The 111,594-nt window shown below is 68.1% G+C and carries 112 protein-coding genes, 2 tRNA genes and 2 pseudogenes (1 of these 116 only partly in view); 72 read left to right on the forward strand and 44 right to left on the reverse strand.

Going from position 1 to position 111,594, the window contains the following annotated elements; translation table 11 throughout:
• From KBC94_RS23050 to KBC94_RS23135, 18 genes are all read left to right on the forward strand, one after another.
• Positions 1–197: elongation factor Tu (locus tag KBC94_RS23050; RefSeq protein WP_294375779.1), on the forward strand; the 197-nt coding region annotated here is incomplete at its 5' end.
• A 63-nt stretch (positions 198–260) separates the two neighbouring features.
• Positions 261–336, forward strand: a tRNA-Trp gene (locus KBC94_RS23055).
• Positions 337–495: 159 nt separating this feature from the next.
• Positions 496–879, forward strand: coding sequence for a preprotein translocase subunit SecE (gene secE, locus KBC94_RS23060; RefSeq protein ID WP_017762040.1), 384 nt, complete (start codon positions 496–498; stop codon positions 877–879).
• The gene (nusG, locus tag KBC94_RS23065) at positions 879–1,463 is read left to right on the forward strand and encodes a transcription termination/antitermination protein NusG (protein ID WP_234197934.1); all 585 of its coding nucleotides are present in this window, start codon (positions 879–881) and stop codon (positions 1,461–1,463) included. The genes secE and nusG overlap by 1 nt, the downstream gene beginning before the upstream one ends.
• Positions 1,464–1,609: 146 nt before the next feature.
• Positions 1,610–2,041, forward strand: coding sequence for a 50S ribosomal protein L11 (gene rplK / locus KBC94_RS23070; RefSeq protein ID WP_017762042.1), 432 nt, complete (start codon positions 1,610–1,612; stop codon positions 2,039–2,041).
• A 1-nt stretch (position 2,042) separates the two neighbouring features.
• Positions 2,043–2,741, forward strand: coding sequence for a 50S ribosomal protein L1 (gene rplA / locus KBC94_RS23075; RefSeq protein WP_017762043.1), 699 nt, complete (start codon positions 2,043–2,045; stop codon positions 2,739–2,741).
• Between the two features lie 258 nt (positions 2,742–2,999).
• Entirely contained in the window at positions 3,000–3,527 is a 528-nt protein-coding gene (rplJ, locus tag KBC94_RS23080; protein WP_043118149.1) for a 50S ribosomal protein L10, read from the forward strand.
• Positions 3,528–3,574: 47 nt separating this feature from the next.
• Positions 3,575–3,949 (forward strand): 50S ribosomal protein L7/L12, encoded by a 375-nt coding sequence (rplL, locus tag KBC94_RS23085; protein WP_017762045.1) that lies wholly within the window; start codon positions 3,575–3,577, stop codon positions 3,947–3,949.
• Positions 3,950–4,201: 252 nt separating this feature from the next.
• Complete coding sequence (gene rpoB / locus KBC94_RS23090; RefSeq protein ID WP_234197933.1) at positions 4,202–8,326, forward strand: DNA-directed RNA polymerase subunit beta; 4,125 nt, start codon at positions 4,202–4,204, stop codon at positions 8,324–8,326.
• 19 nt (positions 8,327–8,345) lie between these two features.
• Positions 8,346–12,581, forward strand: coding sequence for a DNA-directed RNA polymerase subunit beta' (rpoC, locus tag KBC94_RS23095; RefSeq protein ID WP_294375795.1), 4,236 nt, complete (start codon positions 8,346–8,348; stop codon positions 12,579–12,581).
• 140 nt (positions 12,582–12,721) lie between these two features.
• Positions 12,722–13,276 carry a lema family protein gene (locus KBC94_RS23100; RefSeq protein ID WP_294375798.1) on the forward strand — a complete coding sequence of 185 codons (555 nt, stop codon included), beginning with the start codon at positions 12,722–12,724 and terminating at the stop codon, positions 13,274–13,276.
• 97 nt (positions 13,277–13,373) lie between these two features.
• The gene (rsmB, locus tag KBC94_RS23105) at positions 13,374–14,732 is read left to right on the forward strand and encodes a 16S rRNA (cytosine(967)-C(5))-methyltransferase RsmB (protein WP_294375801.1); all 1,359 of its coding nucleotides are present in this window, start codon (positions 13,374–13,376) and stop codon (positions 14,730–14,732) included.
• Positions 14,713–15,333 (forward strand): DUF4390 domain-containing protein, encoded by a 621-nt coding sequence (locus tag KBC94_RS23110; RefSeq protein WP_294375803.1) that lies wholly within the window; start codon positions 14,713–14,715, stop codon positions 15,331–15,333. Before rsmB ends, KBC94_RS23110 begins: the two co-directional genes overlap by 20 nt.
• Positions 15,330–17,642: an ATP-binding protein gene (locus KBC94_RS23115; RefSeq protein ID WP_294375806.1), complete on the forward strand. Its 2,313-nt coding sequence runs from the start codon at positions 15,330–15,332 to the stop codon at positions 17,640–17,642. Before KBC94_RS23110 ends, KBC94_RS23115 begins: the two co-directional genes overlap by 4 nt.
• A 40-nt stretch (positions 17,643–17,682) precedes the next feature.
• Positions 17,683–18,381: a response regulator gene (locus KBC94_RS23120; RefSeq protein WP_234197927.1), complete on the forward strand. Its 699-nt coding sequence runs from the start codon at positions 17,683–17,685 to the stop codon at positions 18,379–18,381.
• A 41-nt stretch (positions 18,382–18,422) separates the two neighbouring features.
• Positions 18,423–18,498, forward strand: a tRNA-Phe gene (locus tag KBC94_RS23125).
• A gap of 198 nt (positions 18,499–18,696) precedes the next feature.
• Entirely contained in the window at positions 18,697–19,197 is a 501-nt protein-coding gene (locus KBC94_RS23130; protein WP_294375812.1) for a type II toxin-antitoxin system antitoxin SocA domain-containing protein, read from the forward strand.
• A 2-nt stretch (positions 19,198–19,199) separates the two neighbouring features.
• Entirely contained in the window at positions 19,200–19,556 is a 357-nt protein-coding gene (locus tag KBC94_RS23135; protein ID WP_294375814.1) for a hypothetical protein, read from the forward strand.
• Between the two features lie 23 nt (positions 19,557–19,579).
• Here KBC94_RS23135 and KBC94_RS23140 read toward each other — a convergent pair whose 3' ends face one another.
• Both KBC94_RS23140 and KBC94_RS23145 read right to left on the reverse strand, forming a co-directional pair.
• Positions 19,580–20,572, reverse strand: a complete 993-nt coding sequence (locus tag KBC94_RS23140) for a tyrosine-type recombinase/integrase (protein ID WP_294375816.1) — start codon at positions 20,570–20,572, stop codon at positions 19,580–19,582.
• A 49-nt stretch (positions 20,573–20,621) separates the two neighbouring features.
• A complete protein-coding gene (locus tag KBC94_RS23145) occupies positions 20,622–20,852 on the reverse strand; it encodes a hypothetical protein (RefSeq protein ID WP_294375824.1) in 231 nt (76 codons plus the stop codon).
• A 52-nt stretch (positions 20,853–20,904) separates the two neighbouring features.
• On the opposite strand from KBC94_RS23145, the gene KBC94_RS23150 reads away from it, so the two are divergent.
• Positions 20,905–21,210 carry a hypothetical protein gene (locus tag KBC94_RS23150; RefSeq protein WP_294375826.1) on the forward strand — a complete coding sequence of 102 codons (306 nt, stop codon included), beginning with the start codon at positions 20,905–20,907 and terminating at the stop codon, positions 21,208–21,210.
• A gap of 53 nt (positions 21,211–21,263) precedes the next feature.
• Here KBC94_RS23150 and KBC94_RS23155 read toward each other — a convergent pair whose 3' ends face one another.
• The 9 genes from KBC94_RS23155 to KBC94_RS23195 form a co-directional block, all read right to left on the reverse strand.
• A complete protein-coding gene (locus KBC94_RS23155) occupies positions 21,264–21,698 on the reverse strand; it encodes a hypothetical protein (RefSeq protein WP_294375829.1) in 435 nt (144 codons plus the stop codon).
• On the reverse strand, positions 21,695–22,111 hold the full coding sequence (locus KBC94_RS23160; RefSeq protein ID WP_294375832.1) for a hypothetical protein: 417 nt from the start codon (positions 22,109–22,111) through the stop codon (positions 21,695–21,697). The genes KBC94_RS23155 and KBC94_RS23160 overlap by 4 nt, the downstream gene beginning before the upstream one ends.
• Positions 22,104–24,131: a hypothetical protein gene (locus KBC94_RS23165; RefSeq protein ID WP_294375835.1), complete on the reverse strand. Its 2,028-nt coding sequence runs from the start codon at positions 24,129–24,131 to the stop codon at positions 22,104–22,106. Before KBC94_RS23165 ends, KBC94_RS23160 begins: the two co-directional genes overlap by 8 nt.
• Positions 24,128–24,442, reverse strand: a complete 315-nt coding sequence (locus tag KBC94_RS23170; RefSeq protein WP_294375838.1) for a hypothetical protein — start codon at positions 24,440–24,442, stop codon at positions 24,128–24,130. Before KBC94_RS23170 ends, KBC94_RS23165 begins: the two co-directional genes overlap by 4 nt.
• Positions 24,439–25,053 carry a hypothetical protein gene (locus KBC94_RS23175; protein WP_294375843.1) on the reverse strand — a complete coding sequence of 205 codons (615 nt, stop codon included), beginning with the start codon at positions 25,051–25,053 and terminating at the stop codon, positions 24,439–24,441. Before KBC94_RS23175 ends, KBC94_RS23170 begins: the two co-directional genes overlap by 4 nt.
• 101 nt (positions 25,054–25,154) lie before the next feature.
• A complete protein-coding gene (locus KBC94_RS23180) occupies positions 25,155–26,009 on the reverse strand; it encodes a hypothetical protein (RefSeq protein ID WP_294375845.1) in 855 nt (284 codons plus the stop codon).
• Positions 26,010–26,011: 2 nt separating this feature from the next.
• Positions 26,012–26,191 (reverse strand): hypothetical protein, encoded by a 180-nt coding sequence (locus KBC94_RS23185; RefSeq protein ID WP_294375848.1) that lies wholly within the window; start codon positions 26,189–26,191, stop codon positions 26,012–26,014.
• Complete coding sequence (locus KBC94_RS23190) at positions 26,192–26,539, reverse strand: hypothetical protein (RefSeq protein ID WP_294375851.1); 348 nt, start codon at positions 26,537–26,539, stop codon at positions 26,192–26,194.
• 60 nt (positions 26,540–26,599) lie between these two features.
• A complete protein-coding gene (locus KBC94_RS23195) occupies positions 26,600–27,268 on the reverse strand; it encodes a helix-turn-helix transcriptional regulator (RefSeq protein ID WP_294375854.1) in 669 nt (222 codons plus the stop codon).
• Positions 27,269–27,369: 101 nt separating this feature from the next.
• On the opposite strand from KBC94_RS23195, the gene KBC94_RS23200 reads away from it, so the two are divergent.
• A complete protein-coding gene (locus KBC94_RS23200; protein WP_294375856.1) occupies positions 27,370–27,600 on the forward strand; it encodes a helix-turn-helix domain-containing protein in 231 nt (76 codons plus the stop codon).
• Here the strand turns inward: KBC94_RS23200 and KBC94_RS23205 are convergent.
• Complete coding sequence (locus KBC94_RS23205; protein WP_294375860.1) at positions 27,593–27,814, reverse strand: hypothetical protein; 222 nt, start codon at positions 27,812–27,814, stop codon at positions 27,593–27,595. The genes KBC94_RS23200 and KBC94_RS23205 overlap by 8 nt on opposite strands.
• A 10-nt stretch (positions 27,815–27,824) precedes the next feature.
• Here KBC94_RS23205 and KBC94_RS23210 point away from each other — a divergent pair, with 10 nt between their 5' ends.
• From KBC94_RS23210 to KBC94_RS23265, 12 genes are all read left to right on the forward strand, one after another.
• Positions 27,825–28,082, forward strand: coding sequence for a hypothetical protein (locus tag KBC94_RS23210; protein WP_294375862.1), 258 nt, complete (start codon positions 27,825–27,827; stop codon positions 28,080–28,082).
• 271 nt (positions 28,083–28,353) lie between these two features.
• Complete coding sequence (locus KBC94_RS23215) at positions 28,354–28,665, forward strand: hypothetical protein (RefSeq protein WP_294375864.1); 312 nt, start codon at positions 28,354–28,356, stop codon at positions 28,663–28,665.
• On the forward strand, positions 28,665–28,916 hold the full coding sequence (locus KBC94_RS23220; RefSeq protein WP_294375866.1) for a hypothetical protein: 252 nt from the start codon (positions 28,665–28,667) through the stop codon (positions 28,914–28,916). Before KBC94_RS23215 ends, KBC94_RS23220 begins: the two co-directional genes overlap by 1 nt.
• Positions 28,907–29,125 carry a hypothetical protein gene (locus KBC94_RS23225; protein WP_294375868.1) on the forward strand — a complete coding sequence of 73 codons (219 nt, stop codon included), beginning with the start codon at positions 28,907–28,909 and terminating at the stop codon, positions 29,123–29,125. Before KBC94_RS23220 ends, KBC94_RS23225 begins: the two co-directional genes overlap by 10 nt.
• Positions 29,122–30,006, forward strand: a complete 885-nt coding sequence (locus tag KBC94_RS23230) for a helix-turn-helix domain-containing protein (RefSeq protein ID WP_294375872.1) — start codon at positions 29,122–29,124, stop codon at positions 30,004–30,006. Before KBC94_RS23225 ends, KBC94_RS23230 begins: the two co-directional genes overlap by 4 nt.
• Positions 30,003–31,349: a DnaB-like helicase C-terminal domain-containing protein gene (locus KBC94_RS23235; protein WP_294375874.1), complete on the forward strand. Its 1,347-nt coding sequence runs from the start codon at positions 30,003–30,005 to the stop codon at positions 31,347–31,349. Before KBC94_RS23230 ends, KBC94_RS23235 begins: the two co-directional genes overlap by 4 nt.
• A gap of 233 nt (positions 31,350–31,582) precedes the next feature.
• Positions 31,583–33,409, forward strand: coding sequence for a hypothetical protein (locus KBC94_RS23240; protein WP_294375876.1), 1,827 nt, complete (start codon positions 31,583–31,585; stop codon positions 33,407–33,409).
• Between the two features lie 10 nt (positions 33,410–33,419).
• Positions 33,420–34,532 (forward strand): phage baseplate assembly protein, encoded by a 1,113-nt coding sequence (locus tag KBC94_RS23245; RefSeq protein WP_294375878.1) that lies wholly within the window; start codon positions 33,420–33,422, stop codon positions 34,530–34,532.
• A 65-nt stretch (positions 34,533–34,597) separates the two neighbouring features.
• Positions 34,598–35,458 carry a hypothetical protein gene (locus tag KBC94_RS23250; protein ID WP_294375880.1) on the forward strand — a complete coding sequence of 287 codons (861 nt, stop codon included), beginning with the start codon at positions 34,598–34,600 and terminating at the stop codon, positions 35,456–35,458.
• A gap of 160 nt (positions 35,459–35,618) precedes the next feature.
• Entirely contained in the window at positions 35,619–35,900 is a 282-nt protein-coding gene (locus KBC94_RS23255) for a phage tail assembly protein (RefSeq protein ID WP_294375884.1), read from the forward strand.
• 232 nt (positions 35,901–36,132) lie between these two features.
• Entirely contained in the window at positions 36,133–36,468 is a 336-nt protein-coding gene (locus tag KBC94_RS23260; RefSeq protein ID WP_294375887.1) for a hypothetical protein, read from the forward strand.
• 230 nt (positions 36,469–36,698) lie between these two features.
• Complete coding sequence (locus KBC94_RS23265; protein WP_294375889.1) at positions 36,699–37,406, forward strand: hypothetical protein; 708 nt, start codon at positions 36,699–36,701, stop codon at positions 37,404–37,406.
• Between the two features lie 527 nt (positions 37,407–37,933).
• Here KBC94_RS23265 and KBC94_RS23270 read toward each other — a convergent pair.
• Complete coding sequence (locus KBC94_RS23270; RefSeq protein ID WP_294375893.1) at positions 37,934–38,068, reverse strand: hypothetical protein; 135 nt, start codon at positions 38,066–38,068, stop codon at positions 37,934–37,936.
• A gap of 102 nt (positions 38,069–38,170) precedes the next feature.
• Here KBC94_RS23270 and KBC94_RS23275 point away from each other — a divergent pair, with 102 nt between their 5' ends.
• The 6 genes from KBC94_RS23275 to KBC94_RS23300 all read left to right on the forward strand — a co-directional run bounded on the left by KBC94_RS23275 (position 38,171) and on the right by KBC94_RS23300 (position 46,098).
• Positions 38,171–38,647, forward strand: a complete 477-nt coding sequence (locus tag KBC94_RS23275; protein WP_294375896.1) for a hypothetical protein — start codon at positions 38,171–38,173, stop codon at positions 38,645–38,647.
• Between the two features lie 92 nt (positions 38,648–38,739).
• Positions 38,740–39,888 carry a helix-turn-helix transcriptional regulator gene (locus KBC94_RS23280; RefSeq protein ID WP_294375899.1) on the forward strand — a complete coding sequence of 383 codons (1,149 nt, stop codon included), beginning with the start codon at positions 38,740–38,742 and terminating at the stop codon, positions 39,886–39,888.
• Positions 39,888–40,478, forward strand: a complete 591-nt coding sequence (locus tag KBC94_RS23285; protein ID WP_294375902.1) for a DUF4411 family protein — start codon at positions 39,888–39,890, stop codon at positions 40,476–40,478. The genes KBC94_RS23280 and KBC94_RS23285 overlap by 1 nt, the downstream gene beginning before the upstream one ends.
• Positions 40,479–41,380: 902 nt before the next feature.
• The gene (locus tag KBC94_RS23290) at positions 41,381–43,627 is read left to right on the forward strand and encodes an ATP-binding protein (protein ID WP_294375905.1); all 2,247 of its coding nucleotides are present in this window, start codon (positions 41,381–41,383) and stop codon (positions 43,625–43,627) included.
• The gene (locus KBC94_RS23295) at positions 43,620–44,078 is read left to right on the forward strand and encodes a response regulator (RefSeq protein ID WP_017758603.1); all 459 of its coding nucleotides are present in this window, start codon (positions 43,620–43,622) and stop codon (positions 44,076–44,078) included. The genes KBC94_RS23290 and KBC94_RS23295 overlap by 8 nt, the downstream gene beginning before the upstream one ends.
• A complete protein-coding gene (locus KBC94_RS23300; protein WP_294375915.1) occupies positions 44,071–46,098 on the forward strand; it encodes a response regulator in 2,028 nt (675 codons plus the stop codon). The genes KBC94_RS23295 and KBC94_RS23300 overlap by 8 nt, the downstream gene beginning before the upstream one ends.
• Positions 46,099–46,192: 94 nt before the next feature.
• Here KBC94_RS23300 and KBC94_RS23305 read toward each other — a convergent pair whose 3' ends face one another.
• Genes KBC94_RS23305 through KBC94_RS23320 form a run of 4 tightly spaced genes read right to left on the reverse strand, consistent with a single transcriptional unit; the run spans position 46,193 to position 50,839 of the window.
• Entirely contained in the window at positions 46,193–47,137 is a 945-nt protein-coding gene (locus tag KBC94_RS23305; RefSeq protein ID WP_294375918.1) for a patatin-like phospholipase family protein, read from the reverse strand.
• On the reverse strand, positions 47,137–48,384 hold the full coding sequence (locus tag KBC94_RS23310; RefSeq protein WP_294375920.1) for a phospholipase A: 1,248 nt from the start codon (positions 48,382–48,384) through the stop codon (positions 47,137–47,139). Before KBC94_RS23310 ends, KBC94_RS23305 begins: the two co-directional genes overlap by 1 nt.
• Positions 48,321–48,746 carry a hypothetical protein gene (locus KBC94_RS23315; RefSeq protein ID WP_294375924.1) on the reverse strand — a complete coding sequence of 142 codons (426 nt, stop codon included), beginning with the start codon at positions 48,744–48,746 and terminating at the stop codon, positions 48,321–48,323. Before KBC94_RS23315 ends, KBC94_RS23310 begins: the two co-directional genes overlap by 64 nt.
• Positions 48,747–48,766: 20 nt before the next feature.
• The gene (locus KBC94_RS23320) at positions 48,767–50,839 is read right to left on the reverse strand and encodes an ATP-dependent helicase (RefSeq protein ID WP_294375928.1); all 2,073 of its coding nucleotides are present in this window, start codon (positions 50,837–50,839) and stop codon (positions 48,767–48,769) included.
• Positions 50,840–50,940: 101 nt separating this feature from the next.
• Between KBC94_RS23320 and KBC94_RS23325 the strand changes: the two genes are divergently transcribed.
• Positions 50,941–51,915, forward strand: a complete 975-nt coding sequence (locus KBC94_RS23325; RefSeq protein WP_294375929.1) for an AEC family transporter — start codon at positions 50,941–50,943, stop codon at positions 51,913–51,915.
• A 115-nt stretch (positions 51,916–52,030) separates the two neighbouring features.
• On the forward strand, positions 52,031–52,258 hold the full coding sequence (locus KBC94_RS23330) for a hypothetical protein (RefSeq protein WP_294375931.1): 228 nt from the start codon (positions 52,031–52,033) through the stop codon (positions 52,256–52,258).
• 73 nt (positions 52,259–52,331) lie between these two features.
• Here the strand turns inward: KBC94_RS23330 and priA are convergent, their stop codons facing one another.
• The 4 genes from priA to KBC94_RS23350 all read right to left on the reverse strand — a co-directional run bounded on the left by priA (position 52,332) and on the right by KBC94_RS23350 (position 57,719).
• Positions 52,332–54,455, reverse strand: a complete 2,124-nt coding sequence (priA, locus tag KBC94_RS23335; protein WP_294375932.1) for a primosomal protein N' — start codon at positions 54,453–54,455, stop codon at positions 52,332–52,334.
• 359 nt (positions 54,456–54,814) lie between these two features.
• Entirely contained in the window at positions 54,815–55,921 is a 1,107-nt protein-coding gene (hemE, locus tag KBC94_RS23340; RefSeq protein WP_294375934.1) for a uroporphyrinogen decarboxylase, read from the reverse strand.
• A gap of 79 nt (positions 55,922–56,000) precedes the next feature.
• Positions 56,001–56,711 (reverse strand): thioredoxin family protein, encoded by a 711-nt coding sequence (locus KBC94_RS23345; RefSeq protein ID WP_017758377.1) that lies wholly within the window; start codon positions 56,709–56,711, stop codon positions 56,001–56,003.
• 201 nt (positions 56,712–56,912) lie between these two features.
• Entirely contained in the window at positions 56,913–57,719 is an 807-nt protein-coding gene (locus KBC94_RS23350) for a hypothetical protein (protein WP_294375937.1), read from the reverse strand.
• A gap of 84 nt (positions 57,720–57,803) precedes the next feature.
• On the opposite strand from KBC94_RS23350, the gene KBC94_RS23355 reads away from it, so the two are divergent.
• The 5 genes from KBC94_RS23355 to KBC94_RS23375 all read left to right on the forward strand — a co-directional run bounded on the left by KBC94_RS23355 (position 57,804) and on the right by KBC94_RS23375 (position 63,700).
• A complete protein-coding gene (locus KBC94_RS23355) occupies positions 57,804–58,817 on the forward strand; it encodes a sugar-binding transcriptional regulator (RefSeq protein ID WP_294375940.1) in 1,014 nt (337 codons plus the stop codon).
• Positions 58,818–59,030: 213 nt separating this feature from the next.
• Positions 59,031–60,362 carry an NAD(P)H-dependent oxidoreductase gene (locus tag KBC94_RS23360; protein WP_017758324.1) on the forward strand — a complete coding sequence of 444 codons (1,332 nt, stop codon included), beginning with the start codon at positions 59,031–59,033 and terminating at the stop codon, positions 60,360–60,362.
• Positions 60,359–61,408, forward strand: coding sequence for a thiamine pyrophosphate-dependent dehydrogenase E1 component subunit alpha (locus KBC94_RS23365; RefSeq protein ID WP_294375943.1), 1,050 nt, complete (start codon positions 60,359–60,361; stop codon positions 61,406–61,408). The genes KBC94_RS23360 and KBC94_RS23365 overlap by 4 nt, the downstream gene beginning before the upstream one ends.
• Entirely contained in the window at positions 61,398–62,396 is a 999-nt protein-coding gene (locus KBC94_RS23370; RefSeq protein ID WP_294375946.1) for an alpha-ketoacid dehydrogenase subunit beta, read from the forward strand. Before KBC94_RS23365 ends, KBC94_RS23370 begins: the two co-directional genes overlap by 11 nt.
• A gap of 2 nt (positions 62,397–62,398) precedes the next feature.
• Positions 62,399–63,700 carry an acetoin dehydrogenase dihydrolipoyllysine-residue acetyltransferase subunit gene (locus KBC94_RS23375; protein ID WP_294375949.1) on the forward strand — a complete coding sequence of 434 codons (1,302 nt, stop codon included), beginning with the start codon at positions 62,399–62,401 and terminating at the stop codon, positions 63,698–63,700.
• A gap of 325 nt (positions 63,701–64,025) precedes the next feature.
• Here KBC94_RS23375 and KBC94_RS23380 read toward each other — a convergent pair whose 3' ends face one another.
• Complete coding sequence (locus KBC94_RS23380) at positions 64,026–64,598, reverse strand: hypothetical protein (protein WP_294375952.1); 573 nt, start codon at positions 64,596–64,598, stop codon at positions 64,026–64,028.
• 170 nt (positions 64,599–64,768) lie between these two features.
• Here KBC94_RS23380 and KBC94_RS23385 point away from each other — a divergent pair, with 170 nt between their 5' ends.
• The 6 genes from KBC94_RS23385 to KBC94_RS23410 all read left to right on the forward strand — a co-directional run bounded on the left by KBC94_RS23385 (position 64,769) and on the right by KBC94_RS23410 (position 70,158).
• Complete coding sequence (locus KBC94_RS23385) at positions 64,769–65,233, forward strand: transcriptional regulator GutM (protein ID WP_294375955.1); 465 nt, start codon at positions 64,769–64,771, stop codon at positions 65,231–65,233.
• A gap of 87 nt (positions 65,234–65,320) precedes the next feature.
• The gene (locus KBC94_RS23390; RefSeq protein ID WP_234197908.1) at positions 65,321–65,875 is read left to right on the forward strand and encodes a PTS glucitol/sorbitol transporter subunit IIC; all 555 of its coding nucleotides are present in this window, start codon (positions 65,321–65,323) and stop codon (positions 65,873–65,875) included.
• A 70-nt stretch (positions 65,876–65,945) separates the two neighbouring features.
• Positions 65,946–66,968 (forward strand): PTS glucitol/sorbitol transporter subunit IIB, encoded by a 1,023-nt coding sequence (locus KBC94_RS23395; protein ID WP_294375961.1) that lies wholly within the window; start codon positions 65,946–65,948, stop codon positions 66,966–66,968.
• A 26-nt stretch (positions 66,969–66,994) separates the two neighbouring features.
• Positions 66,995–67,372: a PTS glucitol/sorbitol transporter subunit IIA gene (locus KBC94_RS23400; protein WP_017761672.1), complete on the forward strand. Its 378-nt coding sequence runs from the start codon at positions 66,995–66,997 to the stop codon at positions 67,370–67,372.
• A gap of 135 nt (positions 67,373–67,507) precedes the next feature.
• The gene (gene ptsP / locus KBC94_RS23405; protein WP_294375966.1) at positions 67,508–69,478 is read left to right on the forward strand and encodes a phosphoenolpyruvate--protein phosphotransferase; all 1,971 of its coding nucleotides are present in this window, start codon (positions 67,508–67,510) and stop codon (positions 69,476–69,478) included.
• Positions 69,475–70,158 (forward strand): HAD family phosphatase, encoded by a 684-nt coding sequence (locus tag KBC94_RS23410; protein ID WP_294375969.1) that lies wholly within the window; start codon positions 69,475–69,477, stop codon positions 70,156–70,158. The genes ptsP and KBC94_RS23410 overlap by 4 nt, the downstream gene beginning before the upstream one ends.
• A 152-nt stretch (positions 70,159–70,310) precedes the next feature.
• Here the strand turns inward: KBC94_RS23410 and KBC94_RS23415 are convergent, their stop codons facing one another.
• Together KBC94_RS23415 and KBC94_RS23420 are read right to left on the reverse strand one after the other, a co-directional pair.
• Positions 70,311–72,596 carry a thioredoxin family protein gene (locus KBC94_RS23415; protein WP_294375975.1) on the reverse strand — a complete coding sequence of 762 codons (2,286 nt, stop codon included), beginning with the start codon at positions 72,594–72,596 and terminating at the stop codon, positions 70,311–70,313.
• A gap of 122 nt (positions 72,597–72,718) precedes the next feature.
• Positions 72,719–73,537 (reverse strand): alanyl-tRNA editing protein, encoded by an 819-nt coding sequence (locus KBC94_RS23420; protein ID WP_294375978.1) that lies wholly within the window; start codon positions 73,535–73,537, stop codon positions 72,719–72,721.
• Positions 73,538–73,659: 122 nt separating this feature from the next.
• On the opposite strand from KBC94_RS23420, the gene KBC94_RS23425 reads away from it, so the two are divergent.
• Positions 73,660–74,835 (forward strand): sorbosone dehydrogenase family protein, encoded by a 1,176-nt coding sequence (locus KBC94_RS23425; RefSeq protein ID WP_294375981.1) that lies wholly within the window; start codon positions 73,660–73,662, stop codon positions 74,833–74,835.
• Positions 74,836–74,884: 49 nt separating this feature from the next.
• On the opposite strand, the gene KBC94_RS23430 is transcribed toward KBC94_RS23425, so the two are convergent.
• The 18 genes from KBC94_RS23430 to KBC94_RS23515 all read right to left on the reverse strand — a co-directional run bounded on the left by KBC94_RS23430 (position 74,885) and on the right by KBC94_RS23515 (position 92,591).
• Positions 74,885–77,860, reverse strand: coding sequence for a hypothetical protein (locus KBC94_RS23430; protein WP_294375984.1), 2,976 nt, complete (start codon positions 77,858–77,860; stop codon positions 74,885–74,887).
• Positions 77,857–78,411 carry a hypothetical protein gene (locus KBC94_RS23435; protein ID WP_294375986.1) on the reverse strand — a complete coding sequence of 185 codons (555 nt, stop codon included), beginning with the start codon at positions 78,409–78,411 and terminating at the stop codon, positions 77,857–77,859. The genes KBC94_RS23430 and KBC94_RS23435 overlap by 4 nt, the downstream gene beginning before the upstream one ends.
• Before the next feature lie 96 nt (positions 78,412–78,507).
• Positions 78,508–79,395 (reverse strand): hypothetical protein, encoded by an 888-nt coding sequence (locus KBC94_RS23440; protein ID WP_294375988.1) that lies wholly within the window; start codon positions 79,393–79,395, stop codon positions 78,508–78,510.
• Between the two features lie 8 nt (positions 79,396–79,403).
• Entirely contained in the window at positions 79,404–79,991 is a 588-nt protein-coding gene (locus KBC94_RS23445; RefSeq protein ID WP_294375991.1) for a putative phage tail protein, read from the reverse strand.
• The gene (locus tag KBC94_RS23450; protein WP_294375994.1) at positions 79,988–81,121 is read right to left on the reverse strand and encodes a baseplate J/gp47 family protein; all 1,134 of its coding nucleotides are present in this window, start codon (positions 81,119–81,121) and stop codon (positions 79,988–79,990) included. Before KBC94_RS23450 ends, KBC94_RS23445 begins: the two co-directional genes overlap by 4 nt.
• On the reverse strand, positions 81,121–81,702 hold the full coding sequence (locus tag KBC94_RS23455; protein WP_294375996.1) for a phage GP46 family protein: 582 nt from the start codon (positions 81,700–81,702) through the stop codon (positions 81,121–81,123). The genes KBC94_RS23450 and KBC94_RS23455 overlap by 1 nt, the downstream gene beginning before the upstream one ends.
• Positions 81,703–81,766: 64 nt before the next feature.
• On the reverse strand, positions 81,767–82,402 hold the full coding sequence (locus KBC94_RS23460; RefSeq protein ID WP_294375999.1) for a phage baseplate assembly protein: 636 nt from the start codon (positions 82,400–82,402) through the stop codon (positions 81,767–81,769).
• A complete protein-coding gene (locus KBC94_RS23465) occupies positions 82,402–83,523 on the reverse strand; it encodes a phage baseplate assembly protein (protein ID WP_294376001.1) in 1,122 nt (373 codons plus the stop codon). Before KBC94_RS23465 ends, KBC94_RS23460 begins: the two co-directional genes overlap by 1 nt.
• Complete coding sequence (locus KBC94_RS23470; RefSeq protein ID WP_294376004.1) at positions 83,523–84,836, reverse strand: DNA circularization N-terminal domain-containing protein; 1,314 nt, start codon at positions 84,834–84,836, stop codon at positions 83,523–83,525. Before KBC94_RS23470 ends, KBC94_RS23465 begins: the two co-directional genes overlap by 1 nt.
• Positions 84,833–87,178 (reverse strand): phage tail tape measure protein, encoded by a 2,346-nt coding sequence (locus KBC94_RS23475; protein ID WP_294376005.1) that lies wholly within the window; start codon positions 87,176–87,178, stop codon positions 84,833–84,835. The genes KBC94_RS23470 and KBC94_RS23475 overlap by 4 nt, the downstream gene beginning before the upstream one ends.
• A 22-nt stretch (positions 87,179–87,200) precedes the next feature.
• Positions 87,201–87,788, reverse strand: a complete 588-nt coding sequence (locus KBC94_RS23480; RefSeq protein WP_294376007.1) for a hypothetical protein — start codon at positions 87,786–87,788, stop codon at positions 87,201–87,203.
• Positions 87,789–87,967: 179 nt separating this feature from the next.
• Positions 87,968–88,342 (reverse strand): hypothetical protein, encoded by a 375-nt coding sequence (locus KBC94_RS23485; protein WP_294376010.1) that lies wholly within the window; start codon positions 88,340–88,342, stop codon positions 87,968–87,970.
• Between the two features lie 35 nt (positions 88,343–88,377).
• Positions 88,378–89,820: a phage tail sheath subtilisin-like domain-containing protein gene (locus KBC94_RS23490; RefSeq protein ID WP_294376012.1), complete on the reverse strand. Its 1,443-nt coding sequence runs from the start codon at positions 89,818–89,820 to the stop codon at positions 88,378–88,380.
• A gap of 92 nt (positions 89,821–89,912) precedes the next feature.
• Positions 89,913–90,173: a hypothetical protein gene (locus KBC94_RS23495; RefSeq protein WP_294376014.1), complete on the reverse strand. Its 261-nt coding sequence runs from the start codon at positions 90,171–90,173 to the stop codon at positions 89,913–89,915.
• Positions 90,173–90,790 (reverse strand): hypothetical protein, encoded by a 618-nt coding sequence (locus KBC94_RS23500; protein ID WP_294376016.1) that lies wholly within the window; start codon positions 90,788–90,790, stop codon positions 90,173–90,175. Before KBC94_RS23500 ends, KBC94_RS23495 begins: the two co-directional genes overlap by 1 nt.
• Positions 90,787–91,230: a phage virion morphogenesis protein gene (locus tag KBC94_RS23505; protein ID WP_294376021.1), complete on the reverse strand. Its 444-nt coding sequence runs from the start codon at positions 91,228–91,230 to the stop codon at positions 90,787–90,789. The genes KBC94_RS23500 and KBC94_RS23505 overlap by 4 nt, the downstream gene beginning before the upstream one ends.
• A 42-nt stretch (positions 91,231–91,272) precedes the next feature.
• The gene (locus tag KBC94_RS23510; protein ID WP_294376022.1) at positions 91,273–92,322 is read right to left on the reverse strand and encodes a hypothetical protein; all 1,050 of its coding nucleotides are present in this window, start codon (positions 92,320–92,322) and stop codon (positions 91,273–91,275) included.
• A gap of 11 nt (positions 92,323–92,333) precedes the next feature.
• Complete coding sequence (locus KBC94_RS23515) at positions 92,334–92,591, reverse strand: helix-turn-helix domain-containing protein (protein ID WP_294376024.1); 258 nt, start codon at positions 92,589–92,591, stop codon at positions 92,334–92,336.
• A gap of 108 nt (positions 92,592–92,699) precedes the next feature.
• Between KBC94_RS23515 and KBC94_RS23520 the strand changes: the two genes are divergently transcribed.
• The 12 genes and pseudogenes from KBC94_RS23520 to KBC94_RS23575 form a co-directional block, all read left to right on the forward strand.
• Positions 92,700–93,170 (forward strand): helix-turn-helix transcriptional regulator, encoded by a 471-nt coding sequence (locus KBC94_RS23520; protein ID WP_294376027.1) that lies wholly within the window; start codon positions 92,700–92,702, stop codon positions 93,168–93,170.
• On the forward strand, positions 93,121–93,729 hold the full coding sequence (locus KBC94_RS23525; protein ID WP_294376030.1) for a hypothetical protein: 609 nt from the start codon (positions 93,121–93,123) through the stop codon (positions 93,727–93,729). Before KBC94_RS23520 ends, KBC94_RS23525 begins: the two co-directional genes overlap by 50 nt.
• Before the next feature lie 101 nt (positions 93,730–93,830).
• Positions 93,831–94,295: a hypothetical protein gene (locus KBC94_RS23530; protein ID WP_294376032.1), complete on the forward strand. Its 465-nt coding sequence runs from the start codon at positions 93,831–93,833 to the stop codon at positions 94,293–94,295.
• A 320-nt stretch (positions 94,296–94,615) separates the two neighbouring features.
• A complete protein-coding gene (locus tag KBC94_RS23535) occupies positions 94,616–94,975 on the forward strand; it encodes a putative holin (protein WP_294376033.1) in 360 nt (119 codons plus the stop codon).
• 142 nt (positions 94,976–95,117) lie between these two features.
• Positions 95,118–95,366 (forward strand): annotated as a pseudogene (locus tag KBC94_RS23540) (transglycosylase SLT domain-containing protein); the annotation flags it as partial.
• Between the two features lie 104 nt (positions 95,367–95,470).
• Positions 95,471–97,063 carry a phage terminase large subunit gene (terL, locus tag KBC94_RS23545; protein WP_294376035.1) on the forward strand — a complete coding sequence of 531 codons (1,593 nt, stop codon included), beginning with the start codon at positions 95,471–95,473 and terminating at the stop codon, positions 97,061–97,063.
• The gene (locus KBC94_RS23550) at positions 97,060–98,610 is read left to right on the forward strand and encodes a DUF935 family protein (protein ID WP_294376037.1); all 1,551 of its coding nucleotides are present in this window, start codon (positions 97,060–97,062) and stop codon (positions 98,608–98,610) included. The genes terL and KBC94_RS23550 overlap by 4 nt, the downstream gene beginning before the upstream one ends.
• A gap of 286 nt (positions 98,611–98,896) precedes the next feature.
• Entirely contained in the window at positions 98,897–99,706 is an 810-nt protein-coding gene (locus tag KBC94_RS23555) for a site-specific DNA-methyltransferase (protein WP_294376039.1), read from the forward strand.
• Between the two features lie 37 nt (positions 99,707–99,743).
• Complete coding sequence (locus KBC94_RS23560) at positions 99,744–100,067, forward strand: hypothetical protein (RefSeq protein ID WP_294376042.1); 324 nt, start codon at positions 99,744–99,746, stop codon at positions 100,065–100,067.
• 12 nt (positions 100,068–100,079) lie between these two features.
• On the forward strand, positions 100,080–100,259 hold the full coding sequence (locus tag KBC94_RS23565; protein ID WP_294376044.1) for a hypothetical protein: 180 nt from the start codon (positions 100,080–100,082) through the stop codon (positions 100,257–100,259).
• A gap of 320 nt (positions 100,260–100,579) precedes the next feature.
• Positions 100,580–101,818 (forward strand): phage minor head protein, encoded by a 1,239-nt coding sequence (locus KBC94_RS23570; protein WP_294376046.1) that lies wholly within the window; start codon positions 100,580–100,582, stop codon positions 101,816–101,818.
• A 223-nt stretch (positions 101,819–102,041) separates the two neighbouring features.
• Positions 102,042–102,200 (forward strand): annotated as a pseudogene (locus KBC94_RS23575) (sorbosone dehydrogenase family protein); the annotation flags it as partial.
• A 28-nt stretch (positions 102,201–102,228) separates the two neighbouring features.
• Here the strand turns inward: KBC94_RS23575 and KBC94_RS23580 are convergent.
• Complete coding sequence (locus tag KBC94_RS23580) at positions 102,229–103,074, reverse strand: IclR family transcriptional regulator (RefSeq protein WP_294376048.1); 846 nt, start codon at positions 103,072–103,074, stop codon at positions 102,229–102,231.
• A 135-nt stretch (positions 103,075–103,209) separates the two neighbouring features.
• Here KBC94_RS23580 and KBC94_RS23585 point away from each other — a divergent pair, with 135 nt between their 5' ends.
• From KBC94_RS23585 to KBC94_RS23620, 8 genes are all read left to right on the forward strand, one after another.
• The gene (locus tag KBC94_RS23585; protein WP_294376050.1) at positions 103,210–104,499 is read left to right on the forward strand and encodes an aconitase family protein; all 1,290 of its coding nucleotides are present in this window, start codon (positions 103,210–103,212) and stop codon (positions 104,497–104,499) included.
• Positions 104,496–105,065 carry a 3-isopropylmalate dehydratase gene (locus KBC94_RS23590; RefSeq protein ID WP_294376052.1) on the forward strand — a complete coding sequence of 190 codons (570 nt, stop codon included), beginning with the start codon at positions 104,496–104,498 and terminating at the stop codon, positions 105,063–105,065. The genes KBC94_RS23585 and KBC94_RS23590 overlap by 4 nt, the downstream gene beginning before the upstream one ends.
• 11 nt (positions 105,066–105,076) lie before the next feature.
• Positions 105,077–105,940, forward strand: coding sequence for a branched-chain amino acid ABC transporter permease (locus tag KBC94_RS23595; RefSeq protein WP_017762000.1), 864 nt, complete (start codon positions 105,077–105,079; stop codon positions 105,938–105,940).
• Between the two features lie 16 nt (positions 105,941–105,956).
• Complete coding sequence (locus tag KBC94_RS23600) at positions 105,957–106,925, forward strand: branched-chain amino acid ABC transporter permease (protein ID WP_294376055.1); 969 nt, start codon at positions 105,957–105,959, stop codon at positions 106,923–106,925.
• On the forward strand, positions 106,922–107,779 hold the full coding sequence (locus tag KBC94_RS23605; RefSeq protein WP_294376058.1) for an ABC transporter ATP-binding protein: 858 nt from the start codon (positions 106,922–106,924) through the stop codon (positions 107,777–107,779). Before KBC94_RS23600 ends, KBC94_RS23605 begins: the two co-directional genes overlap by 4 nt.
• Entirely contained in the window at positions 107,763–108,506 is a 744-nt protein-coding gene (locus KBC94_RS23610) for an ABC transporter ATP-binding protein (protein WP_294376062.1), read from the forward strand. The genes KBC94_RS23605 and KBC94_RS23610 overlap by 17 nt, the downstream gene beginning before the upstream one ends.
• A 58-nt stretch (positions 108,507–108,564) precedes the next feature.
• Positions 108,565–109,773: an ABC transporter substrate-binding protein gene (locus tag KBC94_RS23615; protein ID WP_294376064.1), complete on the forward strand. Its 1,209-nt coding sequence runs from the start codon at positions 108,565–108,567 to the stop codon at positions 109,771–109,773.
• Between the two features lie 159 nt (positions 109,774–109,932).
• On the forward strand, positions 109,933–110,808 hold the full coding sequence (locus KBC94_RS23620; protein WP_294376067.1) for an isocitrate lyase/PEP mutase family protein: 876 nt from the start codon (positions 109,933–109,935) through the stop codon (positions 110,806–110,808).
• Between the two features lie 58 nt (positions 110,809–110,866).
• On the opposite strand, the gene KBC94_RS23625 is transcribed toward KBC94_RS23620, so the two are convergent.
• Positions 110,867–111,594, reverse strand: the 3' portion of a protein-coding gene (locus tag KBC94_RS23625) for a zinc-binding alcohol dehydrogenase family protein (protein ID WP_294376069.1). It continues 283 nt past the right edge of the window; the window shows 728 of its 1,011 coding nt (coding positions 284–1,011); its start codon lies beyond the right edge, outside the window; it ends in the stop codon at positions 110,867–110,869.

Consider the following 111,594-nt stretch of genomic DNA (forward strand, 5'->3'; position numbering starts at 1 on the left):
AGTTCTACTTCCGCACGACGGACGTGACCGGCGCGATCGAGCTGCCGAAGGACAAGGAAATGGTGATGCCTGGCGACAACGTGTCGATCACGGTGAAGCTGATCGCCCCGATCGCCATGGAAGAAGGCCTGCGCTTCGCCATCCGCGAAGGCGGCCGTACCGTCGGCGCCGGCGTCGTGGCCAAGATCATCGAGTAATTATTCGGTGTTCCGGGACGCTCACCGTCGTGGTGGCGTCTCGAAGCCTGTTGATCAGGTCTTAGGGGTATAGCTCAATTGGCAGAGCGTCGGTCTCCAAAACCGAAGGTTGTAGGTTCGATTCCTACTGCCCCTGCCACCTCCTAGTGGGTGGCGATGGGTCCGGAACCTCACAGCACGGATCCAGCCGACTCCGATTCGGCGAAAACGAACAGATTCAAGCCCGCCGCGCTCCGGCGGGCTTCGGCGTCTTCCGAACAGGCGTCTATACAGGCCGCAAGGCCAGGAATTTGCCGAGATGGCCACAACTCAAATCGAAACGGTCCAGACGGGCGCCGACAAGGCCAAGCTGGCGGCAGCCGTGGTGCTGCTGCTGGGTTCGCTGGTGGCGTTCTACATGCTGGCCCGGCAGGGGGCATGGGTTCAATGGGGCGTGCTGCTGGTGGGCATGGCTGCGGCCGTGGCCGTCTTCGCCGTCTCCGAGAGCGGAAAGCGTCTTTACGGCTTTGGTCGTGACGCCTGGCGCGAAGTGCGCAAGGTTGTGTGGCCGACGCGCAAGGAAGCCATCCAGATGACCGCCTACGTCTTCGCCTTTGCGGTGATCATGGCGCTGTTCCTGTGGGTGACGGACAAGACCCTGGAGTGGTTCTTCTACGACCTGCTGCTGGGCTGGAAAAAGTAATGAACGACACCGTCGACAACGACACCACCGCCCCGGCGCAGCCGGCCAATCCGGACCTGCGTTGGTATGTCGTCCATGCCTATTCGGGGATGGAGAAGGCCGTCGAGCGCAATATCACCGAGCGCATCAACCGCGCGGGCATGCAAGGCAAGTTCGGCCGCATCTTGGTGCCCAGCGAAGAGGTGGTGGACGTCAAGAACGGCCAGAAGCGCACCATGGAGCGCCGGCTTTTCCCTGGCTATGTGCTGGTCGAGATGGTGATGGATGACGACACCTGGCACCTGGTCAAGCACACAAGCAAGGTGACGGGCTTCGTGGGCGGTGCCAAGAACCGGCCTGCGCCGATCTCGCAGCGTGAGGTGGACGAGATTGTCAACCAGATGCAGCAGGGCACCGAGAAGCCTCGCCACAAGGTGGAGTTCATGGTGGGCGAGCTGGTGCGTGTCAAGGAAGGCCCGTTCACTGACTTCAACGGCACTGTCGAGGAAGTCAACTACGAAAAGAACAAGCTGCGCGTGTCCGTGATGATCTTCGGCCGCGCAACGCCGGTGGAACTCGGCTTCGCCGAGGTCGAGAAGACCTGAGACAGAGACAAGAACGCGGCTGGCAGCGCCAGTCGCGGCTTCGGGTGGTCCGCGCCTTTCGACTCGGCGGTCCGCCTTTTTCCTGAGTCGCAACCCCGGGGAGCCGCGGAAACATCCGTGGCGCTATCACCCGCAAGGAGTCAAGCATGGCGAAGAAAATCGTCGGCTTCATCAAGCTGCAAGTGCCGGCAGGCAAGGCCAACCCCTCGCCGCCGATCGGTCCCGCGCTGGGTCAGCGTGGCCTGAACATCATGGAGTTCTGCAAGGCGTTCAACGCCCAGACCCAGGGCGTCGAGCCCGGTCTGCCGCTGCCGGTGGTGATCACCGCCTTCGCGGACAAGAGCTTCACCTTCATCATCAAGACGCCTCCGGCGACCACGCTGATCAAGAAGGCGATCAAGCTGGACAAGGGCTCGGCCAAGCCGCATACCGACAAGGTCGGCAAGATCACCCGCGCTCAGCTCGAGGAGATCGCCAAGGCCAAGATGAAGGATCTGACCGCCGCCGATCTGGACGCCGCAGTGCGCACCATCGCCGGCTCGGCCCGCTCGATGGGCGTGAACGTGGAGGGCGTGTGAGATGGCCAAGCTGACCAAGAAGGCAAAGGCCCTGCAGGGCAAGGTCGAGACCACCAAGCTGTACCCGCTGGCCGACGCGCTGGCGCTGGTGAAGGAACATGCCACCGCCAAGTTCGATGAGTCCATCGACGTGGCCGTGCAGCTGGGCATCGACGCCAAGAAGTCGGACCAGGTGGTGCGTGGTGCCGTCGTGATGCCCAACGGCACCGGCAAGACCAAGCGCGTGGCCGTGTTCGCCCAGGGCGCCAAGGCCGAGGAAGCCAAGGCCGCTGGTGCCGACATCGTCGGCATGGACGACCTAGCTGCGCAAGTCAAGGCGGGCGACATGCCCTTCGACGTGGTGATCGCTGCCCCTGACGCGATGCGCGTGGTCGGTACGCTGGGTCAGATCCTGGGCCCGCGCGGCCTGATGCCGAACCCCAAGGTCGGCACCGTGACCCCCGACGTCGCCACGGCCGTGAAGAACGCCAAGGCCGGCCAGGTGCAGTTCCGTGTCGACAAGGCCGGCATCATCCACGGCACCATCGGCCGCCGCTCCTTCGACAGCGACAAGCTCCAGGGCAACCTGGTGGCGCTGATCGACGCGCTGAACAAGGCCAAGCCGGCCACCAGCAAGGGCGTGTACCTGCGCAAGGTCGCCGTGTCGTCCACCATGGGTGTGGGCGTGCGCGTGGACACGCAGTCCATCGCCCAGGCCTGAGCCTGAACGTGATTTGCCGGGCTGTCCTCGGACGGCCCGGCGGATGTGGTGGGCCGGGGCCTTCTTCCTATGGAAAGGGGCTCCGGGTCATCCAAGACCGCTGGCGGCGGCCGGGGTGCGAACCCCGGCGCCTTAATCGACCGAAAGTCGGCCAGCGCAGATGGCGATCCCACTGCAAGGAATTCCGGTTCCGAAACAGTTGGTCGCTGCATGAAGGCGTCGTCCGGGCAACCGGGCGACATTGAAAAGGAGTAGACCTTGAGTCTGAATCGCAGTGAGAAAGAAGCGGTCATTGCTGAAGTGACCGGCCTCGCCGCTAAAGCTCAAACGCTCGTCCTGGCGGAATATCGTGGCATCACGGTGGCCGACATGACCCGTCTGCGCAACGCAGCCCGCGACAAGGGTGTGAGCCTGAGTGTTCTGAAGAACACGCTGGCTCGCCGTGCCGTGGCTGGCAGCGCATTCGAAGTCGTCGGCGACCAGATGACCGGTCCGCTGATCTATGGCTTCTCCGAAGACGCCGTCGCTGCCGCCAAGGTGGTGGCCGACTTCGCGAAGACCAACGACAAGTTGGTGATTCGCGGTGGCGCTTTCGGTGGCAAGGCCCTGGATGTGGAAGGCGTGAAGCAACTGGCCAACATTCCTACCAAGGAAGTGCTGCTGGCCCAGCTGTGCGGCTTGCTGATGTCGCCGATCTCCCGCACCGCCGTGGTGCTGGGTGCCCTGGCGGCCAAGCGTGGCGAAGGCGCTGCAGAAGAACCTGCAGCCGAGGCCGCCGCGGCCTGATCCATTGATCGCGCGGCAATCAACCCAATCTGTTTTAGGAAATCAACATGGCATTCGATAAAGACGCATTCCTGACCGCTCTGGACAGCATGACGGTCCTCGAGCTCAACGACCTGGTCAAGGCCATCGAAGAGAAGTTCGGCGTGAGCGCCGCTGCAATGGCCGCTCCGGCCGCCGGTGGCGCCGCTGCCGCTCCGGCCGCCGAAGAGAAGACCGAGTTCAACGTCGTGCTGACCGAAGCCGGCGCGAACAAGGTGTCGGTCATCAAGGCCGTGCGCGAAATCACCGGCCTGGGCCTGAAGGAAGCCAAGGACCTGGTGGAAGCCGCTCCCAAGGCCGTGAAGGAAGGCCTGGCCAAGGCCGACGCCGAAGCCGCCAAGAAGAAGCTGGAAGAAGCCGGCGCCAAGGTGGAACTGAAGTAATTCAGGCCCCTCTGGAGGCTGGAAGTGCCCTCGCGGGCCTTCCAGCCTTTGCCGCTTTCAGAGCGCACCCGAAAGCCGCATCGATGCGGTGGCTTTCGAGTGTCTTCTGACCCCGACTGCAGAAGGACTCTTGGTTCGGGCGATGTGCAATGCATCGCCGTCCGCCATCGGCTGGTAGTGGCCAGCCGCCAAGCAGGAACGCCCGCGCGTTGCTGACCCTAGTCGCTGATGATCTCAAGCCCCGGAGCTCTCATGGCCCAAGCATCGACCTACAGTTATACCGAACGCAAGCGAATCCGCAAAAGCTTCGGCAACCGCGACAGCGTCGTCCAGATTCCCTACCTTCTGCAGATGCAGAAGGACGCCTACACCGCCTTCCTGCAAGCCGCCTCGGCGCCCCAGAAACGCAGCGACGAAGGCCTGCAAGCCGCATTCAACGCCGCCTTCCCGATCGTCTCCCACAACGGTTTCGTGGAGATGAAGTTCCTGGAGTACAACCTGGCCAAGCCCGCCTTCGACGTGCGCGAGTGCCAGACCCGGGGCCTGACCTTCGCCTCGGCCGTGCGCGCCAAGGTGCAGCTGATCATCTACGACCGCGAGTCCTCGACCTCGCAGTCCAAGGTGGTCAAGGAAGTGAAGGAACAAGAGGTCTACATGGGCGAAGTGCCCCTGATGACCGACAAGGGCTCCTTCATCATCAACGGCACCGAACGCGTGATCGTGTCGCAGCTGCACCGCTCCCCCGGTGTGTTCTTCGAGCATGACAAGGGCAAGACACACAGCTCGGGCAAGCTGCTGTTCTCTGCCCGCGTGATCCCCTACCGCGGCTCCTGGCTGGATTTCGAGTTCGACCCGAAGGACATCCTGTACTTCCGCGTCGACCGCCGCCGCAAGATGCCGGTCACGATCCTGCTGAAGGCCATCGGCCTGAACCCGGAATCGATCCTGGCGAACTTCTTCGTCAACGACAACTTCCGCCTGATGGACAGCGGCGGCCAGATGGAGTTCGTCTCCGAGCGGTTGCGCGGCGAAGTCGCACGCTTCGACATCACCGACAAGGCCGGCAAGGTGATCGTGGCCAAGGACAAGCGCGTCACGGCCCGCCACACCCGTGAGCTGGAGCAGTCGGGCACCACGCACATCAGCGTGCCGGAAGACTTCCTGGTCGGCCGCGTGCTGGCCCGCAACATCATCGACCCCGACACGGGCGAGGTGCTGGCCAAGGCCAACGACGAGCTGACCGAGACCGTGCTCAAGAAGCTGCGCACCGCCGGTGTGCAGGAGATCCAGTGCATCTACACGAATGAGCTGGACCAGGGCGCCTACATCAGCCAGACCCTGCGCATCGACGAGACGGCCGACGAGTTCGCCGCCCGTGTCGCCATCTACCGCATGATGCGCCCCGGCGAGCCGCCGACCGAAGACGCCGTGCAGGCCCTGTTCCAGCGCCTGTTCTACAACCCGGACACCTACGACCTGTCGCGTGTGGGCCGGATGAAGTTCAACGCCAAGATCGGCCGCGAAGAGTCCACGGGCCCGATGGTCCTGACCAACGAGGACATCCTCGCCGTGGTCAAGATCCTGGTCGACCTGCGCAACGGCCGCGGCGAAGTCGACGACATCGACCACCTGGGCAACCGCCGCGTGCGCTGCGTCGGCGAGCTGGCCGAGAACCAGTACCGCACCGGCCTCGCTCGCATCGAGAAGGCCGTCAAGGAACGTCTGGGCCAGGCCGAGCAAGAGCCGCTCATGCCGCACGACCTGATCAACAGCAAGCCGATCTCGGCCGCCCTGAAGGAATTCTTCGGCGCCTCGCAGCTGTCGCAGTTCATGGACCAGACCAACCCGCTGTCCGAGATCACGCACAAGCGTCGCGTCTCGGCCCTGGGCCCGGGCGGTCTGACGCGCGAACGCGCCGGCTTCGAAGTGCGCGACGTGCACGTCACGCACTACGGCCGCGTGTGCCCGATCGAGACGCCGGAAGGCCCGAACATCGGTCTGATCAACTCGCTGGCCCTGTACGCCCGCCTGAACGAGTACGGCTTCATCGAGACGCCGTATCGCCGCGTGGTGGATGGCAAGGTCACGATGGACATCGACTACCTGTCGGCCATCGAGGAAGGCAAGTACGTCATCGCCCAGGCCAACGCCGCGCTGGACGAGGAAGGCCGCCTGACCGGCGACCTGGTGTCGGCCCGCGAGAAGGGCGAATCGATCCTGGTCGGCGCCGACCGCATCCAGTACATGGACGTGTCGCCCGCGCAGATCGTGTCGGTGGCTGCATCGCTCGTGCCCTTCCTGGAGCACGATGACGCGAACCGCGCACTGATGGGCGCCAACATGCAGCGTCAGGCCGTGCCCGTGCTGCGTCCCGAGAAGCCCTTCGTGGGCACCGGCATCGAGCGGGTCTCGGCCGTGGACTCGGGCACCGTGGTGACGGCCACGCGCGGTGGCATCGTCGATTACGTGGACGCGACCCGCATCGTGGTGCGCGTCAACGACGACGAAGCGCAGGCCGGCGAGGTGGGTGTGGACATCTACAACCTCATCAAGTACCAGCGTTCCAACCAGAACACCAACATCCACCAGCGTCCGATCGTCAAGCGCGGCGACAAGCTGGCCAAGGGCGACGTGGTGGCCGACGGTGCCTCCACCGACCTGGGTGAGCTGGCCCTGGGCCAGAACATGCTGATCGGCTTCATGCCGTGGAACGGCTACAACTTCGAAGACTCGATCCTGATCTCCGAACGCGTGGTGGCCGACGACCGCTACACCTCGATCCACATCGAGGAACTGGTGGTCATGGCCCGCGACACCAAGCTGGGCGCCGAGGAAATCACCCGCGACATCCCGAACCTGGCCGAGCAGCAGCTCAACCGCCTGGACGAGTCCGGCATCATCTACGTGGGTGCCGAAGTCACCCCCGGCGACGTGCTGGTGGGCAAGGTCACGCCCAAGGGCGAGACCACGCTGACGCCGGAAGAGAAGCTCCTGCGTGCCATCTTCGGCGAGAAGGCCTCCGACGTGAAGGACACCTCGCTGCGCGTGGACCAGGGCTCCTCGGGCACCGTCATCGACGTGCAGGTCTTCACCCGTGAAGGCATCCAGCGCGACAAGCGTGCCCAGCAGATCATCGACGACGAGCTCAAGCGCTTCCGCCTGGACCTGAACGACCAGCTGCGCATCGTCGAGGCCGACGCCTTCGACCGTATCGAGAAGCTGCTGACCGGCCGCGTCGCCAATGGCGGCCCGAACAAGCTGGCCAAGGGCACCAAGCTGGACAAGGCCTACCTGTCCTCGGTCGAGAAGTTCCACTGGTTCGACATCCGTCCCGCCGAGGACGAGGTCGCCATGCAGCTGGAGTCGATCAAGAACTCGCTGGAGCAGACCCGCCACAGCTTCGACCTGGCCTTCGAAGAGAAGCGCAAGAAGCTCACGCAGGGCGACGAGCTGCCCGCGGGCGTGCTCAAGATGGTCAAGGTGTACCTGGCCGTCAAGCGCCGCCTGCAGCCCGGTGACAAGATGGCCGGCCGCCACGGCAACAAGGGCGTGGTGTCCAAGATCGTTCCGGTCGAGGACATGCCCCACATGGCCGACGGCACGCCGTGCGACATCTGCCTGAACCCGCTGGGCGTGCCCTCGCGGATGAACGTGGGCCAGGTGCTGGAAGTGCACCTGGGCTGGGCCGGCAAGGGCATCGGCCAGCGTATCGGCGACCTGCTGCAGACGCAGGCCAAGGTGGCGGAGCTGCGCCAGTTCCTGGAGCAGTTCTACAACAGCACCGGCCGCAAGGAGAACCTGGACGCCCTGAGCGACACCGACATCGTGGAGATGGCGCACAACCTGCAAAACGGTGTGTCCTTCGCCACCCCGGTGTTCGACGGCGCGACCGAAGAGGACATCCGCGCGATGCTGAAGCTGGCCTTCCCGGACGACATCGCCAAGCTCAAGGGCCTGACCGACAGCCGTACCCAGGCCTACCTCTACGACGGCCGCACCGGCGATCGCTTCGACCGTCCCGTGACCGTCGGCTACATGCACTTCCTGAAGCTGCACCACTTGGTCGACGACAAGATGCACGCCCGCTCCACGGGCCCGTACTCGCTCGTCACGCAGCAGCCGCTGGGCGGCAAGGCCCAGTTCGGCGGCCAGCGCTTCGGTGAGATGGAAGTGTGGGCGCTGGAAGCCTATGGCGCCTCCTACGTGCTGCAGGAAATGCTCACCGTGAAGTCCGACGACGTCCAGGGCCGTACCAAGGTCTACGAGAACATCGTCAAGGGCGAACACGCCATCGAGGCCGGCATGCCGGAATCGTTCAACGTGCTGGTCAAGGAAATCCGCTCGCTGGGTCTCGACATCGAGCTCGAGCGCTCGTAATTGAAAGGGAAAGAGTCACATGAAATCGCTACTCGACCTGTTCAAGCAGTTCACGCCGGATGAGCATTTCGATGCCATCAAGATCGGCATGGCTTCGCCCGAGAAGATCCGTTCGTGGTCCTTCGGCGAGGTGAAGAAGCCCGAGACCATCAATTACCGCACCTTCAAGCCCGAGCGCGACGGCCTGTTCTGCGCCAAGATCTTCGGGCCCATCAAGGACTACGAGTGCCTGTGCGGCAAGTACAAGCGCCTGAAGCACCGCGGCGTCATCTGCGAGAAGTGCGGCGTCGAAGTCACGCAGACCAAGGTGCGCCGCGAGCGCATGGGCCACATCGACCTGGCCGCGCCCTGCGCCCACATCTGGTTCCTGAAGTCGCTGCCGTCGCGTCTGGGCCTGGTGCTCGACATGACGCTGCGCGACATCGAGCGCGTGCTGTACTTCGAAGCCTATGTGATCGTCGACCCCGGCATGACCCCGCTGAAGAAGTTCGGCATCATGACCGAGGACGACTACGAGGCCAAGCGCACCGAATACGGTGACGAGTTCATCGCCAAGATGGGCGCCGAAGGCATCAAGGACCTGCTGCAATCGATCGAGCTCGACACCGAGATCGAACGCCTGCGCGGCGACCTGACCGGCTCCGAAGTCAAGGTCAAGAAGAACTCCAAGCGCCTGAAGGTGCTCGAGGCCTTCCGCAAGTCGGGCATCAAGCCCGAGTGGATGGTGCTGGACGTGCTGCCCGTGCTGCCGCCGGACCTGCGTCCGCTGGTGCCGCTGGACGGTGGCCGCTTCGCGACCTCCGACCTGAACGACCTGTACCGCCGCGTCATCAACCGCAACTCGCGTCTGCGCCGCCTGCTGGAGCTGAAGGCTCCGGAAATCATCGCGCGCAACGAGAAGCGGATGCTGCAGGAAGCCGTGGATTCGCTGCTGGACAACGGCCGCCGTGGCAAGGCCATGACGGGCGCCAACAAGCGCGCGCTCAAGTCGCTGGCCGACATGATCAAGGGCAAGAGCGGCCGCTTCCGCCAGAACCTGCTGGGCAAGCGCGTCGACTACTCGGGCCGTTCGGTCATCGTGGTGGGCCCGACGCTCAAGCTGCACCAGTGCGGCCTGCCCAAGCTGATGGCGCTCGAACTGTTCAAGCCCTTCATCTTCTCGCGTCTCGAAGCCATGGGCATCGCGACGACGATCAAGGCGGCCAAGAAGGAAGTCGAAGCCGGCACGCCGGTGGTGTGGGACATCCTGGAAGAGGTGATCAAGGAGCACCCCGTCCTGCTGAACCGCGCCCCCACGCTGCACCGCCTGGGCATCCAGGCCTTCGAGCCGATCCTGATCGAAGGCAAGGCCATCCAGCTGCACCCGCTGGTCTGCGCCGCCTTCAACGCCGACTTCGACGGCGACCAGATGGCCGTCCACGTGCCGCTGTCGGTCGAGGCGCAGGTGGAAGCCCGCACGCTGATGCTCGCCTCCAACAACGTGCTGTTCCCGGCCTCGGGCGAGCCCTCCATCGTGCCTTCGCAGGACGTGGTGCTGGGCCTGTACTACACCACCCGCGATCGCATCAACGGCAAGGGCGAGGGCCTGATCTTCTCCGACATCGGTGAAGTGCAGCGCGCGCTGGACGCCGGCCAGGTCGAGCTCACCGCCAAGGTGGCGGTACGCATCACCGAGTGGAACAAGGACAAGGACACCGGCGAGTTCGAACCCTCGACCTCCCTGGTGGACACGACCGTCGGCCGCGCGCTGCTGTCGGAGATCCTGCCCAAGGGCCTGCCCTTCAGCAACATCAACAAGGCGCTGAAGAAGAAGGAGATCTCCAAGCTGATCAACGCCTCCTTCCGCCGCTGCGGCCTGAAGGAGACGGTTGTCTTCGCCGACAAGCTGCTGCAGAACGGCTTCCGCCTCGCGACCAAGGCCGGCATCTCGATCGCCATCGACGACATGCTGGTGCCGCCGGAGAAGGAAAAGATCATCGACGACGCCTCGCGCGAGGTGAAGGAGATCGAGCAGCAGTACGTCTCGGGTCTGGTCACGGCCGGCGAGCGCTACAACAAGGTCGTGGACATCTGGGGCCGCGCGGGTGACGCCGTGTCCAAGGTGATGATGGCCCAGCTGTCCAAGCAGAAGGTCACCGACCGCCATGGCAAGGAAGTGGACCAGGAGTCCTTCAACTCCATCTACATGATGGCCGACTCGGGCGCGCGGGGTTCCGCCGCCCAGATCCGCCAGGTGGCCGGCATGCGGGGCCTGATGGCCAAGCCGGACGGCTCGATCATCGAGACGCCCATCACGGCCAACTTCCGCGAAGGCCTGAACGTGCTGGAGTACTTCATCTCCACGCACGGTGCCCGTAAGGGTCTGGCCGACACGGCCCTGAAGACGGCCAACTCGGGTTACCTGACCCGCCGTCTGGTGGACGTGACGCAGGATCTGGTCGTGACCGATCCGGATTGCGGCACCAGCGACGGCACCGCGATGCGCGCCATCGTGGAAGGCGGCGAAGTGATCGAGTCGCTGCGCGACCGAATCCTCGGCCGCACCACGGCCGACGACGTGCTGCATCCCGAAAACCGCAGCGTGCTGGTCAAGGCCGGCGAGATGCTGGACGAGGACGTCATCGAGGTGCTCGAAGCCGCCGGCGTGGACGAGGTGAAGGTGCGCACCGCGCTGACCTGCGCCACCCGCTACGGTCTGTGCGCCAAGTGCTACGGCCGCGACCTGGGCCGCGGTGGCCTGGTGAACATCGGCGAAGCGGTGGGCGTGATCGCCGCCCAGTCGATCGGCGAACCCGGCACGCAGCTGACGATGCGGACCTTCCACATCGGTGGTGCCGCCTCGCGCGCCGCCATCGCCTCGAGCGTGGAAGCCAAGTCGAACGGCATCATCGGCTTCAACGCCACGATGCGCTACGTGACCAACTCCAAGGGCGAGCTGGTGGTGATTGCCCGTTCGGGCGAGATCATCATCCAGGACGAGCACGGCCGCGAGCGCGAGCGTCACAAGGTGCCGTATGGCGCGACGCTGACGATCAAGGCCGACCAGCAGATCAAGGCTGGCACGATCCTGGCCAACTGGGATCCGCTGACCCGACCCATCATCACGGAATTCGCCGGCCAGACGAAGTTCGAGAACGTGGAAGAGGGCGTCACTGTGGCCAAGCAGGTCGACGAAGTGACCGGCCTGTCCACGCTGGTGGTGATCGATCCGAAGCGCCGCGGCGCCGCCAAGGTGGTGCGTCCGCTGGTCAAGCTGCTCGACGCGCAGGGCCAGGAAGTCAAGATCCCGGGCACCGACCACTCGGTGGCCATCGGCTTCCAGGTGGGCGCGCTGATCCAGGTGCGCGACGGTCAGGACGTGGGCCCCGGCGAAGTGCTGGCCCGCATCCCGGTCGAAGGCCAGAAGACCCGTGACATCACGGGCGGTCTGCCCCGCGTGGCCGAGCTGTTCGAAGCCCGCTCGCCCAAGGACAAGGGCCTGCTGGCCGAGATGACCGGCACCATTTCCTTCGGCAAGGAGACCAAGGGCAAGATCCGCCTGCAGATCACCGACCCCGAAGGCAAGGTCTGGGAAGAACTCGTGCCCAAGGAGAAGAACATCCTGGTGCACGAAGGCCAGGTGGTGAACAAGGGCGAAGTCGTGGTCGACGGCCCGGCCGATCCGCAGGACATCCTGCGCCTGCTGGGTTCCGAAGAACTGGCCCGCTACATCGTGGACGAGGTCCAGGACGTGTACCGCCTGCAGGGTGTGAAGATCAACGACAAGCACATCGAGGTGATCGTTCGCCAGATGCTGCGCCGCGTCGTGGTCGAGAACGCCGGCGAGTCCGGCTACATCCAGGGCGAGCAGGTCGAGCGTTCGGAGATCCTCAACACCAACGAGCGTCTCCAGCGCGAAGGCAAGATCCCGGCGGTCTACAGCAACCTGCTGCTGGGCATCACCAAGGCCTCGCTGTCCACCGACTCGTTCATCTCCGCGGCCTCCTTCCAGGAGACGACGCGCGTGCTGACCGAAGCGGCCATCATGGGCAAGCGCGACGAGCTGCGTGGCCTGAAGGAAAACGTCATCGTCGGCCGCCTGATTCCCGCAGGCACCGGCCTGGCGTACCACCAGGCCCGCAAGGCCAAGGAAGCCATGGACGAGGCCGAGCGCCGCGCCATCGCCGATGCGGAAGCCGCCGAACTGGCCGCCTCCACCTCGGACGAATCGGCCGACGCCACGGCCGACGCGGGCGAAGCCCCGGCTGGCGAATAAGCCGTGACGCGCATGGCCCCGCAGGGCCATGCGCCTGCCGCGCAAGACGACCGCATCGCTTCCATGATCGCGTCCCGACGCCCTCCCGCCCTCATCGGCGCGAGGGCGTTTCTTCATTCACCGACCGCCGGGGGTTCGCCATGAACGGCTGGGCCAGTTCGCTGACCAGCTGGGGCGTGATCGCCATCGGCGTGTTCTGGTATGTCGGTGCCCACAACCGGCTCGTGCGCCTGCGTTCGACGGCCGTTCAGGCCTATGCGCAGCTCGATGCCGCGCTGATGGCGCAGGTGCAGCATGTGCAGGCACTCCTCGCCCAGGCGCCGGCGTCTGCCGACGAAGTCCAGCGGGGCCTGGATGCCACGCTGCGTGGCGCCTGCGGACAGCTGGCGACCTCGCTGGGTACGGCCCGGCTTCGGCCGTTGCATGCCCCCACCATGGCCGCGCTGGCGACTGCCGTGCGGGCCTGGGCGGCGGCCTGGCACCAGCATGCCCAGGCCGCGGGCCAGGCCCTGCCGGCCCTGCTGGCCGGCGATTTGCTTGCCGGCACGGCATGGCCGCTGCCGCCCACCCATGTCGAAGTGGCGCAGGCCCAGTTCAATGCCGCGGTGACGCAGTACAACGCGGCGGTTCGCCAGTTCCCGGCCATCCTGGTGGCCTGGCTGGCCCGCTTCAAGGTGGCGGCACCGCTGGTCTGACTCGTCTCGGGTGCAGGGCGCCGCCGTCTTCCGCCGGAGCGCTGCCTGGGCAGCGCACGGGCACCCATTACCATCGCCGTCTTCCTGTCCCACACCGATGTCCGTCGGAGATCCCATTTCCCCTTCCGCCCCTCTTGGGCCTCCGCTGTGGCGCCAGCTCCAGCTGGTGGCCGGCGTGCTCGCGGCCGTCCGTGGCGGCACGTCCGGCACGGCGGCGCTCGACGAGGTCGAGCCTGGCCTGCGCCCCGGTGTGCAGGCGATCGCCTTCCAGACCATGCGCTGGCTGGGCCGTGGCGAGGCGCTGCGGCGCCACTTGGCCAAGCGCACCCCGCCGCCGGCCGCGGACGCCCTGCTGTGCACGGCGCTGGCCCTGGCGTGGGACCCCGAGCGTGCACCTTACGAGCCGTTCACGCTGGTCGACCAGACCGTCGAAGCCGCCAAGCGCCAGCCCCACACCCGCGCGCAGGCCAGCTTCATCAATGCCTGCCTGCGCCGCTTCCTGCGCGAGCGCGACGAACTGGTCGCCGCCACCGAGCGGGAGCCCGTGGCCCAGTGGAACCATCCCCGTTGGTGGATCGAGCGGCTGCGCCGCGACCATCCCCAGGCCTGGCAGCGCGTGCTCATGGCCGACAACGGCCCGGCGCCCCTGACGCTGCGCATCAATGCACGCAGAACCTCGGTCGCCCGCTACCTGCCCGCACTGGCGGCCCTGCAACTGCCGGCCCGCAAGGTCGCGGAGCAGGGGCTGGAGCTGCGCGAGGCGCGCCCCGTCCAGCAACTGCCCGGCTTCGAGGTCGGCGAGTTCTCGGTGCAGGACGCGGCGGCCCAACTGGCCGCGCCGCTGCTGCTCGAAGGCCTCAAACCGGCCGGTCCGGCGCTGCAGGTGCTCGATGCCTGCGCCGCGCCGGGCGGCAAGACGGCGCATCTGCTCGAACGTGCCGCCGCCGTGCCGGTTCAGGTCACGGCGCTGGAGATCGATCCCCAACGCGCCCGGCGCATCGACGAGAACCTGGCCCGCCTGGGCCTGCAGGCCGATGTCCGGGTGGCCGATGCGGCCCGCCCCGAAAGCTGGTGGGACGGACAACCCTACGACGGCATCCTGCTCGATGCCCCCTGCACGGCCTCGGGCATCGTGCGCCGCCATCCCGATGTGCGCTGGCTGCGGCGCGAGAGCGACGTGGAGCAACTTGCACTGCAGCAGGCGATGTTGCTGGCCGCGCTGTGGCCGCTGGTCCGAGTCGGCGGCCGGCTGCTGTATTGCACCTGTTCGGTGTTCCGTGAGGAAGGCTCGCGCCAGATCGACGCGTTTCTTGCACACAACACCAACGCCCGCCTGCTGCCGTCCCCCGGCCATTTGCTGCCCCAAGGTGGTGCCGGCCCCCGTGGCCTCCCGGACAATGCATTGGGTGAGCACGACGGATTCTTCTACGCCCTGCTTGAAAAGCACGCCTCCTGAGCCGGGGCGGCGGCAGCTCCTGGCGGGCGTGCTCGGGGCGGGCATGCTGGCCGTCGTGCCTGCCTTCGCCCAGCAGACGCGCGCCGAGCTCACGCAATTGCGCCTCGAGGCGACCGACGACGGCATCTACCTGAGCGCCGCGGTGCGCTTCGAGTTGCCGGCGGCGGTGTCCGATGTGCTGGACAAGGGCATCGCCCTGCATTTCGTGGCCGAGGCCGAGCTCTTCCGCGAACGCTGGTACTGGACCGATCAGCGCATCGGGCAGGCCGCCCGCTACATGCGGCTCGCCTACCAGCCGCTCATGCGCCGCTGGCGCCTCAATGTGTCGCCCACGCCCATCACGCCGCTCGCGTCGAGCGTCGTGCTCGGGCAGCATTTCGACACCCTGGACGAAGCCCTGGACGCGGTGCGCCGCATCGGCCGCCTGCGTCTGGCAGATGCCGGCGAGATCGGCGAGGGGGGCTCGCACCCGGTGGTGTTCCGCTTCCGGCTCGACACCTCCCAGTTGCCCCGGCCCTTCCAGATCGGGCTGGTGGGCCAGTCCGAGTGGAACGTGTCGGTGGAGCGCAGCACGCGACTGCCGCTGGAGCCGGCGCGATGACCCAGACGCAGCCCGGCGGCCTGGGCAACCCGCCCCGCCGGCGCTCGCGCGCGCGGCGATGGGGCGTGGGGGTGGCGGCGGCCGCCATCACGGCGCTGGGCCTGGTGCTGATGTTCCTGCTGGCCCAGTCCACCAACAACCGCGCCCTCTACGAGCAGAACTATGCGCGGCTCTTTGCCGTCAACGTGGTCGTGGCCTCGCTGCTCATGCTGGTGTTGGTGTGGGTGGGCTTCCGCCTGACGCGCCGGCTCCGTCAGGGCAAGTTCGGCAGCCGCCTGCTGATCAAGCTCGCGGCGATCTTCGCGCTCGTCGGGGTGGTGCCCGGCATCCTGGTGTATGCCGTCTCCTACCAGTTCGTCGCCCGCTCCATCGAGAGCTGGTTCGACGTGAAGGTCGAGGGCGCACTCGATGCGGGCCTCAACCTCGGCCGGGCCACGCTCGATTCCCTGTCGGACGACTTGGCGGCCAAGGCCCGTACCGCGGGCAACCAGCTGGCCAACACGCCCGAGACGGCATTGCCCGTGGCGCTGGACCGGCTGCGCGAGCAGTTGGGCGCCAACAGCGTGCAGGTGTGGTCCTCCACCGGTCAACTGGTGGCCAGCGCGGGGTCGCTGCGCTTCGAGCTGAGTCCCGAGCGGCCCAGCCCGCAGCAGCTGCGGCAGGTGCGCGCCGACCGCGCCACGGCGCGCATCGAAGGGCTCGACGAGACCGCCGAGGCGGCTGCGACGGCATCGGCGGCGTCCTCGCGGGCGGTGGTCAAGGCCATGGCGCTCGTGCCGCGACCCGGCTTCGAGCTGAACGAGCCGCGCTTCCTGCAGATCGTTCAGCCACTGCCGCCAGCCATCGTCGCCAACGCCCTGGCGGTGCAGGAGGCCAACCGCGAGTACCAGGAGCGCGCCCTGGCCCGCGACGGCCTGCGTCGCATGTACATCGGCACGCTCACGCTGTGCCTGTTCCTGGCCGTCTTCGGGGCCGTGCTGCTCGCGGTGCTCTTCGGCAACCAGCTGGCCCGGCCGTTGCTGGTGCTGGCCGAGGGCGTGCGCCAGGTGGCTGCCGGCGACCTGCGGCCGACGCAGGTCTCGCGGGCACGCGACGAACTGGGCGGCCTCACCCGCTCCTTCGCCGAGATGACGCAGCAGTTGGCAGAGGCCCGCGCGGCCGTCGAGCAGAGCATGAAGCAGCTCGATGCGGCCCGCGCCAATCTGCAGACCATCCTCGACAACCTCACGTCGGGCGTCATCGTGCTGGACGTGGCCGGCACGGTGCTGTCGACCAACCCAGGCGCCACCCGCGTGCTGCGGGCGCCGCTCGCAGCCTACGAAGGGCGCCCGCTGGCGGAGGTGCCGGGTCTGGCCGAATTCGGGCTGGCCGTGCAGCGCCAGTTCGATGAACTCGAAGCCGATGCGCGCCAGCATGGCCTCGACCACTGGCAGCATGCCTACGAGCTGCACGCCATGGGCACGGGCGTGGAGCGCAATGCCGTCAACATCGTCGCCCGCGGCGCACAACTGCCGGGAGCGGCCCGCCTGCTGGTGTTCGACGACATCTCCGAGATCGTCTCGGCGCAGCGAAGCCAGGCCTGGGGTGAGGTGGCACGTCGGCTGGCGCACGAGATCAAGAACCCGCTCACGCCCATCCAGCTGTCGGCCGAGCGGCTCGAACTCAAGCTCACCGGCAAGGTGGCGCCCCCTGAAGCGGCGGTGCTGCACAAGTCCGTGAGGACCATCGTCGAGCAGGTCGACGCGATGAAGCGGCTGGTGAACGAATTCCGCGACTACGCGCGGCTACCCGCCGCCGAACTCAAGCCGCTGGACCTCAATGCCCTGGTGACCGACGTGCTGCACCTGTACGCCGCCGAACATGCCGGCGTGCCGGTGCAGACGGAGCTGGATCCCCGCTGTCCGCCCATCCGCGGTGATGCGCAGCAGCTGCGCCAGGTGATCCACAACCTGCTCCAGAACGCGCAGGACGCCACCGAGGCCGCGCATCGCACGTCGCCGGTACTGCTGCGCACGCGGCTTGCCGACTCGGGCCAGCGGGTGCGCCTCGTGGTGCAGGACGGTGGCCACGGCTTCGCGGAGAACATCCTCCAGCGTGCCTTCGAGCCCTACGTGACGACCAAGAGCAAGGGCACGGGCCTGGGCCTGGCCGTGGTCAAGAAGATTGCCGACGAACATGGTGCACGCGTCGACCTGTCCAATCGCATGGTCGATGGCACAGTGGCCGGTGCACAAGTGTCGCTATCATTTGCCATCGCTGTCGCACCCTCGGGCGGCAACACGGCCTCCGCGGCCTCATCGCCTGCCTGAGCGCCGCAGGCCGCAGCAAGCAAGAGAACCCTTCGCATTCATGGCAAACATCCTGGTGGTCGACGACGAACTGGGCATTCGCGACCTGCTGTCCGAGATCCTCAACGACGAAGGGCATAACGTCGAACTGGCCGAAAACGCCTCCGCCGCCCGCGCAGCGCGGCAGCGCGAGCGTCCCGACCTGGTGCTGCTCGACATCTGGATGCCTGACACCGACGGTGTCACGCTGCTCAAGGAATGGTCGGCGGCAGGCCTGCTGAACATGCCAGTGATCATGATGAGCGGCCACGCCACCATCGACACCGCCGTCGAGGCCACGCGCATCGGCGCGGCCGCCTTCCTCGAAAAGCCCATCACGCTGCAGAAGCTGCTCAAGGAGGTCGAGAAGGGCCTCATGCGCGACGAGGGGCGCCGCGCCGTCGCCTCGCCAGTGCAGCAGCCGGTGAGCGCCGTGCCAGCCAGCAGCCCCGTGGCGGCCGCCGTCCCTCCCATCCTGGCGGTGCTGCATCCGGCGGCACCCGATCCGGGGCCGCAAGCCCGGCAGACCTTCGACCTGGACCGCCCGCTGCGGGAAGTGCGCGATGCCTTCGAGAAGGCCTACTTCGAGTTCCACCTTGCCATGGAAAGCGGCTCGATGACCCGCGTTGCCGAGAAGACCGGGCTGGAGCGGACCCATCTCTACAGAAAACTCAAACAATTGGGTGTGGACTTGTCCAAAGGGAAGAAACCTGCGCTATAATCTGAGGCTCGCCTGATGTTCAATGCACAGGTAAGCCTCTAGGCCCGGTAGCTCAGTTGGTAGAGCAGCGGATTGAAAATCCGCGTGTCGGTGGTTCGATTCCGCCCCAGGCCACCATATAAATCAACGGGTTAGCTGCTTCGGTAGCTAACCCGTTGTGCTTTCTGTTCCCATCGTGGGAATACCGATACGCTGCCCCCGTCCTGGGCGCGTCTCCTCTGGCGAGCTACATGAAACTACGGTAGCTTGCAAGACTCAACCATGGCCTAATATTGTTTGTGCACTGCATCATTGACTGCGGTGCGAGGAGGCCCCATGCCAGTCAGTTCCAAGGCTATCGCCAACTTCTTCCTGCGTCGCGCTAAGGCCGCCGGAGAGTCGGTCACGCCCATGAAGCTGCAGAAGTTGGTGTATTACGCCAACGGCTGGTACATGGGCTATACGAACGAGCCGTTGATCGACGAGCCGATTGAGGCATGGCAGTTCGGCCCGGTCATTCCCTCGCTGTATCACGCGTTCAAACAGTTTGGTGCTCGTGCGATCACCGTCGAGGCTCAAGACTTCAATCCGGCTACCCAGTCGTTCGAGGTAGTGGCGCCCCCTAGCGATCCGGCTTTGCTTCAGTTCCTGGAGAACATCTGGCGCAGCTATGGCCAGTACACGGGGATTCGCCTATCAGAGATGACCCACGCGCCCGGCGGGCCCTGGGAAGAGACATGGCGCGAGGCAGCAGGAATGCGTGGCGTTGATATCCCGCAGGGACGCATCGCGGATCACTTCCGTGAGGCGGTGAGAAACACAGCTCAGCAGGACTAACTGTGGCTGATGTGCCGGGCGGGATTGAGAACGCCGTAATCCGCCCGGAGGCCGAAGCTGGACGTGCGCAAGCTCAGGCGTCTGCGTCGGCAGAGCAAGAGGCTCGTTTTTACGACGAAGCCGGCCGCCAGTACGCTCTTCAGCAAAACCGCCAAGCTATGGGCTGGCTTGGCAAGTTCTGGGGGTCTGGCGGCGCAAGCACCAACATCGCGGGGCTTGTCGCGTTTGTGGCGTTGGCCATCTACGTAGCCTCAATGGTCTTTTCGCCACCAGACGCCTCCAACATCAGATCTGGCATGTTGGCCTTGGCGACAGCTGCTCTTGGCTACATCTTTGGATCGTCAAAGAAGGGCGACTAGGTTTCGCCAGTGTGGGACCACGGTCATCTCAGTCCCCGCCTTACCGCCACCTTGGAGCGGTCATACACGCGAGCGGTCGTTCTCTGATCCGCATGAAGGTCGGGCAGGTCTCCATACTGTGCCTTGTGCTGCGTCGTGTAGTACGCCCGCAGGTCGTGAAAGGTGAACCGCCTCGGGATCACCTTCTCCTCCAGTGCCAACCGCATGGCCCGCTGCCAGGTTGAGGCGAACCCATCGTCGGTGTACGGGTTGTTGTCCCGGGTGACGAAGACATAGGGGCTCTCCGCAGGCCTTGGCAGCGCCCGCAGACGGCGCACCAGGTCTTCCACTGCCGGCGTGATCACCACGTTCTCCACCCGCACCGTGCCGCCGTGCTGCTTGGCCCGCATCAGCGTGATCACGGCAGCCTCGGAGTCGATCTGGTCCAGCGTCAGTCGCAGGAACTCCACGCGGCGTGAGCCGGCCACCGAAGCGAACTCGGCCATGAGCGCGATCACGCGGCGCTGGCCGCCCTGGGCCTCCAGCCAAGCGATGAACTTGGCCAAGGACTCGGGATCGGGTGCCTCGGTGCGTGGCCGCTCCAGGTTTCGCTTCACCTGCTTGCAGGGGTTCGAGTCGATGTCGCCCCGCTCGACCGCGACGGTCATCAGGTTGGACAGCAGCGCGATCTCCCGGTTGGCGCGGACCGGTGCGTCCGCCCGCTCCTTCCGCAGGTAGCGCGCGACGTCCGCCGGCCGGATGAGCCGCGCCGACACCTTGCCCATCGTCTCGAGCAGCTTCTCGCTGTACACCGCGTAGTCCTGCTTCGTGCGCTCGCCCAGGCGCTTCCACTGCGGTGTCTGCTGGTAGGTGCGCCAAAGCTCTTCCACCGTGCCCGCATCCGAGCTGGCGCCATTCAGGTCCAGCACCTTCTGGATGGCTGCCCGCTTGTCTGTGCCCAGGGCGATGGGCTTGCCGCCCACCGGGTGGTATCGGTAGCTGACGGTCTTGCCGTCCTTCCACGGACGCGCCTCCATCCGGGGCAGCAGCCCGAAGGCCGATGCCCTATCTCTCTTCCGTCCCATGTCACTTCGTCCAGTTGAAGCCGGCCGCGCCGGCGGTGTCGTCGCCGTTCAACCGGCCTTCGAGCATCTTGCGGCCCACCAGGGGCAGGCCGTCGGGGCGCTGGGGGAGGGTGTCCACCCGCAGCAGCATGCACAGGTGGCGTAGCTGGGCGCTGCGCCGCACGAGTGGGAAGCAGAGCTCATCGATCTCGGCTTCCGTGAGAAAAGGCGGGGCGAGGACCTCAGCGGCCATGTTCAGGCCTCCGGCTCTTGTGCATCATGGCGGCTCCTTTGGAGCGGTGCGTATGGACTTCCCTGGATTTGTGAACTGCACGGATGTGGAGCACGGGCCCCGGTTCGTGATGTCCGGCGAGCGGGACGGCGTCACCGTGCAAGTGGTGACGGGCTACGACATCACCACCGACGCCTGGCCGTATCACGTCACCGTCTTCAGGCCGGACGGCGCTCAGCGAGTGACAGAAACACCGGCGCGCTTCAGTGCGCGGAGCAAAGGGTCTGCTTTCGAACAGGGCTTCGCCCTTGCCCTGCAGGCGCTCACGCCGCGGACTGGATTCCAACGCGAGGTGAAAACCGACCTGTCGCCCCGGTGAGTCGCCCGCCTCAGCTGTATCGGGCCGCATCCATCCAGCAGCGTGAGCGGCGCTCATTCGGCCGTTCCCCTCGTCGATTGGCCTCTGGTGGTCAGTGCCAGTGCCTTGGCCACGTCGACCAGGGCCGCGTCCGTGTCCGGGCGCGCGGCAAGTGAGTCGATGACGCGAAGCAGCAGGGTGCGAATCTCGCCCAGCCGCTGCCGCGCCGAGTCGGCGCCCGGTGCAGTGCAGGCCGCTGGCGCCGGAGCGCCACAGTCGGCTGGCGCAACTGCGGGCATGGTGCCCAGCCGGTAGACCTCGGCGGCCGCGTCCCACTGCAGGGCCTCATGGTCCAGCGCGATGACCAGCTCGGCATGCACGTCGACCGGCCGGTTGCCCTCGCCGAACTTCAGGGCGATGTCGTGCGCGGTGAGGTACTCGCCCGGGTTCTGGGCGAAGAACTGCAGCACGCGGCCGGCCAGGGTGTTGGGCGCGGGCGTGTAGATCATGCTGGCGCTCCCGCCAAACCTTGCTGGCGCAGCGCTGGCGCCCCTGGGATCCGGCCGTAGACCTGGGGGAAGGGCCACGCGCTGGCGCGGGCCGCTGCTTCGTCGGCGATCGCATCAGCGCGGCATTGCCCGAGCCGCATGCGGACTTCCAGCAGACCATTCCCAGAGCGCACCGCCACCACGACCTTATCGCCGACGCATCTCCGCGCCTTGTAGGCTCGGCTGGGCTTCTCGGCGAGCCCGCTTGCGTCGAAGACGCACAGGCCGCGGCTGTTGCCGGCTGCCCCTGGCAACATGGTCGCAGTCAGAACGCCGGCGATGATGAGCGCTTCTGCTGTGCCGACGTAGAGCACGTCCTGACCTCGGATGGTGCGAGAGACGTCGGTAGCCAGAGCCATCGATTGATCAGGCATGCACGGCCTCCGGCGCAATGGCGTGGCGGGGGCCCACCGATTGGTCAGCGGCGCCGTCATCGATGAGGCCCTTGGCCAGCCCAAGAAGCGTGTGAGCGCCGTACAGCGATTCGTCGTCGAGGTGGTGGCCATTCATCAACTCGAGCACGGCCCGGGCTGCGCATACCAGCAAGGATGCTTCCTCCAGGTCGTCGTCGGTCGGGCGCCCATGGGGCCGCTGGTCCAGAAGCACGCTCGCTCGGCGGCAAAGAGCCACGGGCGCATGCAGGGCGTCGGGGACCGACGAGCCCGGATGGAACTGGCCAAACTCCATCAGCACGCGCGAAATGATGTCTGCGCCTTCCGCGAGCCTTTGTTGAGCTTCGCCCCAACGCCCTTCTGAGGCGGGCGCGGCCGAACTGCTGCGGCTGCTGCTTCCGAGAGTCCCTCCGGCGTGCTTGCTGCTGAGCCCCATGCTCGCCAGGGCGGTATCACGCAGCTGGCGGTGGCTCAGGCTCACCAAGTCTGCCGCACACGAGACAGCATCGTCGCCGAGGCTCTCGGCGATCGGCTGGAGTGAGGCATCGGCCTCCTTGAGCAGGGCTTCGAGCCGTTCGCAGTCGGCCGCCGTGCCCTCGTCCGATCTGGCCTGGCACGCAGCAGTGTGCGCGGAGCGGACGACGTCGGCGCCGCTGCGGAGGTCGTTGTCGTCGAGTCGCTCGGCGGCTTCCTCAAGGGTGCCCAGTGCGTGCTGCGTGTTCCGTTCGCACTCGTGCAAAACCCCCTCAAGGGTCTGCCAAATCTCGCCGCGCTCGTCGGCAGGTTGCGCCTTGGCTGGCGCCGTGGCGCGGAACGCGGGGGCGTCATTGCGCGCCGGCTGCTCGGCCTTCGGGGGCGTGCCGACGGCCTGCTCCAGCCCGGAGATGGCCAGGCCCAGCAGGGTGAGGCCGCCGGTGCGTGCCGCAGTGCCGGCAGGCGAGTCCCCCTCTTCACCGTCCGAGCCGTCGGCAATCAGCCGGCCCAGTTCGGTGTGGGCCCAGGTGAGGATCTGCAGGGCCGCGCGGCACTGGTCCATGCGGGGGAAGCTGTCTGGGTCAGGATCCAGTTCCCCGGAAAGGATGTTGCAGGCCTTCCGGGCCTTCTCCATCACGGGCCGGATGGGCTCGCTCTTGAAGGCGAAGAACGCCGCGTCGAACACGCCGATCGCTTCGCCGGTGCGGGACCAGGCCTCTTCAACGAGGGCCTTCGTGGCCTCGTCCGTGCGGGGCGCCTGGCCGACTGGTTCGGCCACACCGGCAGCGATCGTGTCGCCCTCGATCAGAGCGCGGGCTGATGCCGCGACGTGCACCATCAGTGCCGCACCGCACCACAGGCTTTCATCGACATCGATGCCGGACGCCGCGTCTTGCAGCAGGGCATTTGCGCTCAGCATCAAGGTGGCGAAATTCGTGACGTCGGTGCTGCTGGCGCCGTGCATCGTGGCCAAGTCGCTGGCGCCGATGGCCCGATCGACGGCATGCGCGCTGGCTTGCAGGAGCGGGGTAGCGGTGCGCTGCATGGCGTCGTTGATCACCGACCGGATGGAGAGCAGATGATCGCGGCAGTCCGCCGGGCTGTAGGCCTCGCGCAGTGCAGCGCTGATCGGTGCTCGCGGTCCCCGCGCGCCTGCGCCGTCCTGGGGCACCGAGGGCATGCCGGGCAGCTCGCTGGCGCCGCGGATCGGCACGGGCGACAGGGCATGGTTCGCCGCCCAGACCGTCAGGTCGTCCACCTCCTCTGCAAAGGCGCTGACGGCACGAGCGCAGTGCAGAGCCAAGGTCAGGAACGCGGCGATCTCCGGGGCCTTCGCGTCCTCGGAATCGGCGCGTTCACCGGCCGCGTCAGCGCTGTCGAGTGCATCGAGCAGCGCCTGTGTCCGATCGGACGCAAGCCGGGGGCTGGCGTCGTGGATGGCCGCGCGTGCGACCTGGATGCGGCCGTGCATGTCGAACACGGTCGACCCATCACGAAGGGGTGACATCGTCTTGCGCGCGGCGTTCATGCTGCACCCGCCTTTCCGAGGTCCGCGAAGTGGCGGCCGTACTCCCACGTCTCCAGGTCACCGATGCAACTGCCGCCGCAGGCGTCATCGGCCAGGGCGCCGATCGTCGTGGCGATGAGGTTGGCGGCCGCCATCATCGCGACCTCGTCGTCCTCTTCGGCCGTGCCGATCTCCAGGCGCGTGAGCAGCTTGCTCAGCACATCGGCCTTGCCAGCAATGTTCTGGAGCACTGCGCGGAGCTGTTCCGCATTGAACTGCGGCCGCGAAAGCGCTGGGGCGCCGGCCGACTGGGAGGGAATGCGTCGGCTCATGCGGCACCTGCCTTTCCTTCTTCGGCGAAGAGGGGGCCGTAGTGCCAGCGATTGGCGTCGCCGAGCACCCTCGCGCCTGCGGCGACATCCGCCATCGCACCGATGCTTGCGGAAAGCGCTTCCGCAGCATCAGCGGCGACGCTCGAAGCCCAGTCGTCGCCGGGCCGCTGGGCCAACAACGTGAGGTTGTGCAGGACCACCATTCGGCTGGCGATGGTCTCCAGCACGGTGCGCGTCTGCGCTTCGCTGAGCGCGGCGCGAGCCGGAAACAGCGGCGTCACGTTGCTGGGCTCGTTCGGGGCGTCGCTGGCGCCGTTGGCCTTGCAGACATCCTTGGCCAGCGTGCTGATGGTGGCGATGCTGATGCCGGCGGACGTCAGCATCGCAGCCTGGTCCGGCTTTGAGATAGCGCCCGATTCCAGCTGCGCAATCAGCCGGCTCAGGGCGTCGGCCTTGCCGGCGATGCTTTGGAGCACCGCACGCAACTGCTCGGCGCCGAAGGAAGCGCGGCTCGGCGCAGAGCCGCCGGCACGTTGGGGCATGGATGCGGTGTTTGCCTTGGTGGCGGCGGAGACGGCGCGCGTGCGCCCTCCTGAGACATGTACGCTCATGATTCAAAGTCCTCGAGTTGGTGGATATCGAGGGGCAGCGAAGCGTCGGGATGACGTCGTGCCCCTTGGTGTCAGCGTGCGTGGTTGCTGGCGCTGAGGGGCTACGGCGGCTGGCCGCGAGACTGGGGTGGACTGGCGCTTGGGCGGGTGGTCGCCGGCTGCGAGTTGGCCGCCCAGGGCGCGCCGATCAGGTTTTGCAGGATGGCGTCCGAGTCGTAGTGATCCATCCGGTCGGTAACCTGCAGGTGGTCCAGCACGGCCAGGGCCTCCGCTCTGCTGCGTGGCGTGATGCTGGCCAGCAGGCCGAAGGCATATTCGTCGTGCGCATCCGCCTCGGGCCCAGGGTCCCCGGAGGAGGGAAAGGCATTTCGGAGCACGTACAGCCCGTGCCAGTAGGCCCGGACGTGGAGGCAGTCGGCCACCGTTGCCGGTGCCAGCCGCGGGGAGGCGGCGAAGCGCTCGCAGGCCTTGGCTAGGTCGTACCGATAGTGCCGCGCTTTGGTCGCTCGCATGCCGCGCAGCGCGGCCATGCATTCCTCCTCGGCGGGTGTGCTGTCCATCAGCGCGGCCTCGCTGCCGAAGCGCGAGAGGGCATCGTGCTGGCGCTGGGCCCTGTCCAGTGCGCGCCGGCCGATGGCCTGGATGTCACCAAACCCGAACGTCGAGAGAGCAATGCGCAGCGCGTCCTGGGGGTGGTTCGCCATCATGAAGCGCCGATACCGCTCCTCGATCACGCTAATCGGCGTGGGGATGAGCCGGGCCGCCTCGAGCGCCTTGTCGATCAGAGCCTGGCTGCCGGTGGCTGCGACCTCCTGCAGCCAGAGCACGGCATCGACCTCGTTGTCGCCCGTCACGACGCGCTGCGGCGGCATGAACGGCACCACGATGGCGGTGCTGGCGCTCTCGCTGATCGGCGGCAGCGAGAAGAGGGCGCGAAGGGCTTCGTTGTCGCGCATGGTCACTGCCCCCCGATGGCAGCACGCCCACTGCTGGCGCGGCGCTCAAGGGCGCGGCGGCGATGGCTCGCGGCGTGATTGCGGGCCAGCAGCTGCGCGGCCCAGATGGCGGACTGGAGCAGGGAGCCGCCGGCGGTGCGGCGCATGCGTGCCAGGCGGGCGAAGCAGAGGAGGGCGTCCATTCAGGCCTCCACCACGACGAGGTCACCCGAAAGGGTCAGGCCGATTTGGCGGCCCGAGCCGCTGTCCTCGTCGGTGATCGCCTCCTCCAGGCGCATGCATTGCTCACGCCAGAAGTCGGCCTGCTGATCCGCATAGGAGCGGCGGCGCTCGGCGTCTTCCAGGCGCTCGGCCAGCTCGGCGGCGTGCTGGCGCAGGTGGTCCAGCTCCCAGCGCTCCAGCCGCCTCTTGAGCTTGACAAGCGCTGGTGTCAGCTCTCGCCCAGGGCTTCGCTCACGGCAAGTGCGATGACCATGCCGGCGCCGGGCAGGTGGCGTATCAGAAACTTCTTCTTGGATTCGAGCGTGCATCGAACTCTCCACATGCCAATGGACGGCATGTAGAGAGTCTAGATTTACTGAATTTTCAAGTCAAGCATTACTAGACTTCTGTTCCTCCGAGGGGCGCCATAGCGCCTTGGAGACCGTTGCCAGAACTATGTCCAGTTGCTGAATCGACGCGCTCCAGACGTTGAAAGTTTGCTGGGGGCCCCCGGCGTGGCCGTTGGCAAAAGTCCAACTCTCCTCTTGCAGATTGACGAACTCCGCGAACCTGACTTGTCCATCAGTGGTCGAAACGACGCAAAAGTCGCCAAAGCTGGGAGGCAGTTCTCCGAGTTGTCGAAGGACAAGAAAGTCGTCTCGCTTGACGATGGGGGCAAGTGTGCCGGTGTCCATCCTCACCGCATAGGCGTTGGGTAGGTGTATCCCTCGAAGTGCGCCTGCTGTGGTCGGGCTCTCGGGCTTAAAAAAGTACTTGTCGAGTATGACCACCGCAGACCCGGTCACTGAGACGTCTCCATCCCGACAGTGCGAGGCACCCGTCCAGATGACTTCCCCCTGCGCGTCGAGTTGGACTTCGTGCGGCAGTGGGAAGCCGGTCACTGCGGCGATCGACAGAATCTGAGCGTAGCTGGGCTGGTGAGTCCCCGACTCCCACATTCCGACGTTCGACTTTGACCGCCCCATGAACTCGCCCAGTTCGGCAAGCGTCCAGCCCCGGCGCTTACGGGCAGCCTTAACCCAGTCCTTCAACTCCATGGCTCGATGGTAAAGCGCTGCTGAACAGGCTGGGCCAGAAAAGCTTGACCACTGACTCCAGTAAAACTAGACTTGTCTTGTCTATATTTTCTGGAATTGGCATGGATCACCCGGTCGACAGGGCCGCCAAGTGCGTGGGCTCTCAAAGTGCTCTGGCCGTCGCGCTCGGAGTCAACAAGACAGCGGTCAGTCAGTGGAAGGAAAAAGGGCGGCGAGTGCCTGCAGAGCACTGTCCGCGTATCGAGCGTCTGACCGCAGGAGCCGTTCGATGTGAAGAACTGCGCCCAGACGTTGCCTGGGACGTGCTGCGAATGCAGTCGGGCGCTACTTGAACGAACCATCTTCATTGATGCCTGACGACCAGTCGCTCTCATGGCTGGCCGTCACTTCGAAGGTCGCCTTGCTGAGGACACAGTTTTCGGCGTCGATCAGGGTGAGCCCAGAGATCTTCGCGGTGGTCTCCCTTCCGAGTAGCCCGGTCAACGCCTCAGAGATAACGCGCTCTATGGCTTCCATGGAATGTTTTTTAAAGAGGTCTGATGCCATGAGTAGGTCCTTGAAGTTGCTTGTCGCGATGAACCTTGTCTTCACTGGAGCGGAGATGCGTGAGGACGTCGTCGCTGCCTACATGATGGCACTTGGCAGACCTAACGACGCTGCGCTGACAGCAGTGATCGTCGAATGGCTGCGCACCGGCACGCGCATGCCTCTGCCGAGCGAACTGCTCTCCCTGCTGAACTCTTACCGGCCCCCGACGACGCCCGAGCTCGAGGCTTGCGGCGGCGTGCTGCAACGGAGAGATGCGCATGGTTGACGCACCATGCACCGCAGACCCATCGTGCGCCATGAATCACGGCTGGTCGGTCCGCCGAGCGCCCAACCGTAGCGGCAGCACGTCCATTCGTGCAGCGGTAAAGGCCAAGGTGACGCACTCGCCGTGCCGCCGGATCAGAACGTGCGTCAACACACGATCCAGCCTGGCCGTGCCGGCTGGCGCTGCTGTGCTGGGCAGCAGGTGGGTCCGGATGCTCGAGTGCACGACGTCGGCGCCGCGCCGCGGCCTGTGGAAGTGAGAGGGGTAGGGCATGTCTGCATCGTCCCCAACCCCGGCCGAAAGGGCCAGAAAGGGCTGCGTGCTCGTCGCCCGTGCTCTTGCGGAGCCTGGAAGGGCCGCGGCGGTGGCCACGCTGATGGGCCTGTCCGAATCCACCGTGTCCCGCATCCGCAACGAGCGGGTAGACGAGGTGCTCCTGTTTCTCGCTCACCTGGGCCTGAAGGTGGTGCCCAGCGATTTCCAGTGCGTCGACCAGAAGACGTTCGGCGCCTTCCAGGTGCTGTGGGAGCGGGCGATGAGCCAGACCTCTGCAGCACGCCTGATCTTCGAGGACGCCGACTGATGATGTCCAGCCCCCACCCCCTTTCAACGGTGCGCCCTGCTGGCGCTATGCCCGGCGCGGTCGACAAGCAGTTCGCGACGCTGCAGGCCCGCTGCGCCCTGGCTGGCGCTGTGCTGGAGCGATGGCGCGACGAGGCCGGCCGCCCGACCTACACCCTGACACGCGGCGCCGTCTGCCTCAGCTTGGACAGTGCCGAGGCGGTGGAGACCTGGCTCGCCACCAGCACCGAGGACGCAGCGACATGGTCGTGAACTCTCCGCGCGCCGGTGCCCCGGCGGACCTTGCAGCCGAGGCGCTGGCGCTTGTGGCCCGGATCCGTGCTGGCGCTGCGTTGCCCAACGAACTGCATGTGCGCCTGCAGGCCCTTCGCGCGGCCGGCGACGGGCCGGGCCTTCAGGTCTTCACGCAGCAGATCCAGTGCGCCCTGGCCGCGCAGCCGCAGGAGCGCGCCGCCCGATGAGCATTGCCGTCATGTCCCGGGTCTGGGAGAAGTCTTCGCACGGTGGCGCTTCGCTGCTGATGATGCTGGCCATCGCCGACTTCGCCGACGACCAGGGCCGCGCGTACCCCAGCGTTGCGACGCTGGCGCAGAAGTGCCGCGTCCAGCCGCGGACGGCGAACTACACGATCGCGGAGCTGAAGGCGAGCGGCGAGCTGGAGGTGAAGGTGGGCGCCGGCCCGCGCGGCACGAACCTGTATCGCATCCGCCTGGATCGCCTCAACAGGGCCGACGCGCGCACCGAACCCCTGCAATCTATTTCACCCCTGCAAGAAGCATCAGGGGTGCAAGAACCTTCACCCCTGAAATCTTCTGCACCCCTGAAAGAAAGTTCAGGGGTGCAACCCACTGCACCCCTGCAACCGGCTGCACCCCTGCAATCCAGTGCACCGACCCCTGCAATGGGTTGCACGCCCCCCCTGCAACCCATTGCACCCGAACCGTCATTGAACCATCAAGAACCGTCAGTAGAGGCTAACGCCTCTGTCGGCGGTGCCGACGAACTGCGGTGCCCGACGAAAAAGATCGTCGACCTGTACCACGAGGTTTTGCCCGAGCTGCCGCGGGTTCGGCTGCAGACGGACGGCAGGACCAGGGCCCTGGCCAGGACTTGGCGCTGGGTCATGGCCAGCTTCCGCCCTGACGGCACGCGACGCGCCACGACGGCGGAGGAGGGCTTGGCGTGGTTCCGGGAGTACTTCGAGCGCGCCTCGCAGAACGACTTCCTGATGGGCCGCACGGCGAAGACGGGTGCGCATGCCGGGTGGCAGTGCGACCTCGATTTCCTGCTGTCTGACCGCGGGAAAAAGCACGTCATCGAGCGGACGGAGGCGGTGCAATGAGCGCGGCCCCGATCACGGCCGAGGCGATCCTCAGCGCGGAGGCGGGCATCCTGGCCGGCGTGCTGATCGACAACGGCACGGTCGACCTGCTGGGCGATCTGCGGCCCGAGCACTTCGCCGCGCCGCTGCACCGCATGGTGTTCGCCGAGAGCCTGGCGCAGATCCTGGCGGGCAAGCCTGCCGACGTCGTGTCGGTGGCGGTGGCGCTGGGCGAGCGCACGACCGCCGCCGAGGTGCACGCGCTGACGACGCACCTGCCGAGCCCGGCGAGCCTGCGCAGGTACGCCGAACTGCTCAGAGACCGTCACCAGGAGCTGGCGCTGCGCCGTGTGGCCGGCGAGATCGCCGACCTGGCCGACGACCGCGACAGCCCCATCGCGCAGCGCATCGAGTCCGCGCAGTCCAAGCTGGCCACCCTCGAGACGGCTGCGGTGGGCGGTGCGGCCTGGCTGGATGTCGGCGAAGGCATGGTGCAGCACTCGCAGGTGCTGGAGGACCGGCTCGAAGGGCGCATCGTGGCCTTTCCGACCGGTTTGGGCGCGGTAGACGAGCAACTCGACGGCGGCCTCCGCCCTGGGCAGCTGGTGATCCTGGCCGCGCGGCCCTCCATGGGCAAGTCGGCGCTGGGGCTGACGATCTGCTCCAACATGGCCGCGGAGCGTCCGGTCGGCTTCGTATCGCTGGAGATGTCGCACACCGACGTGCTGGACCGCCTCACCGCCTCGCTCTCGCGGGTGCCCATGTCTTCGGTCCTCCGGCCGGCGGCCGGCGACGGTCTGGACTGGGAGCGTGTGACCGAGGGCATCGAATCGGCCCGCAGGTTGCGCCTCCACCTGCTCGACCAGCCGGGGGCCACGCTGCGCCAGGTGAGCATGCTGGCGCGCTCGCTCAAGCGCCGGCATGGGCTGGCGCTGCTGGTCGTCGACTACCTCGGCCTGATGGCTGGCTCTGACCCGCGCGCGCAGCGCGTCCACCAGATCGAGGAGATCACCCGCGGCCTGAAGACCCTGGCGAAGGATCTCGGCATCGCCGTGCTGGCGCTGGCCCAGTTGAACCGGGACGCGGAGAAGCGTGCGGACCCCACGCCTGTGCTGTCCGACCTGCGCGACTCCGGCGCGATCGAGCAGGACGCGGACGTCGTGATGTTCCTGCATCGGCCCATTGCCTCGAATCCCGGCCTCGGCCAGGACTGGGAGCACTACGCCAAGGTGCGCGTCGCAAAGGTTCGCCAGGGCCGCACCGGTGACGTGCACCTGCGATTCGATGGCGCGCACCAGCGCTTCGAGGCATGGCTGGCGCCGGTGCCGCACCGCGCTGCGAAGGGCAGGGGAGCGGACCTGTAGGCCCTGCCCATCGCGTTCCACACCACCACCCAACCCCCCAGAGAGAACCTCGCGTGAACGGCTTCACTTTCACCATCACCGCCGTGGACGGCGCAACGGCCACCGTCCGCAAGATCAATGACTCGATGAGCAAGCTCACGCGGCCCTTCGACGAGCTGGGCAAGTCGTTCAAGGCCTTCGGCAAGGAGGCCGGCTTCCAGCGGATCGGCCAGTCCCTGAAGGACCTGGGCGGCGTGGCCCGCACCGCTGGCGCCGACATTGCGAAGATCGCGGCCCCGATCGCTGGCCTCGCAGGCGTGGGCACGATCGCCGGCATCAGCGCGCTGGCCAACGGGTGGGCGCGCATGGGCTCGGAGATCGCCCGATCTGCCCAGGGCATCGGGATCTCGACCAATCAGCTGCAGTCGCTTCGCGGCGCGGCCGAGGCGGCCGGGCTCTCGTCCGAATCGCTGACTGCCGGGCTCGCATCGCTGGGCAGCACGATGCAGGATGCGCTGATGGGCCGGAACACCGACGCGGCCATCCTGCTGAGCCGCCTGGGCGTGTCCATCCACAAGACGGCCGATGGTGCCGTCGACAGCGCGCGCGCCTTCACCGACATGGCTGGCGCGATCAGCAAGCTCCCGAACCCGCAGACGCAGGCGATGGTGGCCCGCCAGTTCGGCCTTGAGGCATTGCTGCCGCTGCTCCGCCAAGGCCCAGCGGCGATCGAGGCCTACGTGCGCAAGGCGAAGGAGCTGGGCGCTGTCATGACGCCGGAGCAGATCGCCCGGGCCGAGCGGTTCGCGCTCGCGTTGAACGACATGGACTTGGCCGGGCGCGGCCTGCGCAACTCGATCGCGGACCGGCTGCTGCCCGTCTTCGAGCCGCTCATCATCAAGCTGACCGACCTGATTTCGAAGAACCGTGAGGTGATCGCCGAGAAGGTCGGGCAGTGGGCGTCGAAGCTGGCCAAGTGGATCGACAGCATCGACTTCAAGGCGCTCACGAAGGGCATCGAGGACACCGTCAAGGGCATCGGCGATTTCGTTGATTCGATCGGCGGATGGAAGGTTGCCGCCATCGGTGTGGCGGCCATCATGGCCGGGCCGACGCTGCTTGCGATCGGGTCCGTGGCGCTGGGCATCGGCCGGCTGGCGACGTACACCGTGCCGCTGCTCGTCACGGCCTTCGACAAGCTGGCAACGGCCGGCGGGCTGACGGGGCTCGTGTCCAAGCTGGGGCTGGTGGTCTCTCTCTCCTGGGCTGCACTGCAGGTCGCGCGCATGCTGGGCCTGCCGGACACAGACATGAAGAAGGGCGCGCAGGACGTCCAGAACGGCGACTGGTGGGCCGCCTCGGCGAACCTGCCCGCGATGGACTTCTTGAAGGCGCTCGGCCAGAAGGCCATGGGCTCCAGCAACGCCGACATCGCCAAGGGCCTGGCCGCTGGCGCGAACGGCGAGTACAAGTCCATCCTGGACTTGGTTGGCCAGGCCGAGGGCACGGACAAGGGCCGCGGCTACAACGAGACGCTGGGCTATGGCCGCTACACCGGCGGCCCGGTCGACCTGATCGGCATGACGCTCAAGGAGATCGACGACCTCCAGACGAAGATGCTGTCGAACCCCGCCAACACTCTGAACTCGTCGGCGGTGGGCCGCTACCAGATCACCCGCACCACGCTGCGCGACATGCGCGAAAAGATGGGCCTGACGGGCGACGAGAAGTTCGACGCCGCCATGCAGGACAAGTTGGCCTCGTACCTGATCGCCACGCGGGCGACGGGCGACATGCGGCAGATGCAGGATGGCCTGGCCGGAATCTGGGCCTCGTTCCCGAAGGCGGACACGGGCGCCTCCGCGTACGGGCAGCGCACCGGCACCAGCCTCTCGTCGGTGCAGGCTGCCATCCAGGCATCGCAGCAAGCCCAGGCGGCGCAGGCGACGGGCGGGCCGTCGAAGGTCGAGCACGAGATCCAGATCAGCCTGACCGGCCTGCCGCCGGGCGTTCAGGCGTCAGCGCGGCGGGCCAACGGGCAGCCCGTTCAGGTGAACGTGGCCATGACGCCGGGCTGGTGAGGGCAGGGCGATGGAAGACGAACTGTTCCTCACCGTCAATGGTCAGGCCATCTCCGGATGGACGCACATCCGCGTGAGCCGCGGCATCGAGCGCTGCCCGTCGGACTTCGACATCGGCTTCACGGAGCAATTCCCCGGCGAGGCCGCCGCAGTGATCGCAAAGCCCGGCGACCCGTGCGTGGTGAAGCTTGCCAGCGACGTGGTGCTGACCGGCTACGTCGACCGGCTCAACATCAACCTGGACAACGGCGCGCACACGCTGGCCATGGTCGGCCGCAGCAAGTGCGCCGATGTCGTGGACTGCTCGGCAGAGTGGCCCGGCTTCCAGATCGTGAACTGCAACGCGCTCGCCATCGCGACGAAGCTGGCCGGCCGCTACGGCATCAAGGTGACGGCAACCGGGCAGAAGGGGCCCGTGCTGGATCAGATCAACCTGCTGCACGGCGAACGGGTCTGGGACGTGATCGAGCGCGCTTGCCGGTGGAGCGCGCTGCTCGTGTACGACCAGCCCGACGGCAATCTGCTGCTGACCAATGCGGGCACGGTCCGGGCGGCCAGCGGCGTGCGGCAGGGCGACAACGTGCAGTCCTCGGCTGTCACGTTCGCGCACGACCAGCGCTTCAGCAATTACCGGTGCTTCCAGCAATCGGTCGAAGTCATGAACGACGTCGGCAACGGCGGCAACCTGGTCGGCACGGCCGAGGATCCGGAAATCATGCGGCCCCGCCTCCTGGAGTTCATCACAGAGGCGCCGCACCTCGGCCGTGACTTCAACCAGAGGCGCGCCACATGGGAGATGAACCGCCGCATGGCGCGCTCCACGGTGCTGCAGGTCACGGTGGACAGCTGGCGCGATTCCGACGGCCGGCTGTGGGAGCCCAACACGCTTGTGCCGGTGGAGATGCCGGGCAGCAAGCTGGGCGACATCGGCGCACCCGTCGAGATGATCGTGGCGGCCGTGAGCTACCAGCGCGACCCGACGGCTGGCACGACCGCTCACCTCACGCTGATGCCGCCGAAGGCCTTCGACCCTATGCCGGTCCTGCAATTCAACAAGTTCGGCGATGTTGCGCCGGCGCCGGGTTCGCCCCCGTTCTTGTGGGGCATCGAAAGCCAGCGGTGAGCGCTGGCGCTGCCCATCCCTTTCCCCCACCCCAAGTTCCATCACCCAACCCTGAGGATCTTCACATGGACTACGCCTTTCCCCCTGAACTGAACACCGTCATCGCCGCGGCACAGGCCGCGCGCAACGACTGCGCCAAGGTGGCGGCCAAGATCAACGAGGCTGCCGCACAACTCCCCGCGTTGGAGGCCGACCTGCAGCGCTTGGCCGGCGAGATCGGCGCGGAGGAGGGCAAGCTGGCGCTGGCCGATGCCCCCGCCGAAATCAAGCGGCACGAGAAGGTCATCAAGGACCTGCTGGCCGAGTCCGAGACGAAGGAGCGTGAGGTCAAGCGGCTGCGCGCCCGCATCCAAGCCCTGGAGGAGCAGGCGCCGGCGCTCGACGAAGCGCTGCGCGCTGCGGTCAGCGACCTGCGCATCGAATTCAGTGGCTGGCAGAACGGCCTTGCCGCCCGCATCGGCACGGAGTTGGAGGCGCTCGTCGCACCGATCCGCACGTTGGTCGCCGTGGCCAAGGCAGCTGCTCCTGGCACGGGTGCGACCAGCCTCTCCGACTTCGTGGCGGCCGCTTACATCCCCGACCCTGATGGCTTCGTGCGCATCCCGACTGCCACCGGGTGGGAGAGTCGGGGCCGCAATCTGCTCGAGGGATTGCCAACCAGCCAGCCGGCCGAGGCCGAGGCAGTTGCAGCCCAGTGCCTGCCGGTGCTGCAGGCACTGCGAGCCGGTGAGTCGCACACGGCCTATGTGCCGCTGGCGCGGCGCCCTGTGCCGTACGTGCGCAAAGGCTACGAGATCCGCAGCTGGACGAGCAAGAGCGACAGCGACAGCGACGCCCCCGGCACCGCCGCGTCGCCGGCCGCCCGCGTCGAGCCGCAGGAGTTGAACGTCGCGCCCGCCATGACTGCCGCGGCCCTGGGCACCTGAGATCCCGTCCCAGCCGGCGGTGGACGCTGCAACACCGGCAGTCGGACGCTGACCCCCTCAAGCGGTAGGCCGACCGCGACGCCCCCCGCGTAATGGGGGCGCCCCTCCGGCGGCCCGCTCAATGCGGATCCGCTTTCACATCTCCTCTGAAGGAAAAACCATGGAACTCGAAACCACCATCACCCTGCGCAAGCCCGTGACCTTGGGCGATCAGACCTTCGACAAGCTGGAACTGCGAGAGCCGACCGCCGGCGAACTGGAGAAGGCGGCTGCGGCCGGCTCGAACATGTCCGTCGCGATCAACCTGATCTCCATCGTGGCCAAGGTGCCGCGTCGCGTCGTCGAGGGCCTGTGCCAGCGCGACATGCGGGAGGCGGGCAGTTTTTTGGAGCAGTTCAACTCGGTCGACCTGACCACTGGCGCGACACCGTCGCTGAGCTGACCCGCTTCTACGGCTGGGGCCCGCGGGATGCCTGGTCGCTCACCTGGCGTGAACTCGCCTGGTGGGAGGCGCAGGCGATCCGGATGCTGGAGCGGGACCGCGCCGCGGCAGGCGGTCAATGACCTGGGGAGCTTGGCCGGACCCCCGTGCCTGCCAGCCTCGGCCGGCCAGCATGCGGGCTCCGGGCCATCACGTTGACCGCATGCACCCACCCTCACAAGACGAACACCCCATGAAGATCCTTTCCATCGATCCCGACCACACCACGGAACCGTCGCAGCTGATCCTGAACGTCGAGCCTGCTCTCGAACATGACGTGTTGGCGCGTGCCGGCGCGCTCGCGCATCGCGAAGGCTTTCAGGTGCGGCTGCTGCGCTTCCACACCGGGCAGCTGTGCCTGGAGCATCCCCAGAGCCTGCCTATCGACAAGGAATCCATCGCGAAGGCCGAGGCCTTGCTTTCGGCGGCCGAGATCGAGGCAGCGTCCGAGCAGGCCCGGCAGCGCGAGTTACGCCAGGCGTGGCTGGCAGGCCTTTCGGCGACCGTCGGGCTGCCTCTGGCGGCGTGATGCTGAGCGCCGGCGTGAGCGATGGTGATCCAGTTGGCCAACCTGGTCGCGCGCGCCTCGGGCAGTCGCCTTCGGACCAGGCCCCCGTGCGGGGGCTGCGCCCGCGTGTGGGTCACGGGTCCCTCCTGGCGTCGAACTCACGCGGGAGTCTGCGCGCCCCGACCTCCGGCCAGCTATGAGGTTTGAAATTTGGGTAACAAGGTAACAGGTAACAGCGCAGCCACGGAGCTATGACGATCGTTTCCCAGGCCGAATACGCTCGCCTTCGAGGGGTCTCGCGAAAGACGGTTTCCCAATGGAAATCGCAGTCGTGGCTGGTCCTTCGCGATGGCGGCGTCGACGTCGAGGCGACCGACAAAGTGCTGGCGCGATACCGGCGCGGCGGCGTGGCAGGTAACACCGCCAAGACAGGTAACAGCCGCGTGGGTAACAGCGGCCCAGGCAGCACGGCCGGCGCGTCGTCGGCCAGCGGCGGGACGCGGCCAAACCGCGCACGGCAGCCCACCAGCGTGGTGTCCGAGGCTGATGGATGGAAGACGGCGAAGGCCGGCGGGGCGCTGCCCTCGGAGCTGGGCGTCTCGGACGATGACCCGCCGGCAGTGGCTGCCGCCAAGGTGGTAGCCGCCCTGGGCGCCGACATGTCCTTCGACGAGGCGCGCAGGGTGAAGGAAAACTATCTGGCGTTGCTCCAGAAGCTCGAGTACGAGCAGAAGGAGGGCGCGGCGATCGACCTGGCGGTTGCCGAGCGCGTGTTTTTCGAAGCGGCCCGCAGTACTCGCGATGCGTGGCTTGGCTTCCCCTCCAAGTTCGCCCCCTACGTGGCCGCCGACCTGGGCCTCGACAGCGACAAGGTGGTCGGCGTGCTGGAGAGGTATGTGTACCAGCAGATTGCCGCTTTGGGCCTGGGTAAGCAGGCGCCGGATTTCTCCGCGGTGTAGGCCGGCTGCCTGAGCAGAAGGGGAACAGAGTCCGGCGCACTTGCGCGCCGGACAGAGCGCTACTCAATCACGCCAGTTGAATCAACTTCCAGGTGACGGCCTTTCCATTGTGGGGCGGCATCGTATCTCCCTTGGCGATGGGCGCCGTCGTGGATGGTGAGTCCAGCGACTGCCAAACACCACTCTCAGGACATTTCTCGCCCGTTCTTGCCGTCGTTCCAACTGCAGCCATGAGATCTCCTCTCGTTGTGCGCAGCCGACCGTGGCTGCGAGAGCGATGCTAGGAATCTCTTGTTGACACGAATTCACCCATATTGACTAGCTGCGGGTAGGTGCTTTTACCTACATGAACGTAGCGCGGGCCAATTTGGCTCTGCTGAATTGGGCCGCAACGCCCACGCTGCGCGGTTGCTGCCCCTTTCACGGCCGGACCTCTACGCTCGGCTCCATTCCTGCATCGCAACGAGTGGACGCTCATGTCACGCCGCACCCCGCTACTCCGACCACGCCATTTCCATCCCGGAGGGTCACTGGGGCTCGGGCCTGACGGATTGCGGTTCGCCGCGCATGTCCACCGGCAGGATCGCGAGTTCGAGTGCGTAGTCTCCGGACTGGCCGAGCGCGAGATTGAGGCGCTCCTTGCGAGTAGCAGCGAGCGACATCCAGGATGGGTCATCCTCAACCCACGCCGGCCTTCGCTCCGCCGGCTGATGGAGCGCGTCCAACTTGATCGAGGAGCCCTCCTCCGGGATGGCGTGTCGCCCATGGCCGGTCTTCCTGGGCGCATCGCCAGAGCCTGGGAGTTCCACGCCCGGCCTGGCGAAAGCTATTCCAGTGAGGGGCAAAGCTTGTTGATGGTGGCGGTTGTCGACCGGCAACCTGTGGGCTTCTTCAGCGGGTCTGTCGAGCTTTTCGTGAGCGATGAGGAGCACTTCGTCGACCTGATCGTCGCGGCAGACATGGTCTACGTTGCTCCGAGGTTTCGGCGCCAGGGATATGGCATGGATCTGTCCGTGGCCACCGGGTGGCTTCTGGGCGAGCTTCTGGAGGCCATCTACGCAGCGGCCCCCGCAGGAAGCAAGCTTGACGTGACGCTGCGAGCGGACATCTACACGACAGGTGGCGAGCACTTCGCGAACAAACTCGCCGAGTGCCTGGAGTACGGGATGGACATGCTCAGGGAGTACGGCAGGCGGCGGAGGATCCAGGTCGGATCATTCAGCTTCGATGGAGACTGGTAGCCGCAGAAACGTGATGTTGCCCCCGGAAAACAAAACATAGGAGGCTTCGGACGGTGCCAAGCGGTCACTTGATAAAACTTGATTCGCACCACATGACGACCTATAATTCACCGGCTATGCACAAAGTTATCCACAGCGAACGGCTCAGGCAGGCACTGCAGGCTCGTGGGTGGACACAGAAGACTCTGGCCACGGAGCTGGGGGTGACCGCACAAGCGGTCACGAACTGGATCAAGGGCGATGATTTCCCTCGACCAGACAAGTTGCTTAAGCTTGCGACCACCTTGAAGCTGGGCTTCGCTGACTTGGTCGACAGTCGTAAAGCGAATCGTCCGATCATTGCGTTTCGGAAGAAGGGTGCAGCGAAAACCACAGACGAACACGTCTTGAAGGCTACAGCAATGGGCTCGCTGTTGAAGCCATTGGTGCCATTCCTTCCGGTTTTCAAATCTTTACGCGTTCAAGCGCCCTCGCCCTCGATCGAATACAACGCCCTCCAGGCGACTGCGTCCGAAGTCCGTGATCGGATTGGTTTAGGGGCCGAGGCGGCGTTGCCTTATGAGCATCTAATCGAGCAGTTTAGAAATAATGCGGCGGTGATCGTTCCGGTGCTATGGGGTGAGAAAAAGAACCATAAGAATGCGCTCCATATTTTGCTGCCGGAAGAGCAGATTACATTCATATTTTTGAATCTCGATACTCGTATTGAGGATTTCAAATTTTGGATGGCGCATGAACTCGCTCATGTCTACACGCCTGATTTGGCTGGCACAGATGAAGGGGAAGATTTTGCTGACGCGCTTGCTGGAGCTCTTCTGTTTCCTAGGGCGATAGCATCCGCTGCTTATGCTAAGGCGATAAAGCACGAGTCAGCTCACGGACAGATAAGTGAGCTTCAGGCGTACGCAGAGGAGCATGAGATTTCGCTGTTTACTGTATTTCAACAGGTGAACGGCTATGCGAAAGCAAGCGGGCTAGACTTGTTGAGCTGTCGTGAGCTTGAGATCCACAAGATTCGCAATAGCCAGAGGGGCAAGTTGGTCAGCGAGATGCTATTTGAGCCTATTCCTGCTGAGCCGGTGGCGTACATAGCGGCGTCACAAAATGTGTTTCGCAGTGAATTTTTCCCCGCTTTGCAACGCATGATCAAGAGTGGTGGGCCGGGCGCGGGCTATGTGCAGCAAGTAATGGATATATCTCATAGGGATGCGGTAGAGCTCTACGTAGAATTGAGCAAATAATGTTTGTTCTGCTTGACACGAATGCCTATCTTCGGCTTGCCAAGCGTGTCCGGCCTGCGGTTGGAATTAAATTCGGTCAAAAACAATACGTTCTCACAATCCACAAAATTGTCGAGGATGAAGTCCATAGGAGCCCTCGCCTGCGAGAGAGATTCCCATGGTTTGATGGCGAAGAATTCGCCGAAGAACGTTTCGCCAAGCAGATTAGACTGAGTGCAGAAGATAAAGAAGCGGTCGACGCCGCGCACAGCATCCTTCACAATTGGGTTCTAGAGGATCCGGGTGCCTATATAACAGGCGGCCGATCACCCCCAAGTTGGACAGATTGTTGGCTTCTGGCGTTGGCGCAAGTGAAATCGGCAATTGTCGTGACCGACGATCTTGCCATCCATCAGCTTGCTGCGGAGTTTGGCCTTTCCGTCTGGCACGGATTTGAGCTGCTTAGCAAGCTGGTCTCAGCGAGGGTAATTGATAATCTCCTAATTAAGGAGATATACGAAGCCCTGGAAGTTAACGGCGATCTGCCGAAAGCTTGGATAGATGTTAAGCACACCGTATTTCCAAGGGTGTTTGGGGCTCCGCCTGGCTAGCCCCCTCGTTCGCGCTGTCTATCGATCCGACGGAACTCGCGATGGGGACGCCCGTCGCGCAGCGCGCTAACTGGAGGGGTGTTCTGGCTGCTTCAGTTCCCTCCAACCTTCTGAAGCCCGCATGGATGCTAGGTTGTCGGTTGGATTGAAAATCCGCGTGTCGGTGGTTCGATTCCGCCCCAGGCCACCAAATCCAAAGCCCCTGATCCCACGGTCAGGGGCTTTTTTCATGCCCTCGTGCGGCCCGATCAGGAGGCTGAAGCCGTGGCGCACCGAGCGTGCTGGCCGCCGGTGCCGCCGGCGACCTTGGCGCATTCGGCCGTGCGGCGAGCGTGACACGGGCGCCTCGAGCGAGGCGGTGGCCCGAAATGCGCAATCCCGCACACGGGCCACCTGCGATTGGGGTGTGCCCCAAGCCGTGGTCCCGAGGCCCTGGCATACGGTGCCGCTGCTCCAGTACGGAAGGCGCCGCGGAACCCGAGGCGTCCCCGGGGGGGGCGACGCTCGACGTGCGCTTCGGCGTGGACGAACCGGCAGGGCGCAATCTTTCCTCCCTCGCCTTCTTCGGACGGCATCGCCCTGTTTTTCGGGTCTCCTTCGGGAGGCCTTTTTGGGGCTGTTCCGGTATCGCATCGGCGCCTGCTGTTGTCCCCAAGGGCTGCCCGGGCCGCTGCCCGCGCCCTGCCTCTGCGCGATGAATGGCTGGCCTTCCGGCGGCTGTCATCGATGGGCGCTCGACCCGCTTGGAATCGTCCGTCGGGTGTGGTGTTCCAGGAATCGCTGTCGCGTGTCGGCCTATGCCTACAAGGCCGCCCCGCAAAAGCTGAGAAGCTCCACCACCTTTTGTCCGCCCCCGATTCCCCGGTCTGCCACCTTCGCTGTGAGCGCGCCCATCCATCCGCATGACTTCGCCCCCTGCCTCTCCCGCGCTCACGCCAAACCCGGGTCCGGAGTCCGCCGACCTGGCGCGCTGCGAGGACGAGCCGATCCGCATTCCCGGCGCCATCCAGCCGCATGGCCGGCTGCTGGTGATCGACATCGCCACCGGCCGGCAGTCCGCATGGAGTGCCAATTGGCCGGAGCATGAGCGCCATGCGGCCGTGGCCGAGCTGCTGGCCCGCGGGCTGCAGGCGCTCCCGGAGCAGGCCTTCCCCGTGCCGCTGGGCAGCTTCGCGGTGGGCGAGGGCGGCCACATGCACGCCTCGGCCCATGCCCGCGATGGCCGGCTCATCGTGGAGTTCGAGCCGCCGCAGGAAGAGCCCGCCCACGGAAGCACCTCCATCTACACGGTGGCACGCGCCTTCATGCCGCGGCTGCAGGCCGTGGACGACATCGAGGAACTGGCTGTGCTGGCCGTCGCCGAGATGAAGCAGCTCAGCGGCTTCGGCCGCTGCCTGCTCTACCGCTTCGACGAGAACAACGACGGCCGCGTGCTGGCCGAGGTGGCCGACGACGGCTACGAGCGCTACACGGGCCACCATTTCCCGGCCTCCGACATCCCGGCGCAGGCGCGCGAGCTGTACACGCTCAACCACTTCCGCATCATCCCCGACGCCAACTACACGCCGGTGCCGCTGATCGGGCCGGGCGACGAGCGGCCGGTGGACCTGTCGCAGTCGGGCCTGCGCAGCGTCTCGCCGGTGCACCTCGAGTACATGCGCAACATGGGCACGCTGGCGTCGATGTCGGTGTCGCTGGTGGTGCAGGGGCGCCTGTGGGGCCTGATCTCCTGCCACAACCATCAGCCGCGCCACCTGGCGCCCACCACGCGCCTGGCCTGCGAACACCTCGGACGGCTGGTGTCGCTGCAGATCCAGGCCAAGGAAAGCAATGCCTCGGCGGCCCAGCGGCTGGAACTGCGCAAGCTGATCCTGGAGATCGTCTCCCACCTGTCCGACAGCGATGCCAGCCTGCAGCGCCTGCTGGCCGAGCCGGCGCCGCTGCTGCGGCTGGCGCGCGCGGCCGGTGCGGCCGTGGTGCTTGACGACGAGGTCTGGACCACCGGCGAGACGCCGCCCAAGTCAGAGGTCCTGGCCCTGGCCAGCTGGATCGCCGGCCTGGAAGAGCCGGTCTATGCCAACGATGCCCTGAGCCCGCACACGGTGCCGTCCTGGGCGGCGGGACAGGAGGTCGCCGGCTGCCTGGCGGTGTCGATCTCGCAGGTGCACCGCCACCTGGTGCTGTGGTTCCGGCCCGAGCATGTGCGCACCATCACCTGGGCGGGCGATCCGCGCAAGGAAGTGCGGCCGGAGGACGGCCGCATCCATCCGCGGCGCAGCTTCTCCAGCTGGGCGCAGAAGATCCGCGGCCGCAGCCTGCCCTGGACGGCGGAGGAGCGCGCCGCGGCCGACGAACTGCGCCAGGCGCTCATCGGCATCGTGCTTCGGCGCGCCGAGGAGATGGCCGCGGTGGCCACGGAGCTCAGCCGTGTCAACCGCGAGCTGGAGGCCTTCTCGTACACCGTCTCGCACGACCTGCGCGCGCCCATGCGCCACATCGCGGGCTTCGTGGACCTGGTGGTCGACATGGAAGGGCGGCAGTTGTCCGAGCGCGCGCTGCGCTACCTCTCCAACGTCAAGGACGCAGCGGCCTTCGCGGGCGAGCTGGTCGACGCGCTGCTCGACTTCTCGCGCATGGGCCGCACGGCGCTCAAGCTGCGGCCGGTCAAGATGGCGGACCTGATCGAGGGGCTGATCCACGAGCTCTCGCGCGGCGATGCCGCCCGCGGCGTGCAGTGGAAGGTGGACGCCCCCTTGCCCGTGCTGGAGGCCGACCCGCTGCTGCTGCAGGTGGCCACCCGCAACCTGCTGGCCAATGCGCTCAAGTACACCCGCGGTGCCAGCCCGGCGGTGATCCAGGTGCGTGCCATCCGCGAGGCGGACGGCAGCGGCATCGAGGTCGAGGACAATGGCGTCGGCTTCGAAATGAAGTACGTGGGCAAGCTCTTCGGCGTGTTCCAGCGCTTGCATTCCGCGGAAGAATTCGAGGGCACCGGCATCGGCCTGGCCAACGTCAAGCGCATCGTCGAACGTCATGGCGGCCGGGTCTGGGCGCAGGGCGAGCCCGGACGCGGCGCCCGCTTCGGCTTCGTGCTCCCCCCCCATCACCCCGGTCTCGCACAGGACGCGCTCGGAGAACTGCATGCTTAAGCCCATCTTGCTGGTCGAGGACGACAAGCGGGACCTCGAACTCACCCTCATGGCGCTCGAACGCAGCCAGCTGGCCAACGAGGTCATCACCGTGCGCGACGGCGCCCAGGCGCTGGCCTACCTCAACCAGGAAGGCGAGTTCGCCGACCGCGGCACGGGCAATCCGGCGGTCATCCTGCTGGACCTCAAGCTGCCCAAGGTGGACGGCCTGGAGGTGCTGGAGCAGGTGCGCGCCAATCCCAGCCTGCGTAGCGTGCCGGTGGTGATGCTCACCTCCTCGCAGCAGGAGTCCGACGTGCTGCGCAGCTACGAGCTGGGCGTCAATGCCTACGTGGTCAAGCCGGTGGACTTCAAGCAGTTCGTCTCGGCCATCGCCGACCTGGGCGTGTTCTGGGCGGTGCTCAACGAGCCGCCGCCCGGCTCGGTCAAGACCTCGCGCCGCTATGAGTGAACGGGCGGCCGCCGGCGTGGACTCGGCATCCCGGGCGACGCCGGCCGGCAATGGAGCCGCACGCCTTCGTGTGCTGATGCTGGAGGACTCGGTCTTCGACACCGAGTTGCTGATGCAGGCACTGCTGCGCGCGTATCCGCATGCGAAGGTCACCACGGTGCGTGACGAATCCGGCTATGCCGAGGCGCTGCGGCAGGAGCGCTTCGAGCTCATCCTGTCGGACTTCGAGCTGCCCGGCTATTCCGGCCAGCAGGCGCTGGAGCTGGCGCGCAGCCTCACGCCGCAGGTGCCCTTCGTCTTCGTCTCGGGCGTCATCGGCGAGGACAACGCGGTCGAACTGCTGCGCCAGGGCGCCACCGACTATGTGAGCAAGGGCCGCCTCTCGCGCCTGCCGATGGTGGTGGACCGCGCGCTGCGCGAGGTGGCGGTGCGCGACGGGCGGGTGCGCGCCGAGCGCGCCCTGCAGGACAACGACCTGCTCTTCGGCCGCCTGGTCGATTCGCTGGCGGACTATGCGGTGGTGCTGCTGGATGCCCAGGCGCGCGTGCTGCGCTGGAACCTGGGTGCGCGCCAGATCTTCGGCTCGGCCGAGTCGGAGGCCCTGGGCCGCGGTCTGCATGAATTTCTCACGAGTCGCGAAGGGCCGCAGCCCATGGAGTGGCTGCACGCCAGCTGCGCGGGCGGCAGCTTCAACGCGCAGCTGTGGCTGCAGCCCCTGCGCGGCGAGCCCTGCTGGGCCGATGTGGTCGTCGCCTGCCTGGATGCCGAGGCCTCGGCCGCGCCGCCGCCCGTGGCCACCAGCCGCGTGCGCTACTGCCTGATCATCCGCGACCGCACCGCCGAGCATCGCAATGCCGAGGCCCTGCGCGCCGCCGTCGCCCAGGCCGAGGCGGCGCAGGAAGAAATGGCCCGCGCCAACGAGGCCAAGGACCGCTTTCTGGCCATCGTCTCGCACGAGCTGCGCAATCCGCTGGCCGCCATCTCCTTCGCCGCCCAGCTGCTGCAGCGACTGGCCACCGTGCCTGAGCGCCACAAGGACCTGATCCCCGGCATCCGCCGCAACGTCGAGCTGGAGGCCCGCCTCATCGACGACCTGCTGGACGTCTCCACCATCACCAGCGGCAAGCTGAGCCTGCGCGCCGACCGGCTGGACGCGGCATCGCTTCCCGCCGAGGTGGGCGAGATGATGCGCGGCGCACTGGCCGACAAGAAGCTCAAGCTCGGCGTGCGGGGCGTGGCCGAGGGGGCCTGGGTGCGGGCCGATGCGGCGCGCATCAAGCAGGTGATCGCCAACCTGCTGCGCAACGCCATCAAGTTCAGTCCGGCCGGCGCCACCATCCGGCTGGAGTCCGAGGTGCATGACGGGCATTTCGTCGTGCGCGTGGTCGACCACGGCATCGGAATCGCGCCCGACGCGCTGGAGCGCATCTTCAAGGCCTTCGAGCAGGCCGACCGCGAGGTCGCACGCCAGTTCGGCGGGCTGGGCCTGGGCCTGGCCATTGCGCGGCACCTGGTCATCGAGCACGGGGGCATGCTCACCGCCACCAGCGCCGGGCCCGGCCAGGGGGCCACCTTCGAGATGCGCCTGCCGCTGGCCGATCGCGAGGAGACCCAGCCCCTGCGTGCCGCGCCCACTCTGCCGCCGGCCCCGGCCGCTGCCCAGGGCGCCCGGGTGCTCATGGTGGAGGACAACGTCCAGGCGGCCGAGTTGCTGATGCTCTTCCTGCAGGACTACGGCTATGCCATCACCCACGCCGCCTCGGTGGCCGAAGGCCTGGCCTGCGCTGCGCAGAAGGAATTCGACATCGTGCTGACCGACCTGGGCCTGCCCGATGGCAGCGGCGTGGAGATCGGCCGCGCCCTCGGTGCCCGGCTGCCCGTGGTGGCGCTGAGCGGCTACGGCAGTCCCATCGACCGCCAGCGCACGCAGGCCGCCGGCTTTGCCGCACACCTGATCAAGCCGGCGGACCCGGAGGCGGTGCACGAGACACTGCAGGCCGCGTTGCGCAGCGCGGCCTGAGCGACGCTGGGCCGCGCCAGGCCTGGATGGGCCAGCGGCGCCGCGCGACGTGCGGGCCGGCCGGCCGCCAGCCTCCGTCGTCCTTCAGTGTTCGTCAGCCCTGGACGGTCACCGGCGGCAGGCTGCCGCCATCCTTGAGCGGCACCGCCAGGTCGGCGAGCAGCGGCAGCACCTGCCGGGCGGCGCGCTCGCCCTCTGCAATGGCGGCGGCGGCGCGGTGGAAGTCCATCGCCGCAATGTCCGACAGACGCGGACGCACCATCACGTCCGCCGGCTCGCCGGCCATGCGGCTCTGGGTGATGCGCACCTGCATGATGTTGAGACTGGTGCCCAGCACGTCCAGCAGCGAGGGCATCTCTGTGCCGCCGCCTGCGGGCGCACGCGGCGCCGGCCGCAGTTTGCCGAGTACCGTGGCCAGCACACCGGCCTTGGGCAGCTCGGCCACGGCCATCCCATCGGTGGAGGCGGTGCGGTTGCGCCGGCCGATCAGGTCCCAGTTGAGGTCCACGGCGATCACCAGGTCGGCGCCCATGGCGCGGCACAGCGACACCGGGATCGGGTTGACCAGCCCGCCGTCCACCAGCAGGCGGTCCTCCTGCTGGGTCGGCGTGAACAGACCCGGCAGGGCCATCGAGGCACGCACCGCATCGATCACCGGCCCTTCGCGCAGCCACACCTCGCGGCCGGTCGCCAGCTCGGTGGCCACGCAGCCGAAGGCCTTGGGCAGGTCGGCGAAGTCGGGGTCCTGCGAATGCTCGCGGAAGAACTTCAGCAGCTTGCCGCCCTCGATCAGCCCGCCGCCCATCTTGAGGTCCAGCATGGCCACCGTGCCCGACCACGTGAGCTTGCGCACCCAGTCTTCGAGCCAGTCGAGCCGGCCGGCCGCATAGATGGCACCCACCAGTGCGCCGATGGAGGTGCCGCACACCACGTCGGGCGCGTAGCCGGCCTCTTCCAGCGTGCGGATCACCCCGATGTGCGACCAGCCTCGCGCCGAGCCGCTGCCCAGTGCCAGGCCGATGCGGGGCCGCCGCGGCATCAGAAGTCCACGAGGCTCAGGCCGACGGACAGGACGGTGCGCTTGCGGTTGTAGTCCACCAGCGTGTCGCCGTAGCCGTGGAACAGCTGCACATGGAAGCGCAGGTCGCTCTTGGCCGGATCGCCGATGGCGCGCAGCCATTCGAGTCGCACCGAGCCCTTGCCGCTGCCGCCGATGAGCCCGCGTGCGGTGCCGCGCAGCGTGTTGACCGGGTCCACGTTCCAGGTGCCGATGATCTCGCTGTGGCCCAGGTAGCTGGTGATGTCGGGGTTGTCGTCGTCGGCCGCGCTTTCGTGCACGCGGTGCCACACGCGGGCGGTGATGGCGAATCGGTTGTCCAGCTCCACGCCGCCCATCAGGTAGACGCGGTTCCAGCTGCGCGACAGCGGCAGGCTCTGACCGTTGGACTGGTGCACCAGCCCCAGGCCCGCATAGCGCCAGCGCCAGCCGCCGGGCAGGCTCAGGTCCAGCGGGTAGGCGTACATGAGCTCGGGCTCATGGTCCGTGGTGCGGAAGGGTCGCGACAGGTCCGAGTTGAAGACCTGCCAGGTCGACTGCTGCGTGTAGCCGAACCACAGCGAATCGCGGCGCAGCGGGTCGCCACGCGTGAGCAGGCCCTCGGCCAGCTTGGTGCGCACCGAAAGTCCGATGCGCATCTCGCTGGGCTGGTAGGCCATGGCCGTGCCGGTGTGCCCCTCGGCGGGCGAGGTGGGCGTCTGCGGCCGGCCGTCGGCGGTGGAGATCGACACGTTCAGCGGCCGGTAGCCGCGGAAGGTGAAGGTGCCGCAGCTACTGCCTTCCTCCAGCTCCCAAAAGCGCGAGAGCGCTGAGTACTGGCGGTCGCGGCAGCCTTCGGTGTCGGCCACGGCGATCACGCGCGTGGCGGGCTGGGCCACGTCCACGGGTTTGTCCACGGCCGGTGCGTCCGGCGGCTGCGCAGAGGCGAGCGCGGGCGGGGCCGGTGGCAGCGTGGCGGCAGGTGTCTGCTGCTGCAGGGCCCAGCGGTCGAAGCAGGCCAGCCGGGCGGCGTTGTCGGCGGAAAGGCGCGCGCACTGCTGCCAGGTGAGTTGGGCGTCCGCCAGCGGGCTGGGCGGAAGGCCCGGTGCGGGGGCGGCCTGTGCCAGCGCGCGTGTCTGGGCCTGGACTGCGAACGGACTGGCCAGGGCAGCCAGCGTCAGGAAGCTCAGGGTGAGGGGCGTTTGCGCAGAACGACGGGCACGCTCTGCTCGGTGGCGGTGTTGCGCCATGTTCCAGTGAACTCCTTGCCGCACGAGGCGGGCTGCAGGTCTGTGGTCCAGACCGCGCTGATCGTGCGGCCGTCCCGGGATTCGTCGAGGCTGAACTGGCCGTCGGCATTGATGTCGCCGGCCAGCTGGGCCAGCGGGGAGCCGGCCCTGGCGATGGTGCCACGCACGCTGCCCGCGTATTCCGGATGCGGGCGCAATTCGACGTCAGCGGGCGCCGCGTCGTTCTGGAAGCGCGCATCCCACCAGCCATAGAGGTCCGAGGGCTTCATGTCGCTGGCCGTGGCCGGACAGCCGGGCGGCACGCGGGTGCCCGCGCAGCCGGCGGCGGCCAGCGCGATCAGCAGAGAGGGCAGCAGGCGCATCGCGGCTCCTTGGGGCGGTATCAGTTCGAGGGCTCGGCGGCCGAGGCGGCCGCAGCGGCGCGGCGCGCGAACTCGGCGCGCAGGGCCTTGAGCTTCTCGCGCGGGTCTTCCTTGGCCGTGGTCTTGTCCAGCGCCATCTCGGCGATGAAGCGGCTGGGCGCGGCCTGCACCATCTCGCGGCCCTTCTTGCGGCGCTTCATCCAGCTCACGGCCAGCGTGCGCTGGGCGCGGGTGATGCCCACGTACATCAGGCGGCGCTCTTCCTGCAGGCGCTCGGCGATGCTTTCCGTGACCTTCTCCTGCCGGCCTTCGTCGTCGTCCAGCTTGAAGGGCAGCAGGCCCTCGTTCACGCCGACCAGCATCACGTGCGGCCACTCCAGGCCTTTGGAGGCATGCAGCGTGGAGAGGGTGAGCACGTTCTGGTCCTGCTCGCGCTCGCTGATGGTGGACAGCAGCGAGATGGTCTGCGCCACCTCCAGCAGGCTCTTGGCCTCGGGGCCGCTGGTGGCGCCGGAGGCGTCCTCCACCTGGCCGCCGCAGCGCTGCGACATCCAGTCGCAGAACTCCAGCACGTTGGTCCAGCGGCTGGCCGCGGCCTGCTCGCTGTCCTCGCCGTCGTAGAGGTGCTTCTCGTACTCGATGTCCTTGAGCCAGTCCATCAGGAAGGCCCGCGCGCCCTCGGCGCCGACGGTGTGGCGGGCGCGGTATTCGAGGTCGTTGATGTAGCGGCCGAACTCGTGCAGTCCCTCGATGCCGCGCTTGGGCACGGCGCTGGGCAGCGAGGGCGAGAACAGCGCCTCGAACAGGCTGATCTTGTACTGGCTGGCGAACACGCCCAGCTGCTGCAGCGTGGTGTGCCCGATGCCGCGTTTGGGCGTGGTCACGGCGCGCAGGAAGGCCGGGTCGTCGTCGTTGTTGACCCACAGGCGGAACCAGCCGCACAGGTCCTTGATCTCGGCGCGGTCGAAGAAGCTCTGGCCGCCCGACACCTTGTACGGGATGTTGGCGCGGCGCAGCGCCTGCTCGAAGATGCGCGCCTGGTGGTTGGCGCGGTAGAGGATGGCGAAGTCGCGCCATTCCTTCTGCGTGGAGCTTTCGCGCAGGCCCTGGATGCGGGCCACCGTGCGCTCGGCTTCGTGCTGCTCGTTGTCGCAGTCCACCACGCGCACCGGCTCGCCCTCGCCCAGCTCGCTGAACAGCGTCTTGGGAAAGAGCTTGGGATTGGGCCCGATCACGTTGTTGGCCGCGCGCAGGATGGCGCTGGTGGAGCGGTAGTTCTGCTCCAGCTTGATGACCTTGAGCTGCGGATAGTCGATCGGCAGCTTCTTGAGGTTGTCCAGCGTGGCGCCGCGCCAGCCGTAGATGGACTGGTCGTCGTCGCCCACGGCGGTGAAGCGGCCGCGCTCGCCGGCGAGCAGCTTGAGCACCTCGTACTGGGTGGCGTTGGTGTCCTGGTACTCATCGACCAGGATGTGGCCCAGCAGCTTCTGCCACTTCTCGCGCACGGCCTCGTGCTTGTGCAGAAGCTGCAGCGGCATGCCGATGAGGTCGTCGAAGTCCACGCTCTGGTAGGCCGTCAGGCGCTCCTCGTAGCGGGCCATGATCTTGGCGGTGATGCGCTCGTTGTCGTCCAGTGCCTGGGCCTCGGCCTCGGCCGAATTGAGGCCCATGTTCTTCCACTTGCTGATCGTCCACTGCCAGGTGCGGGCGGTGGCCGTGTCGGTGGTGCCGCCGGCGTCCTTGAGGATCTTGGTGACGTCGTCCGCGTCCAGGATGCTGAACTGCGGCTTGAGGCCCAGCACGCCGCCGTCCTCGCGCATCATGCGCACGCCCAGGGCGTGGAAGGTGCACACCACCACCTGCTTGGCGTCGCGGCCGATCAGGCCCTTGGCCCGCTCGCGCATCTCGGCCGCCGCCTTGTTGGTGAAGGTGATGGCCGCGATGCGCTTGGGCTCCAGCCCGGCCTGGATCAGCCGCGCGATCTTGTGGGTGATCACCCGCGTCTTGCCCGAACCCGCGCCGGCGAGCACCAGGCAGGGCCCGTGGAGGTAGTTGACCGCTTCCTGCTGGGCGAGATTGAGGCCGGAGGACATGGCGAGAGGGGGGAGGGCTGCAGGCGCCGCGGCGCTGGATCGGCCGGACGCAAAAGCGCGCAATGATACTGGCGGGGGGCTGGCGACGAGAATGCGCCGCCGTGCTTGCCGTCTTTGCCGCCACCTTCCCCTTCTTCGCGCTGATTGCCCTGGGCTACCTGGCCGCTCGGCGCGGGCTGATGCCGCTGGAGGCGATTCCGGGCCTGAACGTCTTCGTCCTGTACTTCGCACTGCCCTGCATGCTGTTCCGCTTTGCGGCCGGCACGCCGCTGGCGCAACTGCTCGATGCACGGGTGGCGCTGGTGTGGGGCGTGGCCGCGCTGGCGATGGTGGCGCTGGCCACTGCCGCCGCGCGGCGCGCCGGACACCACTGGAACGACGCCGCCTTCGGCGCGCTGGTGGCCGCCTTTCCCAACACCGGCTTCATGGGCGTGCCGCTTTTGGCCGCGCTGCTGGGGCCGGCAGTCGCGGGGCCGGTGATCGTCACCATCGCCTTCGACATGGTGCTGACCTCCTCGCTGTGCATCGCCCTGTCGCGGCTGGACACGCACGAGGGCGGCGCCGCGGCCCAAGCCGTGCGGCGCGCGCTGGGCGGCATCGTGCGCAACCCGATGCCCTGGTCGATGGTGCTGGGCGCGCTGGGCTCCGCGCTGCAGTGGCGGCTGCCGGCACCGGTCGACCGCACGGTGGGCATGCTGGCGGACGCGGCGTCGCCAGCGGCGCTGTTCACCATCGGCGCGGTGCTGGCGCGCTCGGCCCTGCGGGCGCGCGAGGGCGGCGCGCAACTGCCGTGGCGCGCCGCGCTGCGCGACCTGTTGCCGGTGGTGGGCTTCAAGCTGCTGGTGCATCCGCTGCTGGTGCTCGGGCTGGTGACGGCGCTGGCAGCAGCAGGCACCGGGCTGTCGCCGCTGGCCGGCGTGGCGCTGGTGCTCACGGCGGCGCTGCCCAGTGCCAGCAACGTCTCGATGCTGGCCGAGCGCTACGGCGCGGACACCGGCCGGGTGGCGCGGATCATCCTGTGGACGACCGTCGGCGCCTCCCTGAGCTTTCCGCTGGCGGTGTCGCTCACGCGCTGAGCCGCTGCCGAGACGGACGCCATAGGCCCTTCGTTCCCCCTGGCATGCGAGGTATTCCTACGCCGCGCGGACGCGGCTGGGCCTAATGTGAGCGCATGTTTCAGAGGTTCTGATCATGCAGACATGGGTTCGCGTGATGGTCGCCGTGGCGGCACTGGCCGCGGTGGGTGCAATGGCCGCGCACGGCCAGGTGCGATGGGCCGCCGCCCTTCTGGCGGCTGGCGCCGTCCTGCTCGCGATCGGTCTGTGGGCCGTCCGCCTGCGCTCGACGCGCCGGCGGGTGCTCTCCTACGTGCAGGTCATCAAGCCCCCGCTCGGGCACATCGAGCACCGTCAGGCCTGAGGGATGCCGGCATATTCCACGGGCCGGGGTGACCGCCCCGCGGTGAAAGGCCGCGATGCCGCGGGAGCGTGCCTCAGATCGCCTGGGGATCCACGTCGATCAGCCACCGGATGATCCCCTGCCCCTCCGGACCGCGCCGCAGCGCATGCAGCCGCGGATGCCACTGCGCCAGCAGGCGCTGCAGCGCCACCCGCGATTCGCTTTCGACCAGCATCTGCGCCCGTTCCACATTGGCCACGCGCTGGATCGCCAGCGGCACCGCCGGATAGCGTTGCACGGCGGTTGCCTCGGGCAGATCGTCCACCGCCGAGCTGGCGGCCGTCAGAAATGCCTGGGCCGCTTCCTGCGTACGGGCGTCGGCGCGCAGCAGCGCCTGGTAGGCGAAGGGTGGCAGGCTGGCGGCGCGCCGCTCTTCCAGCTGCTGTTCGGCAAAGGCCGCGTAGTCGTGCCGCCGCAGCGCCGCGAACAGCGGATGCTGCGGATGGAAGCTCTGGATCCACATCTCCGCCCGGCTGCCCTGTGCCGCCAGCCAGGCGCTGTCGCGGCCTGCCCGCCCGCCCGACTGCATCAGCAGCGAGAACAGCCGCTCCGGCGCGCGGAAGTCGCTGGAGAACAGCGCGCCGTCGGGGTTGATGGCCGCCACCAGCGTGATGCGCCGGAAGTCGTGGCCCTTGGCGATCATCTGCGTGCCCACCAGCACGTCCACGGCGCCGTCGTGCACCTGCGCCAGCTGCTGGGCAAGGGCGCCCTCGTGCCGGGTGCTGTCGGCGTCGATGCGGGCGATGCGAACCGGGCCGCCGCCGTCGCCCTCGGGCCGCTGCACGCCCGCCAGCAATTCGGCCAGTTCCTCCTCCAGCCGTTCGGTGCCGCGGCCCACGGGGGCGATGTCCAGGTTGCCGCAGGCCGGGCAGGCGCGCGGCACGCGTTCGGCAAAGCCGCAGTGGTGGCAGCGCAGGCTGCGGTCGATCTTGTGGAAGACGCGGTAGGCGCTGCAGTGCGGGCATTCGCTCTTCCAGCCGCAGTCGCCGCAGGCCAGCACCGGGGCATAACCGCGGCGGTTGAGCAGGAGCATGCTCTGCTCGCCGCGGGCCACGCGCTGGGCGATGGCGTCCACCAGCGCGGCCGACAGGCGGGTGCGCGGCGGCTGCAGGGTCATGTCCACCAGCCGGACGGTGGGCAGGTCGCCGGCCCCGACGCGGCTGGGCATGGACAGGCGCCGGTAGCGGCCGCCGGCATCGCCGTCCGACGGCGGGCGGCTGCCCCACCAGCTTTCCAGCGACGGCGTGGCCGAGCCCAGCAGCACCCGGGCGCCTTCGCGCCGGCCCCGCCACACGGCGAGGTCGCGCGCGGAATAGCGGGCGCCTTCCTGCTGCTTGTAGCTGGGGTCGTGTTCCTCGTCGACCACGAGCAGCGCCAGCCGGGGCAGGCTGGCGAAGATGGCCATGCGCGTGCCCAGCACGATGCGGGCGCGGCCCAGGTGTGCCGCCAGCCAGCTGGCCAGGCGCTGGGGATTCGTCATGCCGCTGTGCATCGACACCACCGCGCCCGGCCCGTAGATCGGCGCGAAGCGGGCGACGAAGCGCGCCTCCAGCTGGGGCGTGAGGTTGATCTCCGGCACCATCACCAGGGCCTGCGCCTCGGGGTCGGCCTCCAGCAGCTCGGCCACGGCCTGCAGGTAGACCTCGGTCTTGCCGCTGCCGGTGCTGCCGTGCAGCAGGAAGACGCCCGCATCGCCTGCGCGCAGTTCGGCCAGCACGGCCGCCTGCTCGGCGGTGGGCGGGCGGGGCGCGTCGCCCTCCACCGGCGCCGCCGCCTTGGGCTGGCGGGCGAGCCGACGCGCGAGCTGGTCGGCGCCCAGTTCCCGCAACTGGGGCGGCAGGCCGGCCAGCGCCACTTCGCCGATGGCGCGCTGGTAATAGCGGGCCGCGAATTCCACCAGATCGCGCCAGCCGGCCGAGAGGGGCGGCAGGCCCTCCAGCACGGCGGCCACGGCGCGCAGGGTGGTGCCTGCGGGCTCCCCCCCGGCCTCCCCCCACACCACGCCCAACACCTCGCGCTGGCCCAGCGGCACCCGCACCAGCGCTCCCGCCGGCACCGGGCTGGGCGTGATGTAGGTCAAAGGTTCGGAGATGCCGCTGTGGGCCGGCGTCTGCACCGCCACCCGCACGCGAACCCCGGTTTGGGACGCTTCATTCATGCTTGTTTCGACAAGCAACATCTAAGTGTTTGATTTCTCGGGAGTTTGGCAGTCATCCAGAGTTCCTGTGGATAACTTTGTTGATAGGCGGCTGTGAAGGCCGCCAAAGCCCGTCAAATCAAGGCCTTGGCCAGATTGCCCGTAAAAAGGGCAGGGTGACGAATCCATAGGAATCAATCACTTAGCAGTGCTCGACGGCAGGGGCTCCGCCGTGGCAGGCACCCGGTGTTATGGCGCACCGCAGCACGAACTTTGTGCATAAGTAGGGGCGCGGGGGCTTGACAAAGCGCCAAAGCCCTGCCGGCGCCCGTTCCATGCGGGCTGGATGCTCCCTCAATGCGTGCAGCGGCGGCCGGCCGTCATGCAGTCCGCTGGGCGCGCGAATGCCGGTGGACGGCCTCCACCAGCGCGGCGACATGCTCGGGCGGCGTGAACTGGCTGATGCCGTGGCCCAGGTTGAAGATGTGGGTCGGGCCGGTGGTGGCCGGATCGCGGTGCGGCACGCCGAAACGGTCGAGCAGGCGCACGGCCTCGGCCGCCACCCGGCCGGGCGGCGCGAACAGCACATTGGGGTCGAGGTTGCCCTGCAGCGCCTTGCCCTTCGGGCCTTCGCCCACGCGGGCGCGGGCCACGGCCAGGTCCACCGTCCAGTCCAGGCCGAGCACCTCGCAGTCGAGCGTGGCCATGGCCTCCAGCCACAGGCCGCCGCCCTTGGTGAACACGATGCGCGGCACGCGCTGGCCGTCCGCGCCCTCGCGCTTGAGCTGCGACAGCACGCGCGCGGTGTAGGCCATGCTGAATTCGTGGAAGGCCCCGTCGGCCAGCGCCCCGCCCCAGCTGTCGAACACCATCACCGCCTGCGCGCCGGCGTCGATCTGGGCGTTGAGGTAGGCGGCCACGGCGTCGGCATTGATGGCCAGCATGCGGTGCATCAGGTCCGGGCGGCCGTACATCAGCGCCTTGGCATGCCGCCAGTCGCTGGAGCCGCTGCCTTCGACCATGTAGCAGGCCAGCGTCCACGGGCTGCCCGAGAAGCCGATCAGCGGCACGCGGCCGGCCAGCGCGCGGCGGATGGAGGCCACGGCGTCGAACACATAGCGCAGGCGCTCCAGGTCGGGCACTTGCAGCGCGTCGACCGCCGCCTCGTCGCGCACGGTGCGCGCGAAGCGCGGGCCTTCGCCAGCCTCGAAGGACAGCCCCAGCCCCATGGCGTCGGGCACGGTCAGGATGTCGGAGAACAGGATCGCCGCGTCCAGCGGAAAGCGGTCCAGTGGTTGCAGCGTGACCTCGGTCGCGTAGTCGACGTTGGTGGCCAGGCCCATGAAGCTGCCGGCCCGGGCGCGGGTGGCGACGTACTCCGGCAGGTAGCGGCCGGCTTGGCGCATCAGCCAGATGGGCGTGTGGTCGGTGGCCTGACGCCAGCAGGCGCGCAGGAAGCTGTCGTTCTGGAGGGGGGCGAAGGGCATCGCGGGATTGTCGCAGCGGTGCCCCAGAGCGTGACGGACTTGGCGGCGGCGGTGGCTGGCGCCCCGCCGCCGGCCTCGGTCAACCCGTGCGGTACTTGATCGAGCAGCCGTAGGGCTTGGTGCTCGCCACCGAGATCGGGCGGCCGCCGAAGGCATCGGCCAATGCCTGGTTCACGTAGTTGGTCGCGGTCCTGATGTCGTCGGGCCGCGCCGAGGCGATGCTGTCGATGCCGCCGGCGTACACCAGCACGCCCTGGGGATCGATGATGAAGATGTGCGGCGTGGTGCGCGCGCCGTAGGCCTGGCCCACGATGCCGTCCTCGTCCATGAGCACGGCGGTGGGGGCGCCCGACTGGGCCTTCATCCAGGCGGCCAGCTCGGCCGGCGGCAGGTAGTCGCTGGCGGCGCGCTCGGTGGAGTTGATGGCCAGCCAGACCGCGCCCCGCGCGGTGGCGGCCTTCTGGGTGGCCGGCATGTTGCCGCTGCCGTAGTGCTTGCGCACGAAAGGGCAGCCGGGGTTGGTCCATTCGAGCACCACGTACCTGCCGGCAAAGTCGGACAGCTGGTGGCGCTGGCCGCTCGTGTCCACGGCGACAAAGTCGGGCGCCTTCTGGCCCACGGTCGGGGCGGCATGCGCCTGGGCATTGATCAGCAGGCTGGCGCCCAGGGCCATGGCGGCCGTCATCACGGCGCGGCGCGAGGCACGGGAGAGGGCGGCACGGGCCGCGCGGACATTGCGCGCGGCGCGCTCGGTGCGCGAAAGTTTGGATGGCGACGGCGAGGTCGACATGGATGGATCAGCTCCTCATGACGGAAGGGGCCTTTGCACGGGCGGCGGGCGCCGTGTCGGCCGGGTTGAATGCTGAAGCGCAGCGGGAGCTTAGACCGCTTTCTTGAAGCCGGCGCGACAACCTGTACGGATCGGGGGAAATCGGGATCGCGCGTGCAGGCGCGGTGGCACCGGTCCAGGGCCGGGGCGCCCGGCGCCGCGTCAGAGGTGCCGGGCCACGAAGCCGAACCAGCGGGTGAGTGCGCCGACGGCATCGTCGGACTGGAGCGCCTGCAGCCATGCCTCCTCCTGGGCCCGCATGATGTCGTCGGCCATGTCCAGCGCGTCACGGTAGCGCCGGGCCGGGTCCTGCGCCGGGGTCAGCGGGTAGGTTTCCCCGACGAGCATGGCGACGATGGCGCCGCGCGCCGTCAGGCGCTGCAGGTCGTCGCCGCATTCGCCTGCGGGAATGATCGGCCCGCTCAGCGCGCCGTGCGCCACCATGGCGGCCGCTACCGTGGCCAGCACCTGCGGGGCCGTGGCGCCGTCGCCGCCGGCGGCCAGGTCGTCCCGCGCCTGCAGGCCGGCGGCTTCGATCGCCGCCTCGTGCACGAACACGCGGTCGTGGCCCGCCCGCTTCAGCCAGTGGCGCTGCCGCCAGCCGTGGTCGACCGTGAAGGCATGCAGCGACAGCGCAGGGTCGGCGCTGCCGCCGAAATAGCGGGCCGTGGGCAGGGGCGGCGCCTGCATGGCGCGCAGCGGCGCATCGTCGGCCAGCAGGCTGACGGCCGCGTGGTCCACGTTGCTCAGCAGCGAGGCGGTGGTGCGCAGGGCCAGGCCCAGCGGCTCGCCCAGCATGGCCAGCGGACCGGGCGCCGGCAGGTCGCGTGCCGAGGCCATGGCGTCCACCGCCTCGGTCAGCTTGCGCACGCCCTGCTTCACGTTGAAGCGCACTTCGCGCAGGCCGTCCTTGAGCGCCAGCGCCTTGTCCGGACTGGCGGCAGCGGCATCCTGGGGTTTGCGAGACATTTGCGACTCCGGCAAGGCACTATGTACAGGGGGTAGCATACCGGCTGGACGCAAGGGGTGTCCGCCAAGCAAGAGGTCCCTCCATTGAACCGTAAAGCCACGTCGACGGACGAAGCGGCGGCGCAGGACGGTGGCGCCGACAAGGTCACCGCCAATGCCCGCAACCGGCGCATGCGCCTGCGCGCCGCCTGGATGTACTACATCGAGGACATGACCCAGAACGACATCGCCCAGCGCCTGGGCCTGGGCCGGGTGACCGTGGTGCGCCTGCTCAACGACGCACTGGAGCGGCACGAGGTCAAGTTCACCATCGAGAGCGGCGTGCCCGAATGCGTCAACCTCGAGCGGGCGCTGGAGCGGCGCTTCGGCCTGGCCGAGGCGGTGGTGGCGCCGCTGTCCAGCCCCGAGGCCGACGCCGCCCTGGCCGTGAGCGCGGCCACCGGCCAGTACATGTCGGAGCTGGTGCGCCCGGGCATGAAGCTGGGCCTGGGCTGGGGCCGCACGCTGCTCGAATCGCTGCGCTACATCCGCACGACGCCGGTGCCCGACCTGTCGGTGGTCTCCATGCTGGGCGGCATCACCAAGATCAAGCGCTACAACCCCTCGGAATTCGCCTGGCGCTTCTCCAGCCTGTTCCAGGCCGAATGCCTGCAGATGAATGCGCCGGCGCTGGTGGACAGCCCGGCCTCGCGCCGCATGCTGATCGAGGGCTGCGGCCTGGGCGAGGTCTTCGACAAGGCCAGGGAGCTCGACGCCGTGCTGCTGAGCGTGGGCGACCTGGCGCCGACGGCCACCGCCTTCCGCGATGGCTATCTGTCGGACGAGGTGCGCCGCTCGATGCTGCGCCTGGGGGCGGTGGGCGAGTCGCTGTTCCACTTCTACGACGCGCGCGGCCAACTGATCGACCACCCCATCCACGAGTGCGTGATGGCCATCCCGCCCGACACCATCCGCCAGGTGCCGCAGCGCATCGTGGCCTCCGGCGGTGTCGGCAAGGCACGGGCGCTGCACGCCACCATGCGCCTGTTCAAGCCCACGGTGCTGATCACCGACGAGCATGCCGCCGCCCGCATGCTGGAGATCGACCAGGAAGACTGACCCTCCCTACGCCGATGCCGCGTGCCTTCTGGCGCGCCCCCAGGCCCCGCCTCGCACCGCGACGCGGGGCTTTTTGCTGCCTCCGGGTTTCCCCGATCCGTGGGCCGCGCCGCCCGGCCTTGCTGAGAGATGAACATAATGACAAAATAAAAATCAAATGTTCATTCATGGGCCGAGCCGGTCCTCCTTCCCCCACACTTTCAGGAGACTCCCTTGAGCGGATTCATTCCCAGCGGCCTGGCGGCCGATCTCGAAACCCGTGCCCTGACGGGCAAGCCCATCCGCATCGGCCTGATCGGCTCGGGAATGATGGGCGGGGACATCGTCACGCAGGTGCTGCAGATGCGCGGCGTGGTGGTGGCGGCCATTGCCGACATCCACGTGCCCGCTGCCCTGCGCGCGCTGCAGGAGGCCGGCCACGGCGGCGACGCCCATCGCGTGGTGGAGACGCAGAGTGACTTCGACCGCGCCGTCGAGGCCGGCCGCGTGGCCGTGACGCCCGATGCGCAGCTGGTCTGCCGCAGCGGCCTGATCGACGTGGTGGTGGACGCCACCGGCAAGCCCGCGGTGGGTGCCGAGATCGGCCTGACCGCCATGGAGCACGGCAAGCACCTGGTCATGATGAACGTCGAGGCCGACGTCACCATCGGCGCCTACCTCAAGCACGAGGCCGACCGCCTGGGCGTGATCTATTCGCTGGGGGCGGGCGACGAGCCCAGCTCCACCATCGAGCTGATCCAGTTCGTCTCGGCCCTGGGCTATCCGGTCATCGCCGCCGGCAAGGGCAAGAACAATCCGCTCAACATCGACGCCACGCCCGACGACTACGCGGCCGAGGCGCATTCCAAGAACCTCAACCCGCGCATGCTGGTGGAGTTCGTGGACGGCTCCAAGACGGCGGTGGAGATGTCCGCCATCGCCAACGCCACCGGCCTGGTGCCCGACGTGCCCGGCATGCATGGCCCGTCCTGCTCGCTGGAGGAATTGAGCCAGGTGCTGGTCCCGCGCGAGGACGGCGGCGTGCTCGGCCGCAAGGGCGTGGTCGACTACACCATCGGCAAGGGCGTGGCCCCGGGCGTGTTCGTGGTGGCCGAGATGGCGCACCCGCGCCTGCGCGAGCGCATGGACTACCTCAAGCTCGGCAAGGGCCCGTACTACACCTTCTACCGGCCTTACCACCTGTGCAGCCTGGAAGTGCCGCTGACCTGCGTGCGCGCCGTGCTCTACAACCGCGCCGACATGGCGCCCATCGCCCGGCCCACGGCCGAGGTGTGCGCCGTAGCCAAGCGCGACCTGCGCCCCGGCGACACGCTGGACGCCATCGGCGAGTACACCTACCGCGCCTGGGCCATGACGGCCGAGGATGCCCGCCGCCAGCGCGCCGTGCCCTGCGGCCTGCTGGAACGCGGCAAGGTCACGCAGCCGATCCGCAAGGGCGAGCTGCTGACCTCGGCCAACGTGGCCGTCGACCAGAGTTCGCGCATCGTCGAGTTCCGCCGCCGTCAGGACCGCCTGGTCTACGGCGAACTGGAGCTCGCAGCATGACGACGCCTTCCGTCCAGGGCGGCGTCGTCGGCGCCGAAGGCGTGCCGCGCGTGTTCGAGCGCTTCAGCGTCGAGCAGCTGCACGGCTTTCTGCGGCAGATGCACCTGATCCGCCAGTTCGAGGAAGGCGCCGAGCAGGCCTACATGCGCGGCCTGGTGCACGGCACCATGCACCTGTCCATCGGCCAGGAGGCCAGCGCCACCGGCGTCGGCGCGGCGCTGCGCGAGGGTGACGTGATCACCTCCACCCACCGCGGCCACGGCCACTGCATCGCCAAGGGCGCGGACCCGAAGTTCATGTTCGCCGAGTTCTTCGGCAAGGACACCGGCTACTGCCGTGGCCGCGGCGGCTCCATGCACATCGCCGACGTGGCCAGCGGCAACCTGGGCGCCAACGGCATCGTGGGCGGCGGCCTGCCCATCGCGGTGGGCGCGGCCCTGGCGCTGCGCCAGCAGGGCAAGCCCAACGTGGCCGTGTGCTTCTTCGGCGACGGTGCCAACAACGAAGGCGCCTTCCACGAGAGCCTGAACATGGCCGCCGTTTGGAAGCTGCCGGTGGTGTTCGTGTGCGAGAACAACCAGTACGGCATGTCCACCTCCACCGAGCGCTCCACGGCCGTGCGCCGCATCGCCCAGCGCGCGCAGGCCTACGACTTCCCCGGCGTGACGGTGGACGGCAATGAATTCGCCGCCGTCGCCGAGGCCGCCATCGAGGCGGTGGAGCGTGCCCGCAGCGGCCAGGGCCCCACGCTGCTGGAGTGCCTGACCTACCGCCACCGCGGCCATTCCAAGAGCGACCGCAACCGCTACCGCACCAAGGAGGAGATCGAGTCCTGGATCGCGCGCGACCCCATCGGGCGCTACGAGCAGGCGCTGCAGTCCTGCGGCCTGATCACGCCCGAGCAGGTGTCGGCCCTCGTCGACGACGTGGCGCGCGAGATCGCCGAGGCGGTGGAATACGCCAAGAACAGCCCGGCCCCCGACGCCGCATCCGTCACCGACTTCGTCTACACGCGCTCGCCCAAGGAGGCCGCCCATGTCCGTTGAGAGCCGCGAGCTGAGCTACGCGCAGGCCATCCAGGAGGCGCTGGCCATCGCCATGGAGCGCGACCCGCGCGTGTTCCTGATGGGCGAGGACATCGGCGTCTACGGCGGCGCCTTCCAGATCACGGGCGACCTGGTGCATCGCTTCGGCGAGTCGCGCGTGATGGACACGCCCATCTCCGAGCTGGCCGGCGCCGGCGTGGCCGTGGGCGCCGCGCTCATGGGCCAGCGGCCGGTGTACGAGTTCCAGTTCTCGGACTTCGCCACGCTGGCCATGGAGCAGATCGTCAACCAGGCCGCGAAGATCCGCTACATGCTGGGCGGCAAGGCCTCGGTGCCGCTGGTGATGCGCTTTCCGAGCGGCTCGGGCACCGGCGCCGCCGCGCAGCACAGCCAGAGCCTGGAGGCCTGGCTGGCGCACGTGCCCGGCCTGAAGGTGGTGCAGCCCTCCACGCCGCACGACGCCAAGGGCATGCTGCTGGCCGCCATCGAGGACCCGGACCCGGTCATGTTCTACGAGCACAAGCTGCTCTACAAGATGAAGGGCCCGGTGCCCGAGGGCTACTACACCGAGCCGCTGCACGAGGCGCGCATCCGCCGTGCCGGCGAGCACGTGACCATCGCCGCCAACTCGATCATGGTGCACAAGGCGCTGGAGGCCGCGATCGAACTGGCCGCCGAGGGCATCTCGGCCGAGGTGGTGGACCTGCGCTCGCTGCGGCCGCTGGACCTGTCCACACTGGTGGACAGCGTCAGCCGCACCACGCGCCTGGTCTGCGTGTACGAAGGCACCAAGGAGCTGGGCATCGGCGCCGAGGTGTCGGCCGCCATCGCCGAAAGCGCCGCCTTCGACCGGCTGGACGCCCCCATCATCCGCCTGGGCGGGGCCGACTGCCCGCTGCCCTACAACCCGCAGCTGGAGCGCGCGGCCGTGCCGCAGGTGCCCGACATCGTGGGCGCGGTGCGCCGCAGCGTGCGCGCGAGGGGCTGAGCATGGCCACCGAAGTCATCCTCCCGCGTGTCGACATGGACATGGCCGAGGGCAAGATCGCCCATTGGTATGTCAAGGACGGCGACGCGGTGCGCAAGGGCCAGGTGCTGTTCGAGATCGAGACCGACAAGGCCACGATGGAAGTCGACGCGCCGGCCGACGGCACGATGCACGGCATCCGCGGCGAGATCGGCGTGTCGATGCCGGTGGGCGAGATCGTGGGCTGGATCCTGGCGGCGGGCGAGGCGCCGCCGGCCGAGTCGGGCCCGGTTGCCGCCCCCGCCGCCCATGCCGAGGCCCTGTCGGACGAGCCGGTGGCGCAGGCGATCGCCCAGCCCGCGGCCATCGCTGCCGCCGCCGCGGCGGCGCCCCTCGCGGCGGAAGGCGGCCTGCTGCGCGCCACGCCCCTGGCCCGCAGCCTGGCGCGCCAGCGCGGCATCGACCTCGCCACCGTGCGCGGCAGCGGGCCCGACGGCCGCATCCTCGCCGCCGACCTGCTGGGCGGCGCCGGTGCGGCGACGGATGCGCCGGGCCTGCATTTGCAGTGGCTGCGCACGGGGCAGGGCGCGCCGCTGGTGCTGATCCATGGCTTCGGTGCCGACCTGGGCTCCTGGCGACCGCTGCTGGCGCACCTGCCGGCCACGTTGCCGGTGCTGGCGCTGGACCTGCCGTCGCATGGCAAGTCGCCCGAGTCCGGAGCCGTGGACCTGGCGGGCGTGGCGGCCGAGGTGCTCGACCGGCTCACCCGCGAGGGCGTGGAGACGGCGCATGTGCTGGGCCATTCGCTCGGTGGCGGCGTGGCGCTGGCGCTGCTGCAGCAGGCGGCGGTGCGGGTGCGTTCGCTCACGCTGCTGGCGCCGCTGGGGCTGGGCGGCGGGGCCGATCCCGCCTTCATCGACGGGCTCACGCAGGCCGAGGACGAATCCATGCTCAAGGCCGTGATGGGGCGGCTGGTGCACGAGGCCCGCTGGATCACCGGCTCCTTCGTCGCCACTGCCTTGCAGCAGTTGCAGCGGCCCGGCCGCCGAGAGGCGCTGCGGACGCTGGCCGAACGGCTGCTGCCAGCGGCCGGGCCAGCGCCGGCGCTGCACGCGGTGCTGGCGCAGGCCGACGTGCCGGTGCATGTGCTGTGGGGCCGCGAGGACCGCATCCTGCCCTGGGCCCAGGTCGAGGCCCTGCCGCCGTCGGTGGGCCTGCACCTGCTGCCGGGCGTCGGCCATCTGCCGCAGGTCGAGGCCGGCGCGTGGGTGGGGCAGGTGGCCGCGCTGCAGTGCGGTGCGGTGGGGTCGGTGGCGCAGGGTTAGGCGCGCGGCGGGGCGCCTCGGCATCGGTGTCTGGGTCGGGGCTTGGGCTTGGGCTTGGGCTTGGGCTTGGGCTTGGGCTTCAGGTTGGGTCGTGTCGCGTCAGGCGACTGCTTGAGGGTGGCGCGGGGCGGGTGGGCGCTGACCCGGCAGAGTGCGCCGGCATGCGCGCTCCCGGTGCACGCATGCCGGCGTCCTCCACCGGTTGGCACTCCAGTCGTTGGGCCTCCCTGCCGGGTGGCAACCCAGTCGTCGACTGGCCCCCATTCGTCAAGCAAGCCGCCAATGGGCCCCGTGCATCGCACAGCCGCCCCTGAAGCGGCGTCATTCAGGCGGGCACGGCGACGAAGGCAGGCCGCAGTTGCGGATGCGTGGGATAGCGCCAGACTGGCTTGGCGCCACTGAACAGGTCCAGGAAGGCGATGGCCTGCCCGGCGTCTTCGCGCACGTTCTCCAGGTAGCTGGTCCAGTGCTGCGCCACGCGCGCCTCCAGTCCTGCGTCCAGCGGCGGCGCGCCGCGCGCCACACGCCAGGCTTGCAGCAGCGTCAGCGCCGCGTCGGTCAGCACACGCACCTGCGGAGCCTCGTGCGTCGCACGCGGCAGCACCAGCGGCGGGTGGCGCAGCCATTGCCACAGTAGCGCACCGCTGGCGAAGTGGGCCACGTCCACGGCATCGCGTGCTTCGAGCGGCTGGGCCTGCTCCAGCAGCGCCGCCCAGGTCCAGAAGGCCTGCGCGAGGGCAGGGCGGTCCACCGTGGCATCGACGCCGTCGGACCCCAGGGCCCGGGCGCGGCCCAGCAGCAACGCGGCATGGGCGTCGCGGCACCAGTGCCAGCGACGCAGTTGCGCAGGGAAGTCGGGCTGGACGCTCCAGAGGTGGGCGAGTTGGGTGTCGAGCATGGGGGTCGGACGATGGCACCGGCGCCCGGGCCTGGCACCTAGTGAACACCCTTATGCGTGAACATATTGACTAGTCGATGGACAAATGTACCATTTTCTCCATCGCCAACGATCGATGGCGGGCGTGCCGTAACCGAATAACCGGCCGCCGACAACAACCTGGAGACACCATGCCCACAACGCAACAACTGCTGCTTCTGCTGACCCTGTTCTGGGCCCTCCAGGTGGCGGCGTCCTGGGTGCAGTACCGCCACTACCGCGGCGCGATGGGCGAGGCCACGCGCCGCTGGTCCGACGGCTACCTGGGCGTGGGCCAGTCCCGCCGCCGCCTGCGCGGCGGCGCCGTGGCGCTGCTGGAGGTCGATCCGGCCCTGCGCGTGCGCCGCCTGCAACTGCTGGGCGGCATCAGCATCTTCGCCCGCTTCAAGCCGCAGGAAGGCGCCGAAGGCCTGACGCTGCAGCAGCTGGCCGCCCAGGCCGAGGGCAGCACGCCCCAGGCCCTGGCCATCCGCCAGGCCATCGCCCAGGTCGAGGCCGTCCATCGGCGCCAGACCGAGCGCGCCGCCGAGGCGCCAGCAGGGCCCGCCGCCCCCGAAGGCCAGGCCGTACCGCAGCCCCAGCCCCAGGCCGCCTGACACCCCGACGTCTCACGCGCCGCGCCGTCGACGCGCGCCGCCCCCGATTTCCCCCCGTCCACTCCACAACCACAACGGAGACATTCCATGGAGACTTTCGAATTCCTCGCCCGCGCAGCGGAGGCGTTCATCGGCGTGTTCAACGCCGGCGGCAAGACCTTCGTCGGCTTCGTCACGGGCATCCTGCCGACGCTGATCGTGCTGCTCACCGCGGTCTACACCGTGATCGCCCTGGTGGGCGAGCAGCGGGTGCACCGGCTGGCGCGCTTCGCCGCCGGCAACGCGATCACCCGCTACACGGTGCTGCCCTTCCTGGCCATGTTCTTCCTGACCAACCCGATGGCCTACACCTTCGGCATGTTCGTGGAAGAAAAGCACAAGCCCGCCTTCTACGACTCGGCGGTGTCGCTGTGCCACCCCATCACCGGCCTGTTTCCGCATTGCAACCCCGGCGAGCTGTTCGTCTGGCTGGGCGTGGCCACCGCCATCACCAAGCTGGCCGAACAGGGCCATGCGCCCTTCTCGTTGCCCAAGCTCGCCCTGGCCTACCTGCTCGTGGGCCTGGTGGTGAACCTGCTCAAGGGCATCGTCACCGAGAAGATCACGATGCTCATCGCCAAGCGCGACGGCGTCGCGCTGTAAGCCGCCGCGATCCGACCGCCCCGCCCCCACCGAAAAGCACAACAAGACCAGACCCGAGGAGACCCGCGCCATGTCCAGCACTTCCGCGTTCCGTTCCGTCACCGTTTCCGCCGGCCCCGGCGGCTGGGGCGGCCCGCTCACCATCACGCCGACACCCGAGCGCGACAAGATCATGGCCGTCACCGGCGGCGACATCCCCGAGGTGGCGCGCCGCCTGGCCGAGATGACCGGCGCCACGGTGGTGGACGGCTTCCGCGCCCCGCCGCCCGAGAGCGAGGTCGCGGCCGTGGTGATCGACTGCGGCGGCACGGCCCGCTGCGGCGTCTATCCGCGCAAGCGCATCCCCACCATCAACCTGACGCCGGTGGGCAAGTCGGGCCCGCTGGCCGACTTCATCGCGGAAGACATCTACGTCTCGGGCGTGAAGGTGGAGCAGTTGCAGCCCGCCGGCGGCGCGGCGGCTGCGGCCGCCCCGGCCGCGGCGGCCATGGGCGGTGCCTTCGGCGGCGCGGCCGTCATGGCGGCCTCCAGCCGCGCGGCCGACAACCAGCCGCCGCAGGGCGGCGTGGTGGGCCTGATCACCTCCATCGGCCGCGGCATGGGCGGCGTGATCGGCGTGCTGTTCAACAGCGGCCGCAAGTCCATCGACCAGGTGCTGCGCAACGTGCTGCCCTTCATGGCCTTCGTGACCATGCTGATCGGCCTGATCAACGAGACGGGCATCGGCGGCGTGCTGGCCCACCTGCTGGAGCCGCTGGCCGGCAACGTGATCGGCCTGCTGGTGCTGTCGGCCATCTGTGCGCTGCCCTTCCTCTCGCCCATCCTGGGGCCCGGCGCGGTGATCGCGCAGGTGATCGGCGCGGCCATCATCGGCCCGGCCATCGCCAACGGCACCATCTCGCCGGCCATGGCGCTGCCGGCCCTGTTCGCCTACGACGCGCAGGTCGGCTGCGACTTCGTGCCCGTGGGCCTGGCGCTGGGCGAGGCCAAGCCCGATACGATCCGCGTCGGCGTCCCGGCGGTGCTGATCTCGCGCCAGATCATGGGCCCGACCTCGGTCGTGATCGCCTGGGCGGCCAGCTTCCTTCTTTGAGCATCCAAGACCTGTACGGAGACCCCATGATCTATTACTCCACCACCGTGACCGCCATCGGCGAGGAGGTGCCCGACCTGCTGGACGGCGGCGTGCTGATCCTCTACGCCGACGGCGCCCCGCCGGCCCTGGCCGAGGTGTCGGTGCAGCACCGCGTGGCGGCCGAGGTGCCGCTGCAATGCCCGCCGGTGGGCGCGCGTATCACGCTGGGCGGCATCGACACCCGCGTCACCGCCGTCGGCAGCACGGCCTGGGACAAGGTGCGCGACATGGGTCACGTGGTCATCAGCTTCAATGGCGCCACCGCCGCCGAGCGGCCCGGCGAGATCTGCGTCGAGGCCCTGGACGCCAACGCCCTGCGCCGCGAGATCGGCGCCGGCAGCCGCATCACCATCGCCGACTGACGCTTCCCTCGCCTGCGTTCCCCGCCTGCGCCGGCACGGCCGCGGGGCGTCGGGCGCAGCGCCCGGCCCGTCCTGCCGCCGCCTTCAGCGCGCGCGGCGGTACGCCCTCCGACCTCCCCGCGCCCCGAACTCCCCATGATCGAGTTATCCACCGTTGTCCGTGTGGTGGAAGGCCTCCACACGCGTCCCGCCGCCCAGATGGCCAAGCTGGCCAAGGGCTTCAAGTCCAGCATCCACCTGGTCCGCCAGGGCAACCCGGCGGACGCCAAGAGCTCGGTCAAGCTGATGCTGCTGGGCGTGAAGGAGGGCGAGGAGGTGCTGCTGCGCGCCGATGGCAGCGACGAGCAGGATGCGCTCGCGCGTCTGGTGCAGTACCTGCAGGACCCGCGTGCCGGCCTGGAAGAGGGCGCACTGATCGCCCCCGCCACGCACGCCGCTGCGCAGGACTGCGGGGCCGACGATGCCGACGATGCCGACGAGGCCATCGCCGACAACTGCTTCTGCGGCGTGGCCGGCAGCCGCGGCACCGCCCTGGCGCCGGCCTATGTCTACCTGCCGCAGCCGCTGGTGGCCAGCCGCCAGGTGATCGACGCCGCCGAGGTGCCGGCCGAGCTGGACCGCTTCCGCCGCACGCTGGCCGACTTCGTGCAGCCGGCCGGCGGCGGCGTGCCCAACGGCGCCGCCAGCGAGCAGGACCGGGCCATCCTCCAGGCCCTGATCGACCTGGCGCAGGACGAGGAATACGTGGGCGCCATCATCCGTGGCATCGAGGGCCGCGGCGATGCGGCGGCCGTCACGCTGCGCGTCGGCCAGGTGCTGGCCGACAGCTTCAACGCCATGGCCGACGATTACATGCGCGCCCGGGCCGAGGACATCCGCGGCGTCACGCGCCACCTGGCGGCGCGGCTGCTGGGCCAGTCGCTGCCGGACCTGCGCGGCATCCACGCGCCCTGCGTGCTGGTGGCCGCCGACCTGAGCGCCTGGGAGTTCGCGCAGGTGCCCATCCGCCATGTGCGCGGCCTGGTGTGCACCGGCGGCTCGGCCACCTCGCACGTGGCCATCATGGCCCGCACCCATGGCGTGCCGGCCGTGCTGGGCGTGCCGCTGGGCGCGCCCCAGCTCAAGGCCGCCGACACGCTGGTGGTGGACGGCACGCGCGGCCGCGTCATCGTCAACCCCGACACCGCGCAGCAGCGCCATGCCGAACGCCGCATGGCCGCCGAGCGCGAGGCCCGCGCCGCGCTCGACCGCTACCGCGACCTGCATCCGCGCACCCGCGACGGCCGCGAGATCGAGGTGGTGGCCAACCTGGGCGGCCTGGACGAGATCCCGCTGGCGCAGGCCGCCGGCGCCATGGGCGTCGGCCTGTTCCGCACCGAGCTGCTGTTCATGCAGCGCCGCAGCCTGCCCACCGAGGACGAGCAGGCCGAGGTCTACCAGCGCCTGGCCGAGGCCTTCCACCCGCGGCCGGTGATCATCCGCACGCTGGACATCGGCGGCGACAAGCCGGTGGCCGGCATCGACTTCCCCAAGGAAGAGAACCCTTTCCTGGGCTGGCGCGGCGTGCGCATGTGCCTGGACCGGCCCGAGGTCTTCAAGCCCCAGCTGCGGGCGCTGCTGCGCGCCGCCTCCGTGGGCAATGTGCGGGTGATGATCCCGATGATCAGCGACGTCGACGAAGTGCGCCGCGTGCGCGCGCTGGTCGACGAATGCAGCGCCGAGCTGACCGCCGCCGGCGTGGCCCATGCCCGCTTCGAGCTGGGCATCATGGTCGAGACGCCGGCCGCCGTGCTGCAGGCCGACGCGCTGGCGGCCGAGGTGGGCTTCTTCTCCATCGGCACCAACGACCTCACGCAGTACGTGATGGCCACCGACCGCGCCAATGCGCAGATCGCCTCGCTCTACCGCACCGAGCATCCAGCCGTCATGCGCGCCATCGCGCTGACCTGCGAGGCCGCCCGCGCCGCCGGCATCTGGGTGGGCCTGTGCGGCGAGGCGGCGGCCAACCTGGACCTGATCCCGCGCTTCGTCGACATGGGTGTGACCGAGCTGAGCATGAGCCCGGCCTCCATCCTCGCGGCCAAGAAGCGGGTGACGGAGCTGTGAGCACGGCGGCCCTGCGCGCCCTGCTCAGCGACTGCGACGGCGTCATCGTCGACAGCGAGGTGGTGGCCGACCGCGCCATGCGCGAGGTGCTGGCCGGCGCCTTCGGCGGCGTCGACGTCGAGCCGGCCCTGGCCGGCCTGTTCGGCCGGCGGGTGATCGACATCATCCGGCTGGTGGAGCAGCGGCTGGAGCGCCCGCTGACCGACGAGCACCGCGCGGCCCTGCAGCGCGACATCGATGCCCGCGTGGCCAGCCTGGCGCCGGCCATGCCCGGCGTGTACGAGGCCTATGCCGAGATCGGCCTGCCGCTGGCCATCGTCTCCAACAGCGCCTTCGACCGGCTCCACCGCAGCGTGGAGGCGTCGGGCCTGTTGCCGCTCGCCGGCCGCCACGTCTATGCCGCCGAGGACGTGGGCCGGCCCAAGCCGGCGCCCGATGCCTACCTGCATGCCGCCCGCCAACTGGGCGTGCCGCCGGCCGCCTGCCTGGTGGTCGAGGACAGCGCCACCGGCGTGCTGGCCGCCCGCGCGGCGGGCATGGCGGTGCTGGGCTTCCTGGGCGGCAGCCATGTGGATGCGGACCATGGCCGCTGGCTCACCGAGGCCGGCGCGCTGGGCCTGTTCGAGCGGATGGATCAGTTGCCGGCGCTGGTGCGCGGCTGGCCGGCGCTGGCGGCCTGAGGGACGGGGCGGCCGGGCAGTGGCAGGCTGATCGAGCAGCCGTTGCCGGGCAGCAGCCGGCTGAAGGCCCTGGCAGCCCGTGAGTCAACGACCGTTCGGGCTGAGCTTGTCGAAGCCCCGCGTGGCGCTTGGGTCTTCCGGCGATCCGCTTCTCAGGACTTGCCCGCCCCGCCCGGCAACGCACGCAGCGCCTCGCGCACCTCAGCGGGCGAGAGCAGCTCGCTCAGCACCACCGGCGCCTTCCCGGGCGCCTGCAGCACATACACCGGGACGCCATTGCGGCCCAGCGCGTTCAGCGCGGCTGCGATGGCCGGATCGCGCCGGGTCCAGTCGGCGCGCAGCAGCTGCACGCCGCGCGCGTCGAAGTCGGCCAGCAGATCGGCGTTGCCCAGCGTGGTCTTCTTGTTGACCTGGCAGGTGACGCACCAGGCGGCCGTGAAGTCGATGAACACCGGCTTGCCCTCGGCCTGCAGCTGCGCCACGCGCTCGGCCGACCAGGGCTGCCAACGCGCCTCGGACGACGCGCCGCCCGCCGTGGCTTGTGGCGCGGGTGCCATCTGCAGCAGCAGCGGCCCGAAGCTCGCGGCCAGCGCCGCGAAGCCCAGCGCCAGCGCCCCGCCCAGCAGCAGCCGGGTGCGGCCGGCCAGCGTGCCCAGTGCCCAGACCACCGCGCTGCCGGCCACCAGCAGGGCCAGCAGCGCGCCGGCGCCGTCGATGCCGGCCTGCTGGCCCAGCACCCACACCAGCCAGGCGACGGTGGCGAACATCGGGAAGGCCAGCAGCCGGCGCAGGGTGTCCATCCACGGTCCGGGCCTGGGCAGCAGCCGCGCCACCGCCGGCACGAAGCCGGCCAGCAGGTAGGGCAGGGCCAGACCCAAGCCCAGCGCGGCGAAGAGCAGCAGCGCCTGCAGCGCCGGCAGGCCGATGGCCAGGCCCAGCGAGGCGCCCATGAACGGCGCCGTGCAGGGCGAGGCCACCAGCACCGCCAGCACGCCTGAGAGGAAGTCGTTGAGCACCGGATGGCGGACCTGCGTCCCTGCCAGCCGCGCCGGCGCCAGCATGCCCACCTCGAAGACGCCCGCCAGGTTGAGCCCCAGCAGCGTGAACAGCCCGGCCAGCGCCGCCACCATGCCGGGCGACTGCAGCTGGAAGCCCCAGCCCAGCTGGGCGCCGGCCGCACGCAGCGCGATCAGCAGGCCGCCCAAGGCGAGCAGGCTCAGCACCACGCCGGCGCTGTAGGCCATGGCGGCACGCCGATGGCCGCGCCGGTCGTCGGCATGGCGGGCGAAGCCCAATACCTTGATCGCCAGCACGGGGAAGACGCAGGGCATCAGGTTCAGCAGCAGGCCGCCGGCGAATGCGCCGAGCAGGGCCAGCAGCAGGCCGGCCGGTGCGACCGGGGCCGGCGCCACGGGCGCGGCCGGGCGGGCATTGGCGTCCAGCGCCGCCTGCAGCGCAGGCGAGACGGTGGCGGGCGCGCCCACGGCGGGCCATTGGCCGTCGACCGCGGCATCGACCCGCCAGCCCACCGGCTGGCCAGCGGCCTCGGCCCTTTTGCGGTCCTCGCCGGTGAGGGCCAGCACCAGCGGCATGCGCGCGGGGCTGGCCGAGCGCTGGTCGGCCACCGGGAACTGCGCCGTCCACACGCCAGCCTCCCAGCGCTGCTGCCAGTCGGTGCCGGCGACGGCACCGTTGCGCAGCACCTCGGCGGTCTCGGGCATCAGCTCCAGCGTGCGGCCCTGCGCGGCGGCGGGCAGGCCCTCGATGCGCATTGCGAGGCTGCGGGCGTCGGCGGCGAGCTTGGCCGTGGCGGGCGCTTCGACGGCCACCGGCCGCGCCGCCCAGGCGGCGTCGAACTCGGCCCCATGGCCCGCGGTGGAACTGCGTACGGGCAGGTCGAGGCGGAACTCGCCGTCCTCGGGGATGCATTCCTTGCGGCACACCAGCCAGGTGGCCGACAGGCGGATCGGCAGCGTGGCGGTGCCGGTCAGCGCGGTGGGTGGGCGGAAGTCCGGCGCCACCGTCACGGGCACCGGCAGCAGCACCTCGTTCTCGTAGCCGTAGTTGGCCAGGCTGCCGATGAAGAGCTTGTGCGGCACCGGCCAGTCGACCTCGCCCGCGTCCAGGCCCGGGGGCAGTTGCCAGCGCAGCTCGGTGGGCAGGCCGGAATCGCCGGCGTTCTTCCAGTAGGTGTGCCACTCGGGCTGGTGGCTGATCTTCAGGCCCAGCCAGACGGTGGCGCCGGGGCCCACGCCCTGTGGCGCCTGGGCCACCAGCTCGGCGCGCACATGCGGTGTGGTGACGACGGCGCTGCCGCCGCCGTTGCTGCCGGGCGTGAGCTGGGCGGAGGCGCGGGGCAGCAGGCCCGTGGCCAGCAGGAAGGCCGCGAAGAACGGCAGCAGCCAGCGGGCAGGAAGAAGGGAGTGGGCGGTGCGCATGCGCGGGGTCGGAGCGGGGCCCGGGCCTGAAGTTCCGGCCGCCAGGGTTGTCGATCTGTTCTTGCCGCCAGCCACGGCGCATCCGTCCACGGCGTAGGCCGCCGCGTGCCGCCAGGCCGCCATCAGGTTGCCTCGCCGAAGGCCAGCACCACGCGCCGGGCCTGCGCGCCCTTCTTCTCGACCTTGGCCACGCGCAGCGCGCCGATCTCGGCGATGTTGGCCACATGCGTGCCGCCGCAGGGCTGCAGGTCGATGGGCGCCTCGGCGCTGCCGACGCGGATGGTGCGCACCGTGCCGCTGCCGCGCGGCGGCTGCACGCTCATGCTCTTGACCAGGCTGGGGTTGGCGTCCAGTTCGGCGTCGGTGACGCTGCCCACGGTCACCGGCAGGGCCTGGGCCACCAGGGCGGCCAGCCCTTCGGCCAGGGCCGCGGCGTCCAGCGCCTCGCTCATGTGGAAATCGACGCGCACCGCCTCGGGGGTGATGGAACAGCCGTTGACCGGCTGTGCCACCAGGTGGCAGAGCAGATGACTGGCGGTGTGCAGCCGCATCATGCGGTGCCGGCGGTCCCAGTCGATGGCGGCCGTGACGGTGTCGCCGGGCGCGATCCGCGCAAGAAGCGAGTCCTGACCCGGTGCGGCCAGGTGCCAGATCTCGGCGGTGGGCTTGCCTTCCGCGTCCTTGCCCTTGCGGGTGTCGGCGATGGCCAGTTCGGCACCGTCGGCCAGCCGCAGCACGCCGCTGTCGCTGGCCTGGCCGCCGCCCAGCGGATAGAAGACGGTGCGGTCCAACACCACGGTGCCGGTCGCGGCCTCCACGCGCAGCACGCGGGCGGGGCAGTCGCGCAGATAGGCGTCGGCGCGGAACAGGTCGTCGGTGGTCGTGGGCGGGATGGCGGGCGCGGCCGGCGAGGGCGCAGCCGCAGGGGCATCGGCGGTCATCCTGCGATGGTAGCCCTGGGGCCGCAGCCCGTCGGTGTGCGTACGCACCGTCTGCCAGCGGGTCACGCGCGGCGTGCGACTACACAGCCCGGGACGCCCGGCCCCGATCATCCGCACCCATGATGCGCACCGCCACCCTCACCCTTGCCGCTGCCGCGGTGCTGGCCCTGGCCGGCTGCGGCGACACCGCCAAGCTGCCCTTCGAGGCCGGCACCGGCCCCAACCCGCAGCTGCCCGCGCCCAACAAGACGCTGCTGCCCACGATGAAGGTGGCGTCCGCCACGGGCTGGCAGGACACCGCCGCGCCCACGCCATTGCCCGGCTTCAAGGTCACGGCCCTGTCTCGTGGCCTGGACCATCCGCGTTGGGTCTATGTGCTGCCCAATGGCGACGTACTGGTGGCCGAAAGCGACCGGCCCCGCAATGCCGACCCCAAGCCGGGTGGCTTCTTCGACAAGATCAAGGAGAAGGTCACCGGCCTGGTGATGAAGCGCGCAGGCTCCGGCACGCCCAGCGCCGACCGCATCACCCTGCTGCGCGATGCCGACGGCGACGGCGTGGCGGAGACGCGCACCGTCTTTGCCAGCGGCCTGACCTCGCCCTTCGGCATGGCGCTGGTGGGCAACGAGCTGTTCGTGGCCAATGCCGACGCGCTGGTCAAGCTGCCCTACACCGAAGGCCAGACCCAGGCCGGCGGCCCGGCCGTGAAGGTGACGGACCTGCCCGCCACCTTCAACCACCACTGGACCAAGAACGTCATCGCCAGCCGCGACGGCGCCAAGCTCTACGTCACCGTGGGCAGCAACAGCAACATCGCCGACTACGGCATGCAGCACGAAGAAGGCCGTGCCGCCATCTGGGAGGTGGACCGCGCCACCGGCGCCAAGCGCCTCATGGCCAGCGGCCTGCGCAACCCCAACGGCATGGCCTGGGAGCCCGACACGAATGTGCTGTGGACGGTGGTCAACGAGCGCGACGAGATCGGCAGCGACCTGGTGCCCGACTACCTGACCTCGGTGCGCGACGGCGGCTTCTACGGCTGGCCCTGGAGCTATTGGGGCGGCGTGGTCGACACCCGCGTGCAGCCGCAGCAGCCCGAAAAGGTGGCCACGGCCATCCGTCCCGACTATGCGCTGGGCAACCACGTGGCGCCGCTGGGCCTGGCCTTCTCCAGCGCGCGTGGCATGCCGGAGGAATTCGCCAACGGCGCCTTCATCGGCGAGCACGGCTCCTGGAACCGCAACCCGCCCTCGGGCTACCGCGTGAGCTTCGTGCCTTTCATCGGCGGCAAGCAGTAGCGCGACGTTTGGTTTGATCCGGAGGTACGTTTGATTTGATCCGGGATTTTCAGCGAATAACAGCATCCCTCGATAGCTGCCCGCTGGTGATGAGCCGAGCGAGCTTGCGCGCGCCAAGGTCGAAGGTCGCCGCACGGTGCGCAACGTTGGGGTGATTGTTCTGCTTAACGTCTGAATAGCCGGGATAGCTCGTGGTGTATCCGGCGTCCCAGCCGGGCGCCGCACCGGTCATCGTCCGTGTCCCCTCGTCCCAAGCAAGCGAGTCGCCGCCGTTGGCGCTGACGAAGTCGAAGCTCATCTTATCAATCTGGACGAGTGGCACGCGTAGTTCGCGCGCCAGAGCCGCGATGGCGGCGTTGTACGCATCCCAAAGGCGGACACCCATGAGCAACCCGCTGCCGCTGCGATTCGCCCTCACATATCGCTTGGAAGGCGGGACCGGCAGCAACGTCTCGTTTTCTGCCACTGACACGCGGTGGTACATGGTCCGCGTGGCCGCCTCGGAAGCCAGGAGCGTGCCGCCACCAATCGTGGCCGTCGTGTTGTTGAGGGCGGTGATTACGTGATCGACACCCGCATTCGGACCATCGGTGAAACGCAGGATCGACCCAACCTTGATTTTTCCCGAGCCCCACTGCGGAGTCTGGAACGCGGCCCCATTTGTGATGGTCATGGCTGCCGCATCGACGGTGTAGATGAGCTGGACGCGAAAAGTTGGCGTTGGCCAGTTCCATCCGTCGAGGGCGTCCGTGCCTGCCCCCTGCCACGTCAAGAGCGGGTGCGGGTGCATTGTGGTCTGCAGCACCGGCAGGAATCCAGCGGAGATAGCCTGCTGGCACACCGTCCGGAGGCCGTTGATCTGCCCTGGCCGAGTCGCTGCCGTGAACTGACCAAAAGCAGAGGCGGCATTCATCCCCGGCGTCAGGAGGAGAATCCTGCCGGACTGGAACGCTGCCGACCGTGCCGCGAATTGGGCCGGCGCTTGGTTGTCGAACGAGCCGCCCACGCTCTGGTTTTCGAACGGGAAGGCAAAGTTGCCAACCAACCCGAACTCCTCCGCGAAAATTTCAGCCATGCGCTTCACGGGCGCGTAGTTGTCGTCACGCACGACACTGGAGGGGTGGTAACTGCCCGCACCGAGTCCCACCGATGTCCCGACGCTCACCAGCGGGATCTGGTTGTCGGTTTGCGTCACTACGCCGTTGGAGTAGGTCTGCGCACCGTAGGGGGTCGTCGTCACCATCGCCTGAATGGCGGCCACGATGGCGTCTAGAGGTTCTCCAACAACGCCGGTAGCGGGGCGCTGCACCGACGTGAGGAGAAAGTTGTTACCGGGCGCTCCGGTGTACATCACGGTGAGGTTGGAGAACGCAGGCAGGGCGCTGGTGTATGCGCCCCCGCCGGCGGCGGCGACCCCGATCCATGCGTAACCGTTCACCCGAACCCGAAGACTCTGCCCTTCGGCGGTACCGACGTTGCCGAGGCGAATCGTGAATTGCTGATTCCGCTTCAGTGCCTGCAGCCCAGGTGCCTCCGGGATCGAAATGTCCACGTCGGCCGTACCTGCAGCCACCGACCCGTCGGCGAACAATGGCTTGCCTTCGAGTCGTGATTGCGCCCAGCTCAGAAGAAGGTAGTTGTTCCCTGGGCCGTCAGCCCACATCACCGTTAGGTCAGTGTTGGCAGGAATGACCTCGGTGACCTGCGTTGAATTGAGGACCACCGGATACTGCCCGCTGCCATTGAGGCGCAGCCGCAGGGCCTGGCCTGCGGTCGTAGCTTGGGCAATGCGAACGACAAAAATGGCACCGCGCTTGTACGACAGCGTGTACGGATCGTCCAGAACCGTGGCTTCCATGTCCGATGTGCCAGCCGCCACCGTCGCGGTGGCGACTCGCGGCTTTCCAGCCCTAGCATCCATCCACAGTGCATCGTCGAAGAAGCAACGGTAGTGGTTGCCACCGCCGTTGACGATTCGCTCCATCACGTACCAGCGCCCCTGGATCAGCGGGTTCTTCTCCCCGATTTTTTGCATGGCTGCATCGAAGAAGTTCGTTGCGATGCCTTCGGGCATGCGAGCGAGAACGAGGCCGGTATTTGTTGCCGGCGCCCTGAAGCGAACCCAGTCCCCATTGATGACGGTGTCGCCGTTCGGGTATGTGAAGGTCCAGTCGTTGACGTCAGCGCCTGCGCCGGTAAGTGCGACCGTGGCGTTGTGCAAACCGACGCGATTCGCAAAGGTCCGCTCTGCCGTGATGTCTTCTGCCCTGGGCAGGGTCTGCACAGTAACTGTCGTGGTCGGCCCCGTCCGTCGCAGGCAAGTCAGCGCCGTGTAGCCGTCCGTCGCATTCGGCAGCACCCACCACACGCTGTCGGGCAGTGCGGTGGACGGATAGGCGACAAGGCCGTCTGCACGCGTCGCTACGATGCGACCAGCGGCCAACGCTGCTCCACTTGCCGCGCTCGCGATGCTGGCTTGAACAGTGGCGATGCCGGCCTGAGTAGTTGACGCGGCAGCAGACACCCCAGCTTGATCACGCTTCGCGGTCACATCGCCTACGATGGCCGCGACATTGCCGAACTGTTCGGCAACCGGCAGCACGACGTCTTTTGCCGCCAATGCCAGGCTGGCAGACTCACCAGCTGCGTCGGAGAACCAGCGAGACGCCTGGACTTCTGCTGCCGCCTCGTAGAGCTGCGGCCACGGCGCTGGGTTGATCTTGGCCGTGACCAACGCTTCGACATCGCCGGCCGGGACCGTAACCGTCTCCCTCAGCAGCACTTGGCCGTTAGCCTGTACCAGCATGTCGTAGTGCGTGCCGCCATCGCCACGGGTATTCGGCCAGACGACCAAGATGTAGTCGCCGGTCGCCGCAGGGTCTTCGGTCGCATCCCACTGCAGTGGCACGATGTCTGTGCCGTCCACTTGGTAGGCCGACAGGTGCAGGCTCACCTTCGCGCCGCCGAGCGGGTTGCCAGCGGCGGACAGCAAGCGCAGTCGCAGCGCGCGCGTGGCAAGGCTCATGCGTCGGCTCCGGTCGAGGATTCACTGATTGCAGCGTCGCCGGCTGGCTCGGCCTCGGGTGCGGCGGTCACCGGCGCCGGAGCGACGAACGCTGGCAGCTCGGCGACCAGCTCAGCCATGGTCGGCTCCTCGCGCTCGCCGGCCTGGACGGCAGCGAGCACCGAATAGCAAGCGGCCCAGACCTGGCTGCGCCAGGCCCGCAGTGCCTGGCCCTCGGCCTGGAAGCGCGGAACGGCCGGCTCGTCGGCGTAGGTCACGGCGGTGAAGATGCCGTCATAGCCCAGGGCTCGCGCGACCGCGTCAAGCTGGCCTTGAACGGCGGTTTGAAGGGCCTTCACACGCTCTTCAGGCGAGGGTTCGGCCGGCGGCTGCGGCGCGGGCTCCGGCACCGCCTCGGGCGCCGGCACATCCTCCAGCAGCCACACGCCTTCCGTGCTCAGGCGCAGCAGTTGGCCGGCCGGGATGCTGCCCTGCAGCTGGCGGGTGCCCGGGACCTCAACCAGCTCCACGCCGACGGGCAGCGGCGCGGTGGAAGCGAAGGCCGGCAGCATGAAGACGCCGGGTTCGCGGGGCGACTCTTCGCAGAGCCAGGAGCCCGCATACAGGCGCGAGGCCGGATCGTAGAAATGGGCGTGCATCGTTTCACCTCACCATTCGTACTTGAGATAAACCGGCCAGGCGATGTTGCGCATGCGCGCTTCGCTGCCTTGGGAAGCGATGGAGATGTTTGCGAGCTGCGGCTGAATGGTCGCGCCCGTGGTCTGCCCGTTCGTGACGAACTCGTGCTGGTGCGCCCCGTCCGTAGGCAGGTTGACCAGGTTGTCCAGGCTGAACGCACTGGAAGTGGTTCCGCGGTCCGTGTCTGCGAGCTGCTCAGGCACCCGCGTCCCGCCATGGTTGTGCCCACCGGCCACATTCGTCGCGCCCGTGTGTGCATGCGGCGACTCGATGATGATGTGACCGTGCGGCGTCTGGATGGTGTCGTGGCCGTGCGCCTGGTTGGCTCCGCCCTGCCAGGAGCCGATCAAGCGGCCGATATCGACTCCCCGGCCGCCATCCAGGAACCGCAGAGCTTCGCCCCCCACCAGCGGGATGCGGAAAGTTGTCGAGCCGTCGCCGCTGCTGAACCACCCCCAGCGGTCGGCAAACCATTCCGCCTCGGTGACGGCGCCCACCGCCTGGACGTGCTCCCACAGCTCCGGGAACGCAGTACGGGAGAGCAGCACGCCGTTGATGCGCATGTGCTTGGGCGGCGGGTCGGGCTGCAGAAAGATGGACACGCGGCCAGGGCCGTCCGAAGAAGCCGCGCCGATCAGCTTGTTGATCGCCTGCAGCAGGACACGGTAGGTCGCCGGAATGTCCGGGTCGAACTGGACGCCCGCCAGTCCGGCCTCCTTGATGATCTCCATCATCGACCAGGTGACCGAGTTCAGGTCCTTGTCGCTCACGGCCGTCGGCACGGCTTGATTCTCCCGGTGCATGCGCTGCCCGGTGCCCGTGTGCGTGAAGTAGCCGTTCGATAGGGTGTAGTCCACCTTGCCCCCTAAACCAGAATCAGGTTGATGTGAAAGCGTGCCGGCACCACGCGCTGGAGCAGGCACGCGAGGTCGCTGCCCGTCTTCGTGCCGTAGATGAGGCGGTCGCCGACCTTGGCCGTGCCGACACGCATGCGCCCCGCCGGCAGCGTGGCCGTGACGTACAGCTCGCCATCGAGCCGCCCCATGTGGGACCCAACGCGCATACCGACCCGAAGCGGGGTGTTGTAGGCAACCGTGGCCGGATAGCCGACGCTGGCGCAGAGGGCGGCCAGCACGTCGGGCGCGGCCGGGCTGGAGTCCTCGTAAGGCAGCTCTGGCCCGCGCAGGCGCATGAGCAGCATTTGCCGCCGCGTGGTGTCGTCGCTGGCAAAGCAGGCGTCGGGTAGGCCCGTGGCTTCTTCCCACTCGGCCACGCGCGTCGTCGTGTGGGGCTGCCAACCGGCCACCGTTGCCGAGGTGAAGCGGTGCAGCTCGTCCAAGCTGCCAGCGATGCCGCGGACGGTCCGCATCAGCACGCTGGCCGGCGAGCGCGGCCAGGCGAAGCCCTGGGGCAACAGATAGGCCAGAGCCTGGGTGAAGCGATCAGCGCTCATGTGACGAAGTTCACCGTACCCAGCGCCAGCAGTGCGTCGAAGGTGGGCGCCGTGAACACGCCGCCGGGCTCCAGCAGCGGGGATAGCACCGTATGGTTGTACTCGCCCACCACGCCGCTGATCACCTCGCTGACGTGCGAGTGGGGCATGCCGCCGCCCGGCGTGGGCTCACGGAAGTAGAGGTCTTGGAGCGCGGCGATGGTGGCCTCGCGGTTGGCCGCCGTGTCCGGCCGGAGCCGAATCGTGTAGTTGTGCACCACGGGCGCCGCGATGATCACGTGCAACTCGTCCGGCGGGCCGCGACGCGGATCGCTGATGTAGTCGCGCACCATGAGTCGCTGTGACTCGGTGGGCAGGCCAGGCGCCACGTTGCCGTCGGCCATGATGATGACGCCGGCCGAAGTCGGCCCGGCCGGGTTGCGCACGCCCCAGGCGCGCGTGATGCCGGGCAGTGACATCGCCCAGCGGGCGTAGTCGCCGGGCGACCCGCCCCGAGGCTCATTGCTCAGACGCTGCTGCAGCCGGTAGACGGCCGCGTCGTCCTTCTCCACGTCCACGCCGCCGCTGATGCCATCGCCGCCAACCGTCCATGTGGCGTCGATGCCGTTGACCGGCGACACCAGCTGCAGCGTCGAGCTGGCGGCCAGGTTCCCGCCCACGCCCGCCACCAGCGCGAGCACCGCCACTGACACCGCGCCACCCGAGACGGTCGCGTCGGCGGTGACCTTGTACTGGCGCCCGTCGCTTGTTTGCAGCAGCGTTCCAGCCGCCACCACGGCGTCATCCACGCCGGTGCCTGCCACCGCCAGCCCCGAGGCCGCCGCCGCCCCCTTGCGCGGCAGCTTGTACGTCTCGAGCCACCCATCAAGGAAGGCGCCCGCTGACTTGATCGGAATGGCCTGGCGTGCGATGAAGTCGCGCAGGTAGCGGTAGGCGCCGTGCAGGCCGAGTCCCTCGACGAAGGCCAGCGCCTGGATGTTGCCGCGCGCCAGCTCCAGGTCTGCCGCGGTCAGCTTCGCGGGATCGGCGGCCTGAGCCGCCTGCGCCAGCGACTGCTGCAGCAGCCGGGCGGCGTTCTGCGACAGCTCGCCGATGGAAGGGATAGGAACCTGGAGCGGACTCACGGCCATCACTGCACCCCGCGCAGGAAGCTCGTGCCCCAAAGCACGTCATAGACCGGCTGCAGCTGATCTGCCTGGTAGATCGTCACACGCAGCGCGAGCCGGTCCTCGCGCGGGCCGGCCCACAGCGCTTCGACCTCGATACGGCTGGCGATCTCGGCCTCCACCATCCAGGCCAGACTCTCGCGCGCCGTAAACCGCGCGGCCTCTAGCACCTCGGCCACGGTCTTGGTCGAGTAGTAGAGCCAGAGCAGCGACCCCCAACCCGTCGGCTGCTGGTCGAAGCCCGCGCCCATGAACTCGTCGCCCACCCACCCTCGGCGGTCGGTCTGCCCGTAAGGCAACCTGTCGTCGGGGCCAGCGCGGCGATCCGTGAACAAGGAAATGATGACGGCAGAGGACAGCGTGTCCTCCAGCTGCAGAGCAAACGTCTGCAGCACCTCGACGCCAGGCACCGGCGCGCCGCTGGAGTAGTCGGTGAACGGGTAGGAGGTGGCGGCGGCCGGCGCGGTCAGCTGCCAGTCGAACGGCACCGAAAGTGCCGCCGACACGTCATCGAGCCGCTGCGGGCGAGTCGCCAAATCGAACATGTGGCCATGATGTCGGCCACCCGCCAAAGGGTCATGGTGAAACGCTGCACCGCAGCGCAGCGCCTCAGCTCACCGCGCCGCTGTCGTCGGTGCCACGTTGCACCAGGCCGTGCCTGTGCTGGTCGCTCAGGTCCTTGCCGTTCATCGTGAGCGTGCCGCCGGTATAGGCGGTCTGGCAGTTGGTGGCCGACCAGCTGACGCCCGTCATGCTCCAGCTGCCGCCCACCATCGTGGCCGAGCCAGGACCCGATATGCCCCCGACCGTCAGCTGCTGCGGCTGCTGGATGCCAGTGACCTGATCAAGGGGCGTCTCGTTCCTGATCTTCTGCGATGCGCGCACCGTGAAGGTCTTCGTTTCCACTGTCGCCGAGTTCGCAGCCTTCAGCAGGAAGTCGTCGCACTCGACCTCCACCAGTCGCCCAGCGCGCAGGGTCACGTGGTGCCCCTCCTTGTGCCACACGCTCACCTCGTAAGCGCCCAGGCGAGGGCGTTCGGCCATGCGGTCCATGCGCAGCACGATAGTGTGCCCCTCCCAGTGAAGCACCAGCCCCTGACCTTCGACCGGGTTGGCGGCGAATCCGTAGTCCTGGAACCGCTCGACCGCGTCCTTGCCGTCGTTCTCCGTAGCCTCGGCCCGCACCTTCTGCACCAACCCCTCGAACAGGCCGCGCAGCCGGGCCCGTCTCAGCATGGTGAACATCAGTAGCCCCCCCGCGCCTTGTCCCGCGGGCCGCGCGGGTGATTCGTCCGATTCCCGGCGTTGCCCCAGTGCCTGCGCTTCGGCTTCGACTGCAGCGGCACCGTGTCGTATGCCTCGACCGGCCGCACGACCAACTCGGTGACGTCGCCCTCTTGGCGGGAGCAGGACTGCCGCACCGACGCGATCAGCCATTCCGTGCCGTCCATGCCGGCCACGTCGTCGAAGATCGCCACGCGCTCATTCACCGGCCAGGCTTCGCCATTCCACGTCCAGCCCTCGACCACGTACTTGATGCCGTAGGCGTGGCCGCGCCTCACGCGCACCGTGTGCCGCACCAGAGCCTCCAGCTCGGCCTGCGTGGTGTTGCCGTCCGCGTTGATCACCAGGGGCATATGCCGCCTAATCTCCGGGTCCTTCGCCGCCGCCTTCAACCCGCGGGCGTATTCGAAGTCGTCCACGCTGTTGGCCTGCCCATAGACGATGTACTCACTGGCGCGCATCTCGTCGCTGCCGACGCCCTCCATGCTGATCACGTTGGTGCCGCGCACGATGGACCCCGCGAAGCGCTTCACGCCCGCCTTGGTGAGCAGCAGGCGGCCTTCGTTGTCTCGGGTCACCAGAAGCCCGCGCAGACGAGCAGCCCGCGACAGTGCCGCGAGAACCGTCTCGCCGTGGTACAGCTTGAAGTCTCCGATGGCCGCGCCCACATCGGCGTCGACCTTCACCTGGATGCCGTAGGCGCTCACCAGGTCGCGAGCGATTCGGTCCAGCTTCGCGCCCCGCCACTGGCCGCCCTTATGGACGGCTGACGCGCGCACCAGGTCGCCCGTGCGGTCGCGGCCGACGATGCGCATGCCGCAGTCCTGCCGCGTGTAGAAGGGCTCCGCGCCCAACACGTACCCCGTAATGACCTTCGTCGCGCCAATGAACACCTCCACCTCGTCCTGCCGTTGAATCTCCGGCGGAGAGCCCGGCACCAGCGTGACGGGGATCGAGAACGTGCCGCAAATGGCCTCGATGTCCCGCGTCACCTCGGACTGCAGCCAGCCCTCGAAGGTCTTCCCACGGACCTTTACCGTGATCTGCGCGGCATCGCGCTCGTAGCGATCACCTTGCCGCATCACACCCTCCGCACCCGCAGCGCCCGGCCGGGCGGCACCAACAGGGGGTGTTCGATGTGGTCATTCAGCTGCAGGATTTCGTCGGCGTAGTCGGCGGTCCCATACAGCAGGTGGCTGATGTACCAGACCGGCATCCACGCGCCAGGCGTGTACGTCGTCAGTCGCACCAGGTCTTGCGTGCGGGCCTGAAGGTCGCGTAGGCCAGCGGTGTGCAGCGCCATCATGGCGTCATGCCAGGAGCTGCCAGGCAGCGCCCGCGGGGCACTGGCATCCGAGGAAGCAAGCAGCAGGCGGGTGCATTGCGCGTGCAGCGCAGCCCTGGCCGCCATGCCCTCGTCATAGTTGGTCATCTCCACCCGGGCCAGCGCGCGGACGTAGCCCGCAGTCGCCAGTGTTTCGACGAGCTGGTCGCCCGCGGCCGTCAGCTGCGCCAGGCGGACCCGCGCCGCTGCATCCACGCCCAGCACAGCCGCATTGCCCGTGCCGAACATTGCCAGGCCGCCGCCGTCGGTCGGCATCACCACCGTTTCGAAGTCCGTTCGCACCACGACCGAGGACACATCGAACAACCCCGCGTAGGCGCCTTGGAACGCCAATGCCTGCGGCTGGGTGAGCACAGCGGGCAACGTGAAGAGGGCCGCCAGCTGTCCGGCAAGCGCCGCCGGCTCAGCCACGAGCTGCGCGAACCCGGCCTGCAGCTCTTGCCATGCACCGATCATGCTGCTTGCCCACTCGTCCGCCTGGCCGAGCAGCCCAACGGCCGGCCCGATGGCATCCCACACGGCGCCCATGGCGGCCTGCAGCGATGCCGTGGCCCGCTCCACCACCCACGCGGGCGGGTCGGCAAGCGACCATTCGGCGGCGAAGGCATCCTGCCCGGCCTCTGCCGCCGCATCAGCAGCGTCCGCCGCAGCGGCTTCGGTGTTTTCCACCCCGGCCGGGTAGCGCCGGCTCTCGGCCCGGATGAACACCAGGTCGAAGCGGGCCACGCCGCCCTCGAAGGTCGGGTTCTCGCGCAGCGAGTAGCGGCCGGCCACATAGACGCGGATCGAGCCGGCGGTGGGATGCACCAGCACGCCCTCGCCGGTCAGCACCTGGCGCAGGGCCTCGCGCTGCTCGATGTAGTCGTCGCCCACCACATAGGCGCTCAGACGGATCTCCTCCGCCCCCTCACCCATGCGGAAGACGGTCGGCAGGTCCTGGAATGGATATTCGCGCACCACGACCGTGTCGCCCGCATCGTGGCGAATGTCATCGACCTGGAAGGGCACGCCCCGAAAGCTGGCCGGCAGCAGTTGGTCGAGCCAGCTCATCGCCCGAACCCCGTGAAGCTGCCCGGGTCGGTGCCACCCGGATTGATCTTGATGAGCGACGGCTGTTGCGGGACGGACGGCCGCACGTCGACGCGCTCATCCCGCACGACCAGGTCGAGCCGCAACACCCCTTCACCCACCTTCAACTCGGTGGTCTTGCCGGCCTGCAGCGTGGTGCCGAGCGCCGCACCAGGTGCGGACAGCGTCAGCAGGTCCAGGCTGGGCACCTGCAGGCCGCTGGGGAAGGCGCGCGCCATCTCGGCCTGCGTCACAGGCGTGGCCGCCGCGCGCTGCGCAGGGTCCTTCTTGGACCACAGCCAATCGAAGAGCGAGCCCGTCAGCGCCGATCCACCAAAGCCGCCCAGTGCTCCGCCGATCAGGCCGCCGAGCACAGTGCCCACGCCGGGCACGATGCTCCCCAGCGCGGCGCCGCCCACGGCGCCAGCGAGTCCGCCCCCTGTCGTTACACCGACCCGGGTCAGCTCGCGTGCCTTGTCGGCCTCGGGATCGGCCAGGACTCCCAGTGCCTCAATGCCTCCCCCAATGGCGGCGACAGTCCCACCATACTTGAGCGCGTTTCTTGCAACCTGGCCCAGTGCCGCCGATCGCGCGGCACTGGCTCCGGCGCCTGCCCCGGCGCCTGCAGCCGCACCCTCTCCGGCGGCACCAGGCGCGCCCTTGATGGCCTTTGCCAACAGCGCCGTCTGCAGAATCGACATAGCCTGCAATGCCCCGAGGGCGACGGTCGCCCCCCACGCAGAACTCGCAAGGCTTGGAAACTTCTCCGCCAGTGCGTTCGTACCGTCGATGACATTTCCCAAAGGGCCACTCAGCTTCTCCAGCGCGTCGGAGCCAGCGATATCGCGTGAGTTCTGCAGCGCGATGGCTTTGGCTCCAATGCCCTCGGCCATGAACTGATAGCCGATATCTACCGCGCCACCGCGCTCAGATTGCACGGCAGCAAGCACACGGCGTCCATAGTCACCGGTGCGCCGCAAGCCCTCGTAGCCACCAAACTCCTGCAGGTCGTTGATGATCTTGGAAACCTGCGAACCCTCGTAGATGCGCTTGATGTCCTCATACTGCTGGGTGCGCTGTTCCGGCGTTGCAGCCTTGTCGGCCTGCTCCATGAGCTTTCGGGCTTTGCCTTCCGGGTCGCCCTTCGCCATGACCTTCTCCAGCAACGCCATGTAGGTGGCGACCGGGGTCTGGCGCTTCAGCACGCCCTGCGCCATCTCGGCATCCAGATCGAATCCCTGCTTTGCAAACTCCTTGCGCGTGCTGTCGGCGCCCATCTTCTGGACAAAGTTGCGCAGATTGTTCGCGGCCTCGTCGTTAGTGCCGGCCGTTGAACGCACCTGCTGCAGCATCGTCACGAGCTGCTCGACGGCCTCCATGCCGTGATAGCCCTTCATGTAGGGCATCAGGGGGCCGACCCACTTGGCGGAGTCCTTGATTTCAAAGCCACCTTCCTGTCCTGCGCGCGTCAACTTCGCGAGGGCCAGCTCGATCTCGTCCGGCGTCAGCCCAAGGCTTACCTTCCACTTCTCCGCGGCCTGCACTAGATCGTCGGCGCTTGCCCGGCCGGCGACAGCCGTCCGCATGATCTTGGGCAACAGCGCCTTCGACTCGTCGTAGCTGAATGACCCCGTGCCCACGAGCTTCTCAAACGCCTCAAGGGCGGACTCGCGGCGGGCCCCCTTCACGTTGCGCACGGTGCCGTTCACGAGGTCGTTGATGTCCGTCATGCCGCCTCGCAGCTCTCCGATGGTTCCGCCAGCGAAGGCAGTCGATGCCACCGCGCGAAGTCGGGTGTCATAGTCCATCGGCGCCTTCAAGGCAGACGCGACGATATAGCCGCCAGCCGCCGCACCAGCGGCGACCGTGCCAACGCGCTGGGCAGCATTCCATGCATTGCCTAGCCGTTCCATCCGCGTCTGCGCTGCTTGCGTGGAGTCGGCGAGCTGGCGCATGTAGCGGGCCTGGCGCTCGGTGCTGGTGTTGCTGCCTAGGCGGGTGAGCGCGCGGTCGAGCGCCTCGGTGTCGCGCACTGTCTCCCGCTCGGTAGTGCCGAGCCGGTCGGTCGCGGTGCGCAACTGGTCAGCCGCCACCCGGGCCTGAGTGAAGCGGTTCGACACGCCGGTGACGGCCGCCTGCAGCAGGTCCGTCTCTTTCGTCGCGCTGGCGTTGAGCTTCGTCCAGTCGGTGAGCTTGTTGTTGGTGCCGGCGATAGCACCTTGCATCACCTTCTGCGCGGCCTCCAGCGCCTGCGCCTCGGCGCGCGAGCGCTGGCCGATGTTGCTCGCCAGGTCGATCAGGTAGCGCAGGCGCAGCTCACGCATGGTTCACTCCTTGCGCTCGGCCTCAGCGACCAGCGCCCGAAGGCGCGCCAGCGGCAGGTCCTCCAGCAAAGTCGGCGAGCATCGCAGGGCCAGGCTGAGGCGGTTGAGCAGCCGCTCCCACATCACCAGCCTGGCCCACGGGTCGCGGGGCGCTGCCGCCCCCGGTGGCGGCGGGCTCGCCCCGCATCACGGCATCGAAGGTGGCCTGGGTGATGTTCCCATAGCGCAGCTCTGCGGCCAGGCCGATCAGGAACGTGCGCTGTTCGATGAGGCCGAAGTCGTGCGTGCTCAGGCGTCCGATCACGTCCAGGTCGATGGCCTCGGCGCCCAGGCGCATGCCGTCGCACTCGAATGCCTCGATGTGCTGGGCGGTGAGCGCCAGGCGAAAGTCCGCCTCGCTCACCAGCAGCTTCGGCGCGGCGCCCACCATCACCACACGTTCGGCCTGGCGCGTGGCCTTGCGCTCGTGGGCCACGCCCGTCTCGCGCAGGTGCACCACGCGGTAACGGATCGTCTTGCCGCCGGACTGCGCCGGCAGTCCATCGGCCAGTGTGAGCCGGAACAGGTCCTCGATCACCGCCGAGGGTGCGGAGTTGGCAGGGGTATCCATGGCGCCAGTCTGCCCAGGCGCCCCCAGGGAGACACGGTGAAACGCTGCACCCCAAAAGCACAAGGGGCCAGACCTCGCGGTCCAGCCCCTTGCTGGGTGCCCAGGCGCCTATCGCGGCGACCCGGCCTTCGCGCCCCCAGGCGGCGCCCCTGCCGACACAGCGGCAGGGCTTGGAATGCCTACAGCCACTGGATCGGCGAGAGCACGTTGAACGTCACGTCGACGGTTCCCCCTCCGATCTGCCCCAGGCTGCCGAAACTGCAGCGGGGCATGAAGGCGCGCCGGCCACTCACGCGGTCGCGGAACGTGATCGGGGCATCCGTGATGGTGGCGTATTCCATCGGGTGTTCGTTCGGGCCGAACTGAAGCTTGAACTGCACCGTGGTCGGCACCCGACGACGGCTGACGAAGTCGTCGGCATTGCCGCCGCTGGGCACCGGCGTGTTCTCGAACCGGGCCGCGCCCGTGATCATGGCCGAGGCGTCTTCGAACGCAATCGGCGCGCCCGCGATGGCGATCTCGTCGGGGTGGAAAAGCTGCTTGTCTGCTGCCATGTGCGTGTCCTCTCGGTGTCGTCAATCTGGGCGGGTCAGACCGTGCCGCCGACCACGTCGCTGGTGATCTCGGTCTGGTAGTGCTGCACCACGAGCACGGGCTCGTCGATGATCTTGAGCTTCTGATTCGCCCCGTCGATCTCCACCACCAGCGTGGAGCGGTAATAGTCCGGGTTCTGGCACAGGCCCGCGTCCATGAACACCTTGTAGATGCCCAGCATGATCTCTTCGGCCAGCAGCTCCGTCATGATCTTCTGGCCGGGGAGCGGGTCCTCAACGTACTGGGCCAGCTTGTAGCCCGTGTACTTCGTGGCGAACTCGGTGATGTTGAACCAGCGTTTGTAGCTGGCGGTCTTGAGCCAGCAGACCTCGCTCATGCTGCGGTCCGGCGCACCGCCCGCCGTGCGCTTGTAGTTGGTCACCATGCGCAGCAGCGTGCCGGTGGAGTCCTGGCCGATCTGCAGGGACGAGCCGCCCGCCACCAGCAGGTTGTTGACCTGGTCGACGGTCCAGTGGTCCTGCGGCTTGGGGCCAAGGTAGCCCGACAGCGCGGCGCCGGTATGCGGCACGGCGGGGTCCGTGGCCGCCATGCTCTCGATCACGGCACCGGCCATCGCCGCCGTCTCGGCCGGGTTCGTCATGTCCTTCGTCACCGTGATGGTGTGCACGTGCGGGCTGTTGCGCGTCGCCAGGAACGTGGTCAACGCCGACTCGGTACCGCGCAGGCAGTTGATCACCATGCCGTCGCGCATGTTGTTCGCTTCCCAGCGTGCGGCCAACTCGGTCTCCAGGATGTTCAGGTTCGTGCTGTCCGTGAACGGGCACACGATCTCGGTCGGCCGGTAGACCTGCATCGCTGCGACCACGGGCGAGACATCGGGCGCACCGGCACCTCCTGCCATCGCCGGGATGGTCAGCGTCAAGCCGGCCGGCAGGACGTCGTCGATGTAGTGCAGCGTGCGCACGTCGATGTCGTTGCCGTTGGGGCCGACCGTCTTCGCCGTCAGCTTGATTTCGCCGGGCGTGGCCGTGGTGGCGGCCAGTACCTGCAGGGCGGGCTGGGCGTTGATGATCGCGATGAGCTTGCCGGCGACGGTGGTCGCGGTGTCCGTGCTGGTCACGCCCGTGCTCACCCGCTTGCCGTGGATGTAGAGCATCACCTCACCGGCCGTGCCGACCGTGCCCGCCGTCGTCGCCACCACGATGGTGGAGCTTGCCGCGGTCGCGCCGGAGCCGGTCGCGATGGCGAGGCAGTTGATGGGCAGGCCGAGGTCGGCATTCGCCTTCGCACCGCGCCACATCGCCAGCAGTTGCGAGCCCTCGCCGAAGCGCTCGATGGCGTCGGCCTCGGTGCTCACGGTCACCATGGTTCCCACCGCCACCGAGCCCGCCGCCAGCTTGTGGCCGACCAGCAGCAGGCTGCGCGGCATCCCGCGCAGACCGCGAATCGCGCGGGCAAAGGACAGTTTGTTTGCCACGAAGGGCACCAAGAAAGAAAGGCTCAGCAGGTTCTTGATCGCCATGGGTCAGGCTCCTATCGACTGGGGTTCAAAGGCGGTTCGGCGGAGGGTCAAACCAGGGTCAGGTCGCCGTCGTCCAGGCGCCGAAGCGTGGTGACGGTCACCAGCTGCGGCGTGGCCTCGCCGGGCGTGAAGGGCGCGCCCGTCTCGGTGTTCATCAGCACCACGTCTTCGGCGACGGTGACCTGCACCGTTTCACCCAGGCGGGGGCGGGGTCGCTCGACGACGATGCCGGGCACGGTGCCCGCGTCGGCCTGGTTTTCGACGGCGGTGTCAGCGCCGGCCTGGTTCTTCTTCGGGGTGGTGGCCATCAGGGTTCCTCAGCAGGTGGAAGGGGGGCAAAGGTGATGCCGTCCGTCACGGTGGGCACCACACCGCCAGGCGGCGGAGGCGGCGGCACCTGGCCGGGCAGCGGGTTCTCGTTGATCTCGATGTAGCGCAGGTCCGCCAGCGAGGGAGGCTCGCCGTTGTTGACCGCGTCCTGGCTCCAGCGCAGCATCCAGAGGGATTGCGAGAGGGCATCCATCTTTCGGCCGTAGAGGTTCTCCACGGTGGGCGGCGTGTCCTTGTCGAGCGGCGCGACCAGGTACGGCCGCGCACCCACGTTCGGCGCCCATGTCCGCAGGCTCTGGGACGCGCGCTCGGCCAGCACCATGGCGCCGCGCATGCGCGCGGTCCGTTCCACGTGCTTGAAGACGACGAAGGCGGCCATGTGCACCTGCACCACGTCTGGGCCGCGCAGCCGCTTGCTGTCGGTCTGCGGCGTCCAGCCCAGGCAGGCCACGAAGATGGCTGGGCAGGTGTAAGTCTTGTGCGGCACCTCTTCGGCCGTGAACTCGCCGCCATAGGGCAGCACCTGGCGCACCTCGGCAGGCGTGAAAGCGGCACGCAGCCGCTCGATGGCGAGGTCGAGGACGATGCCGGTCATTGCATCGCCTCGATTTCCGCAAGGAGGATGTCGCCGATCCGCTTCTCCTGCGCGGCGGCGACGCCGAGCACTGGCCGGGCGACGATCTTCGTCTTGTGGCCGCGCCCCGTCTGTCCGCCAGCGTGGTGGATCAATGCATAGACCATGTTGGAGCCAACGGCCACGCCGCCCGGCACCAGCTGGAAGACATAGCTGTCATACAGGTGGTGTTTGTCGATCAGGGTCTTGCCCTTGCGCGCGATGGCCGCCTTGCTTTGCGGCATGGCGCTCCCGTCATACAGGCGCTGGCCGTCGAGGTTGTCCTGCACCTCGCCCACCATGTATTCGCCGATGTTCTCCCGGGCGCGCACGTAGCCCTTGGCGTCGGCAATCGCCAGGCGCGCCAGGTGCAGGCGGATCGCCCAGGGGTCTTCGTTCAGAACGGCCGGCAGTTCGCTCATGTGGCGAGCGTCCTGGGCCAAGCGAAGCACCGCGGCCATGCGTCAGACTCCATCGGGCGCCTGGGGCGCCTTCTCGGGACGGCCCTTGCCGCGGGGCTTGGCCTGCTTGCGCTCGTGCGCACGCAGTGCGGCCTCGTGCTGGTTCACGGCGACCAGGCGTGCCCAGTCCTCCGCCACCGTCTTGATTTCGGTCTCGTCGAGGAAGGCGAGCGCGTCGGGCTGGCTGACGAGCTTGCGGGCGTCGTCGCCCAGGGCCTTGGCGTACTGAGCAATGAGGCCGTCGGCCTGCAAGCGCAGCGCGACGATGCCGGAGAGCACCAGCCGCAGGCTGGGCTTGATCCAGTCGGCCGCGTCGGCGCTCGCCAGGCCGACAACCTCGACGCCGAGCGGGTGCAGGCCGCCCAGAGCAAGCTCGGCCTTCTTGAGCAGCGCGGCGCCCTCGGCGCGCATGTCGGCCACAACCAGGGGCGTGCCCTCGTGGTCTTCGGCGTCCCGCTCACGACGGCGCAACTTCTTGGCGAGGCCGTCACGCTCGGCGGCGAGCGTGTCGCGCTCGGTGGCGGCGTCCACGGCCTTGGCCTCCAGCTCGCGGATGCGTTGGCGCAACTCACGGACGGACAAGCTGGTCAGATCGACGTCTTCACCGCCAGGTGAGTCCAGCAGGTCAGCGATGACCTCCGCATCGGCGGAGGCCAGGGCCAGAACCTTGGACTTCGGCAGCATCAACATTTCTGCGCGACGGTCCTCCGGCAGCGCTGTGGCGAACTTCGCCATGCGCATCAGCTCGGATGCGCGCTGGCTGCTCAGCCCTAAGCCCTCAATGCCTGCTTCGAACTGTCCTCGCTCCACCTCACCTTTGACACTCAGCAGCAGATAGCCGGCCTCGACGGCATAGCGGGTCGCGTTGTTAAACGCGTAGACGGCTCGACTGATCCGGTCCTCCAAGGTGCCGTTCAAAACGATGCCGAGCGAACCCGCTGCGGACTCGTCCGCAGGGGTGAAGTCCAAAAGCCCGGACGTGCGGGGATTCGGCGAATGCGCGGACGTCCGCGCTTCAATCGGCGCCAGCTCGGTGGCTTGCTTCTTCGCCATTGCCGCTTCCCTCAAGCAGCCAACGCAGCAGCACGCTGCGCAGCGATCTGTTCACGAGTGCGACGCAGCTTGGACTGCGGCTTGGGCGGCCAGATGGCTACGACGGGCTTGCCCAGAATCTGGGCGATGCGCTGTGCCACGCGAGCCGACTGCGCACGTCCAGCAACCACGTGCGAGACGACAGAGCGGGACATGCCCAAGTCATCGGCCAATGCGGCCAAGGTGTAGCCCTTCATCCGAAGAGCTGCCTTGATTTCCTCAGGGTGCATGGCTGCTATCCTTTCAATGCAACTTGTTGAATCAGCGCAGAAGCGACCTGCGTTGCATTGAATTATGGTGTTCAAACGGACACCTTGCAATAGGCATATGGCGTCCACATGAGCACAAGCGACAGATTGAGGGAAGAGCGTGAGCGTCTTGGCCTCAGCCAAGAGAAGTTCGGCGCGTTGGGCGGTGTGCTCAAGCGCGCTCAGATCAACTACGAAAAGGGCGAGCGCGCTCCTGACAGCGCCTACTTGGCGGCCATCGCGGAAGCCGGTGCCGACGTCCTCTACGTGCTGACAGGCCAGCGCAACGCGGCCATGCCTGCCACCGACTCAGCGGAGCAGGTGCTGCTGGATAGCTATCGCCGATGTGGGCCGGCGGCTCGTCAAACCCTGATCCAGACCGCCGCACTGTTGTCTGCGGGCATGCACGTCCGCGATCAGTCCCCCGAGAAGCGCGAAGGGTCAGTCGTCTCGTCTGTGCACGGCCACGCCGCGGGCCGCGATGTAAACGTCAACCAAAAAGAGGGGTCCAATGAACAAGCAAGAGGTAGGAAGCCAACACGGCCACGCAGCAGGGCGTGACGTGAATGTCAGTCCAGGTGCCACCACGAGCGTCAGTGCCATAAATGGCGGAACGAACATCATCGGGAACCAAGGCCCGCTGAGCGTTCACATCACCACGAAGCCGGCACGTCCGCGTGTTGTGGTTCAGCCCGACGAGGCGGTGCACGTGTCGCCGTCACAGGTACTGGCATTGCGCGCCCTCCGCGATGACTGGATAGCTCTTCACCTTAAATTGAAGAAGCTGCCCCTGACACATGGCGCGGCTCAAGCGGCGATCAACAGGGCAGCGGGCGCCACCACGCAGGTGCTCATCAGAAAGGATCGCTACGACGACGCGGTGGCCTATGTGAAGCGTCAGATGGCCATACTGGCCGCAATGAAGAGCGCTCCAAAGAAGGATGCTGCTTGGCGCTCAAAAAGGATCGGGGCGATCAAAGCGCGCTGCAAAAATCAGTTCGACGGTGTGGACATCTATAAGCCCTATATCAAAAAGAGCTTCAACGCCGATTCGCTGCTGGAACTCGATGACGAGCAGCTCGAGAAGACTTACGGCTTTGTGATTCGAAAGAAGCCATGAAGCGATTCGCCCTTCTGTGGTTCGCCTTCGGTGGATTGGCCGCTGTGACCACCGCACACGCTCAGTGGGGGCCAACGTATGCCTCAGGGCCTTGCAGGGGAATGCCTCAGGACGAATGCACGCTCATGCTTCGGAGCCGAGAGGAGCGAGCAGCTGAGAAGCGTGCGCAGGAGCAGGCACGGCACCGCTCAGCGATTGAGGAGGCCGCTCGTGATGCTGACAAGCGGGCGGCGCAAGAGAAGCGCCAAAGCGATCTCAAGGCGGCTCGCGCGCAGAGCGAACTGGAATACAAAGAACGGCAACGCCTTGAAGATGAAGCCGAAGGCAAGAGGCAGGCCACCGCGGAAAGAAGAGCGGCTGAGGCGACCGCCGACCGCCGCGCCCGATGCGGCAGCGACTATCAGTCACCAAAAATTGGAATGAGCGTCGACCGCGTGAAAGAGTGCGTGACGCCGGTGAAGATGACCTCACAGATCAACCGTGCCGACGGCATCGTAAGCACCTATCAAGGCGGAGGCGCGTACTTCCACGTCATGGAAGGCCGAGTGATTGCGTGGGGTCGTTGATGCAAGGCTGAGCAGCATCTCGCGGCAGCGTGCTGGCTTCCCATCGAGCTCGAAATTCAGCTACAGAATCCCCCGCCGCCAGCGCGTCACTGATGCAGCGGCGCCAGGCGGCGAGCTGCTCGGCACTGCAGGATGAATGCACGAGGACGCTGAGTCGAGCGGCGGGGTGAATGATGGCGAGGGCTTTGGTGTTCATGCTGCCAGTTCACCACCCCGCCAAACGCGGACCGAGGTGCAACGCTTCACCCTGACCTAGCCGGCCGCACTCCAGAGACTAAGGACTCCATTCGTGAGTCCTTTTTTTCTATCTGGAGGTGTTCATGCAACGCAACGTCACCCGGCTTCTGCCGTGGCTCGTGGTGTCCATCATCCTGGCACTGGCGGCCCTGTTCGCGCAGAGCCAGGCACCGGGAAACATCGTCGCGGTGTCGCTCTACAAGGCCCACCTGCTGTCCCTCGGCGGCTGGATCGGCTACTGGCTGGACCGTGGCCTCTTCCCCTACGACCGCCCGCATGAGTACCTGCTGCCCGAGGCCGAGGAGCCGGACACGATTCCGCCCGACGCGCAGGTGCTTGAAGGGGTGGGCGAGCTGGTGGACGGCCGCAACTACGGCGCGGCCATGATCCGGCGCGCCATCATCGTGGCCGCAGCCCTGATCTGCGTCGGCCTGGGCGCCTGACATGCGGGCCTGGTGGAACTCGCCCGAGCGGCTCGGGCCGCGGGGTCGCCGCGCTGCCCGCTTGGCAGCAATGGGCTACGACCCGCAGCTGCATGTGTTGCTGATCCTCATGGGCCGCGTCGTGCTGTGCATCGTGCTGCTGATGCTGTGCGCACTGTTCGGCGTCTCCTGCACGGCCGCCGCACAGACCATCCCACGCGATGCCGAGCGCTACCAGCTCACACTCAAGCGCGAGGCGCAGCGCACCTGGGGCCTGGATGCGCCGGTGGCAACCTTCGCCGCGCAGGTGCACCAGGAGAGCCGGTGGCGCGCCGATGCACGCAGCCCAGTGGGCGCGCAGGGTCTTGCGCAGTTCATGCCCAGCACGGCCAGTTGGATCGGCGGCGTGTACGCGAGCCACCTCCCAATCGTGACTAAGGCAGAGCGAGAGCGCACGCCGCCACCCTTGGCCCACTACCTCACCAATCTGGCGCGTCTCTGCGCAAAGGCAGCCTGATGGCCCGACAGAAGCGTCTACGCGAGAAGGAGTTCCTCGACGAGCTGCGCGCCTATGCCGACGAGCAGCGCCGCCTCGTCGAAGCCGAGTGCGATGGGTTCTCGCCCGACCATGCTGCCCGCGACCAGCGCGCGAGCCGTGCGCGACACGATTACAAGTTCTTCACGAAGACCTACTTTCCGCACTACGTGAAGAGTGAGGAGTCGGTCTTTCACGCCTGGTTCTTCGACAACGTGCCGAAGCTGATCGACCAGCCCTCCGGCCAGTTCATCGAGATTTCCGCGCCCCGCGGTGAGGCCAAGTCCACGCTCGGCACGCAGCTGTTCACGCTCTGGTGCATCGTGACGGGCCGAAAGAAGTTCATCCCCATCGTGATGGACAGCTTCGACCAGGCCGCCACGATGCTGGAAGCCGTGAAGGTCGAGCTGGAGAGCAATCCGCGCCTGGCGATGGACTTCCCCGACGCGTGCGGGGCAGGCCGCGTGTGGAATGCCGGGGTGATCGTCACGCGCGGCAACACCAAGGTTCAAGCCTTCGGCTCGGCGAAGAAGATGCGCGGCCTGCGCCACGGCCCGCACCGTCCCGACCTGGTCATGCTCGACGACATCGAGAACGACGAGAACGTGCGTTCGCCCGAGCAGCGCGACAAGATCGAGGCTTGGGTCAAGAAGGTGGTGCTCCCGCTCGGCCCGCCTGATGGCACCATGGACGTGCTCTACCTGAACACGATCCTGCATTACGACTCGGTGGCGAACCGCTTCCACCGCAACCCGCTCTGGAAGCGGGTCAAGTTCAAGGCCGTGATCCGCTGGCCGGATCGCATGGACCTCTGGCAGCAGTGGGAAGAGCTGTTTGTCAACGAAGGCGAGGAGGCATCGGACGCCTTCTACGCCGAGCGCCGCGCCGAAATGGATCTGGGCGCCGTGGTGAGCTGGCCCGGTGTACGCCCGCTGCTCAAGCTGATGAAGATCAGGGCGAGCGACCACCACGCCTTCGATTGCGAGTATCAGAACGACCCGACCAACGACGACGCCTCGTTCTTCCAGGGCATGACGTATTGGGTCCAGCCGTCGCGCGATTGGGTGTTCTACGGCTCCCACGATCCGAGCCTTGGCCGCAACAACCGCAAGCGTGATCCGTCGGCCACGCTGGTGGGCGGCTTCGACCGCAACCACGGCGTCCTGGACATCGTCGAGGCGCGTGTGGCACGCCGCATCCCCGACCTGCAAATCAGCCATGTCATCGAATTCCAGCGCGAGTACATGTGCCTGGCCTGGGCCTTCGAAGCGGTCCAGTTCCAGGAATTCCTGCGCACAGAGCTTGTGAAGCGCTCGGCCCAGGCCGGCGTGCCGGTGCCGGCCATTCCCGTGCATCCGCATGCCGACAAAGACCTGCGCATCGAGTCGCTGAGCCCCCACGTCAACAACGGCCTGATCCGCTTCAAGCAGGAGCACACGGTCCTCAATTCGCAGCTGCGGCACTGGCCCGAGGCCGACCATGACGACGGCCCCGACGCCCTGCACATGCTCTGGGCGCTGTCGGTCTCTCGTGCTGGCGGCATCTCCATCCCCCGAATCGGAAATCGCAAATGATCCCCCTCCGCGGCCTCGTTCAATCGGTGAAGGGCTGGCTCGGCAAGCCCATCGCAGCGCCGGACAGCGACCCCTCGCTGTTCTTCGGCCAGCTCTTCGCGCTACCCAACCCCGACCCCATCCTGCGGGCCATGGGCCGGGCAGAACAGGTCTACAACTCGATCATGGTCGACCCGCACGTGGTGGGCGAGATTCGTTCGATCCGCGGCAGCTTCCGGTCCCACGAATACCGGGTGAAGCCCGGCCAGGAAGGCGACACGAAGAGCGAGGCCGCCGCCCAGCTCTGCGCCGAGTGGATGCGCAGCGCGCCGCCCAATGCCGTGTCCGACTGGCTGGAGGTGATGTGGCAGATGTCGGCATGCATCTTCACCGGCTACCGGCCTCATGAGGTGACCTGGGGCCTGGTCGACGGCAAGCTCCTGCCGACCGAGGTGGTGGACCGGCCAGGTCGGCGCATCGTCTTCGACGCCTATGGTGCACCGCTGCTCATCAGCCGTGAACACCTGATGGGCGCTCCGGTCGAGCCCTATCAGTTCGTGATCTCGCGGCACATGCCGACCAGCACCAACCCCTACGGCGTTGCGCTGTTCAGCTCGTGCTTCTGGCCCTGGACGTTCAAGACCGGGGGATGGCGGTTCTTCATGAAGTTCTGCGAGCGCCACGGTCTGCCCTGGCCCCTGGCCCGCTATCCGCAGGGCAGCAGCAAGGAGGACATCGACCGCCTGGAAGAGGCCGTGGCCGGCATGATGGAGGCCGGCTACGTGGTGGCCCAGGAAGGCAGCAGCCTGGAGCTGCTCACGCCCACCAGCGGCGGCAGCACATTGCCGCAGGAGCGCCTCATCGTGCTCGCCAATCGGGAGATGTCGAAGGCGCTCACGTCGCAGGCCATGATCGGCGAGCAGTTGGAGGTCGGCTCCAAGGCTGCGGCCGACACCGCGAAGGAGCGCCAGGGCGAGGTTCACGACTCCGACCGCGACATCGGGGCGGCCGGCATGGGCCAAATCTTCCGCTGGATCACCCTGTTTAACTTCGGCGACGGCGTGGCGCCGCCAACGCTGGAGTTCTACAAGCACCAGGTCGCGGGGAAGGAACGCGCCGAGGTCTACCGCATCGTGGCCGATCTGGGCGCAAGGCCAAGCCGCACGGCCATGCTGGAGGAACTGAACATCCCGGCCGCCGAGGAAGACGACGACGCCCTGCAGCCTCGCCAGCAGCGCACAGCGCCCGCATCGGCCGCGGGTGATGAGCCGACCGCGGCCGACTTCGCGAACTTGGTCGGCTTCGAATTCGCCAAGGCGGCGGGCATGACCGAAGACGAGGCCCTGCAGCTTGCGTCCGACAGCGCAGATGCGGCCATCGAGGAGGCAATGATCGGCCCCATCTACCGCATGCTGGAGCAGTTCGAGAAGGACGGGAAGTCGCTCGACGACTTCCGCGATGCGCTGGCCGACATGGTGGGCGAGCTGGACGACGAGGCGCTGCGCGAGGTGCTGGAGCGTGCCCTGGCTTACTCGATGCTGCGCGGCGCGGCCACGAAGGCAGCCTGATGGTGTTCACCTGCATCCGGCTGCTCGCCACGTGCGTGGGCTACGTGGCGATCGTCATGTGGCTGCTGGGTGCGCTGAACGTCGCTGACTTCGTGCTGGCGTTTCGGCTCGGGTGAAACGCTTCACCATGCCCCGCCGCCTGCGCTAGGCGACCATCAGGGCGGAAAAAAGACGGGCGACCTGTCGGGTGTTGGAGCACCCTTCAAACCCCGCCCTGCGGCGTACACCGCAAGCCGGCAAGGCCCGCCACTCTCGCGAGAGCGCGCCGAGCCTAACAGAACTTGGAATGACCAAAGAAAGGCTTGCTCTGGTGGCGAACTCCCTGCAACCGGTGATCATTGGACGCGCCACGCTGTACTGTGGCGAGGCGCTTGAGGTGCTGCGCGCGCTTCCCAGCGCCAGTGTGGACGCGGTGGTCACCGACCCCCCATATTCCAGCGGCGGTGCCTACCGGGGCGACCGTGTCGCGGACACGCGCCAGAAGTACCTGCAGAGCGACAGCGGCAACGTCGAGCGCCTGCCCAACTTCGGGGGCGACTGTCGCGACCAGCGCGCGTTCCATTTCTGGTCGGCTCTTTGGTCTTCGGAGGCGCTGCGCGTGGCGAAGCCTGGCGCCCCGGCCTGCTTCTTCAGTGATTGGCGACAGCTGCCGATCTCCACCGACTATCTGCAGGCCGGCGGCTGGGTGTGGCGTGGCATCGTGCCGTGGGCGAAGACCTCGGCGCGCCCGCAGAAGGGGCGATTCAGCGCCCAATGTGAATACGTGGTGTGGGGCAGCTCTGGCGGCATGCCAGTTGAGCGCGACGTGGGCTGTCTCCCGGGTTTCTTCCGCTACGGCGTCCCGCGTGAGCGCGAGCACGTTGCGCAAAAGCCCGAGGAGCTGATGGCCGACATCATCGAGGTGTGCACCCCTGGTGGAAAGTTGCTCGACAAGTTCATGGGTTCCGGCACCACCGGCGTGGCGGCCGTGCGGTCGGGCAGGACCTTTGTCGGCTGCGAGCAGCAGCCCGACCTGTTCGCGGTGGCGTGCCGTCGGATCGCCGAGGCGCAGGGCATCGCTTGGGATGGTGCATCGCTTCACCCTGCCAGCGCTTGAGCGCTTAGCAATGATCAGGCTTTCAATCGGAGCGCCCATGAAGGACCAGCACACCAAGATCACCGGCTATCGGGACCTCACCCCGGAGGAAATCAACTTGATGAACCTCATCAAGGAGAAGGGCGCCGAGCTGCTCGCCCTGCAGGCGACGCTGGCAGGCCGCCTGTCCACCGACCACGAGGTGAAGAAGGCCGCAGCCCGTGCGTCGAAGCTGGCGCCCGAGCACGAGAGCAGCCCCGAAAGTGTCGAGCTGCGCCGCTTCGAAGCGGCCGAACCCATGCGCTGGGCTGCCATCGGCAAGACCGATATCCAGACCGGCATCATGGCCCTGGTGCGAGCCGTAGCCCAGCCCGCCGTCTGACAGGGGCCGGCCATGAGCGAGGAAGAACACGCGCTCCTGTTGATTCGCGGCGCAATCGCCGGCCTGCCGGAAGACGACAGAGCGAAGGTTGATGCGGCGGCAGCAGAGCTGCGCGCGCTCATCGAAGTCCACGGTGAACACGGCTTCATGGCCGTTGCACTCGTGGGCGCAGAAATGGCCGCCAAGCAATGAGCGAGTGCGTGGTCATTGCAGTGGCGAAGCCAGAGGAGTGGCCGCGCGCACCAGGCGGCGGCCGTCGCATACCTGCAGGTCGGGTTTGCACCGTCCTGCAGCCGTCGCGCGAGGTGGCCGAGGCCGAGGCCCTACGACTCGCGACTCAGCATCCGGAGTCTGATTTCGTCGTGATGGAAGCCGTCGCCGTCGCGCGGCATCAGCCGGTTCCTACACACGTTGCTCTTGGCGGCAGGGTGATCGCATCGCGGCCCGGGGCGGTGCTCACCACGCCGCTGTGCCTGCCCGAGCTGCCGCCATTCTGATCCAGTACCGCCCCCGTGCCCACGATCCAACCTTTCGGCGTCCGCTTTCAGGAAGCAATCGACAACCTGCGCGGCAAGCTGCCCGAGGCCACGCTCGCCTGGGATGACCTGGCTGGCGTGGTGCATGGGAAGGTGTTTGCGGTTGCTGGCGCGACAAAGGCCGACCTGTTGCGCGACCTGCAGGCCGCAGTGGTCAAGGCCAAGGAGTCGGGCGGCACCATCACCAGCTTCCGCAAGGACTTCGATGCCGCGGTTGCCGAACATGGCTGGACCTACCGCGGCGCCCGAGGCTGGCGCACCAGCGTGATCTTCAACGCCAACATGCGCTCCGCCGCGATGGCTGGTCGCTGGGCTCAGATTCAGGCGGGCAAGGACCGTCGGCCCTTCCTGCAGTACCGCACTGCGGGGGACGCGCGGGTCCGGCCCCAGCATCGCGCATGGAACGGCTTGGTGTACCCCGTCGATGATGCTTTCTGGCAAACGCACTACCCGCCCAACGGGTGGGGCTGCCGATGCACCGTCCGGGCCTACAGCCAGGGCGACCTGGACTCCAAAGGGCTGCAGGTGTCGGAGCCGATCCCGGCCGAGACGCGCGAGGTCATCACCCGTGACGGCGAGATCAAAGACCGCGTGCCGGTGGGCATCGACCCGGGCTGGGACCACAACGTGGGCACGAGCTGGATCGCCCCCGAGTTGGCCCTCGGGCAGAAGCTGGCCCGGCTCCCTCGGCAGCTGCAGGGCATCCTGGTGGACAAGACCGTTTCGCCGGCCTTTCAGCGGGTGCTTGAAGGCAATTGGAAGCGCTTTCGAACGGCTGTTGCGGCTGGCGAAGCCACGGCGGCGAGCTCGCAGGTGGTGGGCTTTCTCGACAGCGCCACACTGGAAGGGCTGGCATCGGTAGCGCCGTCGCTGGGCCTGCAGTCCACCGCCGTGTCGGTGCTGGATGACCAGGCGCGCCGCTTTGCAGTGCCACCAGCCAGCGGCGGCGGCTGCTGGCCGGCTGACTGGGTGGACGATCTCCCCGGCACGCTGCGCGACTACCGGGCGGTGCTCTGGGACGCGAATGCCGGTCGGCTGGTGGTGATCCCACAGGGCACCATTCCCGGAGCTGAGGGCCGCCTGCCGCAGCTCACCCTACTGCCCAACGTGGCGACGAAGCAGGGGGCGACGGTGTCGGTGGTCCGGGCTGACACCGTGGCCGCCGAGCAGCTTCGAAACGCTGGCGGGCTGGTCCTGCTGGCTGGCAAACTGTGATCCGCCGCCGCCCTCTCGGTCACTTTCTGGTCACCAACCGGGCGCTAGGTGAACAGGCGGCGAACATTTTTCGGGCGATCTGCCCCGCTTTTTGGGCAGTCACTGGATCAAACCAAACGTTTCGGCCCGGAGCCCGCCCAAGCCCCTAACCCCTTGATCCATCCGCACTTTTTCGCGTTTTTCGGCGCCTTTTTTCTGGATCAATTCAAACATCTTCCCCCTCAAGCCCAGCGGCGCGCCGCGCGAGTTCCTCACCGGCTTCCTCTCGGCCGACGGCAAGGCGCTGGGCCGACCGGTGGGCGTGGCGCTGGACAAGTCGGGCGCCCTGCTGGTGGCCGACGACGTGGGCGGCGCGGTGTGGCGCGTGTCGCGGGCCCGTTGACCCCAGCGGGCTCGCCTGTCGCGCCCGGTTAGCTGCCGCCCGCCTCGGGCGGCAGCAGCGCATGCGCCGTCATGTCGGCGCAGATCAGCCGCACCTGCCGCTGCACCTCGCGCGCGATGTCCTCCCGCCGCTCGGCCGTCAGCCGGCCCGATATCGCGGCCACGCTGATCGCCGCCACCGGGTTGTCCGGCGGAAAGGCCACGCCGATGGCCGCCGTGCCGGGCGTCACCACGCTGTCCAGAAACGAGTAGCCCTGCTGCCGCCCCTGCGCCACGACCTCGCGCAGGAAGTCGGCCGAGAAAGAGGCGTACTTCTCGTAGCGGTGGCCATTGGCCTGGATGATCGACTCCGCCTCTGCGGCCGGCATGGCGCACAGCATGGCCAGGCCGCCCGCGCCCACGCCGAGCGGCCGGCGGATGCCGATGTCCAGCGGCAAGGCCTTGATGGGGTAGTCGCCCAGCGCACGGTTGGTGCACACCGCCTCCAGGCCGCTGCGCTCGCTCAGGTAGAGGGTGTCCTGCGTCGTCTCGGCCAGCCGGTGCAGGGCGGCGTCGCACATCTCGCTGAGCCGGTAACGCGGACGTGCCAGCAGACCCAGCTCGTGCAGCAAGGGCCCCAGGTAGTACTTGCGGGTGCGCGCATCGCGATCGACCAGGCCTTCCAGTTCCAGCCGCGCCAGCATGCGGAAGCAGGTGCTCTGCGGCAGCCCGCTGGTGGCCGCCACCTCGCCGATGCGCATGCCGTTGCGACCGCGGGACGCCACAACGCGGAGCATGTTCACCACCCGTTCGATGCTCTGCGTGCCGGTGCGTGTCTGTCCACCTTGTGGCGGTCCGTCTGTGCCTTCGGCGGCTTCCTCGTTCTCTTCACTCATGTGAGCTTTGTAGTTTGCATCCACATTGTGGGCAATCTAGGGTTAACCGCATCAGGGTGAATCGGGTGCACGCTCTGTAATTCATCCATGGGTGCCGAGCAAGGCGCCACATTGTGGATAAGGAGACGAGGCGCCATGCCCCAGACGATGACCGAGAAGATCCTGGCCCGCGTGGCCGGGCTGCCCGCCGTGAAGGCCGGTGACGAGATCCTGGCCCGGCCGGATTTCGTGATCGCCTACGACTTCCCCGGCTACACCGACGTGTTCTTCAAGGAGGCCCGCGAGGAATTCGGCGTCGAGAAGGTCACGAGCCCCGAGCGCTTCGTTCTGTTCATCGACCACATGGTGCCGGCCGCCGCGCCCAAGGAAGAAGAGCTGCACCGCGTCACCCGCGCCTGGGGCGCCGAGCAGGGCGTGCCGGTGCATGAGCGCGAAGGCATCGGCCACCAGGTGTCGGCCGAGCTGGGCTATGCCACGCCGGGTGCCTTCGCCGTGCATTTCGACGGCCATGTGAGCCAGCTGGGCGCCTTCGGCACCCTGGCCTTCGGCGCGCGCAAGAGCGTGCTCGAGACCTTCGTGAGCGAGAAGATGGCGCTCACGGTGCCCGCCACCGTCAAGGTCGAGCTCACGGGCACGCTGCAGCCGGGCGTGATGGCGCGCGACGTGTTCCACCACATGGTGCGGGTGATGGGCCCGTCCTCCTGCCGCTTCAAGGTGGTGGAGCTCAGCGGCCCGGTGATCGACACCATGAGCATCGAGGGCCGCCAGACCATCTGCGGCCAGGCCATGTTCCTGGGCGCCACCACCATGCTGATCGCGCCCGACGCCAAGACGCTGGCGTACACCCGCGAGCGGGCCAAGATCGCGCTGGAGCCGGTGTATCCCGACGCCGACGCCGTGTACGAGCGTGTGGTGCAGATCGACGTCTCGGCGCTGGAGCCCATCGTCGTGGCGCCGCCCAGCCCGGCCAACACCCGCGACCTGGCCGACTACGCGGGCCTGGAGGTGCACACCGGCTACCTGGGTTCCTGCGCCAGCGGCCGGCTGGAGGACCTGCGCGCCGCGGCCGACGTGCTGCGCGGCAAGCGCATCAAGCCGGGCTTCCAACTGCATGTGGTGCCCACCTCGCAGGCCATCATGTCGCAGGCCGCGCGCGAAGGCCTGATCGCCACGCTGGTGGATGCCGGCGCCTTCATCAGCTCGTCGAGCTGCGACTACTGCTACGGTCGCATCGCCACCATGGCCGACGGCCAGCGCGCCGTGTCCACCGGCACGCTCAATACCCCGGGCCGCATGGGCAGCTCGGACACGGAGATCTTCCTGTGCAACGCGGCGGTGGTCGCCGCCTCGGCCCTGGAGGGGCGCATCGCCGACCCGCGGCCCTACCTGGCGGCGGCCGCCGCGGCCGAAGGGAGCGCGGCATGAGCGCCCAACTGCCCAACCTGGAAGGCCGCGCGGCCTGGATCTTCACCGAGGACGACTACGACATCGACCTCATCGTCGGCATCAAGAACATCAAGATCACCGACATCCACGAGCTGGCCGCGGTCACCATGACCAGCTACGACCCGCAGTTCGCCGCCAGCGTGCAAAAGGGAGACCTGCTGGTGGGCGGCCACAACTTCGGCTACGGCCACCCGCACTACCCGGCCATGCGTGCCATGCGCCACCTGGGCGTGGCGGGCGTGATCGCCGAATCCTTCTCGCCCGGCTTCTTCCGCGGCGAGATCAGCATGGGCTTTCCGCTCGTCACCTGCCCGGGCATCCGCGCCGCCACCGAGCGCTGGCAGCGGCTGCGCGTGGACTGGGCGCTCGGCCGCGTCATCAACCTCGACACCGGCGCCGAGCTGCCCTTCGAGCCGCTGTCCTCGGTCGAGCGCGGCACGCTGGCGGCCGGCGGCTTCATCCCCTACCTGAAGGCGCGGCTGGCACGCGAGGCGGCGCAGAAGGCGGCCGCCGACGCCGCCACCACCGGCGCCGCCGCAGGCTGAGGGCGCCGCGCATGCTGCAGATGATCGTCAGCGGCGTCGCCCTGGGCGCCATCTACGGGCTCATCGCCCTGGGCATCGTGATGGTGTTCAAGGCCACGGGCATCCTCAACTTCGCGCATGGCGAGGCCGCCATGCTGTCGGCCTTCACCGCCTGCACGCTGGTGCGCCTGGGCCTGCCGATGTGGGCGGTGGTGCCACTTACGCTGCTGTTCGGCGCGGCGCTGGGCATGCTGATCGAGCGCTTCATCATCCGGCGCTTCATCGGCAAGGCCCTGCTGTCCTCGGCCATCTGCACGCTGGGGCTGTTCCTGCTGTTCGGCGACATGGCCATCTGGATCTGGGGCAAGGACACGCAGGAGCTGCCGAGCATCTTCCCGAGCACGCCGCTGCAGGTGGGCGATGCCGTGGTGTCGGGCATCGACCTGGGCATCGTGGCCGTGTGCGCCACGCTGGCCGCGGCGCTGTTCGCCTTCTTCCGCTTCACGCGGCTGGGCATCGCCATGCAGGCCACCATGGAGAACCCGGTGGCGGCCCGGCTGATGGGCATTCCCATCAAGCGCATCTATGCGCTGGCCTGGGCGCTGTCGCACGTCATCGCGGCGGCGGCGGGCCTGCTGATCGCGCCGCTGACCTTCGTGCACTTCTCGATGATGCAGCACGCCCTGCACTTCGCCTTCGCGGCGGCGGTGCTGGGCGGCATCGGCAGCATGCCGGGCGCGCTGCTGGGCGGCGTGATCATCGGCGTGAGCAGCAACCTCACCGGCGCCTATGTGTCCTCGGCCTGGAAGGACGCCGTCCCCTTCATCGTGATGCTGGCCATCCTGGTGCTGCGCCCGCACGGGCTGCTGGCGCGCCGGCAGGTCAAGAAGGTCTGAGGAGGCGACGACGCGCATGACCCATCTGCTCGACGGCCGCCCCTGGCTGGCCCCCGCCCTGTTCGTGGCCCTGCTGGTGCTGGCGCCGCTGGTGCCGGGCGGCTACGTGCTCTACATCGCCACGCTGGTGCTGATCTACACGCTGGCTTCCTTCGGCACCAACATCCTCACCGGCTACACCAACCTCATCTCGATGGCGGGTGCAGTGTTCTTCGGCATCGGTGCCTATGGCACGGCCATCCTGACGCAGCAGTTCGGCGTGCCGATGCTGCTGGCCATGCTCATTGCCGCGGCCATTGCCACCGTGGTCGGCCTGGTGCTGGCGCTGCCGGTGCTGCGGCTGGAGGAGGTGTTCCTCGCCATCGCCACGCTGGGCTTCGTGATGATCTCGGTGGAGATCGCCAAGTCCGGCGGCGACCTGACCGGCGGCGAGAACGGCATGGGCGCGCCCGGCCCCACGCTCTTCGGCCTGGCGCTGGACGAGCGCGCCTACCACCTGCTGGCGGCCTGCGTGCTGGGTGCCGCGCTCTGGCTGGCGCGCAACTTGGCGCGCAGCCGCTTCGGCCGCGGCTTCCTGGCCATCAAGGGCAGCGAGACGGCGGCCCGCGCGCTGGGGCTCAACACCACGGGCCTCAAGCTGGTGGCCTTCGGCGTCTGCGCCTTCTACACGGGTCTGTCCGGCGCGCTCTATGCGCCGCTGGTGCGCTTCATCGACCCATCGCTGTTCAACATCATGGTGTCGATCAGCTTCGTGTCGATGGTGATCGTCGGCGGCCTGGGCTCCATCCTGGGCTCGGTGCTGGGCGCCATCTTCGTCATCGGCGCCCCGCAGCTGCTGACCTACTTCGGCTTCGACCAGTTCCAGCGCGCGCTGTACGGCGTGGCCATGATCCTGGCGCTGATGTTCCTGCCCGACGGGCTGGCCAGCCTGTTCAAGACGCGCCGCCTGCCCGGCGCCGACGCGCCCGGCAAGGAGGGCACATGATGCGCGCGATCGACGCCCAGGCCGCGCCCGCGCGGGGCGGGGCGCGGCCGGCGGGTGCCGCGGCGCCGCTGCTGTCGCTGGCCGGTGTGCGCATGAGCTTCGGCGGCATCGTGGCCGTGCAGGACGTGGGCTTCGACGTCATGCCCGGCACCGTGCATGCGCTGATCGGCCCCAACGGCGCCGGCAAGACCACGATGCTCAACTGCATCAGCCGCTTCTACACGCCGCAGCAGGGCCGCATGGTGCTGCGCACGGCGCAGGGCGAGCACGACCTGCTGCGCCTGAAGGCGCACCAGATCTCGCGCCTGGGCATCGCCCGCACCTTCCAGAACCTGGAGCTCTTCGCCGAGCTAACGGTGTTCGACAACGTGCTCATCGCCCGCTCGCAGGCCATGCGTGCCACGCTGGCCGAGGCCCTGCTCAACCTGCCGCGCCAGCGGCGCGAGGAGCGCGCCGAGCGCGAGCGCGTGCAGGCCCTCCTGGAAGAGTTGCGCCTGGCGCCCCACGCCCACACGCTGGTGCGCGACCTGCCCTACGGCACGCAGAAGCTGGTCGAGCTGGCCCGCGCCATGGCGCTGGAGCCCGTGCTGATGCTGCTGGACGAGCCGGCGGCCGGCATGAACAACCGCGAGATCGACGCCCTGGGCGACACGCTGCGCACGCTGCAGGCGCGCACCGGCGCCACGCTGCTGCTCATCGAGCACAGCATGCCGCTGGTCATGTCCATTTCCGACACCATCACCGTGATGCACAACGGCGCCTTCCTGGCGCAGGGCACGCCGCGGGAGATCGAATCGCATCCGGCCGTGATCGAGGCCTACCTGGGAGGAGGCAAGAGTGGCCAACGTCGCTGAACCCACGGGCGCCATCCGCCCGCTGCTGCAGGTGGACCGGCTCGCGGCCGGCTACGGCAAGATCCGCGCGCTGCATGGCATCGGCCTCACGGTGCACGAGGCCCGCATCGTCTGCGTGCTGGGTGCCAACGGGGCCGGCAAGACCACGCTGATGCGGGTGCTGTCGGGCCTGCTGCCGGTCATGGACGGCACGGTGCAGTTCGACGGCCAGTCCATCGCCAACGTGCCGGCCGAGACGCTGGTGCGCCGCGGCATCGTGCATGTGCCGCAGGGTCGCATGGTGTTCGCGCAGCTGAGCGTGCGCGAGAACCTGATGCTCGGCGGCTACACCCGCCCCGCCGGCGAGGTGCGCGACCACATCACGCATGTGCTGGACTACTTTCCGCGGCTCAAGGAGCGCATCGGCTCGCGCGCCGGCACCCTCTCGGGCGGCGAGCAGCAGATGCTGGCCATCGCCCGCGGCCTGCTGGCGCGGCCCCGGCTGCTGATGCTGGACGAGCCCTCGATGGGCGTGGCCCCCATCCTCAAGGACGCCATCTTCTCCACCCTGCGCGACATCCGCGACCGTGAGCGCCTGACGCTGCTGGTGGTGGAGCAGGACGCCGACATCGCCCTCGACATCTCGGACGAGGGCTATGTGATCGAGACCGGCCGCGTGGTCATGCAGGCCAGCGCGGCCGAACTGGCCGGCAACGAGGACGTCCGGCGCGCCTACCTCGGCGGCTGATGCCGCTTCCCTTGCGCTTCTTCCTTCCGCGACAAACCCACCCCAAGGAGACACACCCATGATGACGCTGCATTCCCGCCGCACCCTGATCGCCGCGGCCGCCTGTGCGCTGGCCGCCGCCGCGCTGCCGGCCGCCGCCTTCGAGAACAAGGACGAAGGCGTGCTGGAGAAGGAGATCGTGCTCGGCTCTTCGCAGCCGCTGTCCGGCACGCTGGCCTACATGGGCAAGGCCGTGGACGAGGGCATGCGCACCTACTTCGACATGGTCAACGAGAAGGGCGGCGTCAACGGCCGCAAGATCAAGCTGATCACCTACGACGACGAGCTCAAGCCCGCCAAGTCGGTGGCCAATGCCAAGCTGCTGATCGAGCGCGACAACGTGCTGGCCATGGTGGGCAACATCGGCCATGCCACCAACGTGAGCGCCTACGAATACAGCTCGACCAAGAAGGTGCCCACCATCGGCGCGCTGTCCATCTCGGACCTGACCAGCACGCCGCCGCGCGAGCTGCTCTATGTGCTGCCCTCGCCGCAGTCCACCGAGACGGCCGCCTACATCGACTATGCCGTGGGCACGCTCAAGGCCAGGAAGGTGGCCATGCTCTACCAGAATGACGGCTGGGGCAAACCGGCCTACGACATCGCCGTCAAGCAGCTGGAGAAACACGGCATGAAGCTGGTCGAGGCGCAGAGCTTCGAGCGCTTCGCCACCGACCTCACCTCGCAGGTCTTCAAGCTCAAGCAGGCTGAGCCCGATGTGGTCGTGGTCTATGCACTGGGCCAGGAGGCGGTGCAGTTCTTCCGCAGCGCCGAGAAGCTGGGCTGGAAGCCCACCGTCTTCGGTGCCGGCGGCCTGAACGATCCCAAGTTCGTGGAGCTGCTGGGCAAGACGCAATCCAAGCTCTACGTGGCCTCCTACTACGACGCCATCGAGGGCGACAACCCGGCGATCCAGTCCTTCTTCGCGCGCTACACGAAGACCTATCCCAAGTCGGCGCCGTCGTCGAACGCGCTGATGGGCTACTCGGCCGCGGCCGTCGCCGTGGAGGCGCTGCAACGCGCCGGCAACGAGCCCTCGCGCGCCAAGGTCGTGGCAGCGCTGGACGGCCTGAAGGACTTCGACCAGAAGATCGGCCCCAAGATCACCTTCCAGCCGCTGAACGCCGGCCCCTATTCGCGCCGCGGCCAGACCGGCGTGGCGCTGATGGAACTCAAGGGCGACAAGTTCGCGCCCTTGGGCGGCTACATCGATCCGGTGAAGAGATAAGCACCCCCCATGCCGCTTCGCGGCTCCCCCCTCTCATGCGCCTTCGGCTTGGAGGGGGGCGCACCCAGAGGCCTGGCAAAGCCAGTTCCTCGGGTGCCCTGGCATGGCCTGCTCCGCGGCCACTCGATCATCCGAACAACGCTCGACAAGGAATTCTCCGTGCCCACTCTGCGCCAGACCCTTCGCCAACGCATCACCGACGGCCCCACCTTCTGGATGGCCGGCGTGCAGGACGCCCTGTCGGCCCTGCTCGTGGACCAGTCGGACTTCGACGGCATCTTCACCACCGGCTTCGGCATCTCGGCCTCGCTGCTGGGCCAGCCGGACATGGAGGTCTACACCCTCACCGAGAACGTGGCGGTGGTCAATCGCATCGCCAACGTGGTGAAGAAGCCCATCTTCGCGGACGCCGACACCGGCTACGGCAGCGTGATCAACGTGGCCCGCACCGTGCGCGAGTTCGAGAAGGCAGGCGTGGCGGCCATCTCCATCGAGGACCAGATCAGCCCCAAGCGCTGCCCCGCCGCTGCCTCGGTGATGCCGGTGGTGCCGGTCAAGGATGCGGTGGCGCGCATCCGCGCCGCGGTCGACGCGCGGCAGGATCCGGACTTCCTGATCGTGGCGCGCACCGATGTGCTCGACCCGGCCGAGGCCATGGACCGCGCCGCGCGCTATGCCGAGGCGGGCGCCGACCTCATCCAGCCGATCTCGCGCACCTTCAAGCGCTACGAGGACCTGGTGAAGCTGCGCGAGGTGTCGGGCCGACGCCTGTCGCTGCAGCTGATGCAGGGCCTGTGGATGGAGAAGCTCTCGCGCGAGCAGGTCGAGTCGGTGGCGGCCTTCGCCACCTATCCGATCGTCACGCTGATGAGCACGGTGCATGCGCTGCAGGCCAACCTGGCCACGCTGGCCGCGCGTCGCAGCGGCGAGGTGGACGGCCTGCCGGCCGGCCAGGTGCCCATGGCCGAATTCAAGCGCGTGATCGGCTGGGAGGCGATGGAGGCGCGGCAGGCGCACTACGAGCAGCAAGACTGAGCCGGGCAAAGCGCCCGGCCGGCGTGCCACGCACGCACGCCGCCCACGGGCCGGCGGCTCAGAAGCCTTCCAGCACCACCTTGCCCCGTGCCTGGCCGCTTTCGACGAAGGCATGCGCGCGGCGCAGGTTGGCCGCATCGATGCGGCCGTAGTGCTTGCCCAGGGTGGTGCGCAGTCGGCCTGTATCGACCAGCTGCGCCACCTCGGCCAGCAATGCGCCCTGCTCGGCCATGTCGGGCGTCTCGAAGCGCGAGCGGGTGAACATCATCTCCCAGTGCAGCGAGATGGCCTTGGTCTTCAGCGGCATGGCGTCGAGCTGCGGCATGTCGTCGATCACGCCCAGGCGGCCCTGGGGCTTGAGTGTCTCGATCAGCTGCGCGTAGTGCTGGGCGGTCTGCGTCAGGCTGGCGACCAGGTCCACCGCCTCGATGCCGATGGCCTTCAGTTCGGCGGCGAGCGGCCGGCTGTGGTCGACCACCGCATGGGCACCCAGCGTCAGGCACCACTGGCGGGTCTCGGGCCGCGAGGCGGTGGCCACCACGCGCAACTGCGTCAGTTGGCGCGCGAGCTGGATCAGGATCGAGCCCACGCCGCCGGCCCCACCGGTGATGAGCAGCGTCTGCCCGGCGCCGCCGCCGCGCGGCACCTGCAGGCGGTCGAACAGCAGCTCCCAGGCCGTGATGGCCGTGAGTGGCAGGGCCGCGGCCTCGGCATCGCCGAGCGTGGCGGGCGCACGGGCGGCGATGCGCTCGTCCACCAGGTGCAGTTCGCTGTTGGCACCCGGCC

Origin of the sequence: Pseudacidovorax sp. (genome assembly GCF_017991995.1) — a bacterium.
Taxonomy (GTDB): domain Bacteria; phylum Pseudomonadota; class Gammaproteobacteria; order Burkholderiales; family Burkholderiaceae_C; genus Xenophilus.

Coding starts and splice junctions, on each gene's coding strand:
- KBC94_RS23565 (WP_294376044.1), top strand. CDS start 100,080: ATGAGCGAGGAAGAACACGCGCTCCTGTTGATTCGCGGCGCAATCGCC.
- KBC94_RS23215 (WP_294375864.1), top strand. CDS start 28,354: ATGTCTGCATCGTCCCCAACCCCGGCCGAAAGGGCCAGAAAGGGCTGC.
- KBC94_RS23385 (WP_294375955.1), top strand. CDS start 64,769: ATGCCCACAACGCAACAACTGCTGCTTCTGCTGACCCTGTTCTGGGCC.
- KBC94_RS23305 (WP_294375918.1), bottom strand. CDS start 47,137: ATGCCGCGGCGGCCCCGCATCGGCCTGGCACTGGGCAGCGGCTCGGCG.
- KBC94_RS23395 (WP_294375961.1), top strand. CDS start 65,946: ATGTCCAGCACTTCCGCGTTCCGTTCCGTCACCGTTTCCGCCGGCCCC.
- KBC94_RS23170 (WP_294375838.1), bottom strand. CDS start 24,442: ATGAGCCGACGCATTCCCTCCCAGTCGGCCGGCGCCCCAGCGCTTTCG.
- KBC94_RS23415 (WP_294375975.1), bottom strand. CDS start 72,596: ATGCGCACCGCCCACTCCCTTCTTCCTGCCCGCTGGCTGCTGCCGTTC.
- rplA (WP_017762043.1), top strand. CDS start 2,043: ATGGCCAAGCTGACCAAGAAGGCAAAGGCCCTGCAGGGCAAGGTCGAG.
- KBC94_RS23500 (WP_294376016.1), bottom strand. CDS start 90,790: ATGACCGGCATCGTCCTCGACCTCGCCATCGAGCGGCTGCGTGCCGCT.
- KBC94_RS23245 (WP_294375878.1), top strand. CDS start 33,420: ATGGAAGACGAACTGTTCCTCACCGTCAATGGTCAGGCCATCTCCGGA.
- KBC94_RS23175 (WP_294375843.1), bottom strand. CDS start 25,053: ATGAGCGTACATGTCTCAGGAGGGCGCACGCGCGCCGTCTCCGCCGCC.
- KBC94_RS23345 (WP_017758377.1), bottom strand. CDS start 56,711: ATGTCGACCTCGCCGTCGCCATCCAAACTTTCGCGCACCGAGCGCGCC.
- KBC94_RS23275 (WP_294375896.1), top strand. CDS start 38,171: ATGGCCGGTCTTCCTGGGCGCATCGCCAGAGCCTGGGAGTTCCACGCC.
- KBC94_RS23230 (WP_294375872.1), top strand. CDS start 29,122: ATGAGCATTGCCGTCATGTCCCGGGTCTGGGAGAAGTCTTCGCACGGT.
- KBC94_RS23535 (WP_294376033.1), top strand. CDS start 94,616: ATGCAACGCAACGTCACCCGGCTTCTGCCGTGGCTCGTGGTGTCCATC.
- priA (WP_294375932.1), bottom strand. CDS start 54,455: ATGAATGAAGCGTCCCAAACCGGGGTTCGCGTGCGGGTGGCGGTGCAG.
- KBC94_RS23505 (WP_294376021.1), bottom strand. CDS start 91,230: ATGAGCGAACTGCCGGCCGTTCTGAACGAAGACCCCTGGGCGATCCGC.
- KBC94_RS23465 (WP_294376001.1), bottom strand. CDS start 83,523: ATGCGGCAAGGTGATCGCTACGAGCGCGATGCCGCGCAGATCACGGTA.
- KBC94_RS23190 (WP_294375851.1), bottom strand. CDS start 26,539: ATGCACGCTCGAATCCAAGAAGAAGTTTCTGATACGCCACCTGCCCGG.
- KBC94_RS23295 (WP_017758603.1), top strand. CDS start 43,620: ATGCTTAAGCCCATCTTGCTGGTCGAGGACGACAAGCGGGACCTCGAA.
- rpoC (WP_294375795.1), top strand. CDS start 8,346: ATGAAATCGCTACTCGACCTGTTCAAGCAGTTCACGCCGGATGAGCAT.
- rpoB (WP_234197933.1), top strand. CDS start 4,202: ATGGCCCAAGCATCGACCTACAGTTATACCGAACGCAAGCGAATCCGC.
- ptsP (WP_294375966.1), top strand. CDS start 67,508: ATGATCGAGTTATCCACCGTTGTCCGTGTGGTGGAAGGCCTCCACACG.
- KBC94_RS23560 (WP_294376042.1), top strand. CDS start 99,744: ATGAAGGACCAGCACACCAAGATCACCGGCTATCGGGACCTCACCCCG.
- rplK (WP_017762042.1), top strand. CDS start 1,610: ATGGCGAAGAAAATCGTCGGCTTCATCAAGCTGCAAGTGCCGGCAGGC.
- KBC94_RS23140 (WP_294375816.1), bottom strand. CDS start 20,572: ATGGAGGCGCGTCCGTGGAAGGACGGCAAGACCGTCAGCTACCGATAC.
- KBC94_RS23330 (WP_294375931.1), top strand. CDS start 52,031: ATGCAGACATGGGTTCGCGTGATGGTCGCCGTGGCGGCACTGGCCGCG.
- KBC94_RS23255 (WP_294375884.1), top strand. CDS start 35,619: ATGGAACTCGAAACCACCATCACCCTGCGCAAGCCCGTGACCTTGGGC.
- KBC94_RS23195 (WP_294375854.1), bottom strand. CDS start 27,268: ATGGAGTTGAAGGACTGGGTTAAGGCTGCCCGTAAGCGCCGGGGCTGG.
- KBC94_RS23165 (WP_294375835.1), bottom strand. CDS start 24,131: ATGAACGCCGCGCGCAAGACGATGTCACCCCTTCGTGATGGGTCGACC.
- nusG (WP_234197934.1), top strand. CDS start 879: ATGAACGACACCGTCGACAACGACACCACCGCCCCGGCGCAGCCGGCC.
- terL (WP_294376035.1), top strand. CDS start 95,471: ATGGCCCGACAGAAGCGTCTACGCGAGAAGGAGTTCCTCGACGAGCTG.
- KBC94_RS23380 (WP_294375952.1), bottom strand. CDS start 64,598: ATGCTCGACACCCAACTCGCCCACCTCTGGAGCGTCCAGCCCGACTTC.
- KBC94_RS23350 (WP_294375937.1), bottom strand. CDS start 57,719: ATGTCTCGCAAACCCCAGGATGCCGCTGCCGCCAGTCCGGACAAGGCG.
- KBC94_RS23420 (WP_294375978.1), bottom strand. CDS start 73,537: ATGACCGCCGATGCCCCTGCGGCTGCGCCCTCGCCGGCCGCGCCCGCC.
- secE (WP_017762040.1), top strand. CDS start 496: ATGGCCACAACTCAAATCGAAACGGTCCAGACGGGCGCCGACAAGGCC.
- KBC94_RS23185 (WP_294375848.1), bottom strand. CDS start 26,191: ATGGACGCCCTCCTCTGCTTCGCCCGCCTGGCACGCATGCGCCGCACC.
- KBC94_RS23160 (WP_294375832.1), bottom strand. CDS start 22,111: ATGCCTGATCAATCGATGGCTCTGGCTACCGACGTCTCTCGCACCATC.
- rplL (WP_017762045.1), top strand. CDS start 3,575: ATGGCATTCGATAAAGACGCATTCCTGACCGCTCTGGACAGCATGACG.
- KBC94_RS23130 (WP_294375812.1), top strand. CDS start 18,697: ATGCCAGTCAGTTCCAAGGCTATCGCCAACTTCTTCCTGCGTCGCGCT.
- rsmB (WP_294375801.1), top strand. CDS start 13,374: ATGTCCGTCGGAGATCCCATTTCCCCTTCCGCCCCTCTTGGGCCTCCG.
- KBC94_RS23235 (WP_294375874.1), top strand. CDS start 30,003: ATGAGCGCGGCCCCGATCACGGCCGAGGCGATCCTCAGCGCGGAGGCG.
- KBC94_RS23515 (WP_294376024.1), bottom strand. CDS start 92,591: ATGCACCCTGAGGAAATCAAGGCAGCTCTTCGGATGAAGGGCTACACC.
- KBC94_RS23485 (WP_294376010.1), bottom strand. CDS start 88,342: ATGGCAGCAGACAAGCAGCTTTTCCACCCCGACGAGATCGCCATCGCG.
- KBC94_RS23450 (WP_294375994.1), bottom strand. CDS start 81,121: ATGGCCGTGAGTCCGCTCCAGGTTCCTATCCCTTCCATCGGCGAGCTG.
- KBC94_RS23595 (WP_017762000.1), top strand. CDS start 105,077: ATGCTGCAGATGATCGTCAGCGGCGTCGCCCTGGGCGCCATCTACGGG.
- KBC94_RS23425 (WP_294375981.1), top strand. CDS start 73,660: ATGCGCACCGCCACCCTCACCCTTGCCGCTGCCGCGGTGCTGGCCCTG.
- KBC94_RS23475 (WP_294376005.1), bottom strand. CDS start 87,178: ATGCGTGAGCTGCGCCTGCGCTACCTGATCGACCTGGCGAGCAACATC.
- KBC94_RS23145 (WP_294375824.1), bottom strand. CDS start 20,852: ATGGCCGCTGAGGTCCTCGCCCCGCCTTTTCTCACGGAAGCCGAGATC.
- KBC94_RS23605 (WP_294376058.1), top strand. CDS start 106,922: ATGATGCGCGCGATCGACGCCCAGGCCGCGCCCGCGCGGGGCGGGGCG.
- KBC94_RS23400 (WP_017761672.1), top strand. CDS start 66,995: ATGATCTATTACTCCACCACCGTGACCGCCATCGGCGAGGAGGTGCCC.
- KBC94_RS23555 (WP_294376039.1), top strand. CDS start 98,897: ATGACCAAAGAAAGGCTTGCTCTGGTGGCGAACTCCCTGCAACCGGTG.
- KBC94_RS23250 (WP_294375880.1), top strand. CDS start 34,598: ATGGACTACGCCTTTCCCCCTGAACTGAACACCGTCATCGCCGCGGCA.
- KBC94_RS23100 (WP_294375798.1), top strand. CDS start 12,722: ATGAACGGCTGGGCCAGTTCGCTGACCAGCTGGGGCGTGATCGCCATC.
- KBC94_RS23455 (WP_294375996.1), bottom strand. CDS start 81,702: ATGTTCGATTTGGCGACTCGCCCGCAGCGGCTCGATGACGTGTCGGCG.
- KBC94_RS23445 (WP_294375991.1), bottom strand. CDS start 79,991: ATGAGCGCTGATCGCTTCACCCAGGCTCTGGCCTATCTGTTGCCCCAG.
- KBC94_RS23310 (WP_294375920.1), bottom strand. CDS start 48,384: ATGGCGCAACACCGCCACCGAGCAGAGCGTGCCCGTCGTTCTGCGCAA.
- KBC94_RS23220 (WP_294375866.1), top strand. CDS start 28,665: ATGATGTCCAGCCCCCACCCCCTTTCAACGGTGCGCCCTGCTGGCGCT.
- KBC94_RS23615 (WP_294376064.1), top strand. CDS start 108,565: ATGATGACGCTGCATTCCCGCCGCACCCTGATCGCCGCGGCCGCCTGT.
- KBC94_RS23200 (WP_294375856.1), top strand. CDS start 27,370: ATGGATCACCCGGTCGACAGGGCCGCCAAGTGCGTGGGCTCTCAAAGT.
- KBC94_RS23580 (WP_294376048.1), bottom strand. CDS start 103,074: ATGAGTGAAGAGAACGAGGAAGCCGCCGAAGGCACAGACGGACCGCCA.
- KBC94_RS23265 (WP_294375889.1), top strand. CDS start 36,699: ATGACGATCGTTTCCCAGGCCGAATACGCTCGCCTTCGAGGGGTCTCG.
- KBC94_RS23375 (WP_294375949.1), top strand. CDS start 62,399: ATGGCCACCGAAGTCATCCTCCCGCGTGTCGACATGGACATGGCCGAG.
- KBC94_RS23320 (WP_294375928.1), bottom strand. CDS start 50,839: ATGTCCTCCGGCCTCAATCTCGCCCAGCAGGAAGCGGTCAACTACCTC.
- KBC94_RS23600 (WP_294376055.1), top strand. CDS start 105,957: ATGACCCATCTGCTCGACGGCCGCCCCTGGCTGGCCCCCGCCCTGTTC.
- KBC94_RS23120 (WP_234197927.1), top strand. CDS start 17,683: ATGGCAAACATCCTGGTGGTCGACGACGAACTGGGCATTCGCGACCTG.
- KBC94_RS23315 (WP_294375924.1), bottom strand. CDS start 48,746: ATGCGCCTGCTGCCCTCTCTGCTGATCGCGCTGGCCGCCGCCGGCTGC.
- KBC94_RS23280 (WP_294375899.1), top strand. CDS start 38,740: ATGACGACCTATAATTCACCGGCTATGCACAAAGTTATCCACAGCGAA.
- KBC94_RS23470 (WP_294376004.1), bottom strand. CDS start 84,836: ATGAGCTGGCTCGACCAACTGCTGCCGGCCAGCTTTCGGGGCGTGCCC.
- KBC94_RS23480 (WP_294376007.1), bottom strand. CDS start 87,788: ATGGATACCCCTGCCAACTCCGCACCCTCGGCGGTGATCGAGGACCTG.
- hemE (WP_294375934.1), bottom strand. CDS start 55,921: ATGCCCTTCGCCCCCCTCCAGAACGACAGCTTCCTGCGCGCCTGCTGG.
- KBC94_RS23390 (WP_234197908.1), top strand. CDS start 65,321: ATGGAGACTTTCGAATTCCTCGCCCGCGCAGCGGAGGCGTTCATCGGC.
- KBC94_RS23530 (WP_294376032.1), top strand. CDS start 93,831: ATGCCTCAGGACGAATGCACGCTCATGCTTCGGAGCCGAGAGGAGCGA.
- KBC94_RS23150 (WP_294375826.1), top strand. CDS start 20,905: ATGGACTTCCCTGGATTTGTGAACTGCACGGATGTGGAGCACGGGCCC.
- KBC94_RS23300 (WP_294375915.1), top strand. CDS start 44,071: ATGAGTGAACGGGCGGCCGCCGGCGTGGACTCGGCATCCCGGGCGACG.
- KBC94_RS23550 (WP_294376037.1), top strand. CDS start 97,060: ATGATCCCCCTCCGCGGCCTCGTTCAATCGGTGAAGGGCTGGCTCGGC.
- KBC94_RS23460 (WP_294375999.1), bottom strand. CDS start 82,402: ATGTTCACCATGCTGAGACGGGCCCGGCTGCGCGGCCTGTTCGAGGGG.
- KBC94_RS23435 (WP_294375986.1), bottom strand. CDS start 78,411: ATGCTGCCGGCCTTCGCTTCCACCGCGCCGCTGCCCGTCGGCGTGGAG.
- KBC94_RS23430 (WP_294375984.1), bottom strand. CDS start 77,860: ATGAGCCTTGCCACGCGCGCGCTGCGACTGCGCTTGCTGTCCGCCGCT.
- KBC94_RS23585 (WP_294376050.1), top strand. CDS start 103,210: ATGCCCCAGACGATGACCGAGAAGATCCTGGCCCGCGTGGCCGGGCTG.
- KBC94_RS23115 (WP_294375806.1), top strand. CDS start 15,330: ATGACCCAGACGCAGCCCGGCGGCCTGGGCAACCCGCCCCGCCGGCGC.
- KBC94_RS23205 (WP_294375860.1), bottom strand. CDS start 27,814: ATGGCATCAGACCTCTTTAAAAAACATTCCATGGAAGCCATAGAGCGC.
- KBC94_RS23225 (WP_294375868.1), top strand. CDS start 28,907: ATGGTCGTGAACTCTCCGCGCGCCGGTGCCCCGGCGGACCTTGCAGCC.
- KBC94_RS23285 (WP_294375902.1), top strand. CDS start 39,888: ATGTTTGTTCTGCTTGACACGAATGCCTATCTTCGGCTTGCCAAGCGT.
- KBC94_RS23495 (WP_294376014.1), bottom strand. CDS start 90,173: ATGGCCACCACCCCGAAGAAGAACCAGGCCGGCGCTGACACCGCCGTC.
- KBC94_RS23270 (WP_294375893.1), bottom strand. CDS start 38,068: ATGTCGCTCGCTGCTACTCGCAAGGAGCGCCTCAATCTCGCGCTCGGC.
- KBC94_RS23260 (WP_294375887.1), top strand. CDS start 36,133: ATGAAGATCCTTTCCATCGATCCCGACCACACCACGGAACCGTCGCAG.
- KBC94_RS23510 (WP_294376022.1), bottom strand. CDS start 92,322: ATGGCGAAGAAGCAAGCCACCGAGCTGGCGCCGATTGAAGCGCGGACG.
- KBC94_RS23525 (WP_294376030.1), top strand. CDS start 93,121: ATGAACAAGCAAGAGGTAGGAAGCCAACACGGCCACGCAGCAGGGCGT.
- KBC94_RS23520 (WP_294376027.1), top strand. CDS start 92,700: ATGAGCACAAGCGACAGATTGAGGGAAGAGCGTGAGCGTCTTGGCCTC.
- KBC94_RS23290 (WP_294375905.1), top strand. CDS start 41,381: ATGACTTCGCCCCCTGCCTCTCCCGCGCTCACGCCAAACCCGGGTCCG.
- KBC94_RS23180 (WP_294375845.1), bottom strand. CDS start 26,009: ATGCGCGACAACGAAGCCCTTCGCGCCCTCTTCTCGCTGCCGCCGATC.
- KBC94_RS23155 (WP_294375829.1), bottom strand. CDS start 21,698: ATGATCTACACGCCCGCGCCCAACACCCTGGCCGGCCGCGTGCTGCAG.
- KBC94_RS23590 (WP_294376052.1), top strand. CDS start 104,496: ATGAGCGCCCAACTGCCCAACCTGGAAGGCCGCGCGGCCTGGATCTTC.
- KBC94_RS23365 (WP_294375943.1), top strand. CDS start 60,359: ATGACGACGCCTTCCGTCCAGGGCGGCGTCGTCGGCGCCGAAGGCGTG.
- KBC94_RS23370 (WP_294375946.1), top strand. CDS start 61,398: ATGTCCGTTGAGAGCCGCGAGCTGAGCTACGCGCAGGCCATCCAGGAG.